Source organism: Brachybacterium halotolerans, assembly GCF_016623465.1.
Taxonomy (GTDB): domain Bacteria; phylum Actinomycetota; class Actinomycetes; order Actinomycetales; family Dermabacteraceae; genus Brachybacterium; species Brachybacterium halotolerans.
The window spans coordinates 1-113558 of sequence record NZ_JAEDAJ010000006.1 but is presented as its reverse complement, the minus strand read 5'-3'; the positions used below and the strand labels follow the sequence as shown (position 1 = coordinate 113558).

The window sequence follows — 113558 nt, the reverse complement described above, 5'->3', positions numbered from 1 at the left end:
GCGCTCGGGAAGGAGTACATGGACTCCCTGGTCGACGGGGATCCCAAGCCCGCGCTCGAGGTCATCCAGGCCCAGGACCACTCGAACCAGGAGACCCTCGAGGAGGACGCCTACGCGAAGGCGCTCAAGGAGGCCCCGGTCGCCGACGTGACCATCGGCGAGCCCCAGATGTCGTCGCTCTCGGGGAAGGTGACGGTCGACTACACGGTGGGCGGCAAGCCCGCGAGCGGCGAGATCTCGATGCAGGACTACGACGACGACGGCACCTACGAGGTGGTCACCGGTCTCGAGTCGTACATGGACGTGCCCGAGGGCTTCTCAGGCCTGAGCCTCACGGTCAACGATGCCGAGGTGAAGCCCGGCACGGAGTACTCGGCGCTGCCGGGCTCCTACACCGTGGGCATGGACGAGAAGCTGTTCGGCCTCGACGGGGAGGCGACCCTCGTCTACGGACTGGGCGACGACTACCCGGACTGGCCCAAGGCGAAGCTCACGGACGACGGCCAGAAGGCCTTCCGCGAGGCCGTCAAGAAGTCGGTCGACAAGTGCGTGGAGCAGAACACGCTCAAGGCCGGCTGCGGCCTCCAGAAGATCCAGGGCACGTCCTCCGACGGCTGGAAGGCCAAGGACAAGACGGTCAAGCGCTCCCTTCCGGGGTCCACCGAGCGCAAGCTCGACAAGCTCACTGCCGAGCCCGGGTACGACGAGGTCACCTACGTGACCGCCAAGGACTCCATCGGCGGCGTGGACACCACGATGGAGTGCAGCAAGGGCGGTCAGAAGGGCACCTGCGACCTGCTCTACGGCGGGAACCTGGGCAGGCCCTCGGTCGACCTCGCCGATGACAAGCGCCCGGTGACCTGGGACTGACGCGACCGGCCGCCCGGGTGGCGACCCGCTCACGGCGATTCCGTTGGAACTTACGGCTCCGTAGGTTAACCTCGTCCCCGTGAGCGTCTTCCGCACGACAATTCCCGAGCACGCCGACGACGAGCCCCTGATCCAGCTCGTCGCGCCGGACGGCACCCGCACACCTCACGAGGAGCTCGACGCCGCCGTCGCCCACCTCACGGGCGAGGACCTGCGCCGCTACTACCGCGACATGGTGATGATCCGCGCCGCGGACCTCGAGGCCACCTCCCTGCAGCGCCAGGGGCAGCTGGGCCTGTGGGCGAGCGCCCTGGGGCAGGAGGCCGCACAGATCGGTGCCGGCCATGCGGCCCGCACCCAGGACTACCTGGTGCCCACGTACCGCGAGCACGGCATCGCCTGGGCGCGTGGCATCGAGCCCTGGCGCCTGCTGGACGTGTGGCGCGGCATCGCCCACGGCAGCTACGACCCCTACGAGCTGCGCACCCACCCCTACATGCTCGTGCTCGGCGCGCAGGTCCCGCAGGCCGTCGGCTACGCGATGGGCCTGCAGCGCGACGGCCTCGTGGGCACCGGCGACCTCGAGTCCGACACCGCGGTGCTCACCCTGTTCGGCGACGGCAGCTCCTCGGAGGGCGAGGTCAGCGAGGGCTTCACCTTCGCCGCCTCCTTCCAGGCGCCGACGGTCTTCTTCACGCAGAACAACCAGTGGGCGATCTCCGTGCCCACCACGGTGCAGTCCCGGGTGCCGCTCGCCCAGCGCTCGCGCGGTTGGGGGATCCCCAGCGTCCGCATCGACGGCAACGACGTGCTCGCCGTCTACGGCGCCGTGCGCCTCGCACTCGACGCCGCCCGTGAGGGCGAGGGGCCGAGCTACATCGAGGCCGTCACCTACCGGATGGCGGCGCACACCACGAGCGACGACCCCACGCGCTACCGCGCCCGCGCCGAGGAGGAGGAGTGGGCGGCCAAGGACCCCATCGACCGCCTGCGCCGCTACCTCGAGACCCAGGACGAGATCGACGAGGAGTTCATCGGCCACTGCGAGGAGGAGGGCCACGATCTGGCGATGGCCCTGCACCACGAGATCCACGCGATGGCCGATCCCGACCCGATCGAGATCTTCAGCCACGTCTATGCCGATCCGCACCCGCTGGTCGAGGCCGAGCGCGCGGAGTTCGAGCGCTACCGCTCCCAGTTCGAGGACGCCGGCGACCAGGCCGATGCGGGGTCCGCCGCCGACTCCGCCGCTGCTGACTCCACCGCCGCCGAGGAGGGCCGTCGATGAGCACCGTGAAGCTTCCGATCGCGAAGGCGATCACCGCGGGCCTGCGCGACGCCATGCGGGCCGACGAGAAGGTCATGCTGATGGGCGAGGACATCGGGCTGCTCGGCGGCGTCTTCCGCGTCACCGACGGTCTCCACGCCGAGTTCGGCGGCGACCGCGTCGTGGACACCCCGCTGGGCGAGGCGGGCATCGTGGGCACCGGCATCGGCCTGTGCTACCGCGGCTACCGGCCCGTCGCCGAGATCCAGTTCGACGGCTTCGTCTTCCCCGCCTTCAACCAGATCACCACGCAGCTCGCGAAGATGCACTACCGCACCCGCGGGCAGGTGCGGGTGCCGATGGTCATCCGCATCCCCTACGGCGGCGGCATCGGCGCGGTCGAGCACCACTCGGAGAGCCCCGAGGCGCTGTTCGCCCACACCGCGGGTCTGCGCATCGTCACCCCGTCGAACGCGCAGGACGCGTACTGGATGACCCGCGAGGCCATCGAGTCCGACGACCCGGTGATCGTCTTCGAGCCGAAGAAGCAGTACTGGATCAAGGGCGACGTCGACACGGACGTGCGCCCCGCTACCGGCATGCACAGCGCGCAGATCGTGCGTCCCGGGACCGACGCGACGCTGCTGGCCTGGGGACCGTCCGTCTCCGTGGCCCGCGAGGCCGCCGAGGCCGCGACCGAGGACGGCCTGGACCTCGAGGTGATCGACGCCCGCTCGATCTCGCCCTTCGACGTCCCCACGGTCGTCGAGTCGGTGAAGCGCACCGGCCGCCTGGTGATCGTCCACGAGGCCCCCGTCTTCGGCGCCATCGGCGGCGAGGTCGCCGCCCGCGTCTCCGAGCAGTGCTTCTTCCACCTCGAGGCGCCCGTGCTGCGCGTGGGCGGCTATCACACGCCCTATCCGCCGGCGCGGATGGAGGAGGCGTACCTGCCCGACCTCGACCGCGTGCTCGACGCCGTCGACCGATCGCTCGCATACTGACGGCGCCCCACGGCGTCCGCCTCCCTGCGATGTTCCCTTCGCCCACTGACCAGCGCCCCGACAGCGGCGAGAACGGAAGGACCCGACGATGAGCACCCTCGTCATGATCACCCTCACCGACCCCGGCGAAGGACTCACCGAGGCCGAGATCCTCGACATCAAGGTGGGCGTGGGCGACACCGTCGCCATCAACGATCCCGTCATCGAGGTCGAGACCGCGAAGTCCGCCGTCGAGCTGCCCAGCCACATCGCCGGCCGCGTCACCCGGGTGCTCGTCGCCGTGGGCGACGAGGTGCAGGTGGGCGCCCCGCTCATCGAGGTCGACACCGATGCCGACGGCGCGAGCCCCGCGCCCGCGCCCGCGCCCGCGCCCGCCGACGCCGCCCCGGCGCCCGACCCGTCGGCCGAGGAGCTCGCCGCCCAGGCGCAGGAGGCGACCGGCGAGACCGCCGCGCCCGTCGACGCCGCCCCGTCCGCCGCATCCACCGCCCCCGCCGAATCCACCGCCCCCGCCGAATCCGCCGCCCCCGCCGAATCCGCCGCCCCGGCGGCCGAGGATGAGCAGCCCAAGAACCTCGTGGGCTACGGGGCACGACACAGCAGCGCCCGCCGTCGGCGCCGCGCCGCCGCGCAGGAGGGCGAGGACCAGCAGGTCCCGATCGACCGCATCCTCGCCAAGCCGCCCGTGCGCAAGCTCGCCCGCGATCTCGGGATCGCGCTCGCCGACGTCTTCGCGACGGGCCCCGGCGGGACCGTCACCCGCGAGGACGTGCTCGCCGCGCAGCAGCGAGCGATCGGCGACGAGATGCCCGGTGACGGCGACTACTTCCCCGACGAGTCCCCGCAGGCGCCCGCCTCCCTGCACGGCACCATGAAGTCGGCGACCAGCCAGTCCATGAACCAGCAGTCGTTCTCGGGTGTGACCAGCGACGACCGGACCACGCGGGTGCCGATCCGCTCGGTGCGCAAGCGCACCGCCGAGGCGATGGTCTCGAGCGCCTTCACCGCCCCGCACGTGACGGTGTTCAACGAGGTCGACATGACCGCCACCATGGACCTGGTGCGCTCGCTGCGCGCCTCCCGCGAATGGGCCGACGTCAAGATCTCCCCGCTCGCGATCGTCGCGAAGGCGCTGCTCGTCGCGATCCGCAGGAATCCCGAGGTCAACGCCTCCTGGGACGAGAGCGCGCAGGAGATCGTCTACAAGCACTTCGTGAACCTGGGCATCGCCGCGGCCACCCCGCGCGGCCTCATCGTGCCCAACATCAAGGACGCCCACCTGCTCACCCTCAAGGAGCTCGCCGAGGGCATCAACGACCTCGCCAAGACCGCGCGCTCCGGCTCCACGCCGCTGTCGGCGACGCGCAACGGCACCATCACGGTGACGAACTTCGGCGTCTTCGGCATCGACTCGGGCACCCCGATCCTGAACCCCGGCGAGTCCGTGATCCTGGGCATGGGCGCGGTCAAGCAGAAGCCCTGGGCGGTCGACGGGAAGATCGAGATCCGCGAGGTCACCCAGCTCGCCCTGAGCTTCGACCACCGCCTCATCGACGGCGCGCTCGGCTCGGAGCTGCTGCGCGACGTCTCCGCCGTGCTCGAGCAGCCCCAGCTGGGCCTCGTGTGGGGCTGAGCCCCCGCGCCCGCGCCGCCGTGGTGACCGTCCACGGCGCGCGCAGGTCCGCCCGCCTCCTCCTCGGTACCCTGGTGCGGTGACCACGCCTCCCGCACCGCGCCGCCGCGACGATCCGCGCATGCGCACCGTCGAGATGGAGGCCGTCAGCGTCACCGCCGAGGAGGAGGACGCCGAGACCCTCACCTCGGGCCCCGGCCTTCCTCCGCTGTCCTGGCAGCGCACGATGCTGCTCGTGGCCTGCGGCGGCGTCGCGGGGGGAGTGCTGCGCGAACTCCTCACACTGCTCATGCCCACGATCCAGACGCCCACCCTCATCGAGGTGCCGCGCTCGACGCTGCTGGTGAACGTGCTGGGGTGCGTGGGCCTCGGCATCCTCACGGGCCTGCTCGAGCGCCAGCCCGATGCGCCGCGCTGGATGCGCCCGCTGCTGGGCATCGGCTTCCTCGAGGGGTTCACCATCTACTCCGGAGTGGTGCTCGAGGGCTCCGCGATGATCGGCGCCGACTTCCCGGCGCTCGCGTTCGTCTACGGGGCGATCACCCTGTTCGGCGCGATCTGCGGGGTGCTGCTCGGGCTGGGCCTCGCGGGCCTGCTGCACCGCCGTGGGATCCGGCTCGGCACGCACCCCTTCGCCGGGGGCCGCGTCCCACGATGCGATCTCCCCGCCCGTTCCCGCCGCTTCTCCCGTGTGCGCGCCGGCACCGCCTCCGGCGCCGCCTCGGGAATGAGAGCAGGAGCCGACGCCGACCCCGAGGGCGCTGATCCCGAGGGAGGCGGCGCCGAGGCCCTGACGCCCGAGCCCGACGCGTCGGACGCCCCGGCCCCCGTGCCCTCCCTCGACGCCCCGGGCGACGCCGAGGTGCACACGACGCTCTCCTCCGCGACGCCCGCGGCCCCGAGCCCGCGGCCGTCCTCGCCGTCGCCCCATCCCGATGCCCCAGCGTCGGAGCGCCCCTCGATCCGCCGCCCGATGGAACGCCCGAGCGAAGGGGAGGGACGATGACGATCCTGCTGGGCATCCTCTCCGTGCTCGTCGTCGGCGCCGGATGCGGCATCGGCGCGGCCGCGCGCTGGGCCGTGCGCGAGAGCTTCTCGCGCGCCCTCGATCGGCGCGAGAGCCCCTCGATCCTGCTCGAGGTCGTGCCGTGGCCGACGATGATCGCGAACGTCGTCGCGTGCTTCCTGCTGGGCATCGTCGTCACCCGGATCGGCGCGGAGCCGACGGGCGCCGTGCGCTACCTGTTCCTGCTGCTCGGAGCGGGCGTGTGCGGCGGACTCTCCACCCTCGCGGGCGCCGCCCTCGACGCCGTCCAGCTCGCCCGGCGCGGCACCCCGGTGATCTCCGTCGGCTACCTGCTGGTGACCGCGGCGCTCGGGATGGCCGCGCTCTGGCTCGGCGTGCTCGTCACCCAGGGCATGGGCTCGGCCGGCGCGTGAGCACCCTCCCTGTGCTCGCCGTGCTCCCTGTCCTCCTGGGGGTGATCGAGGACCTCGCGGCGGCCGGCGCGCTCGGCGCCTCCCTGCTCGCCGGTCTGCTGCTGGTCGCGCCCGCGGACCGCGCCCGCGCGATGACCCCGCTCGCGGTGCTCGGCGGCGTCTGGACCCTCACCCAGCTGCTGGTCCTCGCGCCCGCCCCGCGCCTGCTGCCCGCTCTCGTCGCCGCCCTCGCCGCGCTCATCACGCTGCTCGCAGTGGGCCTCGGCACCGGCGCCCGTGCCCGGACCGTCGGCCGGCTCACGGGAGTGGTCGCAGTCCTGGGGATCTCGATCCGGGTGCTCGGCGATCAGGGCTTCCTGCTCCCTCAGGCGGGGCAGGCCGTGCCGGTGCTCGTGCACGTGCTCGCGATGTCCGTGTGGGCGGGCGGGCTCGGCGCGATCCTGCTGCTGCGCGCCCGCGGCCCGCTCAGGGACCCGTCCGCCGTCATCGTCCGCTTCTCGCACCTGGCGCTGCTCGCGTGGTGCGTGCTCGCCCTCAGCGGACTGTGGGCGCTGCTGACCCGCCTCGGCTCGCCGCTGGATCTCGTGACCACGGCGTTCGGCCTCGTGGGGCTCGCGAAGATCATGCTGCTGCTCGTGCTCGGCGTCCTCGGCGCGCTGCAGCGGAGGCGTCTCGCCGTGCAGAGGAGGGCCGACGGGCCGGGGCGTCCGTTCGTCCGCCTCGCCGGCATCGAGCTGGTACTGATGGCGGCGGCCGTGGTCCTCGGCGCCCTGCTCGTGCTCCTGCCGGCCCCCGGTCTCCTCGGCGGCGCGGCGGCGACGGGCCCGGCGGCGGACCTCACCGGCCACGCCCTGCCGCCCGCCCCGAGCCCGGTCTCGCTGCTGACGTCCTGGCGGCCCGACGCCCTGGTGATCGCCCTCGCCCTCACCCTCGTGTGGGCGCTGCGCTTCCCGCGCACGGGGCCCCGGGCAGCCCCGCGCGCGCGCTCGGCCGAGCTGCGCGTCGTCGTCGGCGCCGTGCTCCTCGTGCTCGTCGTCTGCGGGCCGCTCGGCGTCTACGGCCCGGTGCTGAGCTCGGCGCACCTGCTACAGCAGGGCCTCCTGCTCGTGCTCGTCGGTCCCCTCCTCGCGAGCGCCGTGCCCACACCCGGGGGTCTCTCCCGTCTGCTGCACCGCGACCCCTGGACCGCCCCGCTGCTCGCGCTCGGGCCGACGGGCCTGCTCGCCCTCGTGCACGCGACGCCGTGGCTGCTGGGGCCCGCGCTCGCGACGATCCCCGGGCACGAGCTGCTGCTCCTGGCCCCGGTGGTCCTGGGCGCGCTCACCTGGTGGACCGTGGAGCCGGGTGCGGACGCCCGGCGGGACGGGGACAGCGACGCCGATCCCACGCTTCCCGCGGGGCCGAGCGCGCGCCTCCGCGTCTGGCGCACCGTGCTGGCCGCCCTGCCCGTCGCGGGGCTCGCGGCGAGCGGCCTGGCCCTCGCTCTGGGCAGCACGCTCCTGGCCTCCGACCGCTTCGGCGCGACGGGGCGCACCTGGCGGGCCGACGCCCTCGCGGACCAGCAGACGGGCGGCTGGATCCTCGTCGGCCTCGCCGTGCTCGCAGGGATCGCGCTCGTGGGGATCGCGCTCGCGGACCGGGCCATCGCATCTCGGACGACGCGCCGCGAAGCGCGCGCACACGGATGACCTGGACGTCCTCGGATCCGGCGGGTCGGCCTGGTCGCCCGTCGGCCGAGCACCGGGCCGCCCGACGGGCCCGCCCGACCGATCAGTCGAAGAGCTCGCGCACCGACCGCAGGCGGGCGAGCAGCAGCTCGCGATCCACGAAGGGGACGAGAGCGCGGTCGCCGTCGGCCGCACCGGAACCCGATGCGCTCCGGGCCGATGCCCCCGACCCGCGGCGGTCCTCCCGGCGCGGCGGCAGCAGGGCGCCGAGGCGACCGCGCAGACCGGATTCGGCGGGCAGTGGCACCTGGGAGTCAGCGCCCTCGCGCAGGCGCCGGAACTGCGCGGCCTGGGGAGTGCCCTCGCGCTCGGCGTGCAGGGCGTAGGCGGCGACGTCGGCCTGCTCGACGAGCAGCGGCAGCACGCCGCCGTTCACCCGCTGCTGGCCCAGCAGCACGAGGTCGGAGCGACCGCGCGGGAAGGCGCCGAGGAACAGGTCGAGCGCACCGCTCGCGGTGCGGGGCACCACGTCGTCGGGGAGGTAGTCGGCGCCCTGCTCGTAGCCCGTCGCGAAGACGATGACATCGGGCGCGAAGTCCGCGTGGGCGCGGCCGTGGCCGGTGAAGGACACCGTGCCGTCCTCGCCGATCGCCTCGACGTCGCCGGTGGGCGTCACGCGGCCGTCGCGGATGCGCGGGGCGATCTCGTCGGAGACGATCACGGCGTCCTCGAGCAGGGGGGCGGCGGGCCCGGGCAGGCCCAGCGACTCCGGGTCGCCGACGGCGCGGCGCACGACCTGCTCGGCGATCTTCTCGTTCAGCCCGCCCAGCACGGAGGGCTCGTGCGAGGCGGCGACGTCGCCCGGCTTCCCGCCGATCGTGCGCGGGACGATCCAGTGGCCGGTGCGCACCGACCAGCGCACCTCGAGCGCCCGGCGGGCGGCGTCCACGGCGATGTCGGCCGCGGACTGGCCGGAGCCGACCACGAGCACGCGCCGGCCCTCGAGGCCGTCGCTGCTCTCCCACTGCGAGGAGTGCAGGGTGCGGATGCCCCCGGGCACGTCGCCGGCCCATTCCGGCAGGTGCGGGCGGGAGGAGACGCCATGGGCGGCGACGATCGCGCGGTAGACCGTGACGCGGCCGTCGGAGAACTCGACCTGCCACACGCCCTCCTCGAAGGGCTTCGCGGTGCGCACCACGAGGCGCGGCAGGAAGTGGTCGGTGAGGTCGTAGCGCGCGGCGTAGGCGCGCAGGTACTTCGACATCTGCGCGGGGCGCAGGAAGGTCGGGAAGGAGACCGGCTGGATCATGTCCTCGTACTGCGTGAACTGCGTCGAGGAGATCATCTCCATCGCCGGCCAGACGGGGGAGCCCTCGCGCGAGGTGCTCCAGATGCCGCCGACGTCCTTGCCCGCGTCCACCAGGTCGAAGGGCACGCGGAGCGCCTTCAGCGCGGCCGCCGCGGCGAGGCCCGCGGGACCCGCGCCGACGACCAGGACCTTCTCGCGACTGGGGACGTCGACGCCGGCGTCCTCGGCGGAGGTCTGCTGCGTGGCGGAGGCGTGGGACATCGCGGAGGGCCTTCCGATCGGGGCTTGCGGTACGTGGCCCCCGGCGCGCGGGTCCCGTCGGACGCGAGGGTCCGGGCGGGGCGCCGACGCCGTGGGGCGCGGCCATCCTATCCGCGACCCCGGCCGCGGGGTCCCAGCGCGTGGTGATCGTCCTGCAGTGATCACGCCGCAGTGATCACCCCGCAGCGATCACAGGACCGTGATCACGACGGAGATCCCGAGCGCGACGACCACGGAGGTCATCACGTGCCCGAGGAGCGCCTGGAGCCGCACCAGGCGACGGGCTCCGCTCGTGAGCGGCACGTTCTCGTTCGCCGAGCCCGAGACCTGCACGATCATGGACACGTAGAGGTACTCGTCGAAGCCGCGCCGCGGTGTGCGCAGCTCGAAGGCGTCGCCGTGGCCGTCCGCCGCGGCGTACTCGACGGCGAGGGTGACGGCCGTGGAGTACCAGGTGCACAGGATCGCGGCGATCGTCGTCACCAGGAGCACCACGCGGTAGGGGCCGGGCTCGCTGAGCAGGAGCAGCAGGATCGCGAGCACCGCGAGCAGCACGAGCCCCAGGGCCTCGGAGCTCACCGATCCGCGCCCCGCGACCCACCGCAGCCAGGGGGAGGTGCGGCGCGCCCGCGCCAGGCGCGCCGCGATCACGACGTCCCGCCGCGGGAGGCGATGGAAGGTCCAGTGCGTGAGCAGCGCGAAGCTCGCGGCGTACACGGTGATCGCGATGACGGCGAAGGCGCCCGGCAGGGAGATCGCCGCGCGCTCCCGCTCGCTCGGGAACAGCGAGCTCAGCGCGAAGGTGGCGGCGAGGGACAGGACGACGGTGACGTTGAGGGCGATCGTGTTGCGACGGCTCTCCGAGCGCAGACGGAGCGCGAGGTCCGCCTCCCGCTCGACCCGCCGGGCGCGGCGCTCCCGCGCGCGGCGCAGGCGCTCGCGACGGCGGCGCGCCGAGGCCGCCGCGGATTCTCGCGCGCGTGCGCGTGCCTCTGCACGGGGGTCGTCGGGTGCGCGGGGGTCATCGGGCGCCGAGTCCTCCGCGGGCGCGCTCATCGGATCGGGCCGATGGCGCCGTCGGGCCCGCCCGCCGCCTGGCGGGCCAGGCGGAGCGCCCCGGCGAGCCCGTCCTGGACCGGGGCCACGGTGCGCCCTGCCGCCTCGAGCCAGGTCACGAGGTCCTCGTGGATGGGCCCGGGGGTCGTGAGCACGCCGCCGGCGAGCACCACGGGCAGCGCCGCTTCGGGGTCCAGGCGCTGCACGGTGCGGGAGAAGTGCCGGCCCGCGCCGTCGAGGATCCCGCGGGCGACCTCGTCGAACTGGTCCTCGCACAGGGAGCCGGGCAGCGGCGCGAAGCGGCCCAGCTCGGCGGGGGAGAGCGGGTCGATCGCGGCGACCAGGTCCTGGCGCGGATCGCCCGTGGGGGAGCGCGGCACGAGCCCGTCGCGCAGATCGAGCTCGAGCACGTCGCCCAGGGACTCGGTGAGGCGGGTGCGCGGCCCGCGGCCGTCGATGTCGGCGGCGACGGCCTGCAGCACGGCGCGCCCCAGCCAGACCGCGGAGCCCACGTCCCCGAGCAGCCACCCCATCCCGTCGCAGCGCTCCGCGGGACGGCGGTCCTCGAAGCGCACGCACACGGAGCCGGTGCCGGCGAGCAGCAGCAGGCCGTCCTCGCCCACGTCCGCGCTGAGGAAGGCGGTGAGGTGGTCGTCGGTCGCTGTGAGGCGGTCCGGCTCGATGCCGAGCGGCGCGAGCGCCTCGGCCACCGCGGCGGTGATCTCCCGTCGGCGGGCCGCGCCGTTGCCCGCGAGTCCGAGCACCGCCGCGCCCACGCGCTCCCGCGCGGCCGCGGGGCCGTCGATCCCGGCCGCCTCGAGGGCCCGACGGGCCGGCTCGGCGAGCGCCGCGAGCGCCCCGGGGCCGCTCGAGCGCAGGTTCGCACCGGGCCCCGTGACGGGCTCGGCCATGAGCGGCGGAACGTCCGGATCGACCGGCGCGACGAGGAATCTGCTGCGGGTGCCGCCGACGTCCGCCACCAGCACGACGGGCGACGTCACAGCTCGGTCACGGTCCTGGGGAGCCTGCACGGGACCTCCTTCATCGTGGTAACTTCAGCATAGAAGATCGGCGAGGGAAGTTTTCTTGACGTTCGGCTCCGGGAGCGATCCCGGAGGGTGTCATCACCGGGTCCCCGGATCCTCGATGACGCTGCTTCTCGACGCGGTTCCCGCATCGCTCGACGACGAGACGATATCCACAGTGCCGCCCGGCACGTGCCGACCCGACAGCTGTGAGGAGTTCCGATGATCTCACGACGAGGTGTTCTCTCCGCCGGGGCCGCCGGCTCCGCCGCACTGGGCCTTGCCGCCTGCTCGGGCGGCTCGGGCGGCAGCGACCCGACCGACACCGAGGCCAACGCCGACAAGACCATCACCCTGTGGATCATGCAGGGCACCAACGCGAAGACCGACGAGTACGTCGACGCGATCACCAAGGCGTTCAAGGACAAGACCGGCGCGACCCTCAAGGTCGAGGTGCAGCCCTGGGACGGCGCGCACGACAAGTTCGTGACCGCCATGAGCGGCGGCACCGGCCCGGACGTCGCCGAGGTCGGCACCACCTGGGTCCCCGAGTTCGCCGACGCGGGCGGCCTCGACCCCCTCACCAAGGACGTCGACGAGGCGGGCATCGGGGACGGTCTCGTCCAGGGCCTCGTGGACGCCGGCACCCTGGACGACGAGCTCTACGGCATGCCCTGGTACGCGGGCGTCCGCTCGATCCTCGCCGACAGGAAGATCCTCGAGGACGCGGGCGTGACCGAGCAGCCCGGCAGCTGGGACGACCTGCTCAGCATGATCGAGACGCTCAAGGAGAAGAACCCCGACATCATCCCGTTCCCCGTCGCGGGCGGCTCGATCTTCGCCGGCATGCCCTTCGTGTGGGGCGCGGGCGGCGACATCGCCAGCGAGTCCGGCGGGACGTGGAAGGCCACGATCAACTCGACCGAATCGGTCGAGGGCATCACCTGGTACACGGATCTCGCGCTCAAGCACGACGCGTCGACCGCGGCCGCCTCGAGCTGGCTCGAGACGGACTCCCTGGCCGCCTTCCAGCAGGGCAAGGTCGCCATGTTCATCACCGGCTCGTGGGTGCCCGCGACGATCAAGGCCGACGACGAGGAGCTCTTCAAGCGCCTCGTCGCCTTCACGATCCCCGCGAAGGACAAGGCCGTCGCGCCCTCCTTCCTGGGCGGCTCGCTCCTGTGCCGCTTCACCGAGACCGAGGAGCCCGAGCTCGCCTTCGAGCTCATCAAGCTCATGTCCACCGGTGAGTTCGCGACCCAGTGGGCCAAGGACACCAACTACTTCCCGGGCGAGCAGAAGGCCCTGGACCAGGTCGTGGCCGACGGCGACGACCTCACCAAGGTCTTCGCCCAGCAGATGACCGAGGGCGGCACCACCGTCCCCGTCACCCCGGCCTGGGGGCAGATCGAGGGCAAGAAGACCCTGTCGACCCTGTTCAGCGACGTCCTCGGCGGCACGAAGCCGCAGCAGGCCGCCGACGCCGCCGCCACCGAGATGGACAAGATCTTCGGCGGATGAGCGCGGCCACCTCCACCCCGAAGAACGCCGCGAACGCCACCGGGACCCTCGAGCGCCGACGGGTCCCGGTGCGCCGCCGACTCCAGCGCGGCTCCGCGCCCTGGCTCCTGCTCGCCCCGGGACTGGTGACCCTCGCCGTCCTGCTCCTGTGGCCGCTGGTGCGCGTGCTGAACCTGTCCATCCAGGACTACCGGCTGCGCAACCTCATCCGCGGCGACTCGAACTACACGGGCCTGACGAACTACCGGGAGATCCTCTCCGATCCGTTCCTGTGGGGCACGGTGCTGCCCAACACGGTGGGCTTCGCGATCGTGTGCGTGGTGCTCACGATGGTCGTCGGGATCGTGGTCGCCCTGTTCCTGAACAGTCTGGGCACCTGGTGGCGCAGCATCTGCACCACCGCGATCATGGTCGCGTGGGCGGTGCCCGCGATCACCGGCACGTACGTGTTCGTGTGGCTCTTCGATCCCCTGAACGGCCTGGTCGCGAGCACCCTGGACCAGCTGGGGATCATGGAGGCCGGCTCCTGGAACTGGTTCGCCAACCGCTGGGCGTTCTACGCGATCGCGACCGCGAACGTCGTCTACCACGGCTTCCCGTTCATCGCGGTCACGGTGCTCGCGGGCCTCGGCACCGTCCCCAAGGAGCTCTACGAGGCCGCGGCGCTCGACGGCGCGGGCCCCCTCTCCCGCTTCCGCAGCGTGACCATCCCGGGCATCCGCCCGATCCTCGCGGTCTGCATCATCCTGTCGACCATCTGGGACTTCAAGGTCTTCACGCAGATCTACCTGATGCCCGGCGGCAACGGCACCAACCGCGACGTGATGAACCTGGGCGTGTGGTCGTACTCGGAGTCCTTCGCCCAGGGCCTCTACGGACGCGGATCGGCGATCGCCGTGCTGCTGACGCTCCTGCTGCTGGTGATCTCCGTGATCTACATGCGCTCGCTCATGAAGGAGGACGAGCTGTGAGCACCGCCCCCGCCGACCGCACCGCCCCCGCGGGCCCCGTCGGCCCCGCGCCCACCGCCGCCGAGCGCACCGCCCAGCGCGCGGCGATCCGTCGCCGCAGCCCGCGGCGCATCGTGACCGCCGCCGGCAAGGCCGTCGGCGTGGTGCTGGTGCTCGTGTTCTCGCTGTTCCCCTTCTACTGGATGCTCTCCACGGCCGTGGACCCGAATCCGCTGGGGCGCGGCGCGAGCTGGCTGCCCACCGGGTTCACGCTCAAGAACTTCCGGTTCGTGCTCGTGGACGCCGGGTTCCTCGACTACGTGAAGAACTCGGCCATCGTCGCCCTGGGCACCGTGCTGATCTCCGGCGCGATCGCGCTGCTGGCCGCCGTGGCCGTGGCCCGCTTCCGCTTCCGCCTGCGCACCCAGGTGCTGATCCTCGTGCTGCTCGTGCAGATGGTGCCGCTCGAGGCGCTCGTGATCCCCCTGTTCCTGCAGGCGCGCAACCTGCACCTGCTGAACTCGATGCTGGGCCTGATCATCGTCTACCTGGCGTTCTCGCTGCCCTTCGCGATCTGGAACCTGCGGGGCTTCGTGGCCGCGGTCCCGAAGGAGCTCGAGGAGGCCGCCTACGTGGACGGCGCGAACTGGCTGCGGATGTTCCGCTCGATCCTGTTCCCGCTGGTCGCCCCTGGTCTGGTCGCGACCAGCGTGTTCAGCTTCATCACCGCCTGGAACGAGTTCATCTTCGCGCTGACCTTCATGCAGGACAGCTCGAAGTACACCGTGGGCGTGGGGCTGCGCAGCTTCTTCACGCAGAACACGGCGAACTGGGGCGCGGTGATGGCCGCCTCGACGATCATCGCGCTGCCCGTGGTGATCTTCTTCGTCCTCGTCCAGCGCAACCTCGCGAGCGGCCTCACCCAGGGCGCGGTGAAGGGATGAGCAGGCTGCCCGGCTGGGACCGCGACGTCCTCACCCTGCTCATGGCCCCGCTCGAGGGCACGACGCTCCCGGACTGGGCGGGCGAGGCGCTCGACGCGGGCCTCGGATCCATCATCCTGTTCGGCTACAACACGCCGGATCCGGAGACGGCCGCCGCCCTCGCCGCCTCGATCCACGAGCGCTGCGACGAGGTGCTCGTCGCGATCGACGAGGAGGGCGGGGACGTCTCCCGCCTCCAGGCGGCGACCGGGTCATCCCTGCCCAGCGCCTGGGCCTTCGGGCAGATCGACGAGGTCGCGCTCACGGCCCGCGCGGGCGAGGCCCTCGGCGAGCTTCTCGCCGCGTGCGACATGGACCTCGTGCTCTCCCCGGTGCTCGACGTCTCGACCGACCCGGCGAACCCCGTGATCGGCACCCGCTCGTACGGCGACGACCCCGATCGCGTCTCCCGCCACGGCCGGGCCATGGCCAGCGGCCTGCGCAGCGCCGGACTCGGCGTGACCGGCAAGCACTTCCCGGGGCACGGCGCCACGTCCGTCGACTCCCACACCGCCCTGCCCCGCATCGACCTCGACGCGCGGGACATGCGCCGCGAGCACCTCGCCCCCTTCCAGATCGCCCCGTGGCTCGACGCGGTGATGACCGCGCACATCCTCGTGCCCTCCCTCGGCGAGGGGCCCGCCTCGCTCTCGCGCTGGTCGACGACCCTGCTCGACGAGGTCTCCGGGAACGGCTTCCACGGGCTCGTCGTCACCGACGCCCTGGACATGGCCGCCGTCGCCGCCGATCCCGGCTTCGGCGAGGCCGCCGTGCGCGCGCTCGAGGCGGGCGCGCATCTGCTGTGCCTGGGCACCTCGCTGCGCCGCGACGCCGCGCAGATGGTCCGCGAGGCGCACGACGCGATCCTCGCCGCGCTCGACGCGGGGCGCCTGGACCGCGAGGAGATCGGCCGACGTGCCGCGCAGACGCGCGCCGCCATCCGCTCCCTGCGGATTCGCCGCGGCGTCGAGCCGAGGCGGAGCATCCCCGATGCCCTGCGCGAGCTCGAGGAGATCGGGGCCGACGCCGCGCGCCGCGCGGTCACCGCCCGCCACGCCGCCCTCGGCGGGGGACCGGTGGTGGTCGCGGACGCCCGCGTCCGCGCCGACCACGCCTCCGGCTCCCGCAGCCCGCACCTGGTCGGCGCCTTCCGGGAGCGCGGGATCGACGTCACCGAGGCCCAGTACCCCGGCGATCTCTCCGGCGCCGCCGAGGTCCTCGTGGTCACCCGGCTCCCGCGCTCCGACGCCGCCGAGGCCGAGCGCGTCGCCGAGGCGCTGCGCGTGCGGCCCGACGCGATCCTCGTCCACACCGGCGTCCCCGACGCCGCCCTCGATCACCGGGAGAGCGTGAGCACCCTGGGCAGCTCGCTGACGATGATGCGCGCGGCCGTCGACCTGCTGCTGCGCGCCGGGCGGGAGCCGCGATGAGCGGGCCCGTCACGCTGAGCGGACCCGTCTCGAGGCGTGAGCCCGTCACGATGCGCGTCCTCGGCATGATGTCCGGCACCTCGGCCGACGCCGTCGACACCGCCCTCGTCGACCTCGCGCGCGACCCCTCGGACCCCGACGTGCTCACGGCTCGCCTGCTCGACGTCGACGAGCACCCCTGGCCCGGCCCGCTGCGCGAGGCGATCCTGGACGTGCTCCCGCCCGCGAGCAGCGACGTCGCCACCTGGGACATGCTGCACGCGCAGATCGGCGCCCACCTCGGCGAGGTCGCCGCGCGGGTGCTCGAGCGCGCCGTCGGCGAAGGCGGCACGGGCGCCGCGGGCGGCACGACCGGCGCAGGCGGCGCCGACCTCGTCGTCTCCCATGGCCAGACCCTCCACCACTGGGCCGCTCCGGACGGCCGCGTGCTGGGCACCCTGCAGATCGGGGACGCGGCGCGGATCGCGGAGGCGACGCACGCGAGCGTCCTGCACGACCTGCGCAGCGCGGACGTCGCCCGCGGGGGACAGGGCGCCCCCTTCGCGCCGGTCCTCGACGTGATGCTCCTGGGGGAGGACGGGGGAGCCGTGCTCAACCTCGGCGGGATCGCGAACGTGACGCTCGTCGAGGCCGCCGGATCCGCGGATTCCGCCGCTCCCGCCCCGGCCGACTCCGCCCCAGCCGACTGCGCCGCTCCCGACGGCGCGTCCGGCGCCGCGTCGCCGACGGTCCGCGCCGGCGACGTCGGCCCTGCCAACGCCCTCCTCGACTCCGCCGTGCGCCGGGCCACGGCCGGGCGCATGCACTGCGACGAGGACGGCCGCCTCGCCGCCTCCGGCACGGTCGACCAGCGCGCTCTCGACGAGCTGCTCGCCGATCCCTTCTTCGCGCTCCCGCTGCCGCGCTCGACGGGCCGCGAGCACTTCGACGCCGAGTACGTCGAGCGCATGAGCCCCCGCGCCGCGCGGCTCGACCTGCCGGACCTGCTGGCGACGCTCACCGAGCTCACCGCCCGCACCGTCGCCGACCTCGTGCGCGAGTCCGGCGCGCCCGTCGTGCACGGCTCCGGCGGCGGCATGCGCAACCCCGTGCTGCGCGCGCGCCTGGCGGCCCTGCTCGACCCGGTGCCGCTGCGCTCGAGCGAGGACCTCGGCGTTCCCTCGGACGCCAAGGAGGCCCTGCTCATGGCCGTGATCGGCTGGCTCTCGGTGCACGGCATTCCCGCCCTGCCCGTCGGCCCCGACGGAGGGCCCGTCACCGGCGCCCGCAGCGCCGCCGTGCTGGGCTCCCTCACCCCGCCGGTGCCCGTCACCGGCCTCGATCCGTGCTGCGCCGCCCCGCGCGGCACGTCCGACCCGTCCGACGCCCCCGCCGCGCGCCGACCCCCACGGCGCCTGCGGCTGCTCGGACCCGACCACCGCACACCGGGAGGTGCCCGTTGACCGAGCAGACCGAGCCCGACGCCCCCACCGAGCCGGCCGTCCACGCAGACCCGGCCGTCCGCAGGGAGCCCGCCGAGCGCAGGGAGCCCGCCGAGCGCTGGCAGGACCTCATCGCGCTCGCCTCGCCCACGGAGGAGCGCAACCCGCGCACGCACGAGCTCGACACCTTGGACGCCCCCGACCTCGTCGACACGATCCTCGCGGAGGACACCCTCGTGGCCGGTGCCGTGCAGGCGGTCTCCGCGCCCATCGCCCGCCTCGTCGACCTGTGCGTCGAGGCCATCGCGGGCGGCAGCACCGTGCACTACGTGGGTGCGGGCACCTCCGGGCGCCTGGGCGTGCTCGACGCCGTCGAGCTCCTCCCCACCTACAGCGCGACCGAGCAGATGGTCACCGCGCACCTCGCGGGCGGCATCGCCGCGATGACCCGCGCCGTGGAGGGCGCGGAGGACGACGCCGACGCGGGCGCCGACCTGGTCGCCGAGCAGTGCGGCGAGGGGGACGTGGTGATCGGCCTGGCCGCGAGCGGACGCACCCCGTTCGTGCGCGGGTCCCTCGCCGCGGCCCGCGAGAGGGGCCTGTCCACAGGGCTGATCGCGGCCAATCCGCAGGCGCCCCTCGCGCTCCTCGCGGACGTCGCGGTGCTCGTGGACGTCGGCCCCGAGGCCGTCACCGGCTCGACCCGCATGAAGGCCGCGACCGCCCAGAAGCTCGTGCTCAACGCCCTGTCGACCGCGACCATGGTGCGGCTCGGCACCACCTTCCAGAACCTCATGATCGATGTGCGGCCGACGAACGAGAAGCTCGTCGCGCGCACCGTGCGGATGCTCGTGCAGGCCACGGGCGAGTCGCCCGAGCACGCCGCCGAGGTGCTGGAGGAGGCGGGCGGACGCGTGCGCGTCGCCCTGGTGGCGCTCCTCGCGCACGCGGATGTCACGGATGCGGAGGTCGCCGCAGTACGCTTCGGGAAGGACCCCGGGCGACGGGGCGACCCGGCGGGCATCCGCAGCGCGGTCGCGAGCCTCACGACGAAGGAGTCACCATGAGCACGCAGCAGGACATGCCGTCCACGGACCGGCGATGAGCACCCCGCCGCTCCTGCTGAGGCTGCGCAGCCTGCGCGGCGACCTCAAGCCTGCTCTCGCCCGCATCGCCGACCTCATCCTCTCCGACCCGGCGGGCGTCGCCTCGATGACCATCGGCGACCTCGCCCGGGAGGCCGACTGCTCGGAGGCGAGCGTCGTGCGGTTCGCCCGCCAGCTCGGCTTCCGCGGCTATCGTGACCTGCGCTTCCGCCTCCACGAGGAGGCCGTCGCCGCAGCCACCGCCGGAGAGGACCACAGCAGCGACGGCGACATCGACCCCTCGGACGACATCGCGACGATGACCGGGAAGATCGCCGCGGCGGACTCCCGTGCGGTGCACGACACCGTGCGCGGGCTCGACCTCGAAGCGCTCACCCGGGTGGCCGACGCCGTCGCCCCCGCCCGCCGTATCGTCCTGTTCGGCGTCGGCGCCTCGGGGCTCGCGGCCACGGACGAGCAGCAGAAGCTCGCCCGGCTCGGCCTGCCCGCCGTCGTGCACACGGAGGCCCACAACGGGCTGCCCGCCGTCGCCCTGCTCGACTCGGACGACGTGCTCATCGCCTTCTCCCACTCGGGCCGCACCGCCGAGCTGCTCGACGCGACGCGCATCGCCCACGAGGCGGGCGTCCGGGTGGTCGCCGTCACCGGCGCCGCGGGCTCCCCGCTCGCCAAGGCGGCCGACGACGTCCTGCTCACCGCCGCCGTCGAGTCGGATCTGCGCTCGGGGGCGACCGCCTCGAGGATCGCCCAGCTCACCGTCGTGGACTGCATCTTCGTGGCCGTCGCGACCCGCGTGCCGGATCTGGGCCGCGAGGCCCTGCGCCGCACCCGCGCCGCCGTCGACGACCGCCGCGTGCACTGAGCTGAGCACGGCGGGGCGGTCGGCGTCCGCGCGGCCGCCGGCACCCGCTGATGAGGTCGCCGGCACCCGCTGATGAGGTGGCCGACGTCGTCGAACGGTCGTGAGCGGACGTCTCTGCCATATATGGCAGAGATGTCCCATATACGCCGGTCGGCGACATGACCGCGAGCCGCAGCCTCCCCCCTCACAGCCCGAGGCTGCGCTGGACCTCCCGCAGGGCATCGGCCGAGGCGAGCAGCCGTGCGCGCTCGTCCTCGTCCATCGGCACCTCGAGCGTCCGCTCGACACCGGCGCGGCCGACGATCGAGGGCACGCTCATCGCGACGCCCGAGATCCCCCGGTAGCCGGTGAGCGGGCTCGAGACCGGCAGCACCGCGCGCTCGTCGCGCAGCACGGCCTCGACGATGCGGGCGGCGGCGACGCCGATCGCGAGGTTCGTCGCCCCCTTGCCCTGGATGACCTCGTAGGCGGCGCCCGCGACCTCGTGGCCGAGGCGGTCGAGCTCCTCGCGGGAGAGGGCGGGGGTGTCCGCCGCGCCCGCCGCACCCGCCGCGCCCGCCCCGTCGGTCCAGTCCTGCAGCGGCACCTGGCCGATGTGCGCCGAGGACCACAGGGGGAACTCGCTGTCGCCGTGCTCGCCGATGATCGTGGCGTGGATGCTGCGCGGGGCGATCCCCAGCCGCTCCGCGAGCCGCCATCGCAGACGCGAGGTGTCCAGGACGGTTCCCGAGGCGAAGACGCGTCCGCGGGGGAGGTCCGCGAGTGCGTCGGCCGCGACGGTCAGCACGTCGCAGGGATTCGTGACCAGGATGAACACGGCATCAGGGGCCTGCGCGAGCAGCTGCGGCATGAGGCTCTCGAGGATCTTCACGTTGGTGCCGGCGAGGTCCAGACGGGTCTGCCCCGGAGCCTGCGCGGCGCCCGCCGTGATGACGACGACGTCGGCCCCGGCGACGCACGCGACGTCGTCGCCGCCCGTGATCTCCGCGCCGCCCGCGAGAGGGGAGCCGTGCGCGAGGTCGAGCACCTCGGCGCGCACCTTCTCGGCGCGGATGTCGTACAGCGCGATGCTGCGGGCGCTGCCGCGCAGCATCGCGGCGTAGGCGACCGAGGATCCCACGGCGCCGGCGCCGACGACGGCGAGGCGCCCGCCGGTGGGCGGCGCGGCGGCGCTCGCGTGGTCGGGAGCGGACGACGGACGGGGCTGCGGGGCGTGCGATGCGCTCATGGCCCCATCCTCACGCTCCCCGACCCGGCCCACCAGGGTCGGAGGTACCGATCCGGCACCGGGCGCCCAGCGTGCGTTGCCCGTCGCCCGCCGCTCTCACAGCCCGACCATGCGCATCCCATTCTCGTCGTAGCGGTCGCCGGCGACGCCCACCTGGGCGGCCAGGGCGTCGAGCGCGGCGACGTCGTCGGCCGAGAGACGCACCTGCGTCGAGCCCGCGTTCTCGACGAGACGCTCGCGACGGCGGGTGCCCGGGATCGGGACGATCGACGGGGACTGCGCCAGCAGCCAGGCCAGCGCGATCTGCGCGGGGGAGGACTCGCGCTCGTCCGCGAGCGCGCCCACCGCATCGAGGAGCGCCTGGTTGCGGCGCAGGTTCTCGGCCTCGAAGCGCGGGACGCGGGCGCGGATCTCGCCGTCGCCGAAGTCCTGGTCCGGGGTGACGGTGCCGGTGAAGAAGCCCTTGCCGAGCGGGCTGAACGGCACGAAGCCGATGCCGAGCTCGTGGCAGGCCGGCAGCACCTCCGGCTCGGGATCGCGGGTCCACAGCGAGTACTCGCTCTGCACGGCGGTCACGGGCTGGACCGCATGGGCGCGGCGGATCGTCTCCGCGCCGGCCTCGGAGAGCCCGAAGTGGGCGACCTTCCCCTCGGCGATCAGCTCGCCGACGGTCCCCGCGACCTCCTCGATCGGGACATCGGGGTCGACGCGATGCTGGTAGAACAGGTCGATCTGCTCGATGCCGAGCCGCTCCAGGGACTCCTCGGCGACCTTCCGGATCTGCTGCGGACGCGAATCGGTGCCCTGCATCGTCCCCTCCACGATGTTCCAGCCGAACTTGGTGGCGACCACGACCTGGTCGCGGATCGGGGCGATGGCCTCGCCCACCAGGCGCTCGTTGTCATAGGGCCCGTAGACCTCGGCGGTGTCGATGAAGGTGACACCGTGCTCGACGGCGAACCGCAGCACCCCGATCATGTCCTCACGGCTGCCGGGGTTGGGGCCGTAGGACTGCGACATCCCCATCGCGCCCAGTCCGATCGCGGAGACCTCGAGTCCCTGTCCCAGTGTCCTCGTGTGCATCTGCTCCTCCTCGTGCCGGTGGCCGGCGCCCGGGCTGCTGCCGCGGACGGTCGTGGGATCCATGCTCCGCCCGACCGCCGGGCGGTGGCAGTCCCTGGCAGTACCCCCGCTCCGCGAACCCTGCGTCTGAGGACCGTGACACAGGCGATGAACTGCAGGGATCTTGCCTCACCCGGTGCGCACCGGATGCGCACGGGTGCGCCGTCGGGCCGACGCCGACCGAAAATCCCTATCGCCGCGGGACCGGCACGGGCTAGCGTGAGATCCATGAGCATCTGATCGGCATCCCCGTCCGCGTCCCGACGACATCTCGGAGCCGATCCATGACCTCACCCGCCCCGCGCACCGCCGCATCCTCCAGGACCGCTCCCGGTGCCGAGCCCTCGAGCCTCTCCTCCTCCCGCGCCGATTCCGCACTCCACCTGCGGGCCGACGGGATCTCCCACCGCTACGGCGCCCGCCGCGTGCTCACCGACGTCTCCCTCACCGTCCCGGCCGGCACGCCCACGGGGCTGCTGGGGGAGAACGGCTCGGGCAAGTCGACGCTGCTGCGGATCCTCGCGGGGGTCGAGGAGCCCGAGTCCGGCGAGGTGCAGACGCCCGGCCCCGTCGGCCTCCTGCGCCAGGAGCTCCCGCACGACCCCGCGACGACCACGCTGGCCCAGGTCGTCGAGGAGGCGCTCACCCATGCGCGACGGCTCGAGGAGTCCCTCACGGAGGCGGGGGCGGAGCTCGCGGTCGACGACTCGCCGCGCGCCGCCGCCCGCTACGACGCGCTGCTGGCCCGCGCGACCCTGGCCGACGTCTGGAACGCCGAGACCCGTGCCGCCGAGGTCCTCTCCGGCCTGGGGCTGGCCGACGTCCCGTCGAACCGTCTGCTCGCGGAGATCTCCGGCGGGCAGCGCGGACGCCTCGCCCTCGCGCACCTGCTGATCACCCGGCCGACGACCCTGCTGCTCGACGAGCCGACCAACCATCTCGACGACGCGGGCGCGCGCTTCCTCGCGGGTCTGCTCGCCGAGCACCCCGGTCCCGTGCTGGTGGCGAGCCACGACCGCGCCTTCCTCGACGAGGCCACGCATGCCCAGCTCGACCTCGACCCGTCGCCCACGCCGCTGGGGGAGGAGGTCGGCGGCCTCACGGCGTACACCGGCACCTTCACCGACTACCTGCTTGCGCGCCTGGACGCGCGCGAGCGCTGGGAGAGGCGGTTCCGCGACGAGCAGGAGGAGCTGGACCGCCTGCGGGAGAGCGTGAAGGCCGGCCACAGCGTGGGCCACGAGGGCCGCGCACCGCGCACCGAGGCGAAGGCCGCCAAGAAGTTCTACGCGGACCGCCACGCGAGCGTCGTCTCCCGGCGCGTGCGCGACGCCGAACGACGCCTCGCGGAGCTCGAGGAGTCCCAGATCCGCAAGCCTCCGGCCGAGCTCCACTTCACCGGCATGCCCCGCGGCGACAGGCGCCGCAGCGCCGGGGAGGTCCTCGTCTCCGTCGCGGACGCGGGCCTCGCCCGCCGCCTCGCGCCGACGTCCCTGAGCGTCTCGGCGGGGGAGAAGCTGCTGATCACCGGGCTCAACGGCTCGGGGAAGTCGACGCTCCTGTCCCTGCTCGCAGGGCTGCTCGATCCCGATCGGGGCACGGTCTCGGTGACGCGAGATCGCGCGCTGCTCGCCCAGGACGAGGAGATCGACGAGCGCTCGAGCGTGCGGCGGATGCTCGGAGGGACCCCGGAGGACGAGGGCGTGCCGGACCTCATGGGCCTTGTGCATCCGCGCGACCTGGACCGTCCGCTCGGCGAGCTCTCCCGCGGCCAGCAGCGCCGGGCGGCGCTCGCCGCGCTGCTCACCTCCCCGCCGTCGCTGCTCCTGCTGGACGAGCCCACCAACCATCTGAGCCTCGACCTCGCCACCCGGCTCGAGCGCGCGATCGGGCAGTGGGAGGGGACCGTGATCATCGCCTCCCACGACCGCTGGCTCCGCCGGCGGTGGACGGGCCGGGTGCTCGAGCTCGACGGGCCGGGAGCCGCCCCTCGATCTCGAAGCTGACCACGTCCACCGGGGCATGGTCGGCCATCCCTCTGCGTCACACCCGTTCACGTTCGCGCGCGATCCTTGCGCTCGCGCGCGGTGCTCGCCGACGGTGTCCCCATGCCCGACAACGACACCGCCCTCGCCCCGCACTTCGAGACCCTCGCGATCCACGCCGGCCAGACGCCGGACTCCGACACCGGCGCCCGCGCGCTGCCGATCTACCAGACCACGAGCTTCGTGTTCCCGAGCGCGCAGGCGGCCGCCGACCGCTTCGGCCTGGCCGAGCTCGGCCCCATCTACACCCGCCTGACGAACCCCACCCAGGAGGCGGTCGAGAACCGCATCGCCGCGCTCGAGGGCGGCGTCGCCGGACTCCTCGTCGCCTCCGGCCAGAGCGCGATCACGCTGTCGATCCTCAACGTGGCGCAGGCGGGGGACAGCATCGTCGCCTCCCCGAGCCTCTACGGCGGCGCGTACTCGCTGCTCAAGCACACCCTGAGCAAGCTCGGCATCGAGACGGTCTTCGTCGAGGACCCCGACGACCTCGACTCCTGGCGCGCCGCGGTCCGCCCGAACACCAAGGCCTTCTTCGCCGAGTCCATCCCGAACCCCCGTCAGGACATCCTGGACATCGAGAACGTCTCCGCGATCGCGCACGAGGCCGGCGTCCCCCTGATCGTCGACAACACGGTCGCGACCCCTTACCTGCTGCGCCCGCTCGCGCACGGGGCCGACGTGGTCGTGCACTCCGCGACCAAGTTCATGGGCGGCCACGGCACCGCGATCGCCGGCGTGATCGTGGACGGCGGCAGCTTCGACTTCTCGGCCGATCCCGAGAGGTTCCCCCTGTTCAACGAGCCCGATCCGGCCTACCACGGCCTGGTGTACAGCTCGATCGCGCCCGACCTGCCTCCGTACGCGATCCGTGCGCGCGTGGCGCTGCTGCGCGATCTCGGACCGGCGGTCTCGCCGCACAGCGCCTTCCTCATCGCACAGGGCGTCGAGACCCTGCCCCTGCGCATCGAGCGGCACGTCGAGAACGCCCAGAAGGTCGCGGACAACCTCACCACCAGGCCCGGGGTCACCTCGGTCGCCTACGCGGGCCTTCCCGACTCGCCATACCACGAGCGCGCGCAGAAGTATCTCCCGAAGGGCGCGGGCTCGGTGCTGGGCTTCGTGCTCGAGGGCGGGCGCGAGGCGGGCGTGGCCTTCGTCGACGCCCTCGAGCTGCACTCGCACGTGGCGAACATCGGCGACGTGCGCAGTCTCGTCATCCACCCGGCCTCGACCACGCACTCGCAGCTCACGGAGGAGGAGCAGCGCGCCGCGGGCGTGGAGCCCGGCTTCGTGCGGCTCTCGGTGGGCCTCGAGCACATCGACGACATCCTCGCCGACCTCGACAAGGGCTTCGCGGCGGTCGCCGGGCTCTGAGGCGGGGACGGGCCCGGGCAGACCGGGTCGGGCGGGCCTGGCTGGGCTCCGTCCGGCCCGCCCCGCCCGCTGCTGACGGTCGGGTGAACGGAGCCCGGAACATCGCGTGAACATCCGGTTCCCGCCCTGGTCACGGCCTGCTCGCACGCCCAGCGGTCGCCGGGTTCGCATCGTCCGCGCGGCCCGGGACGTGAGAGCCTTGGGGGGTGAGTTCCACCCCCTCCGCTCCTGACCCCGCCCCGCTGGCGACCTGGCCGCCGCGGTGGATTCCGCGCGCCGTCGTCTTCGACTGCGACGGGCTCCTCGTGGACACCGAGTCCGAGTGGCTCGCGACGCAGGCCCGCTACCTCGCGGGCCACGGCGCGACGATCGACGAGGAGACGCGCAGGTCGCTCACCGGGCGCAGCGTCGAGACCGTCGTGCGCAGGCTCTCCGCCGAGACCGGCCAGGACCCCTATGCCGCGGCCGACGAGCTCATGGCTCTGCACAAGGAGGCCCTCACGGATGCCGTGGGGATCCTGCCCGGCGCCGTCGAGACCGTGCGCGCGGTCGCCGCCCGCGTCCCGGTCGCGATCGCCTCGAACTCCCCGCGCGATCTTCTGGACGACGCCCTCGAGGGCCTCGGCATCGGGGACGTCGTCCTCACCTCCGTGAGCGTCGACGACGTCGCCGAGGGCAAGCCCGCCCCCGACATCTACGTCGAGGCCGCACGGCGGCTGGGGGCCGACGTCGCCGACACCCTCGCCTTCGAGGACTCCGAGACCGGTGCGACGGCCGCCCGCGCGGCCGGTCTGCCCCTCATCGCCGTCCCCTCGATCCCCGGGCAGCGGCCCGTCGCCGACCGCACCCTGGCGAGCCTCGAGGACACCGACCTGCATGCCTGGATCCGCACCTGGGAGAGAGCCCGATGAACACCCCCGCCCCGACGCCCGGTCCCGCCCCCGCGCCCGCAGCGCCGTCGCCCGAGTCGCCCGTCCCTGACGCGGCCGCCCCCGGCACGTCCGGCGACCGCTTCCGCGAGGCGTTCGGCGACTGGACGCCGCGCGCCGTCGTCTTCGACTGCGACGGGATGCTCCTGGACACGGAGACCGCGTGGAGCCACCGCACGCAGCCCGCGATCCTCGCCCGCTACGGCGTGGACCCGGCTGCCGCCGAGGGCGCCCTGCCGCTCGGGCTCACCGTCGAGGACGCCTCCCGGGTGATCGCCGACCTCGCGGACGCCCCCTACGAGGAGGTCCTCCACGCGACCCGCGAGCGCTTCCGCAGCGACGTCGCGGGCGACCTCGACGTCCTCCCGGGCGTGCACGAGGTCCTCGCCGCGACGAGCTCGCGGGTCCCGATCGCCTGCGCCTCGAACTCCTGGCACGAGATGCTCGAGGACAAGCTGGGCCGCGCCGGCCTGCGCGACTACTTCCGGGTGCTCGAGTCGGCCGACACCGTGGAGCGCGGCAAGCCGTTCCCGGACATGTACGAGGCGGGCGCGCGCGCCCTCGGCGCCCAGCCCGCCCAGGCCCTCGCCTTCGAGGACTCCCACACAGGAGCGCGGGCCGCGCGCTCGGCGGGCCTGCGCCTGATCACGATCCCGCAGGACGGCGAGGCCCCGCCCGCCGACCTCTCCCTGCGCACCCTCGCCGACCCCGGCCTGCTGAGCTGGATCGAGAGCTGGTGAGCGGGCCCGTCGGCGCCGTCGGCCCCGTCGTCACACTCCGACGTACGTCCAGGTCGACGCTCTCAGGGTGTGATCGACCCGTCGGCATGGCGGGCTTGACTGGCACGCGCGCCGCGCCTCGGTGTTGACTTGACCCCATGACTTCATCAGGCGAAGCGACCGACGGACCTGCCAGCAGCGACGGATCTGCCTCCGCTCCGCCCGCGGGCGGCCCCTCGTCCGGCCCCGCCGGCGGCGCCGCGCGCGACGTCCGCGTGCACGGGAGCGCCCTGCGCGGCCGCGGCTGGCTGAACACCGGCGGCGTCGAGCTGGACCTCGAGGACCTGCGCGGCAAGGTCGTCGTCCTGGACTTCTGGGCCTTCTGCTGCGTGAACTGCCTGCACGTCCTCGACGAGCTGCGTCCGATCGAGGAGAAGTGGGCCGACGAGCTCGTCGTCGTCGGCGTGCACTCCCCGAAGTTCGAGTTCGAGAAGGACGCCGACGCCCTCGCCGCGAACATCGAGCGCTACGAGATCACCCACCCGGTGCTCGACGATCCCGAGCTCAGCACCTGGAGCGAGTACGGGGCGCGCGCCTGGCCCACCCTCATCGTGCTGGACACCCACGGCCGCATCGCCGCGAACCTCTCGGGCGAGGGCCATGCGGACACCATCGACGCGCTCGCCGCGCAGCTCGTCGCCGAGGGGGAGGCCGACGGCTCCCTGCGCCGCGGCCCCGCGCCGACGGTGATCGCCGACCGCGTGCCCCAGACCCTGCGCTACCCCTCGAAGGTCGCCACCCTCGACGACGGCCGCCTCATCGTCTCCGACGCCGGCCAGCACCGCCTCGTGGTGTTCGAGCCCGACGGCTCGACGGTCTCCGAGATCATCGGGGAGGGCCGACGGGGCCGTGCCGACGGCGACGCACCCGACGTCCTGTTCGCCGAGCCCAACGGCGTGCTCGTCCTCCCGCCGGAGGTCGCCGACGAGGCCGGCTACGAGGTCCTGGTCGCCGACAGCGCCAACCACCTCCTGCGCTCCGTGGAGCTCGGCCGCAGCCGCCTGCTGCGCTCGCGCACCACGAGCATCGTGGGCACCGTCGCGGGCGACGGCGCGCAGTGGATGCAGGGCCAGCCCCTGCCGACGGGCGAGGGCGACCCGCTCGGCTTCGCGCTCTCCACGCCGTGGGACCTCACCTGGTCCCATGCCCTGGATCGCGCCGTGATCACGATGGCCGGCATCCACCAGATCTGGACGTTCGACCCGCGCACCGGTTCGCTCGCCGTGCTCGCGGGCACCACCCAGGAGGGCCTCGTCGACGGCGCCCTCGTCTCCTCCTGGTGGGCGCAGCCCTCCGGGATCGACGAGATGGACGACGGCACCCTCGCGATCGCCGACTCCGAGTCCTCCGCGATCCGCCTGCTGGACCCGCAGACCCTCACCGTGCGCACCGTCGTGGGCATGGGCCTGTTCGACTTCGGGCACGTCGACGGCTCCGCCGATCACGCCCGCCTGCAGCACCCGCTGGGCGTGACCTCGCTGCCCGACGGCCGCCTCGCCGTCTGCGACACCTACAACGGCGCCATCCGCCTCATCGACCTCACGGGCGACGACGGCAAGGGCACCGTGGTGACCGTCGCGACCGATCTCACCGAGCCCTCGGGCGCGGTGATCGGCGCGCCGATCGACGGCATCGGCCAGCTCATCGTCGTCGAGTCCGGCGCCCACCGCCTCACCTGGGTGCCGGTGGCCCGCGCCGCCGAGCGCGTGCTCGACGAGGGCGCGCAGCGCACCTCCCGCCCGGTCACCGAGGTGGGCCCCGGCTCCCTCACGGTGCGCGTGCTGTTCACCCCGCCGCCCGGGCACAAGCTCGACGACTCGCTGGGCCCCTCGACCCAGGTGTCGATCTCGACGACGCCCACCTCGATGCTCACCTCCGGATCGGGCACCTCGACCGCTCTCGAGCGCACGGTGGTGCTGGACCCGGCGTACTCGGACGGCGTGCTGCACGTGAACGCGCGCGCCGCCTCGTGCGACGCGGATCCCTCGGTCGAGTTCCCGGCCTGCCACATGCACCAGCAGGACTGGGGCGTCCCGATCCGCGTCGTCGACGGCGCCCCGGACGTCCTGGACCTCTCGCTGCTGGGCTGATGGACTGACCCGGTCCGGCCCAGCCCCTCCCCAGCCTCCCCAGGCACGATCCGTCAGGAACGATACGACGGGCCCGTCCTCTCGGCCCGTCCCACCAGGCAGGAGACCCCGTGGAGTTCATCACCGACTTCGCTCTCGGAGAGGACAACGCCGTCCTGCTCCTGGTGCTCGGCGTGCTCGCCGTCGCCGCGATCGTGCTCGGCGCGATCATCCCCCCGCGCCTCGCCCATCACGGCGCGGCCGTGGCCCGGCGCCGCGCGGAGTCCCGCGCGAGCCGGAAGGGGGCGGCCCGCGCGTCCGCCGCCGGGAGCGACGCAGGAGCCACCGTGAGCTCCGCTGGGGACACCGAGAGCGCCGAGGACCTCGAGGCGCGCGAGGCGGAGGAGGGCATCGCCCCGGCCGACGAGGACGACCCCGACCTGCTCACCGAGGAGGACTCGGACACCGGCGACCCCGCGGTCGACCGCGACCTGGGCCGCCGACTGGGCTCGCTCGTCACCACGGCGACCGTCGTCGCCGGCTGGGTGGGCGTGCCCGCGGGTCTCCTCCTGCTGCTCGTCCCCGGCTCGACTGACGTGCGCATCCTGCGCATCGGCTTCTTCCTCATCGGCCTGATGGCCGGAGCGCTCGCCGCCTGGCGGGGGAGCGGGATGATGATGAGCGCCTTCGGGATCGCCCCGAGCGACCGCCCGCGCGCGATCTCCCGCTTCGGAGGCCTGTTCGTCGCGACGGCCCTGGGCATCGGCGCACTGCCCGTCGCGCTGTCCGTGTACTTCATGCGCGAGGATGCCGCCTCGCCGATCATCGCCTACGCCGCGGGTGCGGCCGTCTATGCGCTCGCCCTGCACGCGATCGCCTCCCTCGCCCACGGCACGGGGCATGCCGCGACCATGCTCGTCGGCTCCGACGAGAACGAGATCCACGCCGAGGACGAGACCAACCCCGGCGGCCCCCACCTGCGTCTCGCGCAGCTGCTGCGCCGCGGCCCCGCCCGCGCGGCCACCCTGGTCGCGCTCACGGCGGCCCTCGCGGCGGCGGGCATCCGCGTCTCCGTGCCCGTCTTCGCGACGCACGGTCTGGGCATCACGATCCTGGCCCTCACGGTGGCCGTCGCGGTCGCCCTCGTCGTCGCCCTGTTCCCGCACACCGGCCGCGAGGGCCGCGAGCGCACGGCCCTGCGCGCCGGGCAGCTCGTGCCGGCCCTGCTGGGCGTCGGCGGGATGATCGCGGGCGTCGCGCTGTGGCTGCCCTCGAGCTACCAGAACCTGCGCTTCACCGCCGTGGGCATGGGCAGCTTCACCGACAAGGCGCTCACGGGGTCCGACTCGCCGGTTCCCCGCAGCGACCTGCAGAGCCAGATCACCTCGGCGATCTCCGACATGTCGCAGTGGATCACCGCGACCGACGAGTCGCACTACGCGAACACCTTCCTGGACACCCTCACCCTCTATGGCACGCACCCCAATGCGCTCGCCGCACTGGGTTTCGCCCTCGGCGCCGTGATCACGCTGCTCGCCCAGCTGCTCGCCGCGCGCGTGCTCGACCCGCACCAGGCCGCCTCGCTGCGCGCCGCCCGCAGCAGCCGCACCGGCGGCGCCCTCGGCGCGATGACGGTGCTGGGCACCGCGGCCCTCGCGGCCGCCGGCGTCCTCGCGCTCGGCGCGCTCGTGCTGGCGGTGCTCGCGGTGCTCGCCGAGGGCGTCCCGGCCCTCGCCCTCTCGCTCGTGGCCTTCGCGGGCCTCGGCGGACTCGTGGTGATCGCCGCGAGCGCCGCCCTGCACACCTCGGGCGCCTTCGCGGACCGTCCCGGCACGGCCGAGCCGTGGCGCGATGCGAGCCGCACCGGCGGCGCGGAGACCGCCGTCGGCGTCCAGCTGGTCGCGGCCCTCGCCGCCCTGCCCTTCCTCGCCACGATCGTCACCGCGGTCGCCGGCGCCTCGCGCGCGAAGAGCGTCTGGGAGGACCGCGCCCTGCACGCGATGACGCCCGACTCGGTCGCGGTGCTCGGCGGGATCGCCCTGGGCGTGGTGACGATCGCCCTGATCGCCTCCTCGCTGCTGCACGGCCTGCGCCGCCTGGGCGTCGCCGCCGTCGTCGAGACCCGCGCCGCGATCCTCGACGGCCGCGACACCATGGACTTCGACGACCTCCCGCTCACCTCGCGCCGCGCCGCCCTCGCGCCGGTCGCGATCGCCGCGCTGATGCCGGTGGTCGCGGGCTTCGGCCTGGGCCCGTCGGCCCTCCCGGCCTTCGTCGGGACCCTGGTGCTCGCGGCCCTCGCGACGGCCGTCGCCTCGACGCTCGCCGCGGGCCTCGGCACCTCCTCGGTGCGCGTCATCGAGAGCGGCCGCTACGGCGGCCCGGGCTCGTGGGGCCATTCGGGCGCGCTCGGCACCACGGTGCTGATGGGCGGGCTGCGGAACGCCCTGGGCACCTTCATCTCGATGGGCGCGCTCGTCGGCTCCCTGATCGGCGTGCTCTCGGTGGCCTCGATGATCAACGCGATGATCGACGGCACCAACGAGTTCCTGCGCTGGGGCGTGGCGCTCGTGGCGCTGCTCGCGCTCGGCGCCTGCTGGCTCTACGAGATCACCGCCCCGCAGACGGACCTCGAGGACGACTTCGGGGAGAGCTCCAAGCCCCTCTTCGCTCGTGTCGAGGATGACGGGGAGGACACCGCGGACTCGACGAACCCCCTGCTCATGGACTGGGCGGATGACGACGAGGAGGACGGGACCGATGCGTCCGACGGCGTCGGTGCTTCCACCGGCTCCGCCCGAGCGGGCGCGGCGGCGGCCTCGGGCTCGTCCCGTCGGAAGAAGAAGGGACGCGGCGCGAAGAAGAAGCGCTGAGCGCGGTGCCCTGACCGCGGTGCCCTGACCCGGTCCCGCCTCAGGCGCCCGCGTCGGGCGCTCTCAGACGCTCGCGCCGAGCGCCCTCTGGATGAAGCGCACGAGCGCGGTCTCGTCGGTCCCCGGGGGCAGGGTGCGGCCGATGAGCATCGCGTTGATGATGCGCAGGCTCGCGTCCACGTCCAGGTCGGCGCTGAAATCGCCGGAGGCGACGCCGTCGTCCAGGATCGAGTGGAGGACCTTCTCGATCAGCACGACGTGCTCGCGCATCTTCCGGGCGATGTCCGGGTCGAGGTTCACGCGCCCGCGCGTGCTCGAGAGGTGGAAGGACGTGCTCAGGCCCAGCTGGGTGCGCACGTAGAGCTCGATCGCCTCGACGGGCGTGGAGGCGCCCTCGATGCCCTCGCGCAGCTGGTCGAGGTAGTCACTGGTCTCGTGCATCGTGTACTCGACCAGGAGCGTGTCCTTGTCGGGGAAGTGGTTGTACATCGCGGTGCGGCCCACACCGGCGACGGTGGCGATGCGGGAGAACGTGATGTCCTCGAAGGGCTCGGTCTCCATGAGCTCGCCGAGCGCGGAGAAGATCTTCTCGCGCGTCCGCTCGCGATGCTCCTCCAGGGAGCCTCCGATGATCTTGGGCATGGACATATTCTTGCACCGTGTCAGCTCGATCCCGGCTCCTTCGGTGCACGGAGCGCACGGAGAGCTGCCCGTGAGCTCCCGGGGAGACTCCGGTGAGCGCCCGGAGAGGGGCTGCGAGCGGCGGCCGTCGGGCCTCGCATCGATCCGCCATCGCGCGCCCTGCGCCGCTAGAATCGACGCGTGATCGACGTGGACATCGCCCGACGACTGCGGGACCTCGGCCTCCTCTGGGAGCCCGCCGAGGGGGACCGCTTCACCATCGACGTGCCCGACCTGCGGGAGCAGACCTTCATGCTGTCCTCGATGGTCGTCGAGCCCGGTCGCGGCCGACGCGGCGAGCCCCTCTTCACCTTCAACGGCACCACGGAGTGGGCCCTGGACTCCATCGAGGAGGACGAGGCGGTCTGGATCCCGCGCGAGGACCAGCTGCGCGAGGCCCTCGGCGAGCACTTCGCGCAGCTGCGCTGCGAGCGCTCCGTGTCCGGGGACCTGGTGCACGTGGTGACGCTGTCCGGACCCGAGGAGTCGCGCGAGATCCGCGCCCGGAAGGTCGAGGACGCCTACGCGGGCGCACTGCTCGTCCAGCTCGAGGAGCGTTCGCACGGCATGTCCTGACAAAAGATTCCGTCTGAGGTAGTGTCGTTCCGTCTCGAAGGACGACGACGCTGTCGGAAGGACGGAACATGTCGGGTCATGAATCCCGGAGGGATCTCACCTCGGGCACGCTCCCCGGTCGCATGCGGACGATCGCGACCATCGCGACGTTCGGCGGACTGCTCTTCGGCTACGACACCGGCGTCATCAACGGCGCCCTGCCGTCGATCCGCAGCGACCTGCAGCTGACCAGTCTCACCGAGGGGCTCGTGGCCTCGATCCTGCCCTTCGGCGCGGCCTGGGGAGCGGTGTTCGGCGGCCGGATCGCGGACCGCTTCGGCAGGCGCCCCTCGATCGTCGGCCTCGCGGTGGTCTTCGCGCTCGCGACCATCGGCTGCTCCCTCGCGCCGAGCGCGGCCGTCCTCGCGCTCTTCCGCTTCGTCCTGGGCCTCGCGGTCGGCGGTGCGTCGGCGATCGTCCCTGTCTTCCTGGCGGAGATGGCGCCGACCCATCTGCGGGGGCGCGTCGTCGCGCAGAACGAGTTCATGATCGTCACCGGGCAGGCTCTCGCGTTCATGATGAACGCCCTGCTGGCGACGCTCATGCCGGAGACCGGGCACGTCTGGCGCTACATGCTGTCGCTCGCGACGCTCCCGGCGATCGCGCTGTGGATCGGCATGCACGCGGTCCCCGAGTCTCCCCGGTGGCTCGCGCGGGCGGGACTCTACGACCGCGTCCAGGAGGTGCTGCGGGACATCCGCGGCGACGCCTACAGCTCCGACGAGCTGAGCGAGGTGCGCGAGCTCGCGCGGGAGGACTACCAGGCCGCATCGGGGACGCTGCGCGACATCCTCGTCAGCCCCTGGATGCGCAGGATCCTGGGCATCGGCCTCGGGATGGCGGTGATCAACCAGATCTCGGGCATCAACGCGATCCAGTACTACGGGGTCAGCGTCCTCGAGAGCGCCGGCTTCGGCGGCAACGGCGCCTTCTACGCGAACATCATCCCCGGTCTGGTGGGCGTCGGAGCGGTGGGCCTCGCGATGGTGCTGCTGCGCACCGCGCGCCGCAAGCGGATGCTCCTGACCGGGCTCGGCGGCACGATCTGCTCCCTCACGTGCTTCGCCCTGGCCTTCCAGCTGATCCCCGAGGGCAGCCCTGCGCGCCCCTTCGCGATCCTCGCGTGCATCGTGGTCTTCGTGGGCTTCATGCAGTGCTGCATCGGCACGGTCACCTGGCTCTACCTCTCGGAGATCTTCCCGCTGCGCGTGCGCGGCGCCGGGATGGGCCTGTGCACGTGGGTGCTGTGGATGTTCACGTTCCTGGTGGGCCTCACCTTCCCGGTGCTCGCCGAGGCGATCGGCGCCGGTGCCACGGTGCTCATCTTCGTCGCCCTGCAGGTGGTCGCCTTCATCTGGGTGTGGCGGGTGGCTCCGGAGACCAAGGACCGCACGCTCGAGGACATCGAGCAGGACTTCCGGCGCAGGCACGAGGACCGGAGCGAGTCCGCGACGGCGTCCTGACGCGCGGCCGCGGGCTCGCCCGTGCCGCGCCCATGCTGCGGCGGGTGCTGCGACCGGAGCGGCTGACGGTCGCCACGACGAAGGCCCCGGTGATCACTCACCGGGGCCTTCTCATCACATGGAGCGGGTGACGGGAATCGAACCCGCGCTGTCAGCTTGGGAAGCTGAAGTTCTACCATTGAACTACACCCGCGCATCCTCCTCGACCTGCGGGAACGTGCCCGTCGGCGAGTCGAACGGGATCCAGCATAGCGTGCGATCCGCGCCGGTGCGAAACCGTCCGCGGACGCTGCCGTGCACGTCACGCTCGCCCGATAGGGTTGCCCCGTGCTGCTCAGCGACAACGACATCCGCGACCAGATCGACAGCGGTCGGGTGCGACTGGACCCGTTCGACGCCTCGATGGTCCAGCCCGCGTCCGTGGACGTGCGCATCGACCGCTTCTTCCGGCTCTTCGACAACCACAAGTACCCGATGATCGACCCGGCGGTCGAGCAGCCGGCGCTCACCCGCGAGGTCGCCGTCGACCCCGAGGAGCCCTACGTGCTGCACCCGGGGGAGTTCGTGCTCGCCTCGACGTACGAGCAGGTCACGCTCCCGGACGACATCGCCGCGCGCCTCGAGGGCAAGAGCTCCCTGGGGCGCCTGGGGCTGCTCACCCATTCGACCGCGGGCTTCATCGACCCGGGCTTCACCGGCCACATCACCCTCGAGCTGTCGAACATGGCGACGCTGCCGGTGGCGCTGTGGCCGGGCATGAAGATCGGGCAGCTGTGCTTCTTCCGGCTCTCGTCGGCCTCGCAGAACCCCTACGGCAGCGAGGGCAACCTCAACCGCTACAGCGGGCAGCGCGGGCCCACCGCCTCCCGCTCGCACATGAACTTCCACCGCACGCTGATCCCCGTGGACCCGGAGAATCAGGTCGGCCCGGAGAATCCGGTGAGCACGGCGGGGCCCGACGATGGCGAGTGAGCCCGGCGCGGGCGCACCAGGCACCCGCGCGATGACCTCGCACCGGCTCCAGCTGCCCCACGGCACGCCCGCCGAGGCCGTCCTGACGATGGTCCGCAACGTCGTGCCGGATGCCCGGCTCGAGGACGGGGGCATCGACATCGGCGGCGGCGCGGTCCTCGTCGAGGACGCGCGGCGTCCCAGCCGCTGGACGCTGCGCACCCCGCGCGTGCGCGACAGCGAGCCCGCCGAGGACCTCCCCGATTCCCACGGCTACGGCCGCGCCTTCGCGGACGGCATGCCCTTCGGCGACGAGCGCGAGGCCCTCGATCTCGCCTGGTCGCTCGCGCGCCGGCTCGACGGCGCCGTGGTCACCGATTCGCACGCACGGCTCGAGCCGCATCCCTGTCACGTGCGGGACCTCGTTGTGACCAGCCCGAACGCGCTGCTCGCGCAGGATCTCCTCGCGCTCGTGCAGTCGGTGGAGCCGGGCGCGGAGCTCGTCACCCCTCCGCCCGAGGCCGACACCACCGGGTACATGCTGCGCATCCCGATCGGCGACCCGGACGATGCGTCCCGGATCGCCACGACGGGTGCCGGCTCGGTGCTCCTCGCGCCGTCGGCCGACGATCCGCAGGACGAGATCCTGCTGCGCGTGGGCCCGACCTCCCGGCCGACGGCGCTCGAGGCGCTGCCCTGGCTCGAGGACGCGGTCGACTACGAGATCGTGCACGAGATGCTCGACGAGCTCGATGCCGAGATCGACGTGCCCGACGATGCGACCGCCGCCCGCTGGACCGAGGTCTATCGCAGGATCGGCCTGCTCGCGGGCCTGATCGTGGAGACCGTCGGCGGGTACATCGTGGACCTCGAGGGCTTCCTCGTCGATCCGGCTGACCTGGTCTGATCCGAGGGTGCCGGGCGGCGCGCGTCGGGTGCCGGGCGGCGGGTGCCGCGCGTGCCTGGTGTCGCCCGCTCCCCGGCAAGTGATGCAGCTCACATTGGCGGGAGTCCACAGCGACCCTTCGTTTGTCGGTCCCCCCGAGGAGCATGGGTGCCATGGACGACGAAGACCTCGGCGCGCACGGCGCGACCGCACCTGGGACGGACGGCATCGCCGCCCGCCCAGCCGCGGTGCCCGCGCGGCCGGGAGCGTCGGATACGTCGTCTCCGATCAGTCTTTCGGCCGACGGGGCAGTGCTGCTCCGTTCCGCGTCGGACGGCAGCACGGACGACGCACGCACCATCGACGCACGCGCGATCGACGCGGGCAGGATCGACGCAGGCACCATCGACCTGCGCGAGACGACCGGGGCGATCGCCGACGCGGCGCTCATCGGCCCGGCGGCCCTCGAGGCAGCCGATCTCTCGCGCGTGCTCGTGGGCATCGACGAGATGCGCTCGGCCCTCGCCGCGCTCGAGATGCGCACCATGTCAGAGCTCGACGATGCGATCCGCGCGCAGGACGTGCGCGCGGGCCTGCCCGTGAGGGACCAGGGCCGGCGCACCACCGGCGAGATCCAGATGGCCTCGCGCATCTCACCGGCCACGGCCTCGAGGAGACTGCGAGCCGGGCAGCGGATGACCCGCGAGATGCCCCGCGTGTTCGAGGCCCTCGCGCGCGGAACGATGCAGGCCGACGCCGGATACGCCGTCGGCCGCTCCGTCGGGCCCGTCGAGCCCGAGCTGCGCGGCCACGTCGACGACGTCCTCGCCGAGCACCTGCCCGATCTCGACGGCTCGACTCCCGCGCGCTGGTCGCAGGAGGTCGGTGCGCTCGCCCAGAAGCTTGACCCGCGCGGCGGACCGGAGCGCCACAGGCGTGCCGCGACGCAGCGCGGCGTCACCGTCACCCCCGGTGCACACGGCATGGGCACCGTCACCGCGGTGCTCCCCGGCCCCGACTGCGCCGCGATCCGCCGCAAGCTCGCCCTCGCCGCCGAATCCCTGCAGGTCCAGGGTGACGAGCGCACGCACGGCCAGCTCATGGCCGATCTCTTCGCCGACACCCTGCTGGGCCGCGACGAGACGATGGACCCGGTGCACTTCGCGATCAACGTGGTGATCTCCGAGCGCTCCCTGTTCACGCCCACACACGGGGAGCCCGCCGTCGTCGAGGGGTACGGCCTGGTCGAGGCCACGCAGGTGCGCGACCACGTGCTCGACCAGCGCTTCCCGGAACGGCGCACCGCCTCCGGCCGGCCCCTCGCCGGCTCGGTCCATGAACAGGGAGCCGCCTCGGGGCCTGAGCATGTGCACGGAGCCGTCGCAGCAGACGGAACCACGGGCCTCGGTGCTGGTCACGACCGGCAGCACCCGTCGGCACCCCTGCGCCGTCAGTCCCTCGACATCATCGACATCATGCGCCGGGACCGAGGCGCGCCACCGCTCCTCACCGGCGAGAGCGGCGCGAGCGGCGCGCCACCGCACCCGGCACCGGCGGCGTCCCAGAACCCACCACCCCCGCCTGCAGAGGTCCGGAACCCGCCCTCGCGCGAGCAGATCGAGCACGACCTCGCGCGCGCGGAGCAGCAGATGGGCGATTCCCTGCGCCGCGTCTTCACGCACCCGACCGCGGGCGAGCTGATCGCGATGGACTCCCGCTCGCGCGCTTTCCCGGAGGGCCTCAAGCTGTATATGCGCCTGCGGGACGTCAGCTGCGTGGGCCCGTACTGCGGTGCGCCCATCCGCCACGCCGACCACATCCGGCCGTTCGCCGAGGGCGGGCCGACGAGCGCCACGAACGGCCAGGGCCTGTGCGCGCACTGCAACCTCACGAAGGAGGCGCTCGGTCGCGTCGAGCACGCGCCGTCGGCCGACGGCAGCCACCGCGTGGCCTGGACCAGCCGCCTCGGCGCCACGGCCACCGTCACCCCGCCGTCGCTCACCGGTCTGCCCCTCGACCCCGTGAAGATCCCCGGCACGACGAGGACCGGGGCCGACGGACGGGCCCCCATCCGCAGCCGCCGCCATCTGCGGATGCTCGTCGAGGGGGAGGACCTGCCCGCGCGTGACCCCTACGCGGGCCTCTCCCCGGAGGACGAGGACCGGATGACGGCCGCCGCCCTCGCGAGCTTCGGACCCGACGACGAGGACTTCGAGGAGCGCGGAGCCCAGGGACCACGCCTCGTCGACGAGGTCGAGATCCTCGAGGAGCTCGACCGGCTCGACGCGCTCGGCCGGCCCGACGAGGACCTCGGCGCCCTCAGGGACTCCGCATGACGCCGCACCCGACCCCGACCCTGAACATGCACCAGTCGGCGCGGCCGGGCGCGATCACGCGCCCCAGGTGGTCCCCTCGACCTGCGGCACGTCGACCCAGCTGCGCGAGGACGCCGAGCGCACGATCGCCTCGGTGACCTCCGCCGCGGAGAGACCGTCGGCCGTGTTCGGAGCGGCGCCCGAGCGGGCGCCGTCGTCGACTCCGCCGATTCCGCCGACCACATCCGTCAGGAACTGCGCGCACTCGATCGCCTTGAGGTCGTCGAAGCTCATCGGGATGCCGGGACCCGGCTGGAAGCGTCCGTAGTCGCCGTGTCCCGCGCCCGCGAGGACCGTCGTGTACCCGTGCTCGAGGCCGCCGTCGCCGATCATCACCTCGAACTCGTTCATGCGGGTGAAGGACCAGCGCGCCGACCCCTCGGTCCCGTAGACCTCGAGGGCGTAGTCGCTGCGATGCCCGCGCGCCACGCGCGAGGACTCGAGGGTCGCCCGGGTGCCGTCCGCGAGGGTCGCGAGAGCCGCCACCCAGTCCTCGTTGCCGACCGCGCCGCGCTCGGTCCCGACCTCGACGGCGCCGTGCCCCACACCGGCCGACGTCGGGATCGGACGCTCGCGCAGGAACACGTCGGTCGCGGCGCTCACCTCGGCGATGCCCTGGCCCGTCACGTAATGGACGAGGTCCGCGCCATGGCTCAGGAGGTCGCCGATCACGCCGGCACCCGCCCGCGAGCGGTCGTAGCGCCAGGTCAGCGGGCCGTCGGGCGAGGAGGCGTAGTCGGCGTAGAGCCAGCAGCGCACGTTCGTGATCCGCCCCAGCCTGCCGGCGGCGACGAGGGCGCGCAGGTGCTCGACGGCCGGAGCGTGCCGATAGTTGAAGCCGACCGCGGTCGCGACGCCCGCCACGCGGGCCGCCTCGTGGATCTCGCGGCTCTGCGCTGCATCCACGCCCATCGGCTTCTCGATCCAGAACGGCCTGCCGGCACGGGCCGCCGCGCGCGCCACCTCCCGGTGCAGGAAGTTCGGCGTCGCGATCGACACCACGTCGACCTCCGGATCCGCGAGCATCTCCCCGACGTCGTCCACCGCGCGCTCGAACCCGAACTGCGCGCGCGCCGCGCGCTGGTTGTCGGGCAGCGGGTCCGCCGCGCACACCAGGCGCGGCGCGAGGCCCAGCTCCGGATAGCGCGCGGCCAGGCCCCGGTACGAGCTCGCGTGCAGTCGGCCCATCCAGCCCAGGCCCACGACGCCCACCCCGAGGGGGCGCGGGCCGTTCTCCGCGTTCTTCGTTCCCACCGCCATCACTCCCCTCCCAGCTCGGTGAGGATCCGCTCGCGCATGCGGCGGTTGATCGCGTCGGCGTCCTCCTCCCAGCCGAACACGCACACGGACACCGATCCGTCGTAATCGCGCTCGCGCAGGGCGGAGAAGGCGTCGTCCCAGTCGATCTCGCCGTAGCCGATCTCGTTGTGCTGGTGCACGCGGGCGTCGACACCGGGCGGGTTCACGATGTAGCGGTTGCCCACGTTCGCGGTGTGGTCGAAGACGTCGGCGACGTGCAGGTGGCGCAGGCGATCGCCCGCGTAGTCGAGCATGTCGCGCACGCTCGCGCCCGGCGCGCCCGGTGCCCCGCCGCCCAGGTGGAAGGCGTGGGGGAAGCAGAACTCGTAGTTGAACCAGTCCCGGTCCACGCCGCGCACGATCTGCACCGCGCGCTCGTTCGTCTCAGCGAAGTCGTACGGGTGCGCCTCGACGGTGCACTCGATGCCGTAGCGCTCGAAGTCGGGGATCAGCTCCTCGACGGAGCGGTAGAACTGCGACTCGCTGCGCCGCGGCTGGTTCGGGTCCCCGGAGAGCTCGGTGGCGATCATCGGCACCTCGAGGGCGTCGGCGATCTCCAGCAGCCGCCGCCAGTTGCGCACCTGCGCCTGACGCTCCTGCTCATCGGGGTTCGACCAGTCGAAGACGGGGTTGAACGTCCAGATGCGCACCCCCGTGTCCTTCATCGCCTGTGAGACCTCGGCGATCTGGTGGCGGTCCACCTTGGGGTAGTGGTGCCACTCGTGGAAGTCGGCGCGCGGGGACAGCTCGATGTACCGGAAGCCGAGCTCGGCCGCCTTGTGCACCTCCTGCGCGACGGACATCTGCGGGTGGTACATGCTCGGATCCAGCAGGACCTTCACCATGGGGCGTCTCCCTCGTCTCAGGCGTGCTTCAGGCCCAGGCCGCACTCGGCCAGGAACTCGCGGGTCTTCACGGCATTGGGCAGGGGCAGCGACGGATCGCAGGGGTAGAGGTCCTGCTCGCAGATCACGTAGAGGTCCCTGTCGAGCGTCGCGAGCTTCGCCACCAGGTCCTTCATGTCGGGCAGCCCGGCGGGCGGACGCACCGAGGCGCCCTTCGCGACGGCCTGCCCGAAGGGCCAGTCCTTCTCGTGCGCCTCGCGGGTGATGTCGGCGTCGAAGGCCTTGATGTGGACGTAGCCGATGCGGTCGGGGTACTCGTCGATCATCGAGATCGGGTCGCCGCCGCCGTAGACGACGTGCCCGGTGTCCAGGCAGAACGAGACCAGCTCCGGGTCCGTCGCCTCGAAGACGCGTGCGATCTCCTCGGGCGTCTCGATGTGGCTGTCTCCGTGAGGGTGCAGCACCATCGTCAGCCCGTAGTCCTCCTTGAGGATGCGGCCCAGCTCGTTGGCGTGGGTGACGTAGAGCTTCCAGGCCTCGCCCGTCAGCTGCCGGTCGTCCGTGAACTCCCAGGTCTTGTCGTCGCGGTACAGAGGGGGCAGGTGCACCATGTACTCCGCGCCGACGGCCGCGTGGGTCTCGGCGATCGCCCGGAAGGTGCGCTCTGTCTCCGGCCAGGCCTCCTCCTTGTGCAGGATGCCCCAGCCGGTGCCCGCGACCACGCGGAAGCCGTGCTCGTCCATGACGTGCTTCAGGTCGGCGGCGTCCTGGGGGAAGTACCCCCAGGGGCCCGTCTCCATGACGGAGAAGCCGGCCTCGGCCATCTCCGCGAGCGCAGTGCGCCAAGGGATCTGCTTCTCGTCCTGGGGGAACCACACGCCCCACTGGTCCGGGCACACGCCGATCGTGAGGCGGTCGAACGGCGCCTCGGGGTTGTGCGAGAGGTCGGCGGTCGCCGGAGTGGGCGCGGGGGAGGGCGCAGAGGTCACGGGGTCATCTCCTTCGATGGGGGCGGCTGGAGCCGAGATCAGTCGTGCGTCGGGAAGCTCATGGACGCCTCGACGTGCTCGTCCTGGCGGGGCCAGCGCGAGGTGACCGCCTTCTGCTTCGTGTAGAACTCGAGGCCCTCGGGTCCGTGCGCGTGGTGCTCGCCGAACAGCGAGTCCTTCCAGCCGCCGAAGGAGTAGTAGCCCACGGGGGTCGGGATCGGCACGTTGATGCCGACCATGCCCACCTGGACCTCCTCCTGGTAGCGGCGCGCGTAGTGGCCGGAGCCGGTGAAGATCGCGGTGCCGTTGCCGAAGCGCGAGGAGTTCACGAGCTCGATGGCCTCGTCGAAGTTGTGGACGTGCATGACCACGAGCAGCGGCCCGAAGACCTCCTCGGTGTACGTGGGGTGGTCGGCGGGGAGGTCGGTGACGACCGTCGGCCCCACGAAGTTGCCGTTCTCGAAGCCCTCGACGACCAGACCGCGACCGTCGACGACGATCCGTCCGCCGGCCTGCTCGGCCTCGTCGGCCATGCGGATGACCCGCGCGCGGGCGTCCTTCGTGATCACCGGCGGCATGTCGGTCGCCGGGTCGGAGCCGGGGCCGACGGTGAGCTTCGCGGCCTCGGCGGTGATCGCCTCGAGGAAGGGCTCGTGGGCGTCGCCGACGGTCACGGCGACCGGGACGGCCATGCAGCGCTCGCCCGCGGAGCCGAAGGCGCCCGAGGCGACCTGCGCCGCCGCGAACTCGACGTTCGCGTCCGGCATCACCACGGCGTGGTTGTTCGCGCCGCCGAGCGCCTGCACGCGCTTGCCCGCGGCCGACGCGGTGGCGTGCACGTGCTTGGCGATCGGGGTGGAGCCGACGAAGGAGACCGCGGCGATCTGCTCGTGCGTGCACAGCGCGTCGACCGTGTCCTTGCCGCCGTGGACGACCTGGAAGACGCCGTCGGGCAGCCCGGCCTCCTGGTAGAGGCGCGCCACGATGTTCGAGGCGGAGGGGTCGCGCTCGGAGGGCTTGAGGATGAAGGCGTTGCCGGTCGCGATCGCGATCGGGTGCATCCAGAAGGGCACCATCGCCGGGAAGTTGAAGGGGGTGATGCCGGCGACCACGCCGAGCGGCTGGCGGAAGGTGAACCCGTCCACGCCGGTGGAGACGTTCTCGGAGAAACCGCCCTTGAGGTCCTGGGTGATCGAGGTGGCGAACTCGAGGGTCTCCTGGCCGCGGGCGATCTCGCCGCGGGCGTCGGCGACGGTCTTGCCGTGCTCGCGGGAGATGACCTCCGCGATCTCGTCCGTCGCGTCGATCAGCAGCTGGCGCATCCGGTACATGATCTGGGTGCGCTTGGCGAGCGAGACCTTCGCCCACTCGCGCTGGGCGGCGACGGCGACCTGCACGGCCTGGTCGACGGTGCTCGCGTCGCCCAGGTGCAGGGTCGCGATCTCCTCGTTCGTCGCCGGGTTCAGGATGGGCTGGGTGGAGCCGGTGCCCTCGGCCTCGCGGCCGTCGATCCAGTGCTTGACGTCGGTCATGGTTCCTCCGTGGTGGTCTCGGGTGGAGCGGTGTTGAAGGGGGTGCTGTCGGCGGCGTGCGGGCGCGGACCGCCGGTCACAGGTAGTGGCGCTGCGGCGCCTTCTCCGCCTCGTAGCGCGCGGAGGCCTCCTGCGTGGAGCTCAGGCGGGAAACCTGGGAGACGGGCACGTCCCACCAGCCGATGCCGGGCGGGTTCGGCCCGTACAGGTCGGTGTTCACGACGATCGCGGTGGCGTGCTCGGAGTCCTCGGCCCGGCGGTAGGCGGCGCGGAAGTCGTCCGTCGAGGAGACCTCGCTGACCTCGATGCCGTACGAGCGGATGTTCGCGGCGATGTCCATCGGCAGCTTCGCGCCGTCGAGCAGGCCGGTCTTCTCGTTGCGCATGCGGTACTTGGTGCCGAAGCGCTGCGAGCCGTGGGACTCGGACAGGGAGCCGATCGAGGACCAGCCGTGGTTCTGCAGGATCACGAGGATGACCTTCACGTCCTCGGCGACGATCGTCGCGATCTCCTGCGGCGCCATCTGGAAGGTGCCGTCGCCGATGATCGCGACGACCTCGCTGTCCGGGGCCGCCATCTTCGCGCCCAGGGACGCGGGCAGCTCGTAGCCCATGCACGAGTAGCCGTACTCGAGGTGGTACTGCAGGGGAGTGCGGGCCCGCCACAGGGCCTGCAGGTCGCCGGGCATCGAGCCCGCGGCGTTGATGACGATGTCCTCGTCGCCCATGAGCTCGTTGAGGGCGCCGAAGATCTCGGTCTGCGCGGGCAGCTCCTGGTCGTGCGGCGCGAAGCAGGGCGCGCTGCGCTCCTCCCAGGCGGCGGCGAGCTCGCGGGCCCGGTCCTGGTGCTCCTGCGGGGCGCGGTAGGCGGCGGTGTCCGCCGTGAGCCCCGCGGTGAGCGCCTCGAGGCCCGCGCGGGCGTCGGCCACGAGCATCTCGGCCGAGTGCTTGGCGGCGTCGAAGGCCTTCACGTTGAGGTTCACGAAGCGCACGTCGGGGTCGCGGAAGGCGGTGTGCGAGGCGGTCGTGAAGTCCGTGTACCGGGTGCCGACGCCGATCACGACGTCCGCCTCCGCGGCGAGCGTGTTCGCCGCGTCGTTGCCCGTGGCGCCCACGCCGCCCACGCTCGCGGGGTGGTCGGCGCTGATCGCGCCCTTGCCCGCCTGGGTGTCGGCCACGGGGATGCCGGTGGCGTCCGCGAAGGCGGCCAGGGCCGCGCCCGCTTCGGAGTAGACGGCGCCGCCTCCGGCGACGACGAGCGGCCGACGGGCCGAGCGGATCACCGCGAGGGCGCGGTCGAGCGCGGCGGGCTCGGGGACGGGCCGGCCGACGTGCCAGGTGCGCTCGCGGAAGAACTCGAGCGGCCAGTCGTGGGCCTCGGCCTGGACGTCCTGGGGGAGGGCGAGGGTGACCGCGCCGGTCTCGGCCGGGTCGGTGAGCACGCGCATCGCCGCCAGCGCGCTCGGGATGAGCTGCTCGGGGCGCCAGATGCGGTCGAAGAAGCGGGAGACGGGGCGGAAGGCGTCGTTGACGGTGACGTCCATGGCGCGCTCGTCCTCGAGCTGCTGGAGCACGGGGTCCACGGCGCGGCTCGCGAAGACGTCGCTGGGCAGGATCAGCACGGGGATCCGGTCGATCGTCGCGAGCGCCGCGCCGGTGACCATGTTCGTCGACCCGGGGCCGATGGAGGCCGTGCAGGCGAGGGTCTGCAGACGGTTCTTCGTGCGCGCGTAGGCGACGGCCGCGTGCACCATGTTCTGCTCGTTGCGCGCCTGGTAGTAGGGCATCTCGGCCTCGCCGTCGGCGGGGTCGATCGCGTTCTGCAGGAGGGCCTGGCCCACGCCGGCCACGTTGCCATGGCCGAAGATCCCGAAGGTGCCCGCGATCAGCCGCTGCCGTTCGCCGTCGCGCTCCGTGTACTGGGCTGAGAGGAAGCGGACGAGGGCCTGGCCGACGGTGAGGCGGATGGTCGCGCCCGTCGGGGCTCCGCTGACGCTGTCGCTGTGCTCACTCATGCTGCCTCCGTGGACGGGACGGCCGGCCGCCCTGGGCGGTCCGGGATTCGTGCGACCGCCGGGACCGGACGACTCGGCGGTGGGTCGTGGGAACAGCATGCCGACAACCGGATGCGCATGTCAATCTTTTGTATTGACAAGCGAGATGCTGTGGCGACTTCGAGGCGCGCAGCGACATCCGCACCGATAAGGTGCGGAGCCCTGCTGATCGCTCGCGAAGAGGCCTTTCCTGGTCGGTGGTGGCGTGCTACGGTCCTCGGCTATCGGATGCGACGAGCACTTTGACCGGACAAGGAACGTCCGGCACGGTGGATCCGCGCACCGTGGCACGACGATTCCGCACCGGCCCGCCGCTCGGTTCTCCTGCGCCCCGTCGGCCGGCCGTCGACGCTGAACCCTCCGCAACCACCGGAAGGACCACCCATGACCACTGCACCCCTCTCCGTCGCCGTCATCGGAGCCGGCATGGCCGGCCGCACGCACGCCAACGCCTGGCGCCAGGCCGGCACCGTCTTCGACCTGGGCCTGCCGCCCGTGCGCCTGGCGACGATCGCCGACGCCCACCTGCCCTTCGCCGAGGACGCCGCCGCCCACTACAGGTACGAGAAGGCCGTGGGCGACTGGCGCGAGGTCGCCGACGACCCCTCGATCGACGTCGTCTCGATCGTGGTCGGCAACGCCCTGCACCGCGAGATCGCCGAGGCGATGGTCGCCGCGGGCAAGCACGTGCTGTGCGAGAAGCCGCTCGCGGGCACCCTCGAGGACGCCGAGGCCATGGCCGCGCTCGAGGCCGCCCACCCCGACCTCGTGCTGGCCACCGGCTTCACCTTCCGCCGCAACCCCGCGGTCGCCCAGCTCGCCCGGCTCGTCGCCGACGGCGGACTCGGCACGGTCAACCACCTCGACGCCCGCTACTGGTGCGACTACGGCGCGGACCCGCTGGTGCCGATCGCCTGGCGGTACAAGGGGCCGATGGGGACCGGCGCCCTCGGCGACATCGGCAGCCACCTCGTGGACACCGCCGAGCTCATCGGAGGCCCCATCGCCTCGGTCTCCGGCGCCGTGCTCACCACCTCGATCACCGAGCGCCCCGTCGCGAGCGGCGCGGTCGCGGGCGGCCGCGGCGTCACCGCGAGCGCCGACGATCCGACCGAGCCCGTCGAGAACGACGACGTCGCGACGTTCACCGCCCACTTCGCGAGCGGCGCCGCCGGCACCTTCTCCTGCTCCCGCGTGGCCTTCGGCCGGCCCAACCAGATGATGATCGACGTCTCCGGCAGCCACGGCTCGGCGAGCTGGGACCTCGCCCGCACCGGCAAGATCCGCGTGGCCGACGGCTCGAGCCCCGCGGGCCTCGGCGGCTTCCGCCAGGTGCTGGCGAACCCCGTCTTCCCGTACTTCGGCAACGGCTCGTCGTTGGCCTTCGCGGGCGTCGGCCTGAACCAGATCGAGCAGTTCACCTACCACGCCCACGCCTTCCTGCAGCAGGTCGCCGGGGTCGACGAGGGCGCCCTGCCGCCCTGCGCGAGCTTCGCCGACGGCTACCGCGAGATGCGCATCCTCGACGCCGTCGCCCGCTCCGCAGGGGCCGGGGGCGCGAGCGTCGAGATCGCCTGACCCCGCCCGGGACACACTCTTCCCACGACCGAGAGGAACCCTCCACCATGGCATTCACCTACGGCGCCTACACCGCCTGCCTCCAGGACCGCACCCTCGAGGAGGCCCTCGACGTGCTCGCGGGGCTCGGCCTCACCGGCGCGGAGGTCAACACCGGAGGCTTCATCCCCTCCCCGCACGCCCCCGTCGACCTGCTGATCGCGAGCGAGCGGGCCCGCCGCGACTACCGTACGCTCTTCGCCGACAAGGGCATGGCCCTCACCGGGCTCACGGTCTCCGGCAACCCGCTCTCGCCGCTGCCCAGCGAGGGCATCGGCCACGCCGAGGACCTGCGCCGCACCATCGAGCTCGCGGGTGCCCTCGAGGTCCCCGAGGTCGTGGCCATGTCCGGCACGCCCGGCACCGATCCCGGCGCACGCTATGCGGCGTGGATCGTGAACCCCTGGAACGGCATCGATCTCGAGATCCTCGAGTACCAGTGGTCGGTCGCCGTGCCCTTCTGGAAGCAGATCGACGCCCTGGCCCGCGAGCGCGACGTGAAGGTCGCCCTCGAGCTGCACCCGCGCAACATCGCCTTCAGTCCGCCCAGCTTCGAGGAGTTCGTCGAGCGCGTCGAGCCCACCCACATCGGCGTGAACCTCGATCCCTCGCACCTGTTCTGGCAGCAGATGGAGCCGATCGACTGCATCGAGCGCCTCGGCTCGCACATCCTCCACGTCCACGCGAAGGACACCGCCGTGCTGTCCGGGGCGGCGACCCGCGGCGTGCTCGACACCGACTTCGGCCCGGTGCCCGAGGACCCGGCCCAGCGCACGCCCACCGGCATCGGCCACTGGTGCTCGACCTGGCCGGAGGATCCCGCCTGGCAATTCGTGGCGCTCGGGGAGGGGCACGACCTCGGCTACTGGACCCGCTTCCTGCGGGCCCTCGCGGCCGTCGACCCGGACCTCAGCATCAACATCGAGCACGAGGACGCCGCCTTCGGCCGCATCGAGGGCATCGAGCGCGGGGCCCGCACCCTGCTCGCCGCCGCCGAGGCCTCGGGCGCCTGAGGCGCCCACACCGTCGAAGTACCGAGAACGAGGAGGACTCCCATGCCGCTGGTGCGGATGACCATGCAGGAGGGGCGCACGCCCCAGCAGAAGAGGCGTCTGGCCGACGTCGTCCAGGACGTCATGCTCGAGCACTTCTCGGCCCCGCCCGGTGACCGCTACCAGATCCTCGAGGAGCTGCCCGTGGGCAGCATCATCGCCGAGGACACGGGCCTGGGCATCGAGCGCAGCGACGGCGTGGTGATCATCCAGATCCTCCAGCAGGGGCGCTCGCAGGAGCAGAAGCAGGCGATCTTCGCCGAGCTCGCCCGGCGGCTGGGGGAGGAGGACCTCGTGCGGCCCGAGGACCTCATCGTCTCCGTCGCGGAGAACGGCCGGGAGGACTGGTCCTTCGGCCACGGCCGCGCGCAGTTCCTCACCGGGGAGCTCTGAGCTCCGGCCCAGACCCACTCCCGGTTCATTTGTATGGACATGGATCGCGAATCGTGGGAACATGTTGGCACGCGCAGCGTCGCACGACCGCAGAGAGGCATCAGTTCCATGGCAGCAGCAGATCTCGACATCATCACCTTCGGCCGCAGCGGGGTGGACCTGTACCCCCTCGCGGTGGGCACCGGGCTCGAGGACGTCTTCAGCTTCGGCAAGTTCCTGGGCGGCAGCCCCGCGAACGTCGCCGTCGCGGCGGCCCGTCTGGGCCACCGCCCCGCGGTGATCACCGGGGTGGGGGACGACCCCTTCGGCGGCTACGTGAAGCAGGAGCTCGTGCGCCTCGGCGTGGACGACGGCTTCGTCATCACCGCCGACGACCTCAACACCCCCATCACGTTCTGCGAGATCTACCCGCCCGACGACTTCCCGCTGTACTTCTACCGCAAGCCCAGCGCGCCTGACCTGCAGGTCCGCCCCGAGGACCTCGATCTCGCGGCGATCCGCGAGATCCCGCTGTTCTGGTTCTCCGGCACCGGGCTCTCCGAGGAGCCCAGCCGCTCCGCGCACCACGCGGCCCTCGAGGCCCGCGGCCGCACCCGCCACACGGTCTTCGACCTCGACTACCGGCCGATGTTCTGGTCCTCGGTGGAGGAGGCGCGCGAGGAGTACCGGCGCGCCCTCCAGCACGCGACGGTCGCCGTGGGCAACCGCGAGGAGTGCGAGGTCGCCGTCGGCGAGACCGAGCCCGAGCGCGCCGCCGACGCCCTCCTGGAGGCGGGCGTCGAGATCGCGATCGTCAAACAGGGCCCGAAGGGCGTGCTCGGCAAGACCCGCGACGAGCGCGTCGAGGTCGCCCCGAACCTCATCCAGGTGATCAACGGGCTCGGCGCCGGCGACAGCTTCGGCGGATCCCTGTGCCACGGCCTTCTCAGCGGCCAGTCGCTCACCGAGACCCTCACCCGCTGCAACGCGGCCGGCGCGATCGTCACCAGCCGCCTCGAGTGCTCGACGGCCATGCCGACCACCGAGGAGATCGACCTGCTGCTGGACGGCGGGGACCCCAACCACGGCCAGACCATCGACCAGATGCTCGCGGGTATCCGCTCCCGCGGCCTCGGGGAGGACGCGCAGCGATGACAGCACACCCGACCAGCGGGGCCCCGTCGACCGGGGCCACGGCGTCGACCGGGACCATGGAGTCGACCGGGACCAGGGACGACGCCTTCGTCGACTCCTACGAGGACGTCACCCGGGTGCGCATCGAGGACCCGGGCCGGATCGGCCGGCTGCTCGCGCGCCGCGCACGGCGCACCGTCGCCGACACCGACGGCTCGATGCTCATCGTCGCCGCCGACCACCCCGCCCGCGGGGCCCTCGGCGTGGGCGCGCGCTCCGAGGCGATGGCCAGCCGCACCGACATGCTCGACCGCATGCGCACGGCGCTCGCCGTGCCCGGCGTCGACGGCGTGCTCGGGACGGCCGACGTGCTCGAGGACCTCCTGCTGATGGGCGCCCTCGAGGACAAGGTCGTGTTCGCGTCCATGAACCGCGGCGGGCTGCAGGGCGGCTCCTGGGAGATCGAGGACCGCTTCACCTCCTACGACGCCGAGTCCATCGCGCGGGCGGGCTTCGCGGGCGGCAAGATGCTCACCCGCATCGATCTCGACGACGACCGCACCTCGAAGACGCTGAAGTGGAGCGCCGAGGCGATCGACCAGCTCGCCGCGCGCGAGCTCATCGCCATGATCGAGCCCTTCTGGTCCTCGCGGCAGGGCGGGAGGGTCGTCAACGACCTCAGCCCCGAGGCCGTCATCCGCTCCATCCACGTCGCCCAGGGCCTCGGGACGACCAGCGCGTACACGTGGCTGAAGCTGCCCGCGGTGGCGGACATGGCCCGCGTCATGGACGCGACCACGCTGCCCACCCTGATCCTCGGCGGCGACCCCGGCGCGACCGATCCGGAGGCGGTGTACGCGACCTGGCGCGAGGCGCTCGCCCGGCCCAACGTGCGCGGCCTCGTCGTCGGCCGCAGCCTGCTCTACCCGGCCGACGACGACGTGCGCGGGGCCGTGAGCACCGCCGCGAGCATGATCCGCTGATGCCCGGCCGTCCGCGGCACCGGGCGCACGGCGTCGAACCGGGCCCACGGCATCGACGAGCATCGACACGAGAACACCCACCCCGACGAAAGGGCGAGAGCATGAGCGAGCTGCACATCCCCGCGGGGACCTCGGCGCAGGCCCCCTACGACACCGTCATCGACCCCGGGGAGCGCGAGGACTGGGTCCACACCGGACTGCGCGTCCTCGCGCTCGAGCCGGGAGGCTCCGCGCGCCTGGGCACCGGCCGCACCGAGATCATGGTCGTGCCGCTCAGCGGCTCCTGCAGCGTGCAGGTCTCCGACCGCGACGGCGACCACGAGTTCGAGCTCGCCGGGCGCAGCGACGTCTTCGCCTCGGCGACCGACGTGGCCTACGCGGGCATCGAGTCCACCCTCACGGTGCGCAGCGAGCAGGGCGGCCGCTTCGCCCTCGCGATCGCGGTCGCGACCTCCTTCCACCCCGCGGCCCGCGTGGCCGCCCAGGACGTCCCCGTGGAGATCCGCGGCGGCGGGAACATGACCCGTCAGGTGCGCAACTTCGGCACCGTCGGCTCCTTCGACGACTGCGACGCGATCATCGCCTGCGAGGTCATCACGCCCGGCGGCAACTGGTCGAGCTACCCCGCCCACAAGCACGACGAGACGGTGGAGGACCCGGAGCGCCCCGAGTCCGAGCTCGAGGAGATCTACTACTACGAGATCCAGGACGCGCCCGACGGCGGACCCGGCTTCGGCTACCACCAGACCACCTCGAGCGACCCCGAGCGTCCGATCGACGTGCTCGTCGAGGTCCGCAGCGGCGACGTCGTGCTCGTGCCCCACGGCTGGCACGGCCCGTGCGCCGCGGCGCCCGGCCACGCCATGTACTACCTCAACGTGATGGCCGGTCCCGGCGCCGAGCGGGCCTGGAACATCACCGACCGCCCCGACCAGACCTGGGTGCGCGGCACCTGGGACGAGCTCGGCCCCGACCCGCGCCTCGTCGAGGGCGCCGACGGGGCCTGACGGCCCGTCCCGCGCCTCCCGTCGGCCCGTCCCGCGCCGCCCCCATCCGTCCCGTTTCGAAGGAGAGACCCCATGAGCACCACCCCCAGCACCTCCGCATCCCTCCCGGCCGACGTCCGCGTCGGCGTCATCGGCGTCGGCCAGATGGGCGCCGACCACGTCACCCGCATCCGCGACCGCATCAAGGGCGCGCGCGTGAGCGTCGTGACCGACTACTTCACGGACAAGGCCCAGGAGATCGCCGACACCGTCCCCGGCGCGCGCGTCGTGGACACCCCCGAGGAGCTCATCGCCGCCGACGACGTCGACGCCGTGCTCATCGCGAGCCCCGGGAAGTTCCACCGCGACCAGGCGATCGCCTGCATCGACGCCGGCAGGCCCGTTCTCTGCGAGAAGCCGCTCGCGATGAACCCCGAGGACGCCTACCAGGTGGTCGCGGCAGAGCAGGCCTCGGGCGGCCAGTACCTCTCGCTCGGCTTCATGCGCCGCTTCGACCGCGGGTACGCCGAGCTGCACGACGCGATCTCCTCGGGCGAGCTCGGCGAGATCAGCATCGTGAACTGCAAGCACCGCAACGCGACCACCCTGCCCGGCTTCGTCGACTCGATGATGGTCTACGACTCCGCTGTCCACGAGGTCGACGCGATCCACTACTTCCTCGACGAGCCGATCACCGCGGTGCAGGCGATCCTGCCCGTCCCCGGCCCGCGGGCAGACGAGGGCCAGCACGACCCGATGCTGCTGCTGTTCCGCACGGCGTCCGGCCGCATCGTCACCGACGAGCTCTACGTCAACACCGCCTCGGGCTACGAGGTGCGCACCGAGGTGCTGGGCTCGAAGGGCATCGCCACCATCGGCCAGGAGTCCGGCCGCGTCACCACCCACCTCGAGGGCTCGCGGTGGGGAGGGGAGATCCCCGGGGACTTCCGCCCCCGCTTCATCGACGCGTACGACGCCGAGGTCCAGGCCTGGGTCGCGGCCGTCGCCGCCGGCACCAACGTCGCCGATCGCTCGGCCCGCGCCTGGGACGGCTACCTCGCCGCCGCCGCGTGCGAGGCCGCCGAGAAGGCGCTGACCGCGGACGGGTTCGTCCCCGTCGACACGCGCGAGCGCCCCTGAGCCCCACGGGGCGCGCCCCACCGGACGCGCCCCGTCGGGCCCGCCCGATCCGATCTGTCCCAGGAGGACGACGATGTCTTCACCCCGCTCCGAGCTGCCCGACGGGCATGTCCCGTCCACCGGCGAGATCCCGACCCTGGTCTCGCGGATCTCCGCCTCCGGCCGTCGCCGCGGACCGCTGCTGATCGCGGCCATCGCGACCATGGGCTCCCTGCTGTTCGGCTACGACACCGGCGTCATCGCGGGCGCCCTGCCGTACATGCACCTGCCCACCGCCGCCGGCGGCCTGGGACTGAGCGCCGCGGAGGAGGGCCTGGTCACCTCGCTGCTCGCCTTCGGCGCGGCCGCGGGCGCGCTGCTGGGCGGGCAGCTCAACGACCGCATCGGCCGTCGCCGGGCGATCATGCTGCTGGCGATCCTGTTCGTCGTCGGCACGCTGGGCTGCACGCTCGCCCCGAGCGTCGCGGTGATCGCGCCCTTCCGCTTCATCCTCGGCATGGCCGTCGGCGGCGCCTCCTCGACCGTCCCGCTGTACCTCGCCGAGGCCGCGCCCAAGCGGATCCGCGGGCCGCTCGTGGCGGTCGACCAGTTCATGATCGTCTTCGGCCAGTTCGTCGCCTACTCGCTGAACGCCGTCATCGCCCACATGCACTCGGCCCCGCAGGCCGTCGTCGAGAACGACCCCTCCGGCACCTACCGGTCGGGGCAGACCGTGTCCTGGGACGTGCTCCAGCACATCGAGGGCGTGGTGGTCTCGAGCGGCAACGGCGAGGCCTGGCGGTGGATGCTCGTGCTCGCCACGATCCCCGCGATCGTGCTCTGGGTGGGCATGCGCGTGATGCCGGAGTCGCCCCGCTGGTTCGCCGCGAACAAGCAGTACTACGAGGTCATCGAGACCCTCAAGACCCTGCGCGACCCCGCCAAGGACGACGTCGCCGACGAGGTCGTCGAGATGGTCGAGCTCGAGGAGAAGCAGGCGCAGCAGGTCGAGTGGACGCTGCGGCAGGGCTTCCGGCGCCGCTGGGCCCGCCGCCTCATCCTCATCGGCATCATGCTGGGGATCTTCGACCAGCTCACGGGCATCAACACGGCCATGTGGTACATGCCCACGATCCTCGGCGCGGCCGGCTTCTCCACGGCCGACGCGATCACCCTGAACGTCGTCACGGGCGCCGTCTCCGCCGTCGGCTCGGCGGTCGGGCTGTACGTCGTCTACCGCTTCGCCCGCCGGCACGTGGGCATGGCACAGGAGCTCGGCGTCGCGATCGCCCTGTTCGCGCTCGCCGCGCTCTTCCACTTCGGGGTCGAGCCCCACATGAGCGCCGACGGGTCGATCGCGGACACCATCCCCACGCTCGTGCCGTGGCTGATCCTCGTGGTGGTCTCCCTGTTCGTCTTCGCCAAGCAGGCCGGCACCGTCACCTGGGTGCTGCTCGCGGAGATCTTCCCCGCGAAGATCCGCGGCGGCGCCCAGGGCATCTCCGTGGGCATGCTGTGGCTGTTCAACGGCATCGTCGCGGCGGTGTTCCCCTCGATGATGGCCGGGCTCGGCGGCGCGAAGACGTACCTGCTCTTCGCGATCATCAACGTCATCGCCTTCCTGTTCTACTGGCGCGTCGTCCCCGAGACCCGCGGGGTCTCGCTCGAGGAGTTCGAGGAGCGCTACCAGGCCGCCCACGGGGAATGACTCGCGGGCACGCGGAGGCCGCGGCGGGGACCGGGACCCGGACGACCCCGACCCCGCCGCGGCGCCGCACCCCTGTGTACATTTGTCCGGACACGCGGCGTCGCAGCCGCGCCCGAGGAGGAGACGTCCATGACCGCGGATCCCGCCCGCCCCACCGAGCTCAGCATCCCCATCGAGCGCGGCTCCTCCACACCGCTGTACCTCCAGCTCTCCGCGGCCATCGAGGGTGCGATCCGCGAGGGCACCCTGGTGCCGGGCTCGCGCATCGAGAACGAGCTGCAGCTCGCCGGCCGCCTCGGCCTCTCGCGCCCCACGGTCCGCCAGGGCATCCAGGAGCTCGTGGACAAGGGGCTGCTCGTGCGCAAGCGCGGGGTGGGCACCCAGGTCGTCGAGTCCCAGGTGAACCGTCCGGTGGCGCTCACGTCCCTGTACGACGACCTCGCGCGCGAGGGCAAGCATCCGCGCACCGAGGTCCTCGAGTACCGGATCGGACGGCCGACGGCCGAGGCGGCGGGGCGTCTGCTGCTGGACACCGGGGAGCTCGTCCTGGACCTCATGCGCGTGCGCTATGCGGACGACGAGCCGCTGGCCGTCATGCGCAACACCCTGCCCGAGCGCATCGCCCCCAGCCGCGAGGACCTGCTCGAGAAGGGCCTGTACGCGGCGCTGCGGGAGCGCGGGATCGCCACGGCCGTGGGCCATCAGAGGATCGGCGCGATCACGGCCGACGAGGAGAACGCGGCCCTGCTGGGGGAGACCGTCGGGGCGGCGCTGCTGACCATGGACCGCAAGTCCTTCGCGAACGACGGCGCCGTCATCGAGTACGGCCACCACGTCTACCGCGCCTCGCGCTACTCCTTCGAGGTCACGCTCGTCGACGGCTGAGCGGCCGGCGCGAGGTCGCCCGCGCGCCCCGCCGCACCGAGCCGGATCGGCACGAAGGCGATCAGACCGAGCGCGATCACGACGATGATCCCGAGGATCCCCATGCGGGTGTCGTGGAACAGCCACACGGTGAGCGAGAACGCCGCGGTGCCGAGGAAGCCGAGCGCGCGTCCGGTGGTCGCGTAGAGGCCGAAGTTCTCCGTCTCGTGCCCGGGCGCCGAGAGCCGCGTGAGCAGGTTCCGCGAGGAGGACTGCACGGGGCCGACGAAGAGGCAGATCGCGAGCCCCGCGACCCAGAACACGATCGGCGCGTCGATCGCGAGGACCACCAGGCCCAGCACCACGATCGCCGCGCAGCCCGCGATGATCACGGCCCGCGAGCCCGCGCGGTCGTCGATCCGGCCGCCCACGAAGACGCCGATCCCGGCGACGAGGTTCGCGGCGATCCCGAACACGATCACCTGCACGGTCGAGAAGCCGTAGGCGTTGGCCGCGAGGACACCGGCCACGGAGAAGACCGCGCCGAGGCCGTCCCGGTAGATCGCGGAGGCGACGAGGTAGGCGAGGGTCACGGGCTCCTCGCGGAAGGCCCGGACCACGCGGCGCACGATGGTCGCGTAGCCCTGCCACGGGGTCCAGCGGGCGGCGGCCGGGATCCGGCCCTCGAGCTCGGCCCTCCCATGGTGCCGCGGCGCCCACAGCATGAGCGGGAGGGTGCCCAGCAGGATCCAGACGGCGACGAACACCGGGATCGCCCGCAGGTTCCAGCCCTCGTCCCCGGTGATCCCGAGGATCCCCGTCCCCGGCATCACGAACAGCACGAGGACCAGGCCCAGGCAGACGATCGATCCCCAGTAGCCGACCGCCCATGCGGTGCCCGAGACGCGGCCGCGGTCCGCGGGCGTCGAGATCTCCGGCAGCACGGAGTTCACGAACACCCCGGCGAGCTCGGAGAACACCACCCCCAGGGCGATCAGCGCCGCGCCCAGGGTGAGGAAGGCCGGGTCCCGGGCGATCAGCGGCATCAGCGCCACGGTCACCACGGTCGCGAGGGTCGTCACGCGCAGCAGGGTGTTGCGGGCTCCGCCGGAGTCGGCGAGGTTCCCCAGCAGCGGCGCGAGCAGAGCGATCGCGACCGCGCCCACAGCCTGCCATGACGTGAGGACCTGGGAGCCGTGGTCCTGGGCGGCCTTCAGGGCGTCCGCGCCCACGGCGCCCTCGGTCGCGACCGCGTTCGTCACGTAGGTCGCGAACACGAAGGTGAGGATCACGGAGCTGAAGGCGGACATGCCGCCGTCCCAGAGAGCGAAGGAGACCTTCGCCCGGCGTCCCCCGCGCGCGGGGGAGGCGGGGGACGAGTGCGCAGGGGAGTGCGCGGAGGAGGCGGGCCCGGACGGCCCGGGGGAGTCGGACCCGGCGGTGGGGGAGGCCATGGGAGCACTCTAGGGCGCGCGCCGCGCCGTATTCCCGATCCGTCGGCGGATCGGTGCAAGATGCCCGACATCCGAAGGCCCAGCGCCGCCCCAGGGCGAGCAGATAAAATGTTCATGATCCCCCGCCCCCACCACGGACGGAGAGCGTGTGCTCCTTGTGCTCATCGCCCACCTCGCAGCCGCCCTCCTGGGCCCGGTTGCGGTGCGCGCGATCGGGCGCAACGCGTTCTACCCGCTGGCCGTGGTCCCGGCGCTCAGCGCCGTCTGGCTCGCGAGCATGTCCCCGGCGCACCTCGCCGAGGAGCCCCGCGTCGAGTCCGTCCCCTGGATCCCGCAGCTCGGGATCTCCCTGACCTTCCGGCTCGACACGCTCAGCTGGGTGATGGCGCTGCTGGCCACGGGGGTCGGCACCCTCGTGCTGCTCTACTGCGCCCGCTACTTCAAGGACACGGAGCCGGGGCTGGGACGCTTCGCGGGCGTGCTCACCGCCTTCGCCGGGGCGATGGTGGGACTGGTCCTGGCCGACGACGTCATGGTGATGTTCGTCTTCTGGGAGCTCACCACGATCTTCTCGTACCTGCTCATCGGCCACTACGCCGAGAAGCAGGCCTCGCGCCGCGCCGCGATCAACGCGCTGATCTCGACGACCGCCGGCGGCCTCGCGATGTTCGTCGGCCTGCTCATGCTCGGCGAGCGCGCGGGCACGCTGAGCCTCGCCGGGATCGTCGCGGACCCCATGTGGCATGCTCCCGATGCGTTCCTCGTGACCGCCCTGCTGCTGATCACCGCTGGGGCCGCGAGCAAGTCGGCGCTGATCCCCACGCACTTCTGGCTTCCCGGGGCGATGGCCGCCCCCACGCCCGTCTCCGCCTACCTGCATGCGGCGGCGATGGTGAAGGCGGGCGTCTACATGGTGCTGCGGCTCGACCCGGCGATCGCGCACGTCCCCTCCGTGGGGACGGTGATCGCGGTGCTCGGCGCGGCGACGATGCTGCTGGGCGGGTGGCGCGCCCTGCGCCAGACCGACATCAAGCTGCTGCTGGCCTACGGGACGGTCTCCCAGCTCGGCTTCCTGATGGCCGTCGCGGGCCTCGCCACGCCCGATGCGGCCCTCGCCGCGACGGCGATGCTGATCGCCCACGCCGCCTTCAAGGCGCCGCTGTTCATGGTCGTCGGCATCATCGACAAGAAGTTCGGCACCCGTGACCTGCGCATGCTCTCAGGGGTCTGGCGGGTCGCGCCCGTGGTCGCCGTGATCGGCGTGCTCTCCGCGGCCTCCATGGCGGCGGTCCCGCCGCTGCTGGGCTTCGTCGCCAAGGAGGCCATCTTCACGGCGCTCTGGGAGGGCGGGACCGGCCAGAGGGCGCTGCTGATCGCCCTGGTCGCGGGCTCGATCCTCACCGTCGCGTACTCCTGGCGCTTCGTCGTCGGCGCCTTCGGCCGGGCCGGCGGCGCGCCGCCCGTGCGGGCCGTGCGGATCCCCTGGGGCTTCTGGGCGCCGCCCGCGGTGATCGTCGTCGCCGGACTGGCCCTGCCGCTCGCGAGCCATCCGTTCGAGCAGGTGCTCCGCGGCTTCTCCGAGACGGTCCCCGCGCTGGGGGAGCACGCGGAGCACGGGGCAGTGCACCTCACAATGCTCCCGCACGTGGGCGTGCCGCTCGCGCTCAGCGCTCTCGCCCTCGGACTCGGCGCCGTCCTCGTCGTCCTCGCGCGCCCGCTCGAGCGCCTCCAGCGCGCCGTCTCCCCGCAGCGCTGGAGCGAGCACCGGATCGGGGTGCTGCTCGACGCCGAGCGCGGCTTCCGCGCGATCATGCGCGCGGTCGACGGCCTCGCCATCCTCGTCACCCCGCTCTACCAGAGGGGCTCGCTCCCCTTCACCCTGGGCACGATGCTCGTGGTGACGATCGCGCTCGCCGCCCCCATCCTGATCTGGCAGAACCCGGTGCCGGACAACCTCGTGCCCTTCGTGACCCCCGTCGAGATCCTGCTGCTCGTGGTCGCGGCCGTCGCCGCGATCGGCGCGGCCCGGGCCCGTCGGCGCCTGCGCGCGGTCTTCCTCATCACCGTCACCGGGTACGTCGTGGCCGTGTACTTCCTGCTCGCCGGTGCGCCGGACGTCGCCATGACGCAGGTGCTCGTGGAGACGATGATGACGGTCGTGCTGGTGCTCGCCCTGCGCCGCCTGCCCGTGTACTTCTCGCGCCGGCCGCTGGACCTGGACCGCTGGGTGCGCTGGGCGATCGCGATCGGCACCGCCGCCGCCATGTGCGGCGTCGCCGTCTACGCCGCGGCCGCGCGCACCCAGTCGCCGCTGGGCAAGGACCTCATCGAGGCCGCGTACACGATCGGCGGCGGCCACAACGTCGTCAACGTGACCCTCGTGGACGCCCGCGTGTGGGACACCTTCGGCGAGATCTCCGTGCTGCTCGTGGTCGCCACGGGCGTCGCCTCCCTGATCTTCGTGACCCGCCGCGAGCAGGCGATCTCGCGCGTGAGCAGCCTGGGGTCCGGCCGGACCATCTGGAACCGGCGGGTCGACGAGGAGCTGCCGCGCAACCTCCTGGAGTTCGACACCCGGCCCGAGGACGTGGCCGGCAACCGCTGGCGCACGTGGCTCTCGGCCGGGCGCACCCTGGCCCCGCAGCGGCGCATGGTGGTCCTCGAGGTCGTCACCCGGCTGTCGTTCCCGCTGATGATGATGTTCTCGGTGTACCTGCTGATGGCCGGGCACAACCATCCCGGCGGCGGCTTCGCGGGCGGGCTGGTCGCGGGCATCGCGCTGACCCTGCGCTACATCGCGGGCGGCCGCTACGAGCTCTCCGAGGCCGCTCCCGTCCAGGCGGGCCTCGTGCTGGGCGTCGGCATGGCCACGGCCGTGCTCGCCGGCGTGGTGCCCGTCGCCTTCGGCGGCAGCGTGTTCTCGACCGCGACGCCCGTGATCCATATGCCCGTGCTCGGCGAGGTGCACCTGCCCACGGCGCTGCTGTTCGACATCGGGGTGTACCTCGTGGTGATCGGGGTGGTCCTCGACATCCTGCGCAGCCTGGGCTCCCAGATCGATCTGCACCAGGAGGCGGAGGACGGATGACCGTGAGCCTCGCCCTCGTCCTCACCGCCGGCGTCCTCATCGCCTGCGGCGTCTACCTCGTGCTCGAGCGCACGCTGACCCGCATCATCCTGGGCTTCGTGCTGCTCGGCAACGGGGTGAACCTCCTGTTCATCCTCGCCGCGGGCCCGTGGGGCTCGCCCCCCTTCGAGGGGACCGACGATCCGGAGCGGATGACCGACCCGCTGCCCTTCGCGATGGTGCTCACGGCGATCGTCATCACCCTGGGGGTGACCGCGTTCGTGATGGCGCTGGCCTACCGGGCCTGGCAGCTGTTCGGCCATGACGAGGTGCCCGACGACGTCGAGGACCGCCGCGTGCTGCGCCGCTCCCGCGCCCGCACCGGGCAGGGCATCGAGGTGGGCTGGGCCGACGCCCTCGACGAGGACGCCCGGCGCGGCGCCCTCAAGGCGTCGCAGGGCCTGCGCGCCCCCGAGGAGGAGGAGAACCCGCTGGGAGAGGACCTCACGGGCGACCAGGACGTGCCCCAGGACTACACGGAGGCCGACGAGGCCGAGGACCAGCCCGAGGACGGGCCCGAGGACCAGCCCGCAGAGCAGTCCGGAGAGCAGTCTGGAGAGCATTCCGGAGAACCGACCGAGGACCAGGAGGACCGCGCATGAGCGTCGCCCTGCTCCTCGCCCTGCCTGTGGTGCTGCCGCTCGGCGGCGCCGCGTTCACGCTGATCCTGCGCCACCACGCGGCGCTGCAGCGCGCGGTCTCCACGACGACCCTGGTCGCGATCCTCGCGGTCGCCCTCGCCATCGGCTACCGGGTCACGGTCGACGGCACGCTCGTGCTGCAGATCGCGAGCTGGACCCCGCGGCTCGGGATCGTGCTGGTGGCCGACAGGCTGACGGCCCTCATGCTCGTCGTCTCGAGCGTCGTGACCCTCGCCGTTCTCGTGTACTCGAGCGCGCAGTCCGTCAGCGAGAACACCGAGCGCACGCCTGTCGCGATCTACCATCCGACCTACCTGGTGCTGGTCGCCGGCGTCTCCAACGCGTTCCTCGCGGGGGACCTGTTCAACCTCTACGTGAGCTTCGAGATCCTGCTGGCCGCGAGCTACGTGCTGCTCACCCTGGGCGGGTCCGCGAGCCGCATCCGCGCCGCGACCACCTACGTGATCGTCTCGCTGCTGAGCTCGGTGATCTTCCTGGCGGGCATCGCCGCGGTGTACGCGGCCGTGGGCACGGTGAACCTGGCCGAGCTCGCCGTGCGCCTGGACCAGCTGCCGGACTCCACGCGCATGGGGCTCGAGCTGATGCTGCTGGTCGCCTTCGCGATCAAGGCCGCGATCTTCCCGCTGAGCGCGTGGCTGCCCGACTCGTACCCGACCGCGCCCGCACCGGTCACGGCCGTGTTCGCGGGACTGCTCACGAAGGTGGGCATCTACGCGATCATCCGGCTCGAGACCCTGCTGTTCCCGGCCTCGCAGCTGGAGACCCTGCTGCTCGCGGCCGCCGGGGCGAGCCTCGTGATCGGGATCCTGGGCGCGGTCGCGCAGACCGATCTCAAGCGCGTCCTGTCCTTCACCCTGGTCTCGCACATGGGCTTCATGCTCTTCGGCATCGGCGTCACCACCCGCCTCGCGATCGCCTCGACCATCTACTACGTCGCCCATCACATCACCGTGCAGTCGACGCTGTTCCTGGCCGCCGGGCTCATCGAGCACCGCGCCGGCACCACGAACCTGGGGCGCCTGGGAGGGCTCGCGAAGGCCGCCCCGCTGCTCGCAGTCATCTTCTTCGTGCCCGCGATGAACCTCTCGGGCATCCCGCCCTTCTCCGGGTTCCTGGGCAAGGTGGGCCTCGTGGAGGCCGGCATCGAGCGCGGCAACACGGCCTCGTGGATCCTCGTCGTGATCAGCGTGCTGACGAGCCTGCTCACGCTGTACGCGATCGCGAAGATCTGGAACCGCGCGTTCTGGCAGAAGGCGCCGCAGGGCGCGGACATCGAGAAGGACGGCGAGAGGGTGCCGGCCCTCATGTACGGCGCGACCGGGGCGCTCGTCGTGGTCTCGCTGCTGCTGACCGTGCTCGCGGGACCGCTCATGCATTTCACCGACGAGGCGGCCCGCTCGGTGCTGGACCGCAGCCCCTACGTGAGCGCGGTGCTCGGCGACGATGCGGCCGACCAGCTCGCCTGGCGCATCGGCGACGACGGCACGCGGGTGGAGGAGCGATGAGGGGGATGCTGCGCGAACTGCCGAGCCGCTGGCTGGGCCTGCTGGTCGCGACCGTGTTCTGGTGCCTGCTGTGGGGCGGCTTCTCGGCGTCCGACGTGCTGGGCGGCCTGGTCGTGGCCGTGCTCGTCTACGTGCTCTTCCCGCTGCCGTCGATGGCGCGCGAGGTGACGCTGCGGCCGCTCGCCTTCGTGTGGCTGGTGGCGCGGTTCCTGTGGGACATGACCGTCTCGGCGGTGCAGATCGCCTGGTGGGCGGTGCGGCCCGGGCCGGAGCCGCCCACGGCCGTGATCGCCGTCGAGCTCGCCTCGCGCTCCGACCTGTTCCTCACCTTCACCGCCGCGCTGTCCACGCTGATCCCCGGTTCCGTGGTCGTCGAGGCGCAGCGCGCCACGGGGACCCTGTTCCTGCACGTCATCGGCGTGGGCGACGAGGAGGGCGCCGAGCAGGCGCGCGAGCGGGCCCGGCGCCAGGAGCTGCGCCTGCTGCGGGCACTCGCCCGCGGCGAGGTGCTCGAGGGGGCGGGGCTGCGATGATCGCCGGGAACGCGGACGCGCTCGACGTGGTGCTGATGGTGATCGCGGGGGTCCTCGCGCTCGCCGCGCTGCCGGCCGTGCACCGGATGATCGTCGGCCCGACGATCCTGGACCGCGCCGTCGCCTCTGACATGCTCATCGTCCTGGTGGTCGCGGGGATGGCCCTGTACACGGCGGCGACGGGGACGAGCTACGGGGTGGCGCCGATGCTCGGGCTGACCGCGCTCGCCTTCGTCGGCACGCTCGCCGTCGCCCGCTTCGTCTCCCGCGACCGGGTCAGGTCCGGCGTGGCCCGCCCGCCGGAGGACCCCGACGCGCTGCAGTCGGACACGCTCTCCTCGGACCCGCCCAGCGCGGAGGCCGCCGACGCGGAGGGCACGGACGCCCAGGGCGCCGTCGAGGAGGCGGTCGACGCCGCCGGTGACGGTGCGGAGCTCGACGGCGCGGAGCCGGACGGCGAGGAGCTGGCCGGCGCAGAGCCGGACGGCGCGCAGCGGGGCGGCAGGGCCGACGCGGAGTCCGACGGGGCCCCGGCGGTCCGCGCCCCGTTCACGGACGACGGACCGGGCCCGCACGCTTCCGCGCGCCCCGTCGGGCCCCACGACGTCGCGGGAGGAGCGGCACCGCGCCTGCCGGGTCCGGCCGCCGGGTCCCACGCCTCGGGCCTCGACGTGCACGAGGCCGACGACCTCGCCGAGGAGTCCGGGTCGAGCGCTCAGGCAACCGACGGCCGCGCATCCGACGGCAGCGGCGACGACTCCGGGGGTGAGGGCCGATGAGCGCGATGGACGTGATCGGACTGGTGCTCATCGCGCTCGGCGCGCTGTTCGCCCTGGTCGCTTCGATCGGCCTCGAGCGCTTCAGCGACGTGCTGCGGCGCATGCACGCCGTCTCCAAGCCCCAGACCGTCGGCCTGCTGCTCGTCCTCGCCGGGACGGCGCTGATCGCAGGGAGCTGGACGATCGCCGGGTCGATGCTGCTGGTGATGCTCGCGCAGATGGCCACCGTGACGGTCTCGAGCACGATGGTGGGGCGGGCCGCGTTCCGCCGCGGCTTCGTCTCCGGCAGCGCCTACACGATCGACGAGCTCACCCCGCGCCTCGCGTCGACCTTCGACGAGGACGACGACGAGGACGGCTTCGTCGACGAGTCCCAGGGCCCGCACCTGGGGGAGGAGGAATCCCCCGAGCGCTTCCCCGAGAACGTGGTGGGCGGTGCCCACGAGCACGCGGACCTCTCGAACCTCTCGAACTGGGACGAGCCCGAGGACGAGAGCGGACCCACGTCGCTGGACGTCGACATCGACCTCGAGGACGAGACCGAGAAGGAGCTCGAGGACGTCGTCGAGCGGCGCGGCCGCGACGAGGACGGCATCTGAGGGCAGGAGCCGTCCGGGTGCCCGCTCAGTCCGGGCGGCGCATGTCGAAGCGCAGCTCCCGATCGATGCCGAAGTACGCGGTGGGTCCGCCGCCGCGGAGCACCGGATCGGCCGCGACCGTGTCGAAGACGCCGTCCACCAGGACGGATTCGTCCAGGTGCACGCCCACGACCTCCCCGACGGTGAACCACGAGCCCGAGGAGCCGCCGGCCGAGGTCCGCAGGTCGATGATCTGCGTGACCCTGCACTCGAAGCTCACCGGCGAGGCGGCCACCCGTGGGGGCCCGACCTCGATCGAGGGTGCGGCGGCGATGCCCGCGGCGTCGAACTCGTCGACCTCGGCGGTGGTCGAGGAGGAGTTCATCTGCTCGGCCTGCGCGCGCGAGACCAGGTTCCAGGTGAACTCCCCGGTCGCCTCGCAGTTGGCCACGGTGTCCTTCCAGCCGTTGCTGGAGAAGCCGATCAGCGGGGGCAGGTAGTTCAGGGCGTTGAAGAACGAGTACGGCGCGAGGTTCCTCGCGCGGTGCGCGTCGACGGTGGCGATCCACCCGATGGGCCGCGGTGCCACGATGGCGTTGAACGGATCGTGGGGGAGCCGGTGCCCCTCGGACGGGCGGTAGAAGTACGTCACCCGGCCATTCCAGCACGCGCGGGAGGCGTCGAGCTGCGGTGGCGGGAGCGCATGAGAAGAGGCCCTCACGCGCGTGCATGAGGGCCTCTGGCGGTGGCTCCGACCGGCGTCGATCCGGTGACCTTTCGATTTTCAGTCGAACGCTCTACCAACTGAGCTACAGAGCCGTGATCGCCGAGGGCGACCGACGTCAAGGCTAGCAGTCGGCGTGCGGTGCTCCCAACCGGAAGGCGCGGGTGAGAGGCATGCCACGGGGCGGCGCGTCAGGAGATCTGCACGATCGTCTTCCCGAGGTTCGCGCCGCGCAGCATCCCCAGGAAGGCGTCGGGGGCGCTGTCCAGTCCCTCGTGGATGTCCTCCAGGTAGTGGACCTGTCCGCTCGCGACCCAGCCGGTCATGTCCCGCAGGAAGTCCTCGAACATCGTGGGCGCGAACTCGCGCTGGATGAAGCCGCGCAGTGTGAGGCTCTTGCGCAGCACCGCTCCCATCAGCTGGCCGCTGCGGTCGGGCCCCTCGGGGAGGGCTGTCGCGTTGTAGCTCGCGGCGAGGCCGCACACGGGCACGCGCGCGAACTCGTTGAGGTGGGGGAGCACGGCGTCCCAGACGGCGCCGCCGACGTTCTCGAAGTACACGTCGATGCCGTCGGGCGCGGCGTCGGCGAGGCGGCCGCCGAGGTCGGGCGCCCGGTGGTCCAGCGCGGCGTCGAATCCGAGCTCGCGCATGCGCTCGACCTTGCGCTCGCCGCCGGCGATGCCCACCGCGCGCGCTCCGAGGATCCGCGCGATCTGGCCCACGGCGGAGCCCACTGGGCCCGCGGCGGCGGCCACGGCCACGGTCTCCCCGGGTTGCGGCCTGCCGATCGCGAGCAGCCCGGCGTAGGCGGTGAAGCCGGGCATCCCCAGCACGCCGAGTGCTGTGGTGACGGGCGCGCTCGCGGGGTCGAGGCGGCGCAGGCCCCCTGCCGCCTCCACGCTGTACTCCTGCCAGCCGCCGTAGGAGAGCACCGTGTCGCCGGCGCTGAAGCCGTCGGCGGCGGACTCGACGACCTCCGACACGGTCGCGCCCACGATCACGTCCCCGATCTCCATGGGGGCGGCGTAGGACTCGGCGTCGCTCATCCGCCCGCGCACGTACGGGTCGAGGGAGAGGAATCGCGTGCGCAGGAGGACCTGCCCGTCGGCGGGGGACGGGACGTCCACCACGTCGTGCTGGTAGTCCTCGCCGGTGGGCTCCCCGTGCGGGCGCGCAGCGAGGCGGATGCGGTGGTTCCGGAGGTGCGTGCTCATCCTTCGACCCTAGGACGCGCGCGCCGCCGGTGGGCATGCAGAGGACGGCGGGCGACAGCCTCATACGACGAGAGGCCCCGGAGCATCTGCTCCGGGGCCTCTCATGCGGGGCGACCCTGACCGGGCTTGAACCGGCGACCTCCGCCGTGACAGGGCGGCACTCTAACCAACTGAGCTACAGGGCCATTCTCGTCGTCCACGCTCTCGCGTTTCCGACCTGGACAACTCTACCGGACCTTTTCAGGGCCCTCGACCACTCGGCCTGTGAAACACCTCGCAGTGCCCGTTCCCGGTGTTCGCGGCGGTGGTCCCGACCCCGGATCCGGAGTCGTCCAGTCGTACCCCCAACGGGATTCGAACCCGTGTCGCCGGCGTGAAAGGCCAGTGTCCTGGGCCGCTAGACGATGGGGGCCCGGGGGAAGCATACCGATCGCTCCGCGGCGGTCGCGACCGCCTTCCGGGTCGATGCGGCGTACGCGACATCGGGACCGCCGTGGGAAGAAGCGGCCCCGCAAAATAGTTGACGTGTCAACGACCCGGCATCATGCTGGGATCCCGCGGCACGAGGAGGAGAGCACATGGACCGGATCACGCTCGGCGTCGACACCTTCGGGGACGTCATGGTCGACGAGAAGGGACGGCCCCTCGGAGAGGCCGCGTCGCTCCGGCACGTCCTCGAGGAGGGGATCGTCGCGGACCAGACGGGGCTCGACGTCTTCGCCGTCGGCGAGCACCACCGCGACGACTACGCGATCTCCGCCCCGGAGACCCTTCTCGCCGGCCTCGCCACGCGCACCCAGGGCATCCATCTCTCGAGCGCCGTCACGGTCCTCAGCTCCGACGATCCCGTGCGCGTCTACCAGCGCTTCGCCACCGTCGACGCCCTCTCCGACGGTCGCGCCGAGGTCATCCTGGGCCGCGGGTCCTTCACGGAGTCCTTTCCGCTGTTCGGGTACTCCCTGGAGGACTACGAGGTGCTCTTCGAGGAGAAGCTCGGCATGTGGATCGAGCTCATGAAGGAGCAGCCCGTCACCTGGTCCGGGAGCACGCGTCCCGGACTGCAGGATGCGCAGGTCTATCCGCGCACCGACCACGAGGGCGGCATCCCCACCTGGATCGGCGTGGGCGGCTCCCCGCAGTCCGTCGTGCGCGCCGCCGCCCACGGCCTGCCGCTCATGCTCGCGATCATCGGCGGCGAGCCCCAGCGCTTCGCCCCGTACGTGGACCTCTTCCACCGCGCTGCCGACCAGCTCGGGGTGGCGCGCCAGCGGGTCGGCATGCACTCCCACGGGCACATCGCCGCCACGGACGAGCAGGCCCTCGAGGAGTACTGGCCGGCGTACCGGGCGCACAACGCCCGCCTCGGCGCGGAGCGCGGCTGGCCTGCCATGACCAAGGAGCACTTCCTCCAGGAGGTCGAGCACGGCGCGCTGTACGTGGGGTCTCCCCGCACGGTCGCCGAGAAGATGGTGCGCAATATCCGCGCCCTGGACGTCCAGCGCTTCGACTTCATCTACACCGCGGGTCAGAACCTGCCCTCGCTGCGTCGCCAGTCCGTCGAGCTCTACGGCTCGCAGGTCGTGCCGATGGTCCGCGAGATGCTCGCCGACTCCGAGCGCTCCGGCGAGGACACGGCGTCATGAGCGGGGATAGCGCAGGCTCCTCCGCGCCGATCCGCACCCTCGGGATCCTCGGCGCGGGGAAGGTGGGCACGGTCCTCGCCCGCCGCGCGCTCGAGGCGGGGTACGAGGTGCTGATCTCCGGATCCGGGGACCCGGCGGCGATCGCCCTGATCACCTCGGTGCTCGCCCCCGGTGCGCGTGCGGTGCGCCCCGAGGAGGCCGCTCGCGAGGCGGACGCCGTGATCCTCGCCCTGCCGCTGGGCAGGTTCCGCGAACTGCCGGTGGAGGCGCTGCGCGGCACGCTCGTGATCGACGCGATGAACCACTGGTGGGAGACCGACGGCGCGAGCGAGGAGCTCGGCGGACCGGCGGCGTCCACGAGCGAGCTCGTGCAGGAGCATCTGGCGGGGGCCCGCGTCGTGAAGGCGCTGAACCACATGGGCTACCACGACCTCGACGAGAGGGCTCTCCCCGCCGGGGACCCCGATCGCCTCGCGATCGCGATCGCGGGCGCCCCGGACGACGCCGACAGGGCGGCCCGCCTGATCGACGCCCTCGGCTTCGATCCGCTCGTGATCGGAGACCTGCGCAGCGGCGTGCGGCTGCAGCCCTTCGCGGGCGCCTTCGGCGCGGCCACCGACCGGGAGGGCCTCGCGCGCATCATCGAGGAGTTCCCCCGCACCGAGCGCGGTCGCGAGGTCCTCGCCGCGCTCGAGCCCGCCGCCCTCGAGCCCGCCGCGGGCGGCAATGGTTCGATGGACGCATGATCGCCATCAGTCGCGAGGACTTCGAGGAGGCCGTCGACGACGCCCTCGACTCGCTCCCGGACGAGACCGCGCGCCTGATCGCCGAGTCGAACGTCGTCATCCTCATCGAGGAGGAGCCCGATCCCGCGCGCGACGGGCACCAGGCCACCGAGCTGCTGGGCATCTACCACGGCATCCCGCTGGACCAGCGCAGCGTCTTCGACAGCTACATCGAGCCCGATCGGATCCTCATCTTCCGCGGACCCCTGCAGCGCGTGAGCGCGAGCCGCGAGGCGCTCGTCGCCGAGATCCGGGTGACCGTGCTCCATGAGCTCGGCCATCTGTTCGGGCTCTCCGAGTCGCGTCTGCACGAGCTCGGCTGGGGCTGAGCCCGTCGGCCCTCGCGGTCGACGCTCTCTGCTGACGCCCGCTGTCGACGCCCTCAGTCGGGGGCGTCGAGGCCGTCGCTGAGCCCGGCCTCGTGGGCGATGATCGCGATCTGGACGCGGTTCGAGCAGTCGAGCTTCGCGAAGATCTTCGACACGTGCGCCTTCACGGTGGCCTCGCTCATGAACAGCCGCTCGCCGATCTGCGCGTTCGACAGTCCGGCGCCGACGGCCCCCAGCACCTCGGTCTCGCGCTCGGTGAGCTGATCCAGGCCATCGTGCTCGGCGCTGCGCGTCCCGGGATTGGACTGCGAGAAGTGCGAGAGCATGCGCCGGGTGACGGTGGGAGCGAGCATCGCGTCCCCCTGGGCGACCACGTGCACGGCGCGGATCAGGTCCTGCGGGGGAGTGTCCTTGAGCAGGAAGCCGCTGGCCCCGGCCTCGAGGGCCTCGAAGACGTACTCGTCCATGTCGAAGGTCGTGAGCATGATGATCTTCGGCGGCTCCGACTGGGCGCACACCGCGCGGGTCGCGGCGATGCCGTCCATACCCGGCATGCGCACGTCCATCAGCAGCACGTCGGGCCGGTGCTTCTGCACGAGCGTGACCGCCTGGTTGCCGTCGGACCCCTCGCCGACGACCTCGATGCCCGGATCCGCGCCCAGGATCATCGCGAGCCCCGCCCTCACCAGGGAGTCGTCATCGACCAGGGCGATCCTCTTCACCCCGGTGCCCGCCGGGCTCTCGTTCATCCCTGCGGATTCGGCCACGGGATCACCGCCTTCACCTCGAAACGTCCGTCGTCCGTGGGGCCCGACGTGATCGTGCCGCCGGCATGCGTCACCCGCGTCTCGATGCCCGAGAGACCCATCCGCGCCCCGGGCAGATCCGTCGTGAACCCCTTCGGGAGCACATTACTGATCTCGATGAGCAGGTCGTCGCCCGGCTCGCCGATCAGCGCGATCCGCGCCCGTGTGTGCCGCGCGTGCTTGTGGATGTTCGTCAGCCCCTCCTGCACCACCCGGTAGGCGGTGCGAGCGAGGGCGTCGGGGACCGGGTCGTCGATGAAGTCGAACAGCTCGACTTGCACCCCGGCCTCCTTCGTCGACTCCACGAGGCGGCGCACGTCCTCCCAGGTGGGCTGCGGGTTCAGCGGGGCGACCTCCTCCTCGCCGCGCAGCACGCCCAGCACCTCGCGCAGCTCGGAGAGGGCGTCGGCCGCTGTCTGGCGGATCAGCCCGGCCGAGCGCGAGACCTCCTCGCGCTCGAGGTTCTGGTTCACCTCGAGCGCACCGGCCTGCAGTGCGACCAGCGAGATCTTGTGGGCGACGATGTCGTGCATCTCCCGGGCGATGCGCGTGCGCTCGGCCCGTCGGGCGTCCTGCTCGGCCGTCGACCGGCGGTGCTCGGCCTCCTCAGCGCGCGCCGTGAGCTCCGCGAGCAGGTCGGCGCGAGCGCGCAGGTACATCCCGGCCACCGCCGCGATCGCCGCGACCAGACCGCTCACCAGCGCGCCCGCCACCGCGGGACGCAGCGGGTTCGCGAGGTGGGGGAGCACGCCCGTGAGCACCGCGAGGGCCATCGCCCCGAGGGGCTGCCAGCGTCCGCGCAGGCGGCCTGCGAGCGCGAAGGAGGCGATCGCGAGCACCACCTGGGAGGCGCCCAGCACGTTGACCACGAGCACGAGCGGCAGCAGCCAGCGCCAGGTGCGGCGCCGCGCGAGGAGGGCGAGGCCGGCCAGCACTCCGATGCCGATCGCGACCGGGTCGTCGCCGTGGCTGAAGGGCACGTGCCAGACGGCGCGCGCGACCGCCTCGGCGAGCACGGCGACGACGAGCACGACATCCACCCAGGCACGCTCGACCCACCCGGTGCCGTCGTGGTCGCGGCCCCCGGTCCTGGCCCCGCGCGCGGCGCGCTCATCCGATGCCGCCCGCCGCTTCATCCGCACTCCTCCATCGGGCAACTGTAACCAGGGGCGGGACCGGGGCAGGCACCGTGAAGCCGTACCTTCGGCCGACCCCGCACGGGGGTGCGAGGCGACCAAAGTCGGTCGCCGTCGGACCCGCGGGAGGATCCGCGCCCGACCCCTCTGCCGACAGGGTGGAGCCATGACCACCACCAGCACCCCCACCGAGGCCCGCGCCACCGGGCCCGCAGGGACCCGTCGGAGCGACGCGAGCGTCGACCTGCGCATCGAGTCCCTGCGCAAGACCTACGGAGAGCAGACGGCCGTCGACGGCCTCGACCTGCTGTGCGAGCCCGGCACGGTGACCGGCTTCCTCGGCCCGAACGGCGCCGGGAAGTCCACGACCCTGCGGATCCTCACCGGTCTCGCCGAGGCCGACTCGGGCACTGCGCTCGTGGGCGGCATGTCCTTCCGCACGATCCCGCAGCCCGGCCGCGTCATCGGCGTCATGCTCGACGCGCGCACCCTGCACCCCGGCCGCACCGGGCTGGAGACCCTGCGCCTGGCGGCCCGCACCTGCGGCATGCCCGCCTCCCGCGCCGACGAGGTCCTGGAGATGGTGGGCCTGTCCGGGGCCGGCCGCAAGCGCGTGCGTGGGTACTCCTACGGCATGCGGCAGCGGCTCGGCATCGGCGTCGCCCTCATCGGCGACCCCGCCGCGCTCATCCTCGACGAGCCCGCGAACGGCCTGGACCCCGAGGGCATCCGCTGGATGCGCCGGCTCCTGCGCTCCTTCGCCGACGCCGGCGGCACCGTGCTGCTCTCGAGCCACCAGCTCGCCGAGGTGCAGGCCACCGTGGACCGCGTCGCGATGATCGCCCACGGACGGCTCGTCGCCGAGGGCAGCCTCGAGGACGTCACCGCCCAGGGCGGCACCCGCGTCGCGGCCCTCGACCCCGAGGCCCTGGGCCGGGCGGTCGAGGCCAGCGGCGTCGGCGCCAGCCACGGCAGCGACGGCTCCTTCACCCTCGCCCTCGAGCCGGCCGACGTCGGCCGGCTGGCCCTCGAGCACGGCCTCGTCCTCACCGAGCTGCAGCGTCTGAGCGACGGCTCCCTCGAGGACGTCTTCTTCTCCCTCACCGAGGACGGCCAGGCGCCCCGCCCCGCCCCGGCGACCTCCACAGCCGCCGCACCGACCACCTCCCAGGAGGCCTGATCATGACCACCGCATCCTCTGCGCTCGCCACCACCGGCACCTCCGCCGGCGCCTCCGGCCCCGGCACCTTCCGACCGCTGCTGGACCTGCGCCAGGTGCTCGACACCCTGGCCATGCGCATCCTGCTCATCGTCAGCGCCGTCGCCGTGCTCGGCATGGCCCTGCTCTCGACCACCCTGCAGCCGCTGCTCCTCGAGGATTCGCCGGTGATCGCCTACGGCGGGATCATCGCCGTCGGCCTCGTCCTCGGCGTCGTCCTGCCCGTGCTCACGGTGCTCACCGTGGTCGGGGAGTGGCCCGGCGCGATCCAGCAGACCTTCCTCCAGCGCCCGCGACGCACCGGCGTGCTGCTGTCCAAGATCGTCGCCGCGCTGATCATCGCGCTCGTCGTCACCGCGATCGGCCTCGGCGCCGCCCTGGGCCTCGCCTCGCTCGTGGGCGGCATCTCGGGCGACGGGTCCACGTTCGAGAACGTCGGCAGCACGCTGCGCAGCACCGGTCTCGAGCTGCTGCTGGGCACCCTGTTCGCCGCCGCGTGCGCGGCTCTGCTGCAGGGCACCGCGCTGGCGATGGTCATCTCGGTCGTGCTGCCCTTCGTGGTGACCGTCGCGACCTCCATGGTGGCCGTCCTCGGCTCGGAGACCGTCGCCGAGGTCATGCGCTACGTCGACCTCACGAGCTCCGCGGACACCCTCGCCCGCGGCGACGTGACCGTCTCCGCGATCGGCGCGATCGTCCTGCTGATCCTCATCCCGCTCGTCGCCGGCGGTGTGCGCTGGGCCCGTCGCGAGATCGGCTGACCCCGTGTCCGACCGGCCCGTCTGAACGGGCCCCGGCGACCCGCCGCCCCTAGGATGGGCGGGCACCCCGCACCCCACCCCAGGAGCTTCCCCATGCAGCGCACCCGATCGCGCCGAGGCGCCCTGCGCATTCTCGCCGGCGCCGCCGCGACGGCCCTCCTGGTCTCCGGATGCAGCCTGCTGGACGGGGGAGAGGACGGGGCCGACGGGCGCTCGGGCGCCTCGGACTCGGGCGCTTCGAGCGACGGCGCCTTGGGGTCGGGTGGCACGGCCGACTCGAACACTGCGCTCGCCGAGCTCGGCACGTCCCACGCGCAGGACCTGCCGTCGGACCCCGCGGAGGACTCCGCCTACGCCGACTTCTACGACCAGGACGCCGTCTGGGAGGGCTGCGGGCAGGACGTGCTCGACGAGGCCGCCGTGCAGGGCCTGCAGTGCTCGACCGTGAAGGTCCCCAAGGCCTGGGACGACCCGAGCGCGGGCGATGTCGAGATCTCGCTCGTGCGCCTGCCGGCGACCGGCGAGGCGAAGGGGTCGCTGCTGACGAACCCGGGCGGCCCCGGCGGCTCGGGCGTCGACTTCCTCGCCCAGAGCGCGGACTACCTGTTCAGCCAGAAAGTCCGCGAGAACTACGACCTCATCAGCTTCGACCCCCGGGGCGTGTCCCGCTCCGAGGGCATCGAGTGCCTCGACGACTCGCAGACCGACGAGTACCGCGCGGACACCTACGACGGCGGCACGCCCGAGGGGCTGCAGAAGTCCCTGGACTGGATGCAGAAGATCTCCGACGCCTGCGAGAAGGATTCCGGCGATCTGCTTCCGTACCTCGACACCTATTCCGCCGCGCGGGACATGGACGTGCTGCGGTCGGCTGTCGGCGACGACTCCCTGAACTACCTGGGCTTCTCCTACGGCACCTACCTGGGGGCGACCTACGCCGACCTCTACCCGGACCGCGTGGGCCGCTTCGTGCTCGACGGCGTCATGGATCCGAGCCTCACCGGCGACCAGATCGTCGAGGGCCAGGCGAAGGGCTTCCAGCAGGCCACCGAGCAGTTCGCGAAGTTCTGCATCGCGCGCGACGACTGCCCGCTCACGGGCTCCACGCCCGAGGAGGCCACGAAGGAGCTCACCGCCCTCCTCGACTCGATCTCCGACGACCCGATCAGCACCAAGGACCCCGACCGGCCGCTCACCGGTGCGCTCGCGACCGCCGGCGTGCAGATGATGATGTACAGCGACGAGTACTGGAGCCTGGGCGTGCAGGCGCTCAGCAACGCCTCCGACGGCGACGGCTCGACCCTGCTCGCGCTCGCCGACCTCTCCGCCGGCCGCCAGGACGACGGCAGCTACAAGGGCAACGACCTGTACGCGATCAACGCCGTGAACTGCCTGGACCACCCCGGCGTCGCCTCCCTGGACTGGCAGAAGCAGGAGAGCGCCCGGCTGCTGGAGGAGTACCCGGCTGCAGGGATGACCGACTACTCCCAGGCCATGTGCGACACCTGGCCCGTCAAGCCGCTGCGCGAGCCCGCCGAGGTCCACGCGAAGGGGAGCGACCAGATCGTCGTGGTCGGCACGACCCGTGACCCGGCGACCCCGTACGCGTGGGCGAAGAACCTCGACTCCCAGCTCGACAACTCGACGCTCATCACCTTCGACGGGGACGGCCACACCGCCTACGGACGCAGCGGCGGCTGCGTCGAGGATGCCGTGGACGCGTACCTGGTGGACGGCACGTCGCCGCAGAAGGGCCTGACCTGCTGACGAGGCCTCATCTGCTGACGAGGTCTGACCTGCTTGCTGACGGTGGACGAGCTCGAGACGGCAGTGTGGTGCGTCGCTCACCGCTCCGCTTTGCACCCCTCGGTCGAGTTCTCGTAGAGTAGCCAGGTCCGCAGTGCTCGGCGGGCGCGCCGCCTTAGCTCAGTCGGTAGAGCGATTCACTCGTAATGAATAGGTCGCCGGTTCGATTCCGGCAGGCGGCTCCAGAGAACGGCGCCTCACCAGCCACGTCGCTGGCGAGGGGCCGTTTCCGTTCGCCCTGAAATCGCGCCCAGGGTCGGAAAATGGCCGGGAAACGACGCAGCGGACACGGAAGAGATCGTCCACATCGAGCGCTAGCCGTCCAGCTATGGCACGTACCTCGCTGCGCTGGCCCCTGTCCTGGGTTGCGTAGGTTGACGCGGATGCGCTTCCTCACGCTTCCAGCTGGTTGACGCGACCCAGTAGGGCGGGCGCAGCGGTCCGCGCGGGGTTCAGGGGTCAGAACGCCACGGACTCACTGCCCAGCGCCTGGTCGACGTACCTGGAAAGCTCGATCTTCGAGGTGACCGCCAGGAAGTCGTCGCCTCGCGCCATGATCCCGTGACCGAGCTGCTCCTCCAGAGTCTTCGACCAGTTGTCGAGGACATCCTGTTTGTCGGCGACGATGAGGGAAAGGTTCCGTCCGCAGGTGGCCACGGTGTACTCCTCCTCTGGGTCCATCCGCCAGTCACATGTTGCGCCGGCGTTGGTGATCGCGTTCTCGTAGTCTTGTGCGTGCAGGTAGTGGTCGGGTGGCGCTGCCTTCACGACCTGCTCGCCTTCGGGTCCGCTGCAAGCGGCGAAGGTGGCGGCGGCGGCGAGAGCGGCTGTCGAGGCGAGTGCACGTCGGACGATTGCCATGCGGACTCCTGTCGTGGGATTCGGCAACCGGGTTGGCTACCCACCGTGCCAGGGGTGGGTGGAGATGTCTCGGGGCTTGGGGTCACGATCGCGTTGCGGTGTCCCGTGGCATTGCGTGCCTCTGGCGGCCGTCAGGAGCGCCGACACGGCGGTTTCGTGGCTGGTCTCAGGAAGGGAACTCAAGGTCAGGATCCCGCGAGCGCACCTTGCGCACTTCGGGTAATTCCTGGAGTATGACGACTCGCGTAGGCTCGAGAGCGATGGGGGATAGGGATGCAGGATCGAGAGGGCGAGCGGCCGGGGTCTGGTCGACGCGCACTGCTGAAGGGGGCCGCGTGGGCAACGCCTGTCGCGTTGACGTCCGTGGCAGCCCCGGCTTTGGCTGCGTCTGCACCCGCAGTCTCGGGAAGCACGAACATCACATCGAACTGCTCGACGAGCGGGACTACCACCACTCAAACATTGGGTTTGGGCGAAACTTCTGCTTACCCGACGTTCGGGTTTTGGATGGATGACGTGCCCAGCGGTTCAACGCCTACTGGTGCCCGCTTCACAATCTACTTCTCGACGTCGTTCGGAACTCTGACGTGGACACGAACGAGTACAGGGTCGACGACGTGGAGCGTGCCGACTGTCGATTCGACTGCTCCTGCGATAACGGGGTACACGGCATACACGACGACGTACTCAGGTGCTTGGACCTATGACTCGCAGAGGCGGCGGTATCGCGTCAATGGCGTGATCGGGTTCCAGGCTGTACGGACTGCTGCCAGCTGTATTGACCCGGTGACGATCTACTCACTGCGTCGAGCGACCTGGAACGGCCAGGCTTACTCAGTGCGGCGCGGCCCCTCGAATCTCGTCACGTCCTGATCTGATCTCCGCGACATCCTCAGCATCGATCGTCCCGCTCGTGCGACAAGAGTAAGGTTCCGAGGCTCCGCCGATCTCTGTGACGGAGACGTCCGCGTGTCGAACGCACCCTGTGTCATGGCGCTGGCGCTGGGGCTTCGCGCCCGCGTTGAAGTCGGGGCGGCGGACAGGGCGGGCACCACGGCGGCGCGCGCGTGCGGGGCTGGTGCGGGTAGGGTCACCGGGTGATGACCGAGTGCGAATGGCTGGTGCGCCCTGAGGAGCCGGGCGACGTCGAAGCCGTGCGGATGGTGATCCGGTCCGCATTCGAGACGTCGGACGAGGCCGATCTCGTCGACAGGCTGCGCACGGACCCGGCATGGGTCCCGGGTCTGTCGTACGTCGCGTGCGCACCGGATGCACGGGTCGTGGCGCACGCATTGTTGACGCGATGTCACATAGGGGACGTCCCCGCCCTGTGCCTCGCCCCGTGCGCAGTGCTTCCCGGAGCCCAGCGTCGCGGTGCGGGAGCCGCCGTGATCGGCGCGCTGCTCCACGCCGCGGGGGCTCTGGGCGAGCGGTTCGTGGTGGTGCTCGGTCATCCCGGCTACTACCCGCGGTTCGGGTTCGAGCCGGCGATCCCCCAGGGCATCCGGCTGAGCATCGACGTGCCCGCGGACGCGTTGATGGTGACGGCTCTCGACGATGCGGGGCCTCTGCCGACGGGAGTCGTCCGCTACGCGGAGCCCTTCGGCATCTGAGGGGCCGCGACCGGCCCTCTATCGCGGCGAGCGCCCTCGCTTCCGACGCCCGCGGCAGGGACCTCACATCCCACCTGCCACCCTGATGGCGGCACCCGTGGTGTAGCCCGCGTCGTCGGAGAGCAGATGGAGAACGGCGGGTGCGATCTCCTCGGGGTACCCCGCGCGGCCCCAGGGCACCGACGGGGCCACCTTCGCCGGGCGGTCGGGGTCCTGATGGAAGTCGGTCCACACCGTGCCCGGCTGGACGCAGTTCACGCGGATCCCGCGCGGTGCGAGCTCCTTGGACAGGCCCACCGTGAGCGCGTCGACCCCCGCCTTCGCGGCGGCGTAGTGCACGTAGGCACCCGGGCTGCCGATCGTGGACGCCGCGGAGCTGATCAGCACGATCGAGCCCTTGGACTCCGTCAGTGCGGGGATCGCGGCCCGTACCGTGAGGACCGCTCCGAGCAGGTTCACCTCGAGATCCCGTCGTATCGCCTCGGGGTCGAGATCCACCAGCGGTCCGACGGCGGAGACGGCGCCGGCGGACGCGACCACTCCTCCCAGGGTTCCCATGCGCTCTGCTCGATCGAGGAAGCCCTGCAGGGCCTCGGCGTCGGTGACGTCCACGCGCTCGATCTGGGCGATGCCGCCGGCCTCGCGCAATCGGATGCACAGGTCCTGTGCCGCCTGCGAATCGGAGCGGTATCCGATGAGGACGTCCCACCCCGCCCGTGCCGCCGACTCGGCCACCGCTGCGCCGATCCCTCGCGAACCGCCCGTGATGGCCAGGACCCTCCGGTCCTCGCTCTGTGACGCGTCATCCATCGCTCTCGTCCTTCCTGTGGTCATCGGTGTCCGACCTCGGATCGTGGGCGCCCGTCGGGTGACCCGGCCGTCCGGTGACCATGGTCTGCTTCCGGTCCCGGTCCCGGTCCCGGGGCCGCCCGCTCACTGCCGCCGGTTCGGCGCGGAGACGAGGCCGAGCTCGAAAGCGCGCACGGCGACCTGCAGACGCGAGGAGCAGTCGAGCTTCGTCATCAGGGAGCCGACGTGCGACTTCACCGTGGACTCGGAGAGGCTCAGGCGCTCGGCGATGCGTGCGTTGGACTCCGCTTCGCAGACAAGCTCGAGGACGTCCCGCTCACGGTCGGTGAGGGCGAAGCGGGCCGCGGCGGCGTCCGCCTCCCGCTGCCCGTCGGCGTTCGCCGCCGTCGGTGACGGCGGCGACGCGACGGGGAGCGGCATCGAGCCGCCGGCGGCGTCCGGTGAGGTGCCACCCTCCGAGTGAGTCGTGGGGGAGGGGGAGCGCTCCGCGCTGGCCTGCGGGGCGATGGATCCGTCGCCGGTCTCCTTCGACGCCGTCTGGGCGAGGTGCGCGGCGAGTTCCGGGGTGATCACGGTGCCTGCGCGCACTGCCGCCGCGCGCACGGCGGCGGCGAGGGCCGCAGCGGTCGTCGACTTCAGCAGGAAGCCCACGGCGCCCGCGCCGATCGCCGCCGCGACCTGCTCCTCGGTGCCGAAGGTCGTGAGCACCATGACGGCGGGCGCGCCGGGGCGGGCACTGATCCGACGCGTCGCGGCGATGCCGTCCATCCCCGGCAGCACCAGGTCCATGAGCACGACGTCGGGCGACGCCGTGTCCAGGGCGTCGAGAGCCGCCTCCGCGCTGTCGACCGACCGCTCCACGTGCACGTCGTCCTCCCGGGCGAGGTAGCCCTCGAGCGCGGTGCGGACGATGGGGTCGTCGTCGCAGATCAGCACGGTGATCATAGGGGCGTCGTCCTCTCGGGGCGATGTGGCGCGAAGGCCGGTCGGGCCGTCAACGGCCGGTATCGGTGGGGAGCTGGATGCGAGTGAGGAAGGTGTCGCCGTCGCGCTGGGTCTCGATGGCTCCGCCGACGGCCTCGAGCTGTTCTCGGAGGCCCCGAAGGCCGTCGCCGCCGTCCACACGGACGACGGGGTCGTGGTCGATCGTATTGCGGACCAGCAGTTCCACACCATCCGACATGGCCGCGGACATGATCGCGACGGGGTACTCGCTGTCGGCATGGCGGATCACGTTGGCCACGACCTCCCACAGACAGCGCGAGAGCACGGGGGAGGCCGAGGGCGGCACCGGCGCATCGGACTCCGAGCTGAGATTCACGGTGAAATCGGCGGCAAGCAGGCGGTCGCGCGCGGCCTGGAGCGCGTCGTCCCAGCTCGCGGCGTGGACCGTGACGCCGTAGGTCGTGGGATCCGTGGCGCCGTCGGCCGGCACGTCCGTGCGCAGCGACTCCATGAGGCTGCGCAGTTCATCGGTCGAGAGGCGGGCGGTGCGTGAGATCCTCGCGAAAGCCTCTGCTTCCGCGGCGGAGACGCCATCGGCGTGCTGCGCGGTCTCGGCGAGCAGGATGACCTCGGTGATCGCCCGGACTCCTGTGTCGTGCAGGTCGCGGGCGATGGCGCGGCGCTGCTCAGCCAGGTCGAAGGCATGGCGGGCGCGCTCGGCGGCAACATGGACGATCATCGAGCGCCACATGGCCCCCAGCAGATACGCGGCCGCGAGCAGGAAGATCCACACGAGCGCGTTGGCGAACAGCTCGGCGTTGGTATGCGCAGTGCGTTCCGAGGCGATCGTGATGACGCCCGTGTGCCACACCCCGATCGCGATCGCCGGGAGCAGGCGCCCAGCACCCGCGCAGGTCGCGAGTGAGATCGGCGAGACGAGCACCCCGAGCCCGGGGGTCGAGCCCGGATCGATCAGTGCGAGGCTGAGCACGATGCCGGTCAGAACACCTCCGGCGACGGGACGGACCAGCGCGAGGCCGCCGGCAAGGCTCAGACCGATCCCCATGAGTGCAGAGGGCGTGCCGTAGGGGAACGTCGAGGGAACGATGAGGGCCGCCAGGAAGAGGGTGATCGCGGCGGTCGCTCCGGCGCTGATGCGCAGCGATCCCGAGATCTCGCCCGAAGGCCGGAACAACCCGTTGAGGGCGCGCGTCCACAGGGCGTGGAGTCCTCCGGTCTTCACCGTCGACTCGACGCTTCGTGTCTCAAGGGGTCCCTGGGAGCGCATCGTGCTCAGCGTAGTGTGCGAGCACGATCGCGGCTCCTCCTGTGTCAGGAACCGAGTGCGGTGCTCAGATGGCAGGTGAGCCATGGTCGCAGGGTCGATGACGGCCCGTCCACCCGGTTGATCTGCTGAGGAGCCTTGCCATGTCCCGTTCACTTCGTACCTTCTCCCGCCCTGCTTCCGCTCTGCTCGCCGCCGCCGCGCTCTGCCTCGGTGCCTTCGCTCTCCCGGGCGCGGCATCCGCTGCCGAGTCCCAGGGCGCCGTCATCGCCGGTGACGGGCAGGAGGTCCAGACACCCCGCGAACGCGCCCTCGAGGGTGGTGTCGCCGCGTCCGATTCGCTGCACCAGGAGGCAGTGATCTGCTGGATCGCTCCTGCGTTCCCGTGGATCTGCCGTCAGCCGGGGAAGTGACCCGGCCGCTTCGACACTCGCACGCATGACGACCGCGACCCGATCGCAGATGGCGATCGGGTCGCGGTGTGTCAGAAAATATTCGGCGTTCGTGCGTGGCGCAGGTTTGACGGAGTCATCTTCTGGATCTGGTCCAGAAAACGTAGTAGCCTGGAGCCATGACGACCGATCTGGCTGAGGACCTGCGCTCCGCAGGTCTTCGCGTCACCGCTCCGCGGCTGGCGACGCTCGCGGTCGTCGCCGAGTGTCAGCATGCCGAGGCGGATGACATCGCCGCCGCGGTGCGCGAACGACTCGGCACGGTGTCCCGGCAGGCCGTCTATGACGTGCTGCACGCGCTCACCGATGCGGGCCTGCTGCGCCGCGTCGCCACCGGTGCCCGCAGCGCCGCCCGTTACGAGATCCACCGGCATGACAACCACCACCACATGGTGTGCCGGGTGTGCGGTCGCCTCGAGGACGTGCCCTGCACGATCGGCGAGGCGCCGTGCCTGACGCCCTCCCACGACCACGGCTTCGAGATCGAGGTCGCGGAGGTGCTTTTCCGCGGCGTGTGCTCCGCATGCCGCACGGCATCGGCGTCTCCCGGGACCACGGTCCCGAGCGGCGCCGAGGCCGGCTGAGATCTGCTGATCCGAGTTCCGTCGATCCCAGCGACATCCGTCGAACACTGCGAAGAACTGCGAACCCCCGCACCGCTCTCGCCCGAGCGGTGCGGGACCCCAACGTCCCGGCGACCGCTGCCGGGGCTCGCCCCGAGAAGGAGAGATCGTGACCACGTTCGACCCCACCGGCGACACCACGCCGACCATCCCCTCGACCGCCGAGAACGGCGCCCCGCGCGAGAGCGATGCCAACTCCCTCTCCGTCGGCCCCGACGGCCCCCTGATGCTCCACGACGTCGCCCTCGTCGAGAAGCTCGCCCGCTTCGACCGCGAGCGCATCCCGGAGCGCAGCCCGCACGCCAAGGGCTCCGGCGCCTTCGGCGAGCTCGAGATCACCGAGGACGTCTCGCAGTACACGAAGGCCGGCCTCTTCCAGAAGGGCGCCAAGACCCCGATGCTCGCGCGGTTCTCGACCGTCGCCGGCGAGCTCGGCTCTCCCGACACCTGGCGTGACGTGCGCGGCTTCGCGCTGAAGTTCTACACGCAGGAGGGCAACTTCGACATCGTCGGGAACAACACCCCGGTGTTCTTCGTCCGCGATCCCATGAAGTTCCCCGACTTCATCCACTCCCAGAAGCGCACCCCGGACTCCGGCCTGCGCGACAACACGATGCAGTGGGACTTCTGGACACTCTCCCCGGAGAGCGCCCACCAGGTCTCCTACCTCATGGGCGACCGCGGCCTGCCCAAGACCTGGCGCCACATGAACGGCTACTCCTCCCACACCTACCTGTGGGTCAACGAGGCCGGCGAGAAGTTCTGGGTCAAGTACCACTTCCTCACCGAGCAGGGCGTGGAGTTCCTGACCAACGACGAGGCCGACGAGCTGGCGGGCCTGGACGGCGACTACCACCGCCGCGACCTCTTCGAGTCGATCTCGAACGGCGACTTCCCGTCCTGGAGGCTCGAGGTGCAGGTCATGCCCTACGAGGACGCGAAGACCTACCGCTTCAACCCCTTCGACCTCACGAAGACCTGGTCGAAGAAGGACTACCCGCGCATCCCTGTCGGCCGCTTCACGCTGAACCAGAACCCGGTCAACCACTTCGCGCAGGTCGAGCAGGCCGCCTTCAGCCCCTCGAACCTCGTGCCCGGCACCGGCGTCTCGCCCGACAAGATGCTGCTGGGCCGCGTGTTCTCCTACCCGGACGCGCAGCGCAACCGCCTGGGCACCAACTTCAACCAGCTGCCCGTGAACCGTCCTGTCGTGGAGACCAACTCCTACGACAAGGAGGGCTCGATGGAGTTCTTCCACAGCGGCAACGCCCCGGTGTACTCCCCGAACTCGTTCGGTCGCTCGTACCAGGACGCCCAGGGCCCGGTCGACAACGGCTGGGAGTCCGACGGCACCCTGGTGCGCCAGGCCTACACCCTGCGCTCCGATGACGACGACTTCGGCCAGGCCCACACGCTGGTCCGCGAGGTCATGGACGAGGGCGAGCGCGAGCGCCTCATCGAGACGGTCTCCGGCGCTCTCGCCACCGTGATCGAGCCGGTCCTCTCGAACGCCTTCCAGTACTGGAAGAACATCGACCAGGAGGTCGGCGAGCGGATCGAGAAGGCCGTGCGCGAGAACGCCGGCGACCAGGTCCCCGGCGCGGATCCGCGCTCCGAGTGATCCCTTCGGCGGCGTGAGCGCACGCCGCCGCACGGGCGAGGCCCGGACCCGAGCGATCGGGTCCGGGCCTCGCTGTGTCCGGGTCCGGTGCCGGGCTGTGTCCGGTGCCGGACGTCGGTGCCGGGCCCGGGGTGCGACGCGGTCGGGGAGAGGGGAGCGCCCTCAGACGACGAGCACGTCGCAGGGGGCGGAGAGCAGCAGCTTCTGCGGGGTCACGCCCAGGAGATGCCGGGCGACGTCGCGCTCGCGACGCAGACCGATCACCAGCAGCTCGGCCTTCTCTCGCTCGACGGTGTCCAGCAGGACGTCGGCGATGTCGTCCTCGCTGCTCTCCTGACGGATGTCGACCCGCACGGCCGAGCCGCGCAGGCGGTCTGCCGCCGCGTCGAGGTCACCCTCGCTGGCGTGGCGGGGATCCTGCTCGTCGCCCTGCCTGACCACGTTGAGCACGATCAGCGGGCCGCCGCGCTCCTCGGCCGCGGTGCGCGCCGTGTCCAGCGCGTCGAATCCCACCGGGGTGGGGATGAAGCCGACCACCACTGCCACGTTGACCTCCTGTGTCGGGCGGGGAGAACGATCCTATGCGCTCGCGCCGGTCCCCGCGCCGCGGGGCTGCGCGCCCGGGGCCCACTCCTGGCCGGAGAGCCGCTGGATCTCGGTCATGATCCGATCGGTGGCCAGGCGCCGGCGGGCGCCCGCGCTCAGGTCCGTCGGCAGGTCCGAGAGATCGATCGGCGCCCCGAAGCGCATGTCGGGACGGTACCGGGTGGGCATCTTCCGTCCCTTCAGGAACAGGTTCTGCGTGCCTGCCAGGCCCAGCGGGATGACGGGGGCGCCGGACTCGAGGGCGAGCCAGGCCGCGCCCGGCTGGCCCTTGTGCAGCAGCCCGTCGCGACTGCGGGAGCCCTCGGGGTAGATGCCGAAGCCCTCGCCGGCCTTCAGCACGTCCAGGGCGGCGTCGAGCGCGCCCCGGCCGGAGCTCAGGGCCTCGCGGTCCAGCGGCACGGTGCCCACGGAGTTCATGAACCACTTCTGGATGCGGCCCTTGAGGCCGCCGTTCTTCCAGAACACGTCCTTGGAGACGAATCGGACCATGCGCGGGGACACCACGGGGATGATGAAGCTGTCCACGTTGGCCAGATGGTTGGAGGCCAGCAGGAACGCACCGGTGCGCGGGATGTTCTCGAGCCCGGTGATGCGGGGGCGCCAGTAGGCGGTGAACATGGGCCCCAGGACCGGACGGGTGAGCGTGTAGAGGAACGGCACGGGCACCACGATAGCGGCGCGCGGTCGTGCCTCCCACACCCTGTGTCCGCGCCCTCGCCGCGCGAGACGCGCGAGGGTCCGGATCAGCGCGCTGTGGTAGAACAGCGGCACGTGCCGACGGCCGTGGACGCGGAGCCCGAGCACCTCGCGCATGCCCGCGCGCGCCCGTGCACGCTCCGGTTCCCGGCCGGCCCGCTCCACCCCTGACCTGCCCGTCCCGCTCATCCCGCGAGGAGAACCGCCCGCATGCCGAGGATCCTGAACATCGCCGTCATCGGTGCCGGAACGATGGCGCAGGCCGTGCATCTGCCCGTGCTGCGCCGCCGCTGGGACCGCTTCGCGGTGACCGCTCTCGTGGACCACTCGCCGCGGCGTCGGCGCGAATCGGCCGACGTCTGGGGCGTCGAGGAGGAGCATCGCTTCGAGACCGTCGCCGATCTCGTCGCCGCCGTGCGCGCGAAGGACGTCGCCCTCGACGCGGCGGTCCTCGCGACCGACGGCCTGCACGTCGAGGATCTCCTCCTGCTGCTGCGCCGCGGGATCCCCGTGCTCGTCGAGCCCCCGCTGGGGTACTCGGCCCAGGAGGTCGCCAGGATCAGCGACTTCGAGCGGCTCGTGGGCCGACGCCTGGTGATGATGGCCTACCCGCAGCAGTACGACGAGGTGCTCGACGAGGTCGTCGAGAACATCCGCGCGCGCGACGTGCGCATGATCGACCACGAGGTGCTGATGCCCGCCTCCGGTCCTCTGTTCGGTCGCGCGCACGTGACCGCGTCCGCCTACGACCTGCCGTCTGAGAAGCGCCAGGAGCGTCGCAAGACCCTGCAGGAGGCGGTCGTCGCCGGCGCGGGGGAGGGCGCGACCCAGCGCGATCGCGACCTCTACGTGAAGGGACTGCTCACGGGCATCGCCCACCAGCTCGCCATCACCGAGCGCATCTACGGTCCGCTCACCGAGCTCACCGCCGTGCGTCACTGGCCCAAGGGCGTCATCCCCGGCTCGCTCGAGCTGCTGGGGGAGCTCGAGGACGGCGCTCCCGTGCGCCTGGTCTGGCACTATCTCCCCTTCGCCCCCGAGTACTCGGAGACCTACGAGGTGCTCTCGGCGCGCAAGCGGATCGACCTCGCGCTCGAGCCGCCGTCGTTCGTGGACTCCCGCTCCCGCAGCTCCCTGCGCGAGAAGGAGCACGGCCGTGTGGTCGTCACCTCCCGCTCCTCCGACCTCGGCGCGGCCGAGTCCATGTGGGAGGCCTTCCACGAGTTCGTCGACAAGGGCAAGGAGCCCCACGCCGGCGCCGCCGAGGCCCTCGCCCAGGTCGAGATCCTGCGCGAGGTCCTGAAGACCCTCGTCCAGGCCGACGGCCGATCCCTCGAGGCGGATCCCGAGGAGGAGGCCCCGGACCAGGCGGAGGCCTCGGACCGGACGGAGGTCTCGGAGCAGGCGGAGGACGCCGGCGCGACCGAGGACACCAGTGCGGCGGAGGATGCCGACGACGCCGATGCCGATGCTGGTGCCGACGACGTCGCCGACTCCGTGGCGGAGTCGGACGGATCGGAGGCCGCAGCCGGGTCGACCGCATCGGACGAGGACTCCGCCGCGCCGTCGGCCGAGAGCACCTCCGTGCGGATCGGTCCGCTGACCCCGGTGCCCGGCACCGGCGAGATCCCGCCCGCGGCGCCGACCGAGGACCTCTCCTCGGCCGCCGACCAGCTCGAGGCGGCGCGGTCCGCGCAGCCGCAGGCGACGAGTGCCGGGACCGCAGCGTCCCGGGACGACGACCCGCACCAGGCCGCCGTCGACACCGATCGCGCCGAGCCGGCGGACGGCGATGCCTGGGCGGCCGCGGCCGATGATGCCGCGAAGGACGCGGCGACGGAGGGCGAGGAGCCCCCGCGCTCCTGAACGGCGCTCCGCGCACCTGAACGAAGTGCGCGTGTTCCGGGGTCGAGCCGCACCCTCACGTCGAGCCGCGCCTCCCAGAGCCGTGCGCGCGCACCCAACAGGGCCGCACGTCGTCCGGCACCGCTCGCTGTCGGTCCGGGGACCGCCCGGACCATGCCCCGGAGTGCTCATCGACCCTCGGCGGGACCGGGCGTCGATCCGTCCCGTGAGCGCTCGGTCGCGCGGGGCCGGAGTGCTCGGCCGGCGACGTTCTGACGACACGCCGAGCGGGCGTCCGACTGTGGATGACGAGCTCTCGTGGGAGCCCTCGCCCCGGCGCTGCACGACACGCCGACGACACGCCGATCCGACACGGATTTTCGGGGCGCGCACCACTGTTCGCCGGGTCCCCGGGGGAGTCGTCATCCACCGTCCGACGGGGCGTATCGGGGCGTTCCACAGCGCTGTCCACAGCATCCGCGCAGACGATGCGCGTTCGTCCCCAGCTGACCCACGTCCGTCCACAGTCCGTCACCATCGGATTGTGGATAACAGTCTTGTAGTTCAGTACATCTTGTGGTGCAGACGTCGGGGCACCACTAGGTGTAGTGTTGGAGAGGTCGGCGCGGATCCCGCAGGGCACCGCTCGGCAGGCCGCGAGAACCCCTCGACGACCTCGTCGAACACCCTTCGATCCCCGCCCCACACACCCTCCTTCGCACACCGGATCCCGCAGCTCGGGCCCCGGCGACACGATCCCCACCGAGAAAGGCATCGCCCGATGGCCATCACCGTGTACTCGAAGCCCATGTGCGTCCAGTGCGACGCGACCAAGCGCGCCCTCACCAAGTCGGGCGTCGACTACGACGTCGTCGACATCACCGAGGACGCCGAGGCGCTCGCCCACGTGAAGTCGATGGGCTACGTGCAGGCGCCCGTCGTGGTCGCCGGTGAGGACCACTGGTCGGGCTTCCGCCCCGACAAGATCAAGGCCGTTGCGGCCGCCGGCGCCGAGGGCGCCCGCGCCGCAGCCATCTGAGCGCTCCCGATCATGCGGAGGTGAGGAGGATGGGAACCCTCGTCTACTTCTCCTCCGTGTCCGGCAACACCCATCGCTTCGTGCAGAAGCTGGACATGCCGGCCAGCAGGATCCCACTCCATCGCACGGAGGATCCGCTCGTCATGGACGAGGAGTACGTGCTGATGGTGCCGACCTATGGCGGCGGCAACGGACGCGGAGCAGTCCCGAAGCAGGTCATCAAGTTCCTCAACGACGAACGCAACCGGGATCTGATCCGGGGAGTCATCACCGCGGGGAACACGAATTTCGGCGAGGCCTACGGCCTGGCCGGCGAGATCATCTCGGCGAAGTGCCGGGTCCCGCACATGTACAGGTTCGAGCTGTTGGGCACGCCGCGAGACGTGCAGCAGGTCCACGACGGATTGGAAGAGTTTTGGCGACACTGACCGAGATGCCTTCGGTGGAGCATCACAAGTCCCTCGACTATCACGCGCTGAACGCGATGCTGAACCTCTACGGGGCTGACGGGAAGATCCAGTTCGACAAGGATCGTCTCGCCGCCCGTGAGTACTTCCTGCAGCACGTGAACCCCAACACGGTGTTCTTCCACTCCCTGCGGGAGAAGATCGACTACCTCGTCGAGAACGAGTACTACGAGGCCGAGGTGCTGGACCAGTACTCCTTCGATTTCGTCGAGGAGCTGTCGGAGCAGGCCTTCGCGAAGAAGTTCCGCTTCCCGACGTTCCTGGGCGCCTTCAAGTACTACACCTCGTACACGCTGAAGACCTTCGACGGCAAGCGGTACCTCGAGCGCTTCGAGGACCGCGTGGTCATGGTGGCCCTGACCCTCGCCCGCGGTGACGAGGAGCTGGCCCGTCGGATCGTCGACGAGGTGCTCGACGGCCGCTTCCAGCCCGCGACCCCCACGTTCCTCAACGCCGGGAAGGCCCAGCGCGGCGAGCTCGTCTCGTGCTTCCTGCTGCGCATGGAGGACAACATGGAGTCCATCGGCCGCGGCATCAACTCCGCGCTGCAGCTGTCCAAGCGCGGCGGCGGCGTCGCCCTGCTGCTGTCGAACCTGCGCGAGTACGGTGCGCCGATCAAGCACATCGAGAACCAGTCCAGCGGCGTCATCCCCGTGATGAAGCTGCTCGAGGACTCCTTCTCCTACGCGAACCAGCTCGGTGCGCGTCAGGGCGCGGGCGCGGTGTACCTCCACGCGCACCACCCGGACATCATGCGGTTCCTGGACACCAAGCGCGAGAACGCGGACGAGAAGATCCGCATCAAGACCCTCTCGCTGGGTGTCGTGATCCCCGACATCACCTTCGAGCTCGCGAAGAACAACGAGCCGATGTACCTGTTCTCCCCGTACGACGTGGAGCGCGAGTACGGCAAGCCGTACGCGGATGTGTCGATCTCCGAGAACTACCGCGACATGGTCGACAACCCGCGGATCGCGAAGAAGAAGATCAAGGCCCGCGACTTCTTCCAGACCCTCGCGGAGATCCAGTTCGAGTCCGGCTACCCGTACATCATGTTCGAGGACACGGTGAACAGGGCGAACCCGATCGCCGGCAAGGTCACCCACTCGAACCTGTGCTCGGAGATCCTGCAGGTCGCGACCCCGTCGCACATGAACAACGACCTTACCTACGACGAGATGGGTCGCGACATCTCCTGCAACCTGGGGTCGCTGAACATCGCCAAGGCGATGGACTCCCCGGACTTCGAGCGCACGATCAGCACCGCGATCCGCGCGCTGACGGCGGTCTCGGACACCTCGGACATCGAGTCCGTGCCCACGATCGCGGAGGGCAACCGCAAGTCCCACGCGATCGGCCTGGGGCAGATGAATCTCCACGGCTACCTGGCGCGCGAGGGCATCTACTACGGGTCCGACGAGGGCCTGGACTTCACGAACATGTACTTCTACGCGGTCACCTACCAGGCCATCAAGGCCTCCATGGGGCTCGCCAAGGAGCTCGGCGAGACGTTCTACGACTTCGAGAACTCGAAGTACGGGACCGGAGAGTACTTCGACAAGTACACCGATGAGGTGTGGGAGCCGCGCACCGCGAAGGTCCGCGAGCTGTTCGCGAACTCGAACGTGCACCTGCCCAGCCAGGACGACTGGAAGCAGCTGCGCGAGGACGTGAAGGCCCACGGCATGTACAACGCGTACCTGCAGGCGGTCCCGCCGACCGGGTCGATCTCCTACATCAACCACTCGACCTCGTCGATCCACCCGATCGTCTCCAAGATCGAGATCCGCAAGGAGGGGAAGATCGGCCGCGTCTACTACCCGGCGCCGTTCATGACGAACGACAACCTGGAGTACTACCAGGACGCGTACGAGATCGGCTACGAGAAGATCGTGGACACCTACGCCGAGGCCACCAAGCACGTGGACCAGGGCCTGAGCCTCACGCTCTTCTTCCCCGACACCGCCACCACGCGCGACGTCAACAAGGCGCAGATCTACGCATGGCGCAAGGGCATCAAGACCCTCTACTACATCCGCCTGCGGCAGATGGCGATCGAGGGCACCGAGGTCGAGGGCTGCGTCAGCTGCATGCTGTGACGCTCCGCGAGCTCTGATCGGAGCCCCAGGCGCCGTCTCCGGACGGCCGACGGGCCAGGACGGGCGGGTCTCCTGAGGGAGGCCCGCCCGTCCGTGCGTGCGGGGACCGGCATCGGTGCGCGGCCCGGGCGTCGGTGCGTGGCCGCCGTGCCACCGTGTGTGCATGCCGGACCTCAGCACCTTCGCCGCGCTCGTGGGAGCCGCGCTCGTCGGGACGTGCATCTGGATGCGTCGCGGGCGCACACCCCGCTCGCGGTTCTGGGTGCGCAGGTGGACCGCATGGGACCCCCGGCCGACGGTCGATGCGGAGCTGTTCTTCCTCGTGTGGTGGCCGGTCCTCGGGATCTGGCTGCTGATCGCGGGGCTCTCCGGACTGATTCAGGCTCTCGGCGTCGGTTCGCAGAACCTCTCTGCCGTGGTCGCGCTCGGGGGCGGTCTGCTCGCCCTGGCCGTCATCGCAGTGCTCATGATCGGATCGGGAATCCCCCGGGTGTCGATGCCCGGTCGCACGAATCTGCTCCGCCCGTGGATCTATCCGGCGTGGCTGCGAGACCTGCGCGCGATCGAGCGACGCTGGGAGAAGGAGCAGCTGCTGCCGGTCTGGGAGAGGTCCGAGGTGGGGACCCGTCCATGGACGGTGCTCGAGGAGAACGGGGCGCCCGATGGTGCGCGCGATGTGCCACCATCGTGACCGGCGCCGTCCGGAGCGCCTCGACGACGGGGAGGTCATGCGGTGCCCTTCGGCGGATCCGCGCGCGATCGAGCGTTCGCCGCTCTCAACAGGGATCTCCGCCGGGCCGCGCGTCGGAGCGGCGCCCCGGTCCTCACGATCTCGCAGACATCGAACGAGAGCGTGCGCTATCCTGAGCTGATCCCCACGCTGCTGGACTGGTACGAGAACGTCGACGCGAAGACCCGGCTCGCACAGCCGCGCGACCGGGCCCAGCTGCTGGACGCGGTCGCACGTTCGCTGGTCACCCCGGACGCGCCGCACGAGGAGACGTTCGGACTGGCCGTGCGCTACCTGGACTCCCATCCGCCCGCCCACCAGGTCGACCTGCAGGGCTCCACGGTCCTGGCGTCGTGCCACTCGTCCCCGGCGGACCCGGACGATCGGGTCGAGATGGCACGCCTGGCCGGTGACCGCGAGCTGGGGGAGGGGCGGGCGCCGATCCTCGAATGGCTGATCGCCCGGAAGGTCTCGTGCCGTCATCTGGAGCTTTTGGACCTCGCCCTCCGCGAGCTCGAGGACCCGCCGTCGCGGCGCACATCATGCGGCGCCTGCGCAGGCTCCCTCCGGATGTGCTGCCGGCCGACATCGCGGACCCGGTCCGCCCGTACCTGGACGCGGAGCAGGACGAGTCCCGCAGGCAGGCGCGGCTGCTGCTCGAGAAGATCGACGGGGAGGGTGGGGCCGACGCGTGAGGAGCGAGGAGCGCAACGGCGCGTTCAGCCCCGCTGCTCGGTGAAGCGCCGTGTGGCCGCGAGGTCGCGGTCGCCCAGGCCCGCCTCGACGAGCTCGTCGAACGCCGCACGCAGGGCGGGGAGGAGCGCGCCGTGGGTGCCCGTCGCCTCGGCGATCTCGCCGGCGAAGCGCAGATCCTTGACCATGTACTTCGCGACGCCGGAGGGGGAGTCGTCCCCGGTCACGAACTTCTCGCGGCGCGAGGCCATGAGGTTCGAGCCCGCGTAGCCGCCCTGCAGCAGCTCGAAGAGGGTGCCCAGGTCGAGGCCGCTGCGCTCGGCGAGCACGGTCACCTCGCCGAGGGCGAGCGCGGTGGCGCTGACGATCATCTGGTTGCAGGACTTCGCGACCTCGCCCGCCCCGAGCGGTCCCAGGCGCACCGGGTTCCCGCAGGGCGCGAGCAGGCGGGCGGCCTCGGCGGCGTCGTCCTCGGCGCCGCCCAGCATGATGGCGAGCGTGCCCGCCTGCGCGCCGTCCTCGCCCCCGGAGACCGGGCAGTCGACCACGCGCACGCGGCCGCCGCTCTCCGCGGCCAGGCGCTCGCCGAGCTCTCGCACCTGCACGGAGGAGGAGGTCGAGCCGATCATCAGCAGCAGCTCGCCGGCGGAGGCGAGCAGGCCGTCCTCTCCGCCCAGCAGCGGCTCGAGATCCGGCAGATCGGGGAGCATCACGAGGATCGCGTCGACCGCCTCGGCGAGCTCGCGCGGGGTCTGGGCCCACCGTGCTCCCTGCGCGGTGAGCTGCGGCTTCGGCGTGCGGGAGTGGACGGTGAGGGAGCCGTGGGCGCGCAGCAGGTGCTCGGCCATCGGCAGTCCCATGGATCCCAGTCCGAGCACGCCCACGCGCGGGGAGCCGGGTCCGGGGGCCGTCGAGGGCTCGGTGGGCGAGTCCTCCGCGTCCTTCGAGTGTTTCGCGTTCTCCGCGCCGTGAGCGGTCGCGACGAGGCGAGCGGGATCGGGGCGGACGTCGTCGTCAGTGCTCATGGCCCGACTCTAACCTGTCGCGCAACACAGGGAACGGTGTCCAACATATTGAACACGAGTTAGGGTGGTCCTGCCTCCCATCCGAGCGAAGGAGCTCCCATGAGCCAGACCCCTCCCGCCGACCGCGAGACGCCCGAAGGACGCACGCGCGTCGTGGTCGCCGTCGACCTCCCCGAGGACCTCTGCGCGCTCATCGAGCGCAGCGAGCCGCGCGCCGAGGTGATCCGCGACCACGCGCTCTACCGCCCGCGTCGCGGACCCGCCGACTGGTCGGGCGACCCGGAGCGCGTGCGCACGCCCGCGCAGCAGGCCGCCTTCGAGCAGATGGTTGACTCCGCCGACGTGCTCTTCTCGCTGCCCGACGTCGACCCCTCGGCCCTCGCACGCACCGTCCGCGCGAACCCGCGTCTGCGCTGGGTGCAGACGATGGCCGCGGGCGGCGGCTCCCAGGTGCGCGCCGCCGGACTCGCCTCCGAGGACCTCGAGCGCATCGCCTTCACGACCACCGCCGGCGTCCACGGCGCGCCGCTCGCCGAGTTCGCCGTGCTCGGGGTGCTCGCCGGCGCGAAGTCCCTCCCGCGCCTGCTCGCCCAGCAGCGCGAGCATGAGTGGAGCGAGCGCTGGGAGATGCGGCACCTCGACGAGATGACCGTGCTCGTCGTCGGTCTCGGCGGCATCGGGAAGGCCTGCGCGGCGCGCTTCAGCGCGCTCGGCGCCCACGTGCTCGGCACGACCCGCAGCGGCCAGGCGGTCAAGGGCGTCGACGAGCTCGTGCCGATCGACGACCTCGCCGACGCCGTCGCCCGCGCCGACGCCGTCGTGCTCACCCTCCCCGGCACCGACGCGACCGAGGGCCTCGTGCGCGAGGACGTGCTCGCGAAGGCGCGCCCGGGGACGATCCTCGTGAACGTCGGTCGCGGCACCGTCGTCGACGAGCCCGCCCTGCTGCGCGCCCTCGAGGACGGCCGCATCGGCTTCGCCGCGCTCGACGTCTTCGCGACCGAGCCGCTGCCCGCGGCGAGCCCTCTGTGGGATCATCCCCATGTCCTGGTCAGCCCGCACACCGCCGCCCTCGACACCCGCGAGGAGGAGAGGATCGTGCGGCTGTTCGTGGACAACCTCGCCCGCCACCTCGACGGACGCCCGCTGCGCAACGCCGTGGACACCGTCGAGTTCTACTGAGTGCGGCGGCGCGACGGGCCGACGGGGGCGCGCGCCCCGCGCGGCGCCCGCCGCGCCGACCGCGCAGGGAAGGGGAGCGCCGTGGCGCCCCAGAGCACGAAGACCACCCGTCCTGCGAGCCCGTCGGCCGAGCCCGAGCGCGCGTCGGCCGAGCCCGCGCCCGCGCCCGAGCGCGCATCGGGCGAGCCCCGCGACCCCTCGCCCGCCGTCACCCGCTCCCTGCGGATCCTCGGGGCGCTGGAGCGGGCGCGCGGGCCGCTCACGCTCTCCGAGCTCGCGCGCGAGGTCGGCATGGCGAAGTCCTCGGCGTCCAACATCTGCCAGGCGCTCGAGAACGAGGGCATGATCGATCGGGTCGAGAGCGGGTACCGGCTCGGCATCCGCACCGCCGAGCTGGGCGGCGCCTTCGCCTCCCAGTTCAACCAGGTCCGCGAGTTCTTCGCCGCCGTGGAGGGCGATCCGGTGCTGCGTGGGCACGTCGTCCAGATCGCGATGCTGGACGCGCCCGACGCCCTCTACCTCGCCCGGCACGAGGGGCGCCGCCAGCGCCTGGGCACGCCGCTCGGCTCCCGACTGCCGCTCATCCACTGCGCGGTCGGCAACGCCATGCTGCTCGCCATGGACGACGCCGAGGTGGACACGGTGCTCGCTGCCGCCGACTTCGCGCCCACCACCGAGGAGTCGGTGACCAGCCCCGAGGCCGTGCGCGCGAAGATCGGCGCGGGCCGCGAGCGCGGTTTCGCGATCGACCGCGGCGAGTCCTTCCCCGGCATCCACGGCGTCGCCGTCCCGCTCGAGCCCTGGCAGCCCGGTGATCCGCGCATGGCCGTGGGCGTCGCGCTCGCCGCCTCCGAGGCCGGCGACGCCGTGGTCGACGAGCTCGGCGCCGCGCTGCTGACGCTGGCCGACGCGCTCACCAACCCCCTCTCGCGCCGCCCCTGAGATCTGAGCGTTCAACGGGTTGCACTGCGTTCGCGAATGAGTACAGTAGGGCCATCGGCCGGCCCCGTCGGCCGCGCCCGGTCCGGCCCGCTCGGGCCGCCTCGCCCCGCATCGAAGGAGATGCCATGAGCTCGACGCCACGCTCCGCCCGCCCCGAGGGCGCCCAGGACATGCCCGAGGCCGAGTACGCCGCGAACCTGCGCCGCGCCACGCTCTCCTCGTCCATCGGCAGCGCGATGGAGTACTTCGACTTCGCGATGTACGGACTGATGACGGCCCTGGTGTTCAACACCCTGTTCTTCCCCGAGGGCAACGCCGCGATGAACACCGTCGCCGCCTTCGGGATCTACGGGGTCGGCTTCGTGGCCCGCCCCTTCGGCGGCCTCTTCTTCGGCGCACTCGGCGACAAGGTGGGCCGCAAGACCATCCTCGTGATCACGGTGCTGCTGATGGGCGGCGCCTCGACCCTGATCGGTGTGCTCCCCACCTTCCACTCCGCGGGCTACGTCGCCCCGATCCTGCTGGTGATCCTGCGCCTGCTGCAGGGCTTCGGCGCGGGCGCCGAGCAGGCCGGCGCGACCGTGCTCATGGCCGAGTACGCCCCCGTGCGTCGGCGCGGCTTCTTCTCCGCCCTCCCGTTCATCGGCATCCAGGCAGGGACGCTGCTCGCCGGGCTCGTCTTCTCCCTGCTCACCCTGCTGATGCCCGAGGACGCCTTCCTGTCGTACGGCTGGCGGCTGCCGTTCCTGGCCTCCTTCGTGCTGATCCTCATCGCCCTGTTCATCCGGGCGCGGCTGCGCGAGACCCCCACCTTCGTCCAGCTGGAGGAGCACGAGCAGATCGCCGACCACCCGATCCGCGAGATCTTCACGACCGGGCGGCCGGGGGTCGTCGTCGGCATCGGCCTGCGCATGGCCGAGAACGGCGGCAGCTACATGTTCCAGTCGCTCGCCCTGGCCTTCGTGACCTCCGCGACGATCGGACTGGACAAGGGCACCGTCGCCTGGGGCGTGACACTCGGCAGCCTCATCGGGATCTTCTCGGTGCCCCTCACCGGCCACCTCTCCGATCGCTTCGGGCGCGTGCCCGTCTACCGCTTCGGCGCCGTGTTCATGCTCCTGTACACGTTCCCCGCCTGGTACCTGCTGTCCGTGGGGACCGAGGCCGTGGCGATCGCCGTGATCGCCATCGGCATCGGCGTCGCCGTGAACTCGATGCTCGGCCCGCAGTGCTCCCTGCTCCCCGAGATGTTCGGGGCCCGGCACCGCTACCTGGGCGTGGCGATGGCTCGCGAGATCTCCGCCGTCCTCGCTGGAGGGCTGGCGGGTGTGCTCGGCGCGGCGCTGCTCGCCTGGACCGACAGCAACTGGATCGTGCTCGCCGTCTACATGGCGACCCTCGCCGCCATCACCACCGGCGCGACCTTCCTGGTGCCCGAGACCCGCGGCCGGGACTTGCTGAAGGAGACCGACGCCCTGCGTCTTTCCGACGAGGAGCACGACCACCGGATGACCGCCGCGGCGAGCTGAGTCACGACGAGCTGACGCCGCGACGAGCGACCGGGCCTCGCGATGCCGCGGGGCCCGGTCGCCCGCGTGCGGGCGACAACGGCGGCTCCTACGGCGTCGTGGGTGTGATGCACGATACATTGGGCGCATCGCGGTCTCCTCCCGCGATCCCCCTGTGCACGTCCGAGCGAAGGAGCCCGGCATGTCAGAGTCCGCATCCCTGCCCGATCCCAGATCCTCGGGCCGCGACCCGCTCGGAGATCCCTCCTCCGTCGGCGCCCGCAGCCTCGCCGTCCAGCAGTCCGAGGACTTCCAGCGGCTGCGCCGCTCGTTCCTCACCTTCATCGTGCCGATCACGGTGCTGTTCCTGGTCTGGTACCTGCTGTACGTGATCCTCGCGGGCTGGACCCACGAGTTCTTCGCGATCAAGGTCGCCGGCAACATCACCGTGGGCCTGCTCTTCGGCTTCGGCCAGGTCATCACCACCTTCGTGATCACCATGCTCTACCGCTGGTGGGCCGACAAGCGCTACGACCCCCACGCCGAGGCGATCCGCGCCGAGATGGAGAGCGGGGAGATCCTCGAGGACTCCGCCCGCCCGGCCGGCGGGCAGGAGGGCGAGCTGCGATGAGCCACGAGATCAACCCCGTCATCAACATGATCGTGTTCGGGCTGTTCGTCGCGTTCACGCTGTTCATCGTCTTCCGCGTCTCCCGTCAGAAGGCGAGCGCCGCCGAGTTCTACGCCGGCAGCCGTTCGTTCTCCGGACCGCAGAACGGCATCGCGATCTCCGGCGACTACCTCAGCGCCGCGAGCTTCCTGGGCATCTGCGGGGCGATCGCCATGGCCGGCTACGACGGCTTCCTCTACTCGATCGGCTTCCTCGTCGCCTGGCTCGTCGCGCTCCTGCTGGTCGCCGAGCTGCTGCGCAACACCGGCAAGTTCACGATGGCCGACGTCCTCTCCTTCCGCCTGAACCAGCGCCCCGTGCGTCTGGCGGCCTCGCTCACCACCCTCGCGGTCTGCTTCTTCTACCTCATCGCCCAGATGGCGGGCGCGGGCGGGCTCGTCGCCCTGCTGCTGGGGCTCGAGGGCAAGCTGCCGACGGCCCTGACCGTGGTGGTCGTGGGCGTCCTGATGATCGTCTACGTGATCGTGGGCGGCATGAAGGGCACCACCTGGGTGCAGATCATCAAGGCGGTGCTGCTCGTCGTCGGCGTCGCGATCCTCGCGATCATGGTCATGGGCCGCTATGGCTTCAACTTCTCCTCCGTGCTCGATCAGGCGATCGCGATGTCGCCCGACGGCGAGGCGATCCTCACGCCGGGCCTGAAGTACCCCAACCCCGTGGACTTCCTGTCGCTCGGGCTCGCGCTGGTCCTGGGCACTGCTGGCCTCCCGCATGTGCTCATGCGCTTCTACACCGTGCCCAGCGGCAAGGAGGCGCGGCGCTCGGTGGTCTGGGCGATCTGGATCATCGGCATCTTCTACGTGCTCACCCTGATCCTCGGCTACGGCGCCGCGGCCCTCGTCGGCCCCGAGGTGCTCGGTGATCCCGCGACGCCCGGCGGGGAGAACGCGGCGGCCCCGCTGCTCGCGCTCGCCCTCGGCGGGCCCGTGCTGATGGCCGTGGTCTCCGCGATCGCCTTCGCGACGATCCTCGCGGTGGTCGCGGGGCTCGCGATCACGGCGGCCACGAGCTTCGCGCACGACATCTACGCCTCCGTGATCCGCGGCGGCGAGGTCCCCGCGGACGACGAGGTGAGGATCGCCCGCTGGACCGTCGTCGCGATCGGGATCCTCGCGATCGTGGGCGGCGTGGTGGCCCTCGGGCAGAACGTCGCCTTCCTGGTGGCGCTCGCCTTCGCGGTCGCCGCGAGCGCCAACCTGCCCACCATCCTCTTCTCCCTGTTCTGGCGACGGTTCAACACCGGCGGCGCACTGTTCTCGATGATCGGCGGACTCGCGGCCTGTCTCATCCTGATCGTGCTCTCCCCGGCCGTCTCCGGCAACGAGAAGGCGATGTTCCCGGGCGCCGACTTCGACCTGTTCCCGCTCTCGAACCCCGGCATCGTCTCGATCCCGCTGGGCTTCCTGCTCGGGATCGTCGGCACCCTCGTCACCAAGCCCGCGCCCGAGCACGATGTGAAGGCCGCCGAGATGGAGGTCCGCGCGTTCACCGGCGCCGGGGCCGAGAAGGGGTCCGAGCACTGAGGCCGGGCGGAGGGGGCCTCCGAGCACTGACGGGGAACCGGGTGCTGGGGCGGGGCGCATGCGCGCTGCGGCGGGGCGCGTGCGGTCCGCCCCACCCCGATCCCGCCCAGGCCGTTGAGTGCTGCGCAGTGGTCGTTATGACCGCTCATAACGACCGTTGCGCAGCACTCAACGTCGATTCAGCCGATTCCGACGGGCGGGCTCCCGACGGCGGGCACCTCGCCCGCGTCCGCCCAGCCCCTCACCCGCAGCTGCCTCTGTCCGTCACCCGCCCAGCAGGGTCAGCACGGCCATCACGCGCCGGTGGACGCTCGCGTCGGGGCTCAGCCCGAGCTTCGCGAACAGGCGCTGGGTGTGCTTCTCGACGGCGCCCTCGGTGACCACGAGGCGCTGCGCGATCCCGGCGTTGGTGAGGCCCTCGCCCATGAGCTCGAGGACCTCGCGCTCGCGCGGGGTGAGCTCGTCGAGAGGGGAGCGGCGCTGGGAGGCGAGGACCTGCGCGATGACGTCGGGGTCCATGACCACGCCGCCGGCCGCCACCCGCTCGACGGACTCGAGGAAGCGGCCGATGTCGCTCACCCGGTCCTTGAGCAGATAGCCGGTCGCCGGGGTGCCGGCGCCGATCAGCTCGGCCGCGTAGGCGACGACGACGTACTGGCTGAGCAGCATGATCGGGGCCTCGGGCCAGCTGCGGCGGATCGCGTGGGCGGCGCGCAGGCCCTCGTCGCTGTGGCTCGGGGGCATGCGGATGTCCGCGATCACGAGGTCGGGCCGGTGCTCGAGTGCGCGGGCCACGAGCTCCGTGCCGTCGGCCGCGGAGTCCACGACGTCGTGCCCGGCGTCCTCGAGCAGCAGGCGCAGTCCCTCGCGCAGCAGGGCGGAGTCGTCGGCGATCACGAGGCGCACGGGATCACCGCCTCGATCCGGGTGCCCTGTCCGGCGGGGGAGTCGACCTGCAGCGTCCCCTCGAGCGAGGCCACGCGGCCCGCGAGTCCGGCGAGGCCGTGGCCGGCGGAGATGCTCGCGCCTCCGCGGCCGTCGTCGACGATCACGGTGCGCGCGCTGCCCGCCTCGCGGCTCACGCGCACCTGCACGGCGCTCGCCCCGGAGTGCTTGGCGGCGTTCGCGAGGGCCTCGGAGACCACGTAGTAGATGCCGATCTCCACGTGCTCGGGGAGGTCGATCTGCGGGCAGTCGACGGTGGCGGGCACGGGGCACAGGGCGGCGCGCTCGGCGAGGGCCGCCGCGAGGCCCCGGTCCACGAGGATCGGTGGGGCGATCCCGCGGGAGAGCCGACGCAGGTCCTCGAGGGTCGTGCCCAGCATCTCGCGGGTCTCCGCGAGGATCCTCCGGGATCGCTCGGGGTCCGACGGGGCGAGGCGCTCGGCGCGGGCCAGGTCCATCGTCGCCCGCACGATCCCCTGCTGGGGTCCGTCGTGCAGATCCCGCTCGAGCCGGCGCAGGGACTCGGACTCCGCGGCGCGCCCGGCGTCGCGGGACTCCTCGGTGCGGGCCAGGCGCTGCTGCTCCTCGAAGCGGGAGCTCAGCAGGCCGTAGCCCACCGCGTGATGCACTGTCGTCACGCCCCGGGCCACGGGGTAGGCGGTGAGCAGGAAGAACAGGCCGCCTGCGAACTGCAGGCCCAGGTCGATGCCGGTGGCCAGGGCGCCGTGGAAGCCGAGCAGCTCGCCGAGGCCGTTCATCTCGTCCGCGGGCAGGACCAGGCGCAGGATGATCGAGGCGAGCGGCCCCAGGACCGTGCCCAGGGCCCCTGCGAACCACGCGACCATGATCGGGAACGTGACGGCGCTCAGCAGCAGGTGCACAAGGGTCCACAGGCAGTCCAGCCAGGACTGAGGATCCGCGAGCGGGGTGAGCATGCGGCGCACCCAGCCGGCGTCCGGCGCCGCGCGTCGGCGCATGGGCCGCGGCAGGGGGCGCTGCAGCAGGACCCGCTGCATGCCTCGCTCGGCGCCTGCGAAACCCCGGGCGACCATGAGCGCGGCGATCAGGATCGGCAGGCCCACCCAGGCCACGACCGTGCCCACGCCCACCGCGAGCAGGGTGATGGTCAGGACGAATCCGACGATGCCCAGCACGAAGGCGGGGACCGCGTAGAGGAAGGCGCGCACGATCGTCCCCGCCCAGTAAGCGAGGAAGCTGCGGTGCTCGGCGACCTCGGGCGCGTCGTCGACGGGCATCGTCGATCCGGAGGTCGGGGAGGGAGCATGCGTCGAGGAGGAGGTCATGGCTCGAGTCTTGTCGTCGGAAGGCCGGAGCCCCATCCTGTCACCCGGCCGATGCGCTGTCGGGCTGGCCCGACGAGTCCCCGATGGGGGCCGATGCGACCGCGTCGGAGCCCCGACGGTCGACTCCGCCACAGACGCGCTGGGCGGCCTGGAGGTCCGCCCGGGAGGCCGCTCACGGCACCTAGACTGGGGAGCGACGACCCCAAGCATCCCCAGAGCGAACGTGAGGCAGCGGTGAACTCCGATCACCTGAAGACGTCGGTCCAGGCCATCAACTGGAACCGCATCCCCGACCCCAAGGACCTCGAGGTCTGGGACCGTCTGACCGGCAACTTCTGGCTCCCCGAGAAGGTTCCGATCAGCAACGACATCCAGTCCTGGGGGCGCCTCAGCGAGGGCGAGCAGACTCTCACGATGCGCGTCTTCACCGGCCTGACGCTGCTGGACACGGTGCAGGGCACCGTCGGCGCGGTCTCGCTCATCCCCGACGCGGTGACCCCGCACGAGGAGGCGGTGTACACGAACATCGCGTTCATGGAGTCCGTGCACGCGAAGTCGTACTCGCAGATCTTCTCGACGCTCTCGCACACCAAGCAGATCGACGAGGCCTTCCGCTGGAGCGAGCACAACGAGGCGCTGCAGAAGAAGGCCCGGATCGTCATGGGCTACTACCAGGGCGACGACGCGGAGAAGCGCAAGGTCGCCTCGACGCTGCTCGAGTCCTTCCTCTTCTACTCCGGCTTCTACCTGCCCATGTACTGGTCCAGCCACGGCGAGCTGACCAACACGGCCGACGTGATCCGCCTGATCATCCGCGACGAGGCCGTGCACGGCTACTACATCGGCTACAAGTTCCAGAAGGCGATGGAGAAGGCCTCGTCCCAGCGCCAGGAGGAGCTCAAGGACTACACGTTCTCCCTCCTCATGGACCTCTACGACAACGAGGAGGAGTACACCGAGGATCTGTACGACCCGGTCGGCTGGACCGAGGACGTAAAGATGTTCCTGCGCTACAACGCCAACAAGGCGCTCATGAACCTCGGCTACGACCCTCTGTTCCCCCAGGACCAGACCGAGGTCAACCCCGCGATCCTCGCGTCCCTCTCCCCGAACGCCGACGAGAACCACGACTTCTTCTCGGGCTCCGGCTCGAGCTACGTCATGGGCAAGGCCGTCGACACCGAGGACGACGACTGGGACTTCTGATCCGCTGACCGCGCACGTCGCCGGGGATCCCCGCCGACGGCGCGCACGCGAGGCCCGGACCTGCAGCCTTCTGCGGGCCGGGCCTTTCGCATCATGGGCACTGGTGCTTTGCGCGCGGGAGGTCCACAGTGGTGCCATGAACACGCAAGAGGCCCTGATCACTGCGGATCTGGCCCGTGCGGCTCGGGCTCTCGCCCAGGTCTCGCTCGCCGATCTCGCCGAGCACACCGACATCGACCTCGAGAGGCTGCGCGCCATCGAGCAGGGACGGATCCTCGCCACGGCGGAGGAGAGCGACCTGCTGCACCGCGCCTTCGCGGAGTTCGGCGTCGAGCTGCTGCCCGTGGACGAGCATGCCGGCGTGGGCTACGGCGTGCGCCAGAAGTTCAACCCGCGCACCGTCACCCGCCTGGAGAACTGGGAGAACGAGGGCGGCCCCGCGGGCGAGGACGACATCTGAGCGGCCCGTATTCTGGGGCGGCCATGACCGCTCCCGCCGCCCACCAGCACCGTCACGAGTCCCCGCTCGTCACCCTGCATCGCGCCGAGGACGACGCCGATGCGATCCTGCGCGCGCGCATCGCCGAGACCTGCGGCGTGGAGGAGGCGGCGGTGCGCACCGGTCGGCACTGCCCGCGATGCGGCTCCTCGGCGCACGGCCGGCCCTGGGCCCGCATCGGTGCCGCGTCCGATATCCCCGTGAGCATCTCCCGCTCCGGCGCGCATCTGGTCACGGCCGTGCGACGTGAGGGCCCCGTGGGGGTCGACATCGAGTCCGTCGCCGCCGTCGACCGGCTGTGGTCGCCCGACCTCGTGCTGCACCCCAGCGAGCGCGGGCTCGATCGGACGCCGGAGGATCGCGCGCGCCTGTGGGCGGGCAAAGAGGCGGTTCTCAAGGCGCTCGGCGTCGGGCTCGCCCGCGCGATGCCCACGATCGCGCTCGCCGACTTCGACATCGAGGACCTGCCGGCTCCGCCGGGGCACGTGATCGCCTGCGCGCGGCTGTGATGCCGCGGTGCGTCGCCCGAGGCGCCCCGTCGGCCCGACGCACGTCCGCGTGGGATCAGGCCGGTCGCGGGCACTCCGGCAGCGGCAGCGACTCGAGCCACGCCCCGGCGAGGTCCCCGAGCTCCTGTCCGCTCTCGCGCTCCGCGTGCTCGAGCAGCATCGCGGTGGTGACGTTCCCGCCGGTGTGCTCGGTGAGGAAGGAGCGGAGGAGCGCGAAGAACGCGCCGTCGCCCACGCGCATCCGCAGGGCGTGCACGGTGAGGGCGCCGCGCTTGTAGACCCGGTCGTCGAACATGAGCTCGGGCCCGGGATCGGTGAGCAGCAGGTCCTGGGGGAGCTCGGCGAGCAGGGCGTGGTGCTTCTCGACCTCGGCCTGCACGCTGGAGACGCCGGAGCGCTCGGCCCACAGCCACTCGCAGTAGCACGCGAAGCCCTCGTGCAGCCAGATGTCCTTCCACGCGGACAGGGTGACGGCGTTGCCGAACCACTGGTGGGAGAGCTCATGGGCGATCAGGCGCACCGACTCCCAGTCGGTGTCCACGAGGTTCGCGCCGAAGGTCGAGAGGCCCTGCGACTCGAGCGGGATCTCGAGGTCGTCCTCGGTGATCACCGCCGTGTACGAGGCGAACGGGTAGGGCCCGAAGAGCTCGGCGAAGAAGGTGAGCATCTCGCCCTGGCGGGCGAAGGAGCCGAGCAGGTCGTCCGGGGTCGTGCCCAGCGGGACGAGGGTGCGCACGGGCACGTCGGCGCGGGCGATGTCGACGGGGGAGTAGCGGCCGATCTGCACCGTGGCCAGGTACGTGGCCATGGGCACGCGCTGCTGGTAGGTCCACGTGGTGACCGCGCTGCGGCGACGCGTGCCCTCGAGCTCGCCCGCGGCGGCGACCCAGTAGTCCGGCGGGGCGCCGAGGCGCAGCGTGTAGGTCGCCTTGTCGTCGGGCCGGTCGTTGCAGGGGAACCACGAGGGCGCGCCGTGGGGCTGCGCGGAGACGATGACGCCGTCGGTCAGCTCCTCCCAGCCGGTCGCGCCGAGCACCCGCGAGGGCACCGGGCGCGGCGTGCCGGAGTACTTCACCCGCAGCACGAACTTCTGGTCCGCGGCGATCGGCGTGCGCACGGTGAGCGTGCCGGAGCGGTGGGTGGTCTTCACGGCGCGCCCGTCGACCTGCACCTTCTGGGCGCTCAGACCGTACAGGTCCAGATGGATCGAGTCCGCCTCCGCGAGGGCGCGGCAGTGCAGCGTCGCCTCGCCCTCGAGCCGGTTGGTGTCGACCTTGTAGACGAGTTCGAGGTCGTAGTGCTCGACTCCGAAGGAGCGGTCGCCGTGCCCCGGGACGTAGGGGTCCGCGCCGTCGCCGTCGTGCGCGTGCGCGCCGTGCTCCCTCATGCGCCGAATCCCTTCACGCTGCGTCCCTTCATGCGTCGTCCTCCCACGGTCCGATCGGATTGCCCTGCCAGCGCGTCCCCGCGGGCACGCTCTCGCCGCGCATCACCAGGGACACCGGGCCCACGGTCGCATGCCGGTCGATCCGCGCCGCTGGGAGGATCACGCTGCCGGGGCCGAGGGTCGCGCCCTCGGCCAGCACGACCGTGTCCATGCTGAGCACGCGGTCGTGGAACAGGTGGGTCTGCACCACGCAGCCGCGGTTCACGGTCGCGCCGTCGCCGAGCTCGACGAGGTCGGTCTCGGGCAGCCAGTACGACTCGCACCAGACGCCGCGGCCGATGCGGGCGCCGAGCGCGCGCAGCCACCAGTTCAGGGCGAGCGTACCGGTCGTGGCGCGCGCGAACCACGGTGCGGCCAGCACCTCGGTGAAGGTGTCGGCAAGCTCATTGCGCCACACGAACGACGTCCACAGCCCGTGCTCGCCCTCGTGATGCCGGCCGACGATCAGCCACTTCGCGGCCACGGACACCACTGCGGCGGCGACCGAGCCGGCCAGCAGCACCGGCCCGCCCAGCAGCACGGCGGCGCCGAGCCCGTGCCGGGCCACGAGGATCAGCAGGGTCGCGCCGACCGCGGCCCACAGCACCACGGCCAGCATCATCGGCAGGATCCGGCAGGTCTCGACGATCCCGCGGAAGATCCGCAGCCTGCGGGAGGGCGCGTACGTGCGGGACTCGTCGGCCTCGCTCCCGGCGCGGCGCAGCCGCCGCGGCGGGCTGCCCATCCAGGAGCCGCCGGCCTTCGCCGAGGTCCGACGGGGCGCGGCCGAGAGCACCGCGACCAGGGACTTCTTGGGGACCTTGCGTCCCGGGGCGAGCATGCCGGAGTTGCCCACGAAGGCGCGCTTGCCGACCTTCACCCGCTCCACGCGGATCCACCCGCCGCCGAGCTCGTAGGGGCCCACCATGGTGTCGTCGGCCAGGAAGGCGTGGTCGCTGACCTGCACGAGGCTCGGGATGAGCAGCACGGTCGAGGCCTCGACGCCCTTGCCCACGCGCGCCCCGAGGGCGCGCAGCCAGAGCGGGGTGAGCGCACCCGAGTAGAGGGGGAACAGCCAGCTGCGGGCCTCGTCGACCAGGCGCAGCGTCCCCCAGATCTGCACGCCCGGCAGGGAGCGCACGGGGTGGTGGCCGGGACGGATGCCGAGCGCGAACAGCCGGGTGAGGGCCAGCACCAACAGGATCAGCACGAGGTAGCCGACGAGTGCGGACAGCGGCAGCCAGGGCAGCGCCGCGAGGACCGCTGCGTCGAAGGTCGGCGCGGAGGCGATCGCGGGGAGAGCCACTGCGGCGCCCGCGACGACGGCCACGGCGGGCAGGGCCGCGATCACCAGGGCGACCAGCGCGTACACGCCCTGCCAGAGCGGCCCGCGGTGCGGGTGCTCGCTCGACCAGGGACCGCGCGCGCGGGCCTTCCGACGCGCGGGGGAGCCCGACCAGAACTCGCCAGCGGGGACGTCGCCGAGCACGGCCGATCCCGGAGCGATCTCCGCGTCCCTGCCCACGTGCGCGCCGGGTCCCAGCGTGCTGCGGGCGCCGACGCGGGCGCGCTTGCCGATGCGCACCGCGCCGATGTGCAGCGTGTCGCCGTCGATCCAGGTGCCCGCGAGGTCGACCTCCGGCTCGACGGAGGCGCCGGCGCCGATGTGCAGCAGGCCGGTGACCGGCGGCAGCGCGTGCAGATCCGCGTCGCGCCCGATCCGCGCCCCGAGCAGGCGCGCGTAGTACGGGACCCAGGGGGCGCCCGCCAGACCGAGCGCCACGAGCTCCTCCTGGAGGCGCTCGGCGCACCACAGGCGCAGGTGCGCGAGGCCTCCGCGCCGGTGGGCGCCGGGCCGTCGGATCCCGGCGAGCAGCAGCCGCGCGAGCAGGGCGGCGAGGGTCATCCGCACGGGAGGCACGAGGAGCACGATGGCCGCCGGGAGGAGCACGGCGAGAGGAAGGGGCGGCGCCCAGGCGACGCCGAGCAGGCCGGAGGCTAGGCTCGAGGCGATCATCAGCCAGGTGAGCCAGCGCAGCGCCGCGATCGCCCGCAGCGGCAGCAGCAGGACCAGCTGGGCGGTCTGGAAGCCGCGGCGCAGAGGAGGCGCCTCGTCCTCGTTGCGGGCGCTCGAGGTGCCCATCGCGTCCAGCGCGGCCGCGAGGGAGGCGATCGTGGAGTGCGCGTAGACGTCGGCGACGGCGACCTCCGGGTGCATCTCCCGCAGCCGGCCGACGACCTGCGCAGCCGTGAGCGAGCCGCCGCCGAGGTCGAAGAAGTCGTCGCGCACCGAGGTGGCGCGGGCGCCCAGCACGTCGGACCAGATCTCGGCGATCCAGGCGGCGGTGCCCTCGAGGTCGCGCGCGGACCCCTGGGCCGACGGCAGGGGCCAGGGGAGGGCGTCGCGGTCGACCTTCCCGGAGGTGCGGGTGGGCATGTCCTCGAGGACGGCCAGGCGCGGCACGAGCGCGGCGGGCATGCGCTCGCGCAGGAGGGCGCGGGCGGCGTCCGCGTCGAAGGTGGCGTCGGCCGTCAGGTACCCGACCAGGAGCTTGTTGCCCGTCTTCGTGGAGCGCACGGCCGCGGCGGCGGAGACCACGCCGGGCAGGCGCAGCAGCTGGTCGTCGATCTCGCCGAGCTCGATGCGGCGGCCGCCGAGCTTGATCTGGTCGTCGGCGCGCCCCGCGAACAGCAGCCCGTCCGGGTCGTTGACCACGCGGTCCCCGGAACGGTAAGCGCGGTCCCAGCCGAGGGTGGGCATGGATGCGTACTTCTCGGCGTCCTTCACGGGGTCCAGGTAGCGGGCAAGCCCCACGCCGCCGATGATGAGCTCGCCGGTGGCTCCCGTCTCGACCGGCTCGCCCTGCTCGTCGACGACGGCGAGGTCCCAGCCGTCCAGAGGGAGGCCGATGCGCACCGGGTCGGCGCCGTCGAGCTGCGCGGCGCAGGCGACGACCGTCGCCTCCGTCGGCCCGTAGGTGTTCCAGACCTCCCGGCCGGGGGCCTGGAGGCGCGCGGCGAGCTCGGGCGGGCAGGCCTCACCGCCCATGATGAGCAGGCGCACGGCCTCGAGCGAGGAGTCCGGCCACAGCGAGACCAGGGTGGGGACGGTCGAGACGATAGTGACGGAGTTCGCGAGCAGCCAGGAGCCGACGTCGACCCCCGAGCGGACCAGGGAGCGCGGCGCCGGGACGAGGCAGGCCCCGTGGCCCCAGGCCAGCCACATCTCCTCGCAGCTCGCGTCGAAGGCGACGGACAGTCCCGCCATCACGCGGTCGCCCGGGCCCAGCGGCGCGTCCTGCAGGAACAGCCGCGACTCGGCGTCGACGAAGGCGGCGGCGCTGCGGTGGGAGACGGCCACGCCCTTGGGCCTGCCGGTCGATCCCGAGGTGAAGATGATCCAGGCATCGTCCTCGGAGGAGGGGGCGACGGGCTCGACGGGGCTGTCGGGTGCTCCGGAGGGCGCGTCGGCAGCCCCCGTCGGCGTGAGCGCGAGATCGTCGCCGAGCACCGCGGCGACGGCCGACTCCTCGAAGACCACGCGAGCGCGCTCGTCGGGGTCCTCGGCGTCCACGGGGACGTAGGCGGCGCCCGCGAGCAGCGTGCCGATGATCGCGATGTACAGGTCGGGGGTGCCGGAGGTGATGCGCACGCCCACGCGGGAGCCGGGGCCCACGCCGATCGCGGCGAGGCGGCCCGCGAGCTCGGTCGCGGCGGCGTCCAGCTGCGAGTAGGTGAGGGGCTCGAGGCCCGTGTCGATCGCGAGGGCGTCACCATGGGCGGCGACGGACGCGCGGAAGACGTCGACGAGGGTGCGGGGCGCGGGGGAGCGGTCCCCGGCGAGGAGCGCGGGCTCTGGGGCTGTCACAGCATGATTGTCCGCCATGGACACGCGGATCGCGGAAGCGACGTGAGAGAACCGTACTGGTCATGACCAGCAGGTGAACAGCGGATCACCGTCGCGCGGACGGGACGCGGCGCGCGGCGTCGGGCCCGGGATGTGAGATCGTGTGACGTACATGGTCCGCACCCGCGGACCGAAGGGAAAGGAGCTTCCCCATGGGTCTCATCGGACTCATCATCTCCTGGATCATCATCGGAGCCATCATCGGCCTCATCGCTCGCGCGATCCTGCCCGGCAAGCAGGCCATGGGCATCGGGATGACCATCATCCTCGGTGTCATCGGCGCGATCGTCGGCGGATTCATCGGCAGCCTCTTCGGCGGCGACGGCATCAGCGGGATCATGAACAACCCGTGGAGCATCGGCACGATCCTGCTGTCCGTGGTCGGCGCGATCATCGTGATGGTCATCTACGGGCTGGTCACCAAGAACCGCGCCTGACACCGCCCGGTCCCGATGACGGGACCCGGCGGAGCATCCCGACCCCGCGCCGGAACGACGAGCGCCCGATGCCGCAAGGCATCGGGCGCTCGTGCATGTCGGGGCGAGTCGGGCGCTCGCCGCGGGGTGCGTGGGTCGCCACGCGGCACGCGGGACAGTGCTCGAGGCGCGGTCAGCGCCTTTCGCCCAGCGGCCAGCCCTGCACGGCGAGGTGCTCGGCGACGCGGCGCATCTCCTGCTCGGTGGGCAGATCGTTGGTGTAGCGCGTGATCGCGACGCCGGCATCCGTCGGGTCGACGATGCGGTGCCCCGCCTCGTCCACGAGGTGCGAGGCGATCTCCCGGGCCTCGTCGTCCGTGAGCTGGCGGCGCAGCAGCGCGAGCAGCGGCAGGCGGTCGGTCGCCGGAATGCCCGCCGGGTAGCCGGCGGAGAGCCAGTCGAGGATCCTCTGGACCGTGCTCGAGGACGGCGCGGGCGGCAGGTCGGAGGCGGGGGCCGAGGTCACAGGGGTCGACGACGCGCTCGATGCGGCCGCGGCGTCTGCCGGTGCTGCCGAGTCGGCGAGTGCTCCCGTGTCAGCGAGCGGTGCCGCGTCCGAAGGGGCCGTCGCGTCCTCAGGCACCGTCGAGTCGTCCGGTGCGGTCGAGTCCTGCGTCGTGGACGCCGAGGCGTCGGCGGCCTGCGGTGCGCTCGTTCGGGGTGCGATCGTCGCGGAGCCGTCTGCCGGCTCGGCGGTCCAGCGCGGAGCGCTCTCGCCGTCGGCCGCGTCGGTCTCGCGGGTGCCATCAGCGGCGTCGGACTCGGCGGCGTCCACCTGCACGCCGCGACGGCTGTGGTCCACGCGCTCGACCCCGCCGTCGGCCGCGACGGCACGCGCGACCTCGGCGGACTCCTCGTCGACGGGCCACCCTGCGTCGGCGAGGCGCTCGGCGACCTCGCGGGTGTGGTCCTCCGTGACCGGTGCCGAGGTCACGCGGCCGATCGCCCCGCGGACGTCCTCCTGGGTGACGTCGCCCTCGGGGTTCTCGCGCTGGAGATCATGGATGATCCGCTCCAGCTCCTCCTCGCTCAGGTTGTGCGTGAGGAGGGCGAGCAGCGGGTAGAAGTCCTTCGGCGGCACGCCGTCGGGATAGCCGACGCGCAGCCAGTTCAGGATCATGCTCAGCGGATTGTTCATCAGTCCTGTGCCCCTCGATCTCGCAAGCCCTCAGAGGGGCAGCTGGATACCAAGGTAGTGGTCGAGGCTGCCCTTCGTGATGAACAGCAGACCGTAGAGGATGACGAGCGCGACCACGGCGAAGATGGCCCAGGCGCCCACTCGCGCCACGGGTTTCGCGGCGATCACGGTGCCGTCGCGCTCCTCGCCGCCCTGGCCGCGGTCCTGCAACTTCATCCCGATCGAGAAGAGCAGGGGCAGTCCTGCGCCGAGCAGCAGGCCGACGCCGAGCACCTTGAGCGTGCCGGTGATGATCTCGATGAATTCTGCGGACATCTCAGGAGTCCTTCCTGCTCGGCGTGGACACGGGGACCTTCGTCGTCGCGGGCGTTGCCGCGGGAGCGGGTGCGGGCGCCGCGGAGGACGCGGCGCGGACCTCCTCGGCCGGCGTCTCGAGCACGTAGCCGGCCTCGGGAGTGAGGGCGGAGGGGGCCTCGGCGCCCTCGTCCCACTCGTCGTTGACGTTGCCGGCGTCCACCTTCTGCAGCTGCGAGCGATAGTAGATGTACCCGCCGACGGCCAGCAGGATCGCGAAGACGAGGAAGGCGCCGCCGACCCCGCCCACGAGGTGGCCGATGAAGTAGGTGATCGCGCCGACGACGGCCGCCGCGGGCAGCGTCAGCAGCCAGCCGACGGCCATGCGCCCGGCGACGCCCCAGCGGACCTGGGCGCCGGGACGGCCGACGCCGGAGCCGACGATCGAGCCGGTGGCCACGTGGGTGGTGGACAGTGCCATGCCCAGGTGGCTCGAGGTCAGGATGATCGCCGCGGAGGACGCCTCGGCGGCCATGCCCTGCGGGGAGTCGAGCTCGACGAGGCCCTTGCCGAGGGTGCGGATGACGCGCCAGCCGCCCATGTAGGTGCCCAGGGCGATCGCGCCGGCGCACACGATGATGATCCACGGCGGCAGGCCGTTGTCGATGATCTCCTGGTCGGAGAGGGTGCCGTGGGCGATGAGACCCAGGGCGATGACGCCCATCGTCTTCTGCGCGTCGCCCGTGCCGTGGGCGAGGGAGACCAGCGAGGCGGTGGCGATCTGGCCGTAGCGGAAGCCCTTCTCACGGCGCTCCTCGCGCACGTTCGCGGTGACGCGGAAGACCAGCCAGGCGGCCGTCGCGGCGATCGCGCCGGCGATGAAGGGGGAGAGGAGGGCCGGGATGATGACCTTAATCATCAGTCCCTCCCAGTTGATGCCCACGGTGCCCAGGGCCGCGAGGCCGGCGCCGATGAGGCCGCCGAAGAGCGCATGGGAGGAGCTGGAGGGGATGCCGAAGAGCCAGGTCGCGAGGTTCCACAGGATGCCGCCGACGAGCCCGGCGAAGATGATGAACATCGCCGTCTCCGCGTCGAGGCCCGTGATCAGCGCTCCGGTGTCGGTGTCCTGGATCTTCAGCACCGAGGTGGTGACGGTGACCGCCACCTCCACGGACAGGAAACCGCCGATCACGTTCAGGATCGCTGAGAGCGTGACGGCGGTCTTCGGCTTGAGCGCACCGGTGGCGATGGACGTCGCCATCGCATTGCCGGTGTCGTGGAAGCCGTTCGTGAAGTCGAAGGCCACTGCCGTGATGATGAGCAGGGCGAGGATGACGATGTCACCTGTCATGCGGCCAGTGTGCGCCCGGGGCGGAGAGGGGTGCCAGTTCTCCCCGGAGCCGTTCACCTTCCGTTCACCCGGCTCCTGGGCGTTCGTGCCTGCCTGTACGCGAAGTCACAGGAGGTGGGGGTGACCTGGCATTGCAGGGGGCGAGGAATGTCCGGTTCGCCGTCGCCTCCCGTTCACCGCTTTCACCGGGGCGTCGAAGGAGGGGCGGGGACGTCGACGCTGCGGCGGCCGGTCTCGTGCGGGGTGAAGCGGCCCTGGGACCAGGAGGCGACGTCCTGGGCGAGGTCGTCCGCGAGCGCGGGGTCGATGAGCAGGCGCAGGCGGGCGCCGTCCTCGTCGTACTGGGTCGCGTGCACGTCGGCGCCGCCCTCGCCGCGGACGTCGGCCCAGTGGCGCACGGCGTTCTCCGCGAGGCCGACGTCGGTGAAGGGCACCTCGAGGGCGACCTCGCTGCGCGGGACGCGCTGGAGGAGCGGGGCGTCGGCGAGAGCCGTCTCGACGGCCGCGGTGTAGGCGCGGACCAGGCCGCCCGCCCCGAGCTTCACGCCGCCGAACCAGCGCACCACGATCGCGAGGGTGTCGGTGAGGCCCGCGTGCAGGAGCGCCTGCAGGATCGGCATGCCGGCGGTGCCCGAGGGTTCGCCGTCGTCGTTCGAGCGCTGCACGGGACCGGCGCCCGTGGCCTGTTCGGAGAGCACGAGCGCGGAGCAGTGGTGGCGGGCGCCGGGATGCGCGGCGCGGGCCGCGCGCAGCAGGGCGTCGGCCTCGTCGGTCGAGGAGACCGGGTGCAGCTGCGCGAGGAAGCGCGACTTCTTCTCGATCAGCTCGCCCTCGACCGGCCCCGGAAGCGTGCGGATCGCGGTCGGTGCGGCCCCGGCCGGCGACGGCCCGTCGGACGGGGGAGAGCCCTCCGTCGGCATCTCCTCGCGGTCCATCCCGGCAGTCTACGGATCCCGCCGATCCGGTCTCGCGGGGCCGGGTCCGTGCCGGACTTTCCGCGGCGAATCGCGGTTCCTCCTGCGGGCCGGGACCTTCGACCTCCCCCATCCGTGCCCGGTGAGGGGCACAATGGGGTCACCGGCGAGGATGCCGGTGTCGACCGTCAGATCCTGCGGGGTCGCCCCGCAGGCGCCGGAAGGAAGTGGTCCGTCGTGAACGCAGCCCCCGAGCAGTCCGGAGACGCGCCCCGCAGCGGCGAAGCCCGACAGATCGTGGTCGGAGTGGTCGACGAGAGATCGCGGACGGTGATCCAGACCGCCGCGCAGTACGCGAAAGCCTTCCACGCGACCCTCACCTGCGTGTACGTCGAATCGACGATGCTCGCCCTCGGCGAGACCCCGCAGGGCTCCCTGTACGCGGCGGGCCTCGCCGCGGAGATCGACGAGCCCTTCTTCCCCGACGACCTCACGAAGGTCATCGAGGAGGGCGTGGGCTCGACCGGCGTGAGCTGGACGGCCGTGCCGCGCCGCGGCACCCCGACGGTCGAGCTGCACGAGGTCGCCGAGGACGTCGACGCCCTCATGTTCGTCCTGGGCACCCGGAAGCCGGGCCTGCGGGACTCCATGCGCGAGTTCATCAACGGCTCCGTCGCCACCCAGCTCTCCCACAAGCAGGTGCGGCCCATCGTGGTGGTCCCGCTGTGCGTGGTGGGCCACGACGACGACCTGCCGTGGATGGGCGACGGGCAGTCCTGACCAGAACCTGGTCCAGCACGGGATGTGAGCTGGTCCTTTCCGATATCGTGTGAATCGCACCATGTCGATGAAGGAGAACCCCGTGAGCATGCCCGCCCAGCCCCAGTACCCCGGCAGCCCGCAGGGCGCTCCCGGGGCTCCCGCTTCCTATCCCGTCCCGAACGGCAAGGTCCCCGGCAAGGGCATGAAGCGCGCCGGGCTGATCATGCTGATCGTCGGTCTGGTGCTGTGTCTGGTGGGGATCGTCGTGTTCGTCGTCGCGATCGTCAAGGTCGTCGGCGTCGCGAACGATGTCTCGGACAACAGCACGGTCTTCAACGGCGAGGCCACCGTGCAGCTCGAGGCCGGCAAGGACATGCAGGCCTACGCCCACGAGGGCGAGACGGCTCCCAGCTGCACCATCGTCGGGGCCGACGGCACCGCGCCCGCCACCGACACCGCCGATCAGAAGAGCAAGGTGACCGCCGCCGGCGCCGACTGGGAGTCCTTCGGCTCCTTCACGGCGAAGTCGACGCAGGAGTACACCATCACCTGCGACTCCCCGACCGAGGTCATGGTGGCTCCGCCCGTGTCGGGCGCGGGACTGGTCGGAGGGGTGGGCGGCATCATCGGCGGCATCTTCGTCGCCGGGTTCGGCTTCCTCCTCCTCGTGGTCGGCGTGATCCTGTTCTTCGTCGGCCGCAGCAAGGCCAAGAAGGCGCAGAACCCCGCGTTCTGATCCGTCTGCACGAGTCGCCCGTCGGG

98 protein-coding genes and 5 tRNA genes (1 of these 103 running past the window's edge) are annotated in these 113558 nt (G+C 72.1%); 68 read left to right on the top strand and 35 right to left on the bottom strand.

The features are described from left to right. The 7 genes from I8D64_RS11400 to I8D64_RS11370 form a co-directional block, all read left to right on the top strand. On the top strand, positions 1 to 870 hold the 3' portion of the coding sequence (locus tag I8D64_RS11400) for a hypothetical protein (protein WP_200502847.1). The gene continues 513 nt to the left of window position 1, outside the view; 870 of the gene's 1383 nt are visible here — the last part of the coding sequence; the start codon falls outside the window, past its left edge; its stop codon occupies positions 868 to 870. Between the two features lie 79 nt (positions 871 to 949). Beyond that, positions 950 to 2158, top strand: coding sequence for a thiamine pyrophosphate-dependent enzyme (locus tag I8D64_RS11395; RefSeq protein ID WP_200502845.1), 1209 nt, complete (start codon positions 950 to 952; stop codon positions 2156 to 2158). Further along, complete coding sequence (locus tag I8D64_RS11390; RefSeq protein WP_200502843.1) at positions 2155 to 3138, top strand: alpha-ketoacid dehydrogenase subunit beta; 984 nt, start codon at positions 2155 to 2157, stop codon at positions 3136 to 3138. The genes I8D64_RS11395 and I8D64_RS11390 overlap by 4 nt, the downstream gene beginning before the upstream one ends. A gap of 88 nt (positions 3139 to 3226) precedes the next feature. Beyond that, complete coding sequence (locus tag I8D64_RS11385; protein ID WP_200502842.1) at positions 3227 to 4771, top strand: dihydrolipoamide acetyltransferase family protein; 1545 nt, start codon at positions 3227 to 3229, stop codon at positions 4769 to 4771. 79 nt (positions 4772 to 4850) lie between these two features. Then, positions 4851 to 5777 (top strand): fluoride efflux transporter FluC, encoded by a 927-nt coding sequence (locus I8D64_RS11380; protein ID WP_343068549.1) that lies wholly within the window; start codon positions 4851 to 4853, stop codon positions 5775 to 5777. After that, the gene (locus I8D64_RS11375; RefSeq protein WP_200502840.1) at positions 5774 to 6211 is read left to right on the top strand and encodes a fluoride efflux transporter FluC; all 438 of its coding nucleotides are present in this window, start codon (positions 5774 to 5776) and stop codon (positions 6209 to 6211) included. Before I8D64_RS11380 ends, I8D64_RS11375 begins: the two co-directional genes overlap by 4 nt. Further along, complete coding sequence (locus I8D64_RS11370; RefSeq protein WP_200502838.1) at positions 6208 to 7899, top strand: CopD family protein; 1692 nt, start codon at positions 6208 to 6210, stop codon at positions 7897 to 7899. The genes I8D64_RS11375 and I8D64_RS11370 overlap by 4 nt, the downstream gene beginning before the upstream one ends. An 82-nt stretch (positions 7900 to 7981) precedes the next feature. Here the strand turns inward: I8D64_RS11370 and I8D64_RS11365 are convergent, their stop codons facing one another. The 3 genes from I8D64_RS11365 to I8D64_RS11355 form a co-directional block, all read right to left on the bottom strand. Continuing rightward, positions 7982 to 9448 (bottom strand): flavin-containing monooxygenase, encoded by a 1467-nt coding sequence (locus I8D64_RS11365; protein ID WP_200502836.1) that lies wholly within the window; start codon positions 9446 to 9448, stop codon positions 7982 to 7984. Positions 9449 to 9637: 189 nt separating this feature from the next. Then, positions 9638 to 10504, bottom strand: coding sequence for a DUF1345 domain-containing protein (locus I8D64_RS11360; RefSeq protein ID WP_200502834.1), 867 nt, complete (start codon positions 10502 to 10504; stop codon positions 9638 to 9640). Next, the gene (locus I8D64_RS11355) at positions 10501 to 11535 is read right to left on the bottom strand and encodes an N-acetylglucosamine kinase (RefSeq protein ID WP_343068548.1); all 1035 of its coding nucleotides are present in this window, start codon (positions 11533 to 11535) and stop codon (positions 10501 to 10503) included. The genes I8D64_RS11360 and I8D64_RS11355 overlap by 4 nt, the downstream gene beginning before the upstream one ends. Positions 11536 to 11751: 216 nt before the next feature. Between I8D64_RS11355 and I8D64_RS11350 the strand changes: the two genes are divergently transcribed. From I8D64_RS11350 to I8D64_RS11320, 7 genes are all read left to right on the top strand, one after another. Then, the gene (locus I8D64_RS11350; protein WP_200502832.1) at positions 11752 to 13050 is read left to right on the top strand and encodes a sugar ABC transporter substrate-binding protein; all 1299 of its coding nucleotides are present in this window, start codon (positions 11752 to 11754) and stop codon (positions 13048 to 13050) included. Continuing rightward, positions 13047 to 14021, top strand: coding sequence for a carbohydrate ABC transporter permease (locus tag I8D64_RS11345; RefSeq protein ID WP_200502831.1), 975 nt, complete (start codon positions 13047 to 13049; stop codon positions 14019 to 14021). The genes I8D64_RS11350 and I8D64_RS11345 overlap by 4 nt, the downstream gene beginning before the upstream one ends. Before the next feature lie 86 nt (positions 14022 to 14107). Continuing rightward, the gene (locus I8D64_RS11340; protein ID WP_200502994.1) at positions 14108 to 14944 is read left to right on the top strand and encodes an ABC transporter permease subunit; all 837 of its coding nucleotides are present in this window, start codon (positions 14108 to 14110) and stop codon (positions 14942 to 14944) included. Beyond that, a complete protein-coding gene (locus tag I8D64_RS11335; protein ID WP_200502829.1) occupies positions 14941 to 16413 on the top strand; it encodes a glycoside hydrolase family 3 protein in 1473 nt (490 codons plus the stop codon). The genes I8D64_RS11340 and I8D64_RS11335 overlap by 4 nt, the downstream gene beginning before the upstream one ends. Further along, positions 16410 to 17855 (top strand): anhydro-N-acetylmuramic acid kinase, encoded by a 1446-nt coding sequence (locus tag I8D64_RS11330; protein WP_246482984.1) that lies wholly within the window; start codon positions 16410 to 16412, stop codon positions 17853 to 17855. The genes I8D64_RS11335 and I8D64_RS11330 overlap by 4 nt, the downstream gene beginning before the upstream one ends. Further along, positions 17852 to 18901, top strand: a complete 1050-nt coding sequence (locus I8D64_RS11325) for an N-acetylmuramic acid 6-phosphate etherase (protein ID WP_214651209.1) — start codon at positions 17852 to 17854, stop codon at positions 18899 to 18901. Before I8D64_RS11330 ends, I8D64_RS11325 begins: the two co-directional genes overlap by 4 nt. Positions 18902 to 18935: 34 nt before the next feature. Beyond that, entirely contained in the window at positions 18936 to 19802 is an 867-nt protein-coding gene (locus tag I8D64_RS11320; protein ID WP_200502827.1) for a MurR/RpiR family transcriptional regulator, read from the top strand. 184 nt (positions 19803 to 19986) lie between these two features. Here I8D64_RS11320 and I8D64_RS11315 read toward each other — a convergent pair whose 3' ends face one another. Then, a complete protein-coding gene (locus I8D64_RS11315; protein WP_200502825.1) occupies positions 19987 to 21030 on the bottom strand; it encodes an L-lactate dehydrogenase in 1044 nt (347 codons plus the stop codon). Positions 21031 to 21126: 96 nt separating this feature from the next. After that, a complete protein-coding gene (locus I8D64_RS11310) occupies positions 21127 to 22113 on the bottom strand; it encodes an aldo/keto reductase (protein WP_200502817.1) in 987 nt (328 codons plus the stop codon). A 323-nt stretch (positions 22114 to 22436) separates the two neighbouring features. Here I8D64_RS11310 and I8D64_RS11305 point away from each other — a divergent pair, with 323 nt between their 5' ends. From I8D64_RS11305 to I8D64_RS11280, 6 genes are all read left to right on the top strand, one after another. Beyond that, a complete protein-coding gene (locus I8D64_RS11305) occupies positions 22437 to 24158 on the top strand; it encodes an ABC-F family ATP-binding cassette domain-containing protein (RefSeq protein ID WP_200502816.1) in 1722 nt (573 codons plus the stop codon). Positions 24159 to 24260: 102 nt separating this feature from the next. After that, positions 24261 to 25574 carry a bifunctional o-acetylhomoserine/o-acetylserine sulfhydrylase gene (locus tag I8D64_RS11300; protein ID WP_200502815.1) on the top strand — a complete coding sequence of 438 codons (1314 nt, stop codon included), beginning with the start codon at positions 24261 to 24263 and terminating at the stop codon, positions 25572 to 25574. A 206-nt stretch (positions 25575 to 25780) separates the two neighbouring features. Beyond that, positions 25781 to 26485: an HAD-IA family hydrolase gene (locus I8D64_RS11295; RefSeq protein ID WP_200502814.1), complete on the top strand. Its 705-nt coding sequence runs from the start codon at positions 25781 to 25783 to the stop codon at positions 26483 to 26485. Beyond that, positions 26482 to 27243, top strand: a complete 762-nt coding sequence (locus tag I8D64_RS11290) for an HAD family hydrolase (RefSeq protein ID WP_200502813.1) — start codon at positions 26482 to 26484, stop codon at positions 27241 to 27243. The genes I8D64_RS11295 and I8D64_RS11290 overlap by 4 nt, the downstream gene beginning before the upstream one ends. A gap of 137 nt (positions 27244 to 27380) precedes the next feature. After that, positions 27381 to 29372 carry a thioredoxin-like domain-containing protein gene (locus I8D64_RS11285; RefSeq protein ID WP_200502812.1) on the top strand — a complete coding sequence of 664 codons (1992 nt, stop codon included), beginning with the start codon at positions 27381 to 27383 and terminating at the stop codon, positions 29370 to 29372. Positions 29373 to 29482: 110 nt separating this feature from the next. Beyond that, positions 29483 to 32224, top strand: a complete 2742-nt coding sequence (locus I8D64_RS11280; protein ID WP_200502811.1) for a pyrophosphatase — start codon at positions 29483 to 29485, stop codon at positions 32222 to 32224. 63 nt (positions 32225 to 32287) lie between these two features. Here the strand turns inward: I8D64_RS11280 and I8D64_RS11275 are convergent, their stop codons facing one another. Beyond that, positions 32288 to 32866, bottom strand: a complete 579-nt coding sequence (locus I8D64_RS11275) for a TetR/AcrR family transcriptional regulator (protein ID WP_200502810.1) — start codon at positions 32864 to 32866, stop codon at positions 32288 to 32290. A gap of 180 nt (positions 32867 to 33046) precedes the next feature. Here I8D64_RS11275 and I8D64_RS11270 point away from each other — a divergent pair, with 180 nt between their 5' ends. Then, positions 33047 to 33481, top strand: coding sequence for a hypothetical protein (locus I8D64_RS11270; RefSeq protein WP_200502809.1), 435 nt, complete (start codon positions 33047 to 33049; stop codon positions 33479 to 33481). A 68-nt stretch (positions 33482 to 33549) separates the two neighbouring features. Next, positions 33550 to 34983 (top strand): sugar porter family MFS transporter, encoded by a 1434-nt coding sequence (locus tag I8D64_RS11265; protein WP_246482983.1) that lies wholly within the window; start codon positions 33550 to 33552, stop codon positions 34981 to 34983. Between the two features lie 119 nt (positions 34984 to 35102). Here I8D64_RS11265 and I8D64_RS11260 read toward each other — a convergent pair. Continuing rightward, positions 35103 to 35176: transfer RNA gene (locus tag I8D64_RS11260), tRNA-Gly, on the bottom strand. 134 nt (positions 35177 to 35310) lie between these two features. Between I8D64_RS11260 and dcd the strand changes: the two genes are divergently transcribed. From dcd to I8D64_RS11245, 3 genes are all read left to right on the top strand, one after another. Continuing rightward, positions 35311 to 35955 carry a dCTP deaminase gene (dcd, locus tag I8D64_RS11255; protein WP_200502807.1) on the top strand — a complete coding sequence of 215 codons (645 nt, stop codon included), beginning with the start codon at positions 35311 to 35313 and terminating at the stop codon, positions 35953 to 35955. A gap of 31 nt (positions 35956 to 35986) precedes the next feature. Continuing rightward, complete coding sequence (locus tag I8D64_RS11250; protein ID WP_200502806.1) at positions 35987 to 36841, top strand: hypothetical protein; 855 nt, start codon at positions 35987 to 35989, stop codon at positions 36839 to 36841. A gap of 152 nt (positions 36842 to 36993) precedes the next feature. After that, complete coding sequence (locus I8D64_RS11245; RefSeq protein ID WP_200502805.1) at positions 36994 to 39156, top strand: HNH endonuclease; 2163 nt, start codon at positions 36994 to 36996, stop codon at positions 39154 to 39156. A gap of 54 nt (positions 39157 to 39210) precedes the next feature. On the opposite strand, the gene I8D64_RS11240 is transcribed toward I8D64_RS11245, so the two are convergent. The 5 genes from I8D64_RS11240 to iolD all read right to left on the bottom strand — a co-directional run bounded on the left by I8D64_RS11240 (position 39211) and on the right by iolD (position 45874). After that, positions 39211 to 40449: a Gfo/Idh/MocA family protein gene (locus I8D64_RS11240; RefSeq protein WP_343068547.1), complete on the bottom strand. Its 1239-nt coding sequence runs from the start codon at positions 40447 to 40449 to the stop codon at positions 39211 to 39213. Positions 40450 to 40454: 5 nt separating this feature from the next. Further along, complete coding sequence (locus I8D64_RS11235) at positions 40455 to 41339, bottom strand: sugar phosphate isomerase/epimerase family protein (RefSeq protein WP_200502803.1); 885 nt, start codon at positions 41337 to 41339, stop codon at positions 40455 to 40457. Between the two features lie 17 nt (positions 41340 to 41356). Beyond that, complete coding sequence (locus tag I8D64_RS11230) at positions 41357 to 42328, bottom strand: TIM barrel protein (protein WP_200502802.1); 972 nt, start codon at positions 42326 to 42328, stop codon at positions 41357 to 41359. Positions 42329 to 42366: 38 nt separating this feature from the next. Further along, positions 42367 to 43860, bottom strand: a complete 1494-nt coding sequence (locus tag I8D64_RS11225) for a CoA-acylating methylmalonate-semialdehyde dehydrogenase (RefSeq protein ID WP_200502801.1) — start codon at positions 43858 to 43860, stop codon at positions 42367 to 42369. Positions 43861 to 43936: 76 nt separating this feature from the next. Continuing rightward, a complete protein-coding gene (gene iolD, locus I8D64_RS11220; RefSeq protein ID WP_200502799.1) occupies positions 43937 to 45874 on the bottom strand; it encodes a 3D-(3,5/4)-trihydroxycyclohexane-1,2-dione acylhydrolase (decyclizing) in 1938 nt (645 codons plus the stop codon). A gap of 423 nt (positions 45875 to 46297) precedes the next feature. On the opposite strand from iolD, the gene I8D64_RS11215 reads away from it, so the two are divergent. From I8D64_RS11215 to I8D64_RS11175, 9 genes are all read left to right on the top strand, one after another. Further along, positions 46298 to 47491, top strand: coding sequence for a Gfo/Idh/MocA family protein (locus tag I8D64_RS11215; protein WP_200502797.1), 1194 nt, complete (start codon positions 46298 to 46300; stop codon positions 47489 to 47491). Positions 47492 to 47538: 47 nt separating this feature from the next. Next, complete coding sequence (locus tag I8D64_RS11210; RefSeq protein WP_200502795.1) at positions 47539 to 48543, top strand: sugar phosphate isomerase/epimerase family protein; 1005 nt, start codon at positions 47539 to 47541, stop codon at positions 48541 to 48543. 42 nt (positions 48544 to 48585) lie between these two features. Then, a complete protein-coding gene (locus I8D64_RS11205; protein ID WP_200502793.1) occupies positions 48586 to 48975 on the top strand; it encodes a tautomerase family protein in 390 nt (129 codons plus the stop codon). Between the two features lie 108 nt (positions 48976 to 49083). After that, positions 49084 to 50109, top strand: coding sequence for a 5-dehydro-2-deoxygluconokinase (gene iolC, locus I8D64_RS11200; RefSeq protein WP_200502791.1), 1026 nt, complete (start codon positions 49084 to 49086; stop codon positions 50107 to 50109). Between the two features lie 56 nt (positions 50110 to 50165). Further along, the gene (locus I8D64_RS11195) at positions 50166 to 51071 is read left to right on the top strand and encodes a Cgl0159 family (beta/alpha)8-fold protein (protein ID WP_200502986.1); all 906 of its coding nucleotides are present in this window, start codon (positions 50166 to 50168) and stop codon (positions 51069 to 51071) included. A 101-nt stretch (positions 51072 to 51172) separates the two neighbouring features. Beyond that, positions 51173 to 52078 carry a 5-deoxy-glucuronate isomerase gene (gene iolB / locus I8D64_RS11190; protein WP_200502789.1) on the top strand — a complete coding sequence of 302 codons (906 nt, stop codon included), beginning with the start codon at positions 51173 to 51175 and terminating at the stop codon, positions 52076 to 52078. A gap of 72 nt (positions 52079 to 52150) precedes the next feature. Next, positions 52151 to 53197 (top strand): Gfo/Idh/MocA family protein, encoded by a 1047-nt coding sequence (locus I8D64_RS11185; protein WP_200502787.1) that lies wholly within the window; start codon positions 52151 to 52153, stop codon positions 53195 to 53197. 73 nt (positions 53198 to 53270) lie between these two features. Continuing rightward, on the top strand, positions 53271 to 54884 hold the full coding sequence (locus I8D64_RS11180) for an MFS transporter (RefSeq protein ID WP_200502785.1): 1614 nt from the start codon (positions 53271 to 53273) through the stop codon (positions 54882 to 54884). 129 nt (positions 54885 to 55013) lie between these two features. After that, positions 55014 to 55769 (top strand): GntR family transcriptional regulator, encoded by a 756-nt coding sequence (locus tag I8D64_RS11175; RefSeq protein WP_200502783.1) that lies wholly within the window; start codon positions 55014 to 55016, stop codon positions 55767 to 55769. Here the strand turns inward: I8D64_RS11175 and I8D64_RS11170 are convergent. Then, positions 55736 to 57202 (bottom strand): MFS transporter, encoded by a 1467-nt coding sequence (locus tag I8D64_RS11170; protein WP_200502781.1) that lies wholly within the window; start codon positions 57200 to 57202, stop codon positions 55736 to 55738. The two genes, I8D64_RS11175 and I8D64_RS11170, sit on opposite strands and share 34 nt — an antisense overlap. A 148-nt stretch (positions 57203 to 57350) precedes the next feature. Between I8D64_RS11170 and I8D64_RS11165 the strand changes: the two genes are divergently transcribed. Genes I8D64_RS11165 through mnhG form a run of 6 tightly spaced genes read left to right on the top strand, consistent with a single transcriptional unit; the run spans position 57351 to position 64407 of the window. Next, positions 57351 to 60290, top strand: coding sequence for a Na+/H+ antiporter subunit A (locus I8D64_RS11165; RefSeq protein ID WP_200502779.1), 2940 nt, complete (start codon positions 57351 to 57353; stop codon positions 60288 to 60290). Next, on the top strand, positions 60287 to 60931 hold the full coding sequence (locus I8D64_RS11160; RefSeq protein ID WP_200502777.1) for a Na(+)/H(+) antiporter subunit C: 645 nt from the start codon (positions 60287 to 60289) through the stop codon (positions 60929 to 60931). Before I8D64_RS11165 ends, I8D64_RS11160 begins: the two co-directional genes overlap by 4 nt. After that, complete coding sequence (locus I8D64_RS11155) at positions 60928 to 62496, top strand: Na+/H+ antiporter subunit D (protein WP_200502775.1); 1569 nt, start codon at positions 60928 to 60930, stop codon at positions 62494 to 62496. Before I8D64_RS11160 ends, I8D64_RS11155 begins: the two co-directional genes overlap by 4 nt. 5 nt (positions 62497 to 62501) lie before the next feature. Further along, entirely contained in the window at positions 62502 to 63029 is a 528-nt protein-coding gene (locus I8D64_RS11150; protein WP_246482982.1) for a Na+/H+ antiporter subunit E, read from the top strand. Beyond that, the gene (locus I8D64_RS11145; RefSeq protein WP_200502773.1) at positions 63026 to 63808 is read left to right on the top strand and encodes a monovalent cation/H+ antiporter complex subunit F; all 783 of its coding nucleotides are present in this window, start codon (positions 63026 to 63028) and stop codon (positions 63806 to 63808) included. The genes I8D64_RS11150 and I8D64_RS11145 overlap by 4 nt, the downstream gene beginning before the upstream one ends. Then, positions 63805 to 64407 (top strand): monovalent cation/H(+) antiporter subunit G, encoded by a 603-nt coding sequence (mnhG, locus tag I8D64_RS11140; protein WP_200502772.1) that lies wholly within the window; start codon positions 63805 to 63807, stop codon positions 64405 to 64407. The genes I8D64_RS11145 and mnhG overlap by 4 nt, the downstream gene beginning before the upstream one ends. A gap of 25 nt (positions 64408 to 64432) precedes the next feature. Here the strand turns inward: mnhG and I8D64_RS11135 are convergent, their stop codons facing one another. From I8D64_RS11135 to I8D64_RS11115, 5 genes are all read right to left on the bottom strand, one after another. Continuing rightward, positions 64433 to 65038, bottom strand: coding sequence for a flavin reductase (locus tag I8D64_RS11135; protein WP_200502771.1), 606 nt, complete (start codon positions 65036 to 65038; stop codon positions 64433 to 64435). A gap of 94 nt (positions 65039 to 65132) precedes the next feature. Beyond that, positions 65133 to 65205, bottom strand: a tRNA-Phe gene (locus I8D64_RS11130). A 96-nt stretch (positions 65206 to 65301) separates the two neighbouring features. Next, positions 65302 to 66324 carry an NADP-dependent oxidoreductase gene (locus I8D64_RS11125; RefSeq protein ID WP_200502770.1) on the bottom strand — a complete coding sequence of 341 codons (1023 nt, stop codon included), beginning with the start codon at positions 66322 to 66324 and terminating at the stop codon, positions 65302 to 65304. A gap of 111 nt (positions 66325 to 66435) precedes the next feature. Next, positions 66436 to 66509 (bottom strand) — tRNA-Asp (locus tag I8D64_RS11120). 154 nt (positions 66510 to 66663) lie between these two features. Beyond that, positions 66664 to 66736: transfer RNA gene (locus tag I8D64_RS11115), tRNA-Glu, on the bottom strand. A gap of 166 nt (positions 66737 to 66902) precedes the next feature. On the opposite strand from I8D64_RS11115, the gene I8D64_RS11110 reads away from it, so the two are divergent. From I8D64_RS11110 to I8D64_RS11100, 3 genes are read left to right on the top strand one after another with little or no spacing between them, the layout of a single operon-like run. Beyond that, the gene (locus tag I8D64_RS11110; RefSeq protein WP_200502769.1) at positions 66903 to 67967 is read left to right on the top strand and encodes an LLM class flavin-dependent oxidoreductase; all 1065 of its coding nucleotides are present in this window, start codon (positions 66903 to 66905) and stop codon (positions 67965 to 67967) included. Further along, positions 67964 to 68713, top strand: coding sequence for an NADPH-dependent F420 reductase (locus I8D64_RS11105; protein ID WP_200502768.1), 750 nt, complete (start codon positions 67964 to 67966; stop codon positions 68711 to 68713). Before I8D64_RS11110 ends, I8D64_RS11105 begins: the two co-directional genes overlap by 4 nt. Continuing rightward, positions 68710 to 69081, top strand: a complete 372-nt coding sequence (locus tag I8D64_RS11100; RefSeq protein WP_200502767.1) for a metallopeptidase family protein — start codon at positions 68710 to 68712, stop codon at positions 69079 to 69081. The genes I8D64_RS11105 and I8D64_RS11100 overlap by 4 nt, the downstream gene beginning before the upstream one ends. 53 nt (positions 69082 to 69134) lie before the next feature. On the opposite strand, the gene I8D64_RS11095 is transcribed toward I8D64_RS11100, so the two are convergent. Together I8D64_RS11095 and I8D64_RS17385 are read right to left on the bottom strand one after the other, a co-directional pair. Beyond that, on the bottom strand, positions 69135 to 69830 hold the full coding sequence (locus tag I8D64_RS11095; RefSeq protein ID WP_200502765.1) for a response regulator: 696 nt from the start codon (positions 69828 to 69830) through the stop codon (positions 69135 to 69137). Further along, the gene (locus tag I8D64_RS17385) at positions 69827 to 70927 is read right to left on the bottom strand and encodes a sensor histidine kinase (RefSeq protein WP_343068546.1); all 1101 of its coding nucleotides are present in this window, start codon (positions 70925 to 70927) and stop codon (positions 69827 to 69829) included. Before I8D64_RS17385 ends, I8D64_RS11095 begins: the two co-directional genes overlap by 4 nt. Positions 70928 to 71189: 262 nt before the next feature. Between I8D64_RS17385 and I8D64_RS11085 the strand changes: the two genes are divergently transcribed. From I8D64_RS11085 to I8D64_RS11070, 4 genes are all read left to right on the top strand, one after another. Next, entirely contained in the window at positions 71190 to 72203 is a 1014-nt protein-coding gene (locus tag I8D64_RS11085) for an ABC transporter ATP-binding protein (protein ID WP_200502762.1), read from the top strand. A 2-nt stretch (positions 72204 to 72205) separates the two neighbouring features. Further along, complete coding sequence (locus I8D64_RS11080) at positions 72206 to 73003, top strand: hypothetical protein (RefSeq protein WP_200502752.1); 798 nt, start codon at positions 72206 to 72208, stop codon at positions 73001 to 73003. A 93-nt stretch (positions 73004 to 73096) separates the two neighbouring features. Continuing rightward, positions 73097 to 74770: an alpha/beta hydrolase gene (locus I8D64_RS11075; protein WP_200502750.1), complete on the top strand. Its 1674-nt coding sequence runs from the start codon at positions 73097 to 73099 to the stop codon at positions 74768 to 74770. Between the two features lie 148 nt (positions 74771 to 74918). Further along, positions 74919 to 74994 (top strand) — tRNA-Thr (locus I8D64_RS11070). A gap of 274 nt (positions 74995 to 75268) precedes the next feature. On the opposite strand, the gene I8D64_RS11065 is transcribed toward I8D64_RS11070, so the two are convergent. Beyond that, complete coding sequence (locus I8D64_RS11065; protein ID WP_200502746.1) at positions 75269 to 75670, bottom strand: hypothetical protein; 402 nt, start codon at positions 75668 to 75670, stop codon at positions 75269 to 75271. Positions 75671 to 76770: 1100 nt separating this feature from the next. On the opposite strand from I8D64_RS11065, the gene I8D64_RS11060 reads away from it, so the two are divergent. Further along, entirely contained in the window at positions 76771 to 77283 is a 513-nt protein-coding gene (locus tag I8D64_RS11060; RefSeq protein WP_200502745.1) for a GNAT family N-acetyltransferase, read from the top strand. A gap of 63 nt (positions 77284 to 77346) precedes the next feature. Here the strand turns inward: I8D64_RS11060 and I8D64_RS11055 are convergent, their stop codons facing one another. The 3 genes from I8D64_RS11055 to I8D64_RS17825 form a co-directional block, all read right to left on the bottom strand. Further along, positions 77347 to 78093, bottom strand: coding sequence for an SDR family NAD(P)-dependent oxidoreductase (locus tag I8D64_RS11055; RefSeq protein ID WP_200502744.1), 747 nt, complete (start codon positions 78091 to 78093; stop codon positions 77347 to 77349). Between the two features lie 123 nt (positions 78094 to 78216). Continuing rightward, positions 78217 to 79038: a response regulator transcription factor gene (locus tag I8D64_RS11050; protein WP_200502743.1), complete on the bottom strand. Its 822-nt coding sequence runs from the start codon at positions 79036 to 79038 to the stop codon at positions 78217 to 78219. Between the two features lie 49 nt (positions 79039 to 79087). Beyond that, on the bottom strand, positions 79088 to 80281 hold the full coding sequence (locus tag I8D64_RS17825; protein ID WP_200502742.1) for a histidine kinase: 1194 nt from the start codon (positions 80279 to 80281) through the stop codon (positions 79088 to 79090). Between the two features lie 185 nt (positions 80282 to 80466). Between I8D64_RS17825 and I8D64_RS11040 the strand changes: the two genes are divergently transcribed. The 3 genes from I8D64_RS11040 (at position 80467) to I8D64_RS11030 (ending at position 83019) form a co-directional block, all read left to right on the top strand. Then, a complete protein-coding gene (locus tag I8D64_RS11040; RefSeq protein ID WP_200502740.1) occupies positions 80467 to 80736 on the top strand; it encodes a hypothetical protein in 270 nt (89 codons plus the stop codon). A 158-nt stretch (positions 80737 to 80894) separates the two neighbouring features. Continuing rightward, entirely contained in the window at positions 80895 to 81359 is a 465-nt protein-coding gene (locus I8D64_RS11035) for a Fur family transcriptional regulator (RefSeq protein WP_200502738.1), read from the top strand. A 148-nt stretch (positions 81360 to 81507) separates the two neighbouring features. Beyond that, positions 81508 to 83019 (top strand): catalase, encoded by a 1512-nt coding sequence (locus I8D64_RS11030; protein ID WP_200502736.1) that lies wholly within the window; start codon positions 81508 to 81510, stop codon positions 83017 to 83019. A gap of 162 nt (positions 83020 to 83181) precedes the next feature. Here the strand turns inward: I8D64_RS11030 and I8D64_RS11025 are convergent, their stop codons facing one another. Next, positions 83182 to 83565, bottom strand: coding sequence for a universal stress protein (locus I8D64_RS11025; protein ID WP_200502735.1), 384 nt, complete (start codon positions 83563 to 83565; stop codon positions 83182 to 83184). Positions 83566 to 83598: 33 nt separating this feature from the next. Next, complete coding sequence (locus I8D64_RS11020) at positions 83599 to 84285, bottom strand: lysophospholipid acyltransferase family protein (RefSeq protein ID WP_228359063.1); 687 nt, start codon at positions 84283 to 84285, stop codon at positions 83599 to 83601. A 246-nt stretch (positions 84286 to 84531) separates the two neighbouring features. On the opposite strand from I8D64_RS11020, the gene I8D64_RS11015 reads away from it, so the two are divergent. The 6 genes from I8D64_RS11015 (at position 84532) to I8D64_RS17640 (ending at position 91196) form a co-directional block, all read left to right on the top strand. Next, positions 84532 to 86187 carry a Gfo/Idh/MocA family oxidoreductase gene (locus tag I8D64_RS11015; protein WP_200502734.1) on the top strand — a complete coding sequence of 552 codons (1656 nt, stop codon included), beginning with the start codon at positions 84532 to 84534 and terminating at the stop codon, positions 86185 to 86187. A gap of 760 nt (positions 86188 to 86947) precedes the next feature. Continuing rightward, positions 86948 to 87205, top strand: a complete 258-nt coding sequence (nrdH, locus tag I8D64_RS11010) for a glutaredoxin-like protein NrdH (protein ID WP_200502733.1) — start codon at positions 86948 to 86950, stop codon at positions 87203 to 87205. Between the two features lie 29 nt (positions 87206 to 87234). Next, positions 87235 to 87633, top strand: coding sequence for a class Ib ribonucleoside-diphosphate reductase assembly flavoprotein NrdI (gene nrdI, locus I8D64_RS11005; protein WP_200502729.1), 399 nt, complete (start codon positions 87235 to 87237; stop codon positions 87631 to 87633). 5 nt (positions 87634 to 87638) lie between these two features. Next, positions 87639 to 89771: a class 1b ribonucleoside-diphosphate reductase subunit alpha gene (gene nrdE / locus I8D64_RS11000; RefSeq protein ID WP_200502727.1), complete on the top strand. Its 2133-nt coding sequence runs from the start codon at positions 87639 to 87641 to the stop codon at positions 89769 to 89771. A 163-nt stretch (positions 89772 to 89934) separates the two neighbouring features. Further along, a complete protein-coding gene (locus I8D64_RS10995) occupies positions 89935 to 90462 on the top strand; it encodes a hypothetical protein (RefSeq protein WP_200502725.1) in 528 nt (175 codons plus the stop codon). A 611-nt stretch (positions 90463 to 91073) separates the two neighbouring features. After that, on the top strand, positions 91074 to 91196 hold the full coding sequence (locus tag I8D64_RS17640; protein ID WP_281392202.1) for a hypothetical protein: 123 nt from the start codon (positions 91074 to 91076) through the stop codon (positions 91194 to 91196). A gap of 24 nt (positions 91197 to 91220) precedes the next feature. Here the strand turns inward: I8D64_RS17640 and I8D64_RS10990 are convergent, their stop codons facing one another. Then, positions 91221 to 92219 (bottom strand): NAD(P)-dependent oxidoreductase, encoded by a 999-nt coding sequence (locus I8D64_RS10990; protein WP_200502723.1) that lies wholly within the window; start codon positions 92217 to 92219, stop codon positions 91221 to 91223. A gap of 99 nt (positions 92220 to 92318) precedes the next feature. On the opposite strand from I8D64_RS10990, the gene I8D64_RS10985 reads away from it, so the two are divergent. The 5 genes from I8D64_RS10985 to I8D64_RS10965 all read left to right on the top strand — a co-directional run bounded on the left by I8D64_RS10985 (position 92319) and on the right by I8D64_RS10965 (position 98065). Beyond that, positions 92319 to 93401: a D-2-hydroxyacid dehydrogenase gene (locus I8D64_RS10985; RefSeq protein ID WP_200502721.1), complete on the top strand. Its 1083-nt coding sequence runs from the start codon at positions 92319 to 92321 to the stop codon at positions 93399 to 93401. An 81-nt stretch (positions 93402 to 93482) separates the two neighbouring features. Next, positions 93483 to 94343 (top strand): IclR family transcriptional regulator domain-containing protein, encoded by an 861-nt coding sequence (locus I8D64_RS17820; RefSeq protein ID WP_200502720.1) that lies wholly within the window; start codon positions 93483 to 93485, stop codon positions 94341 to 94343. A 125-nt stretch (positions 94344 to 94468) separates the two neighbouring features. Continuing rightward, on the top strand, positions 94469 to 95872 hold the full coding sequence (locus I8D64_RS10975; RefSeq protein ID WP_200502719.1) for an MFS transporter: 1404 nt from the start codon (positions 94469 to 94471) through the stop codon (positions 95870 to 95872). A 181-nt stretch (positions 95873 to 96053) separates the two neighbouring features. After that, the gene (locus I8D64_RS10970) at positions 96054 to 96482 is read left to right on the top strand and encodes a DUF485 domain-containing protein (protein WP_200502718.1); all 429 of its coding nucleotides are present in this window, start codon (positions 96054 to 96056) and stop codon (positions 96480 to 96482) included. Then, a complete protein-coding gene (locus tag I8D64_RS10965) occupies positions 96479 to 98065 on the top strand; it encodes a solute symporter family protein (RefSeq protein ID WP_200502717.1) in 1587 nt (528 codons plus the stop codon). Before I8D64_RS10970 ends, I8D64_RS10965 begins: the two co-directional genes overlap by 4 nt. A 264-nt stretch (positions 98066 to 98329) precedes the next feature. Here the strand turns inward: I8D64_RS10965 and I8D64_RS10960 are convergent, their stop codons facing one another. After that, entirely contained in the window at positions 98330 to 98971 is a 642-nt protein-coding gene (locus I8D64_RS10960) for a response regulator (protein WP_200502716.1), read from the bottom strand. Beyond that, entirely contained in the window at positions 98959 to 100314 is a 1356-nt protein-coding gene (locus I8D64_RS10955; protein WP_246482981.1) for a sensor histidine kinase, read from the bottom strand. Before I8D64_RS10955 ends, I8D64_RS10960 begins: the two co-directional genes overlap by 13 nt. Before the next feature lie 234 nt (positions 100315 to 100548). On the opposite strand from I8D64_RS10955, the gene nrdF reads away from it, so the two are divergent. The 3 genes from nrdF to I8D64_RS10940 all read left to right on the top strand — a co-directional run bounded on the left by nrdF (position 100549) and on the right by I8D64_RS10940 (position 102528). Next, positions 100549 to 101520 (top strand): class 1b ribonucleoside-diphosphate reductase subunit beta, encoded by a 972-nt coding sequence (gene nrdF / locus I8D64_RS10950; RefSeq protein ID WP_228359050.1) that lies wholly within the window; start codon positions 100549 to 100551, stop codon positions 101518 to 101520. A gap of 136 nt (positions 101521 to 101656) precedes the next feature. After that, the gene (locus I8D64_RS10945; protein ID WP_200502711.1) at positions 101657 to 101980 is read left to right on the top strand and encodes a hypothetical protein; all 324 of its coding nucleotides are present in this window, start codon (positions 101657 to 101659) and stop codon (positions 101978 to 101980) included. Between the two features lie 23 nt (positions 101981 to 102003). Beyond that, the gene (locus I8D64_RS10940) at positions 102004 to 102528 is read left to right on the top strand and encodes a 4'-phosphopantetheinyl transferase family protein (protein WP_200502709.1); all 525 of its coding nucleotides are present in this window, start codon (positions 102004 to 102006) and stop codon (positions 102526 to 102528) included. Positions 102529 to 102583: 55 nt separating this feature from the next. Here I8D64_RS10940 and I8D64_RS10935 read toward each other — a convergent pair whose 3' ends face one another. Together I8D64_RS10935 and I8D64_RS10930 are read right to left on the bottom strand one after the other, a co-directional pair. Further along, positions 102584 to 103915 (bottom strand): M1 family metallopeptidase, encoded by a 1332-nt coding sequence (locus tag I8D64_RS10935; protein ID WP_200502705.1) that lies wholly within the window; start codon positions 103913 to 103915, stop codon positions 102584 to 102586. Positions 103916 to 103943: 28 nt separating this feature from the next. Next, the gene (locus I8D64_RS10930) at positions 103944 to 107840 is read right to left on the bottom strand and encodes a Pls/PosA family non-ribosomal peptide synthetase (RefSeq protein WP_200502704.1); all 3897 of its coding nucleotides are present in this window, start codon (positions 107838 to 107840) and stop codon (positions 103944 to 103946) included. Between the two features lie 173 nt (positions 107841 to 108013). Between I8D64_RS10930 and I8D64_RS10925 the strand changes: the two genes are divergently transcribed. Further along, the gene (locus tag I8D64_RS10925; protein WP_200502699.1) at positions 108014 to 108298 is read left to right on the top strand and encodes a GlsB/YeaQ/YmgE family stress response membrane protein; all 285 of its coding nucleotides are present in this window, start codon (positions 108014 to 108016) and stop codon (positions 108296 to 108298) included. A 172-nt stretch (positions 108299 to 108470) separates the two neighbouring features. On the opposite strand, the gene I8D64_RS17375 is transcribed toward I8D64_RS10925, so the two are convergent. The 4 genes from I8D64_RS17375 to I8D64_RS10900 all read right to left on the bottom strand — a co-directional run bounded on the left by I8D64_RS17375 (position 108471) and on the right by I8D64_RS10900 (position 112055). Further along, positions 108471 to 109475 carry a DUF3349 domain-containing protein gene (locus I8D64_RS17375; RefSeq protein ID WP_246482980.1) on the bottom strand — a complete coding sequence of 335 codons (1005 nt, stop codon included), beginning with the start codon at positions 109473 to 109475 and terminating at the stop codon, positions 108471 to 108473. Between the two features lie 30 nt (positions 109476 to 109505). Beyond that, positions 109506 to 109790 carry a hypothetical protein gene (locus tag I8D64_RS10910; RefSeq protein WP_200502698.1) on the bottom strand — a complete coding sequence of 95 codons (285 nt, stop codon included), beginning with the start codon at positions 109788 to 109790 and terminating at the stop codon, positions 109506 to 109508. A 1-nt stretch (position 109791) separates the two neighbouring features. Continuing rightward, positions 109792 to 111120: an inorganic phosphate transporter gene (locus tag I8D64_RS10905; protein ID WP_200502697.1), complete on the bottom strand. Its 1329-nt coding sequence runs from the start codon at positions 111118 to 111120 to the stop codon at positions 109792 to 109794. Positions 111121 to 111302: 182 nt separating this feature from the next. After that, a complete protein-coding gene (locus I8D64_RS10900; protein WP_246482979.1) occupies positions 111303 to 112055 on the bottom strand; it encodes an IMPACT family protein in 753 nt (250 codons plus the stop codon). Between the two features lie 216 nt (positions 112056 to 112271). Here I8D64_RS10900 and I8D64_RS10895 point away from each other — a divergent pair, with 216 nt between their 5' ends. Next, positions 112272 to 112814, top strand: a complete 543-nt coding sequence (locus I8D64_RS10895; RefSeq protein ID WP_200502693.1) for a universal stress protein — start codon at positions 112272 to 112274, stop codon at positions 112812 to 112814. Positions 112815 to 112896: 82 nt separating this feature from the next. Then, a complete protein-coding gene (locus I8D64_RS10890; protein ID WP_200502692.1) occupies positions 112897 to 113532 on the top strand; it encodes a hypothetical protein in 636 nt (211 codons plus the stop codon). Positions 113533 to 113558 lie beyond the last annotated feature (26 nt).

What these genes read in the sequence shown, in the direction of transcription:
- I8D64_RS11390 (WP_200502843.1), top strand. Translation starts at nt 2,155, where the DNA reads ATGAGCACCGTGAAGCTTCCGATCGCGAAGGCGATCACCGCGGGCCTG.
- I8D64_RS11385 (WP_200502842.1), top strand. Translation starts at nt 3,227, where the DNA reads ATGAGCACCCTCGTCATGATCACCCTCACCGACCCCGGCGAAGGACTC.
- I8D64_RS11375 (WP_200502840.1), top strand. Translation starts at nt 5,774, where the DNA reads ATGACGATCCTGCTGGGCATCCTCTCCGTGCTCGTCGTCGGCGCCGGA.
- I8D64_RS11365 (WP_200502836.1), bottom strand. Translation starts at nt 9,448, where the DNA reads ATGTCCCACGCCTCCGCCACGCAGCAGACCTCCGCCGAGGACGCCGGC.
- I8D64_RS11360 (WP_200502834.1), bottom strand. Translation starts at nt 10,504, where the DNA reads ATGAGCGCGCCCGCGGAGGACTCGGCGCCCGATGACCCCCGCGCACCC.
- I8D64_RS11350 (WP_200502832.1), top strand. Translation starts at nt 11,752, where the DNA reads ATGATCTCACGACGAGGTGTTCTCTCCGCCGGGGCCGCCGGCTCCGCC.
- I8D64_RS11345 (WP_200502831.1), top strand. Translation starts at nt 13,047, where the DNA reads ATGAGCGCGGCCACCTCCACCCCGAAGAACGCCGCGAACGCCACCGGG.
- I8D64_RS11335 (WP_200502829.1), top strand. Translation starts at nt 14,941, where the DNA reads ATGAGCAGGCTGCCCGGCTGGGACCGCGACGTCCTCACCCTGCTCATG.
- I8D64_RS11330 (WP_246482984.1), top strand. Translation starts at nt 16,410, where the DNA reads ATGAGCGGGCCCGTCACGCTGAGCGGACCCGTCTCGAGGCGTGAGCCC.
- I8D64_RS11320 (WP_200502827.1), top strand. Translation starts at nt 18,936, where the DNA reads ATGAGCACCCCGCCGCTCCTGCTGAGGCTGCGCAGCCTGCGCGGCGAC.
- I8D64_RS11315 (WP_200502825.1), bottom strand. Translation starts at nt 21,030, where the DNA reads ATGAGCGCATCGCACGCCCCGCAGCCCCGTCCGTCGTCCGCTCCCGAC.
- I8D64_RS11310 (WP_200502817.1), bottom strand. Translation starts at nt 22,113, where the DNA reads ATGCACACGAGGACACTGGGACAGGGACTCGAGGTCTCCGCGATCGGA.
- I8D64_RS11305 (WP_200502816.1), top strand. Translation starts at nt 22,437, where the DNA reads ATGACCTCACCCGCCCCGCGCACCGCCGCATCCTCCAGGACCGCTCCC.
- I8D64_RS11300 (WP_200502815.1), top strand. Translation starts at nt 24,261, where the DNA reads ATGCCCGACAACGACACCGCCCTCGCCCCGCACTTCGAGACCCTCGCG.
- I8D64_RS11290 (WP_200502813.1), top strand. Translation starts at nt 26,482, where the DNA reads ATGAACACCCCCGCCCCGACGCCCGGTCCCGCCCCCGCGCCCGCAGCG.
- I8D64_RS11285 (WP_200502812.1), top strand. Translation starts at nt 27,381, where the DNA reads ATGACTTCATCAGGCGAAGCGACCGACGGACCTGCCAGCAGCGACGGA.
- I8D64_RS11275 (WP_200502810.1), bottom strand. Translation starts at nt 32,866, where the DNA reads ATGCCCAAGATCATCGGAGGCTCCCTGGAGGAGCATCGCGAGCGGACG.
- I8D64_RS11265 (WP_246482983.1), top strand. Translation starts at nt 33,550, where the DNA reads ATGTCGGGTCATGAATCCCGGAGGGATCTCACCTCGGGCACGCTCCCC.
- I8D64_RS11250 (WP_200502806.1), top strand. Translation starts at nt 35,987, where the DNA reads ATGACCTCGCACCGGCTCCAGCTGCCCCACGGCACGCCCGCCGAGGCC.
- I8D64_RS11245 (WP_200502805.1), top strand. Translation starts at nt 36,994, where the DNA reads ATGGACGACGAAGACCTCGGCGCGCACGGCGCGACCGCACCTGGGACG.
- I8D64_RS11235 (WP_200502803.1), bottom strand. Translation starts at nt 41,339, where the DNA reads ATGGTGAAGGTCCTGCTGGATCCGAGCATGTACCACCCGCAGATGTCC.
- I8D64_RS11225 (WP_200502801.1), bottom strand. Translation starts at nt 43,860, where the DNA reads ATGACCGACGTCAAGCACTGGATCGACGGCCGCGAGGCCGAGGGCACC.
- iolD (WP_200502799.1), bottom strand. Translation starts at nt 45,874, where the DNA reads ATGAGTGAGCACAGCGACAGCGTCAGCGGAGCCCCGACGGGCGCGACC.
- I8D64_RS11215 (WP_200502797.1), top strand. Translation starts at nt 46,298, where the DNA reads ATGACCACTGCACCCCTCTCCGTCGCCGTCATCGGAGCCGGCATGGCC.
- I8D64_RS11210 (WP_200502795.1), top strand. Translation starts at nt 47,539, where the DNA reads ATGGCATTCACCTACGGCGCCTACACCGCCTGCCTCCAGGACCGCACC.
- I8D64_RS11205 (WP_200502793.1), top strand. Translation starts at nt 48,586, where the DNA reads ATGCCGCTGGTGCGGATGACCATGCAGGAGGGGCGCACGCCCCAGCAG.
- iolC (WP_200502791.1), top strand. Translation starts at nt 49,084, where the DNA reads ATGGCAGCAGCAGATCTCGACATCATCACCTTCGGCCGCAGCGGGGTG.
- I8D64_RS11195 (WP_200502986.1), top strand. Translation starts at nt 50,166, where the DNA reads ATGGAGTCGACCGGGACCAGGGACGACGCCTTCGTCGACTCCTACGAG.
- iolB (WP_200502789.1), top strand. Translation starts at nt 51,173, where the DNA reads ATGAGCGAGCTGCACATCCCCGCGGGGACCTCGGCGCAGGCCCCCTAC.
- I8D64_RS11185 (WP_200502787.1), top strand. Translation starts at nt 52,151, where the DNA reads ATGAGCACCACCCCCAGCACCTCCGCATCCCTCCCGGCCGACGTCCGC.
- I8D64_RS11180 (WP_200502785.1), top strand. Translation starts at nt 53,271, where the DNA reads ATGTCTTCACCCCGCTCCGAGCTGCCCGACGGGCATGTCCCGTCCACC.
- I8D64_RS11175 (WP_200502783.1), top strand. Translation starts at nt 55,014, where the DNA reads ATGACCGCGGATCCCGCCCGCCCCACCGAGCTCAGCATCCCCATCGAG.
- I8D64_RS11170 (WP_200502781.1), bottom strand. Translation starts at nt 57,202, where the DNA reads ATGGCCTCCCCCACCGCCGGGTCCGACTCCCCCGGGCCGTCCGGGCCC.
- I8D64_RS11160 (WP_200502777.1), top strand. Translation starts at nt 60,287, where the DNA reads ATGACCGTGAGCCTCGCCCTCGTCCTCACCGCCGGCGTCCTCATCGCC.
- I8D64_RS11155 (WP_200502775.1), top strand. Translation starts at nt 60,928, where the DNA reads ATGAGCGTCGCCCTGCTCCTCGCCCTGCCTGTGGTGCTGCCGCTCGGC.
- I8D64_RS11150 (WP_246482982.1), top strand. Translation starts at nt 62,502, where the DNA reads ATGCTGCGCGAACTGCCGAGCCGCTGGCTGGGCCTGCTGGTCGCGACC.
- I8D64_RS11145 (WP_200502773.1), top strand. Translation starts at nt 63,026, where the DNA reads ATGATCGCCGGGAACGCGGACGCGCTCGACGTGGTGCTGATGGTGATC.
- mnhG (WP_200502772.1), top strand. Translation starts at nt 63,805, where the DNA reads ATGAGCGCGATGGACGTGATCGGACTGGTGCTCATCGCGCTCGGCGCG.
- I8D64_RS11125 (WP_200502770.1), bottom strand. Translation starts at nt 66,324, where the DNA reads ATGAGCACGCACCTCCGGAACCACCGCATCCGCCTCGCTGCGCGCCCG.
- I8D64_RS11110 (WP_200502769.1), top strand. Translation starts at nt 66,903, where the DNA reads ATGGACCGGATCACGCTCGGCGTCGACACCTTCGGGGACGTCATGGTC.
- I8D64_RS11105 (WP_200502768.1), top strand. Translation starts at nt 67,964, where the DNA reads ATGAGCGGGGATAGCGCAGGCTCCTCCGCGCCGATCCGCACCCTCGGG.
- I8D64_RS11100 (WP_200502767.1), top strand. Translation starts at nt 68,710, where the DNA reads ATGATCGCCATCAGTCGCGAGGACTTCGAGGAGGCCGTCGACGACGCC.
- I8D64_RS11095 (WP_200502765.1), bottom strand. Translation starts at nt 69,830, where the DNA reads ATGAACGAGAGCCCGGCGGGCACCGGGGTGAAGAGGATCGCCCTGGTC.
- I8D64_RS11085 (WP_200502762.1), top strand. Translation starts at nt 71,190, where the DNA reads ATGACCACCACCAGCACCCCCACCGAGGCCCGCGCCACCGGGCCCGCA.
- I8D64_RS11080 (WP_200502752.1), top strand. Translation starts at nt 72,206, where the DNA reads ATGACCACCGCATCCTCTGCGCTCGCCACCACCGGCACCTCCGCCGGC.
- I8D64_RS11075 (WP_200502750.1), top strand. Translation starts at nt 73,097, where the DNA reads ATGCAGCGCACCCGATCGCGCCGAGGCGCCCTGCGCATTCTCGCCGGC.
- I8D64_RS11065 (WP_200502746.1), bottom strand. Translation starts at nt 75,670, where the DNA reads ATGGCAATCGTCCGACGTGCACTCGCCTCGACAGCCGCTCTCGCCGCC.
- I8D64_RS11060 (WP_200502745.1), top strand. Translation starts at nt 76,771, where the DNA reads ATGACCGAGTGCGAATGGCTGGTGCGCCCTGAGGAGCCGGGCGACGTC.
- I8D64_RS11055 (WP_200502744.1), bottom strand. Translation starts at nt 78,093, where the DNA reads ATGGATGACGCGTCACAGAGCGAGGACCGGAGGGTCCTGGCCATCACG.
- I8D64_RS11050 (WP_200502743.1), bottom strand. Translation starts at nt 79,038, where the DNA reads ATGATCACCGTGCTGATCTGCGACGACGACCCCATCGTCCGCACCGCG.
- I8D64_RS11040 (WP_200502740.1), top strand. Translation starts at nt 80,467, where the DNA reads ATGTCCCGTTCACTTCGTACCTTCTCCCGCCCTGCTTCCGCTCTGCTC.
- I8D64_RS11035 (WP_200502738.1), top strand. Translation starts at nt 80,895, where the DNA reads ATGACGACCGATCTGGCTGAGGACCTGCGCTCCGCAGGTCTTCGCGTC.
- I8D64_RS11015 (WP_200502734.1), top strand. Translation starts at nt 84,532, where the DNA reads ATGCCGAGGATCCTGAACATCGCCGTCATCGGTGCCGGAACGATGGCG.
- nrdH (WP_200502733.1), top strand. Translation starts at nt 86,948, where the DNA reads ATGGCCATCACCGTGTACTCGAAGCCCATGTGCGTCCAGTGCGACGCG.
- nrdI (WP_200502729.1), top strand. Translation starts at nt 87,235, where the DNA reads ATGGGAACCCTCGTCTACTTCTCCTCCGTGTCCGGCAACACCCATCGC.
- nrdE (WP_200502727.1), top strand. Translation starts at nt 87,639, where the DNA reads ATGCCTTCGGTGGAGCATCACAAGTCCCTCGACTATCACGCGCTGAAC.
- I8D64_RS10995 (WP_200502725.1), top strand. Translation starts at nt 89,935, where the DNA reads ATGCCGGACCTCAGCACCTTCGCCGCGCTCGTGGGAGCCGCGCTCGTC.
- I8D64_RS10990 (WP_200502723.1), bottom strand. Translation starts at nt 92,219, where the DNA reads ATGAGCACTGACGACGACGTCCGCCCCGATCCCGCTCGCCTCGTCGCG.
- I8D64_RS10985 (WP_200502721.1), top strand. Translation starts at nt 92,319, where the DNA reads ATGAGCCAGACCCCTCCCGCCGACCGCGAGACGCCCGAAGGACGCACG.
- I8D64_RS10975 (WP_200502719.1), top strand. Translation starts at nt 94,469, where the DNA reads ATGAGCTCGACGCCACGCTCCGCCCGCCCCGAGGGCGCCCAGGACATG.
- I8D64_RS10970 (WP_200502718.1), top strand. Translation starts at nt 96,054, where the DNA reads ATGTCAGAGTCCGCATCCCTGCCCGATCCCAGATCCTCGGGCCGCGAC.
- I8D64_RS10965 (WP_200502717.1), top strand. Translation starts at nt 96,479, where the DNA reads ATGAGCCACGAGATCAACCCCGTCATCAACATGATCGTGTTCGGGCTG.
- I8D64_RS10955 (WP_246482981.1), bottom strand. Translation starts at nt 100,314, where the DNA reads ATGACCTCCTCCTCGACGCATGCTCCCTCCCCGACCTCCGGATCGACG.
- I8D64_RS10945 (WP_200502711.1), top strand. Translation starts at nt 101,657, where the DNA reads ATGAACACGCAAGAGGCCCTGATCACTGCGGATCTGGCCCGTGCGGCT.
- I8D64_RS10940 (WP_200502709.1), top strand. Translation starts at nt 102,004, where the DNA reads ATGACCGCTCCCGCCGCCCACCAGCACCGTCACGAGTCCCCGCTCGTC.
- I8D64_RS10935 (WP_200502705.1), bottom strand. Translation starts at nt 103,915, where the DNA reads ATGAGGGAGCACGGCGCGCACGCGCACGACGGCGACGGCGCGGACCCC.
- I8D64_RS10930 (WP_200502704.1), bottom strand. Translation starts at nt 107,840, where the DNA reads ATGGCGGACAATCATGCTGTGACAGCCCCAGAGCCCGCGCTCCTCGCC.
- I8D64_RS10925 (WP_200502699.1), top strand. Translation starts at nt 108,014, where the DNA reads ATGGGTCTCATCGGACTCATCATCTCCTGGATCATCATCGGAGCCATC.
- I8D64_RS17375 (WP_246482980.1), bottom strand. Translation starts at nt 109,475, where the DNA reads ATGAACAATCCGCTGAGCATGATCCTGAACTGGCTGCGCGTCGGCTAT.
- I8D64_RS10910 (WP_200502698.1), bottom strand. Translation starts at nt 109,790, where the DNA reads ATGTCCGCAGAATTCATCGAGATCATCACCGGCACGCTCAAGGTGCTC.
- I8D64_RS10905 (WP_200502697.1), bottom strand. Translation starts at nt 111,120, where the DNA reads ATGACAGGTGACATCGTCATCCTCGCCCTGCTCATCATCACGGCAGTG.
- I8D64_RS10900 (WP_246482979.1), bottom strand. Translation starts at nt 112,055, where the DNA reads ATGGACCGCGAGGAGATGCCGACGGAGGGCTCTCCCCCGTCCGACGGG.